The 115,343-nt window shown below is 36.8% G+C and carries 99 protein-coding genes, 1 tRNA gene and 1 pseudogene (2 of these 101 cut by a window edge); 62 read left to right on the plus strand and 39 right to left on the minus strand.

Translation table 11 applies throughout. From position 1 onward, the window contains the following. The 4 genes from MRY82_05365 to MRY82_05380 form a co-directional block, all read left to right on the plus strand. Positions 1-188, plus strand: the 3' portion of a protein-coding gene (locus MRY82_05365) for a metal-dependent hydrolase (protein MCI5072354.1). It extends 820 nt beyond the left edge of the window; 188 of the gene's 1,008 nt are visible here — the last part of the coding sequence; its start codon lies beyond the left edge, outside the window; it ends in the stop codon at positions 186-188. 66 nt (positions 189-254) lie between these two features. Continuing rightward, positions 255-629 carry a glyoxalase gene (locus MRY82_05370; GenBank protein ID MCI5072355.1) on the plus strand — a complete coding sequence of 125 codons (375 nt, stop codon included), beginning with the start codon at positions 255-257 and terminating at the stop codon, positions 627-629. Positions 630-713: 84 nt separating this feature from the next. Beyond that, a complete protein-coding gene (locus tag MRY82_05375; protein MCI5072356.1) occupies positions 714-1,373 on the plus strand; it encodes a glutathione S-transferase N-terminal domain-containing protein in 660 nt (219 codons plus the stop codon). Then, positions 1,355-2,269 carry a PIG-L family deacetylase gene (locus tag MRY82_05380; GenBank protein MCI5072357.1) on the plus strand — a complete coding sequence of 305 codons (915 nt, stop codon included), beginning with the start codon at positions 1,355-1,357 and terminating at the stop codon, positions 2,267-2,269. The genes MRY82_05375 and MRY82_05380 overlap by 19 nt, the downstream gene beginning before the upstream one ends. 15 nt (positions 2,270-2,284) lie before the next feature. On the opposite strand, the gene MRY82_05385 is transcribed toward MRY82_05380, so the two are convergent. Genes MRY82_05385 through MRY82_05395 form a run of 3 tightly spaced genes read right to left on the minus strand, consistent with a single transcriptional unit; the run spans position 2,285 to position 4,351 of the window. Beyond that, a complete protein-coding gene (locus MRY82_05385; protein ID MCI5072358.1) occupies positions 2,285-2,845 on the minus strand; it encodes a class I SAM-dependent methyltransferase in 561 nt (186 codons plus the stop codon). 1 nt (position 2,846) lies between these two features. Then, a complete protein-coding gene (locus tag MRY82_05390; GenBank protein ID MCI5072359.1) occupies positions 2,847-3,836 on the minus strand; it encodes a hypothetical protein in 990 nt (329 codons plus the stop codon). Next, positions 3,833-4,351 (minus strand): dCMP deaminase family protein, encoded by a 519-nt coding sequence (locus tag MRY82_05395; GenBank protein ID MCI5072360.1) that lies wholly within the window; start codon positions 4,349-4,351, stop codon positions 3,833-3,835. The genes MRY82_05390 and MRY82_05395 overlap by 4 nt, the downstream gene beginning before the upstream one ends. A gap of 60 nt (positions 4,352-4,411) precedes the next feature. Here MRY82_05395 and MRY82_05400 point away from each other — a divergent pair, with 60 nt between their 5' ends. After that, a complete protein-coding gene (locus MRY82_05400) occupies positions 4,412-5,512 on the plus strand; it encodes a DNA alkylation repair protein (protein MCI5072361.1) in 1,101 nt (366 codons plus the stop codon). 186 nt (positions 5,513-5,698) lie between these two features. Beyond that, on the plus strand, positions 5,699-7,165 hold the full coding sequence (locus tag MRY82_05405) for a DEAD/DEAH box helicase (protein ID MCI5072362.1): 1,467 nt from the start codon (positions 5,699-5,701) through the stop codon (positions 7,163-7,165). Positions 7,166-7,180: 15 nt separating this feature from the next. On the opposite strand, the gene MRY82_05410 is transcribed toward MRY82_05405, so the two are convergent. Then, complete coding sequence (locus MRY82_05410; protein ID MCI5072363.1) at positions 7,181-8,038, minus strand: pirin family protein; 858 nt, start codon at positions 8,036-8,038, stop codon at positions 7,181-7,183. 61 nt (positions 8,039-8,099) lie between these two features. On the opposite strand from MRY82_05410, the gene MRY82_05415 reads away from it, so the two are divergent. The 5 genes from MRY82_05415 to MRY82_05435 all read left to right on the plus strand — a co-directional run bounded on the left by MRY82_05415 (position 8,100) and on the right by MRY82_05435 (position 14,495). Further along, the gene (locus MRY82_05415) at positions 8,100-9,584 is read left to right on the plus strand and encodes a cryptochrome/photolyase family protein (protein MCI5072364.1); all 1,485 of its coding nucleotides are present in this window, start codon (positions 8,100-8,102) and stop codon (positions 9,582-9,584) included. Then, entirely contained in the window at positions 9,581-10,342 is a 762-nt protein-coding gene (locus MRY82_05420; GenBank protein MCI5072365.1) for an SDR family NAD(P)-dependent oxidoreductase, read from the plus strand. Before MRY82_05415 ends, MRY82_05420 begins: the two co-directional genes overlap by 4 nt. Before the next feature lie 200 nt (positions 10,343-10,542). Then, the gene (locus MRY82_05425; protein ID MCI5072366.1) at positions 10,543-10,842 is read left to right on the plus strand and encodes an RNA-binding protein; all 300 of its coding nucleotides are present in this window, start codon (positions 10,543-10,545) and stop codon (positions 10,840-10,842) included. A gap of 160 nt (positions 10,843-11,002) precedes the next feature. Next, a complete protein-coding gene (locus MRY82_05430; GenBank protein MCI5072367.1) occupies positions 11,003-13,036 on the plus strand; it encodes a UvrD-helicase domain-containing protein in 2,034 nt (677 codons plus the stop codon). 67 nt (positions 13,037-13,103) lie between these two features. Beyond that, the gene (locus MRY82_05435) at positions 13,104-14,495 is read left to right on the plus strand and encodes an NAD-dependent epimerase/dehydratase family protein (GenBank protein ID MCI5072368.1); all 1,392 of its coding nucleotides are present in this window, start codon (positions 13,104-13,106) and stop codon (positions 14,493-14,495) included. Positions 14,496-14,516: 21 nt separating this feature from the next. Here MRY82_05435 and MRY82_05440 read toward each other — a convergent pair whose 3' ends face one another. Continuing rightward, positions 14,517-15,098 (minus strand): 3'-5' exonuclease domain-containing protein 2, encoded by a 582-nt coding sequence (locus MRY82_05440; GenBank protein ID MCI5072369.1) that lies wholly within the window; start codon positions 15,096-15,098, stop codon positions 14,517-14,519. Between the two features lie 96 nt (positions 15,099-15,194). Between MRY82_05440 and mutM the strand changes: the two genes are divergently transcribed. Beyond that, the gene (gene mutM / locus MRY82_05445; protein ID MCI5072370.1) at positions 15,195-16,040 is read left to right on the plus strand and encodes a bifunctional DNA-formamidopyrimidine glycosylase/DNA-(apurinic or apyrimidinic site) lyase; all 846 of its coding nucleotides are present in this window, start codon (positions 15,195-15,197) and stop codon (positions 16,038-16,040) included. Between the two features lie 48 nt (positions 16,041-16,088). Here mutM and MRY82_05450 read toward each other — a convergent pair whose 3' ends face one another. Further along, positions 16,089-16,595: a dihydrofolate reductase gene (locus MRY82_05450; protein MCI5072371.1), complete on the minus strand. Its 507-nt coding sequence runs from the start codon at positions 16,593-16,595 to the stop codon at positions 16,089-16,091. After that, a complete protein-coding gene (locus MRY82_05455; protein MCI5072372.1) occupies positions 16,596-17,402 on the minus strand; it encodes a thymidylate synthase in 807 nt (268 codons plus the stop codon). A gap of 125 nt (positions 17,403-17,527) precedes the next feature. Between MRY82_05455 and MRY82_05460 the strand changes: the two genes are divergently transcribed. Then, positions 17,528-18,064: a cytochrome c-type biogenesis protein CcmH gene (locus MRY82_05460; GenBank protein MCI5072373.1), complete on the plus strand. Its 537-nt coding sequence runs from the start codon at positions 17,528-17,530 to the stop codon at positions 18,062-18,064. Here MRY82_05460 and MRY82_05465 read toward each other — a convergent pair. The 3 genes from MRY82_05465 to MRY82_05475 form a co-directional block, all read right to left on the minus strand. Next, the gene (locus tag MRY82_05465; protein ID MCI5072374.1) at positions 18,061-18,663 is read right to left on the minus strand and encodes a DUF924 domain-containing protein; all 603 of its coding nucleotides are present in this window, start codon (positions 18,661-18,663) and stop codon (positions 18,061-18,063) included. The two genes, MRY82_05460 and MRY82_05465, sit on opposite strands and share 4 nt — an antisense overlap. A 118-nt stretch (positions 18,664-18,781) precedes the next feature. Continuing rightward, positions 18,782-19,378: a hypothetical protein gene (locus MRY82_05470; GenBank protein MCI5072375.1), complete on the minus strand. Its 597-nt coding sequence runs from the start codon at positions 19,376-19,378 to the stop codon at positions 18,782-18,784. Positions 19,379-19,423: 45 nt separating this feature from the next. Next, a complete protein-coding gene (locus MRY82_05475) occupies positions 19,424-21,010 on the minus strand; it encodes an ATP-dependent DNA helicase (protein ID MCI5072376.1) in 1,587 nt (528 codons plus the stop codon). A gap of 81 nt (positions 21,011-21,091) precedes the next feature. On the opposite strand from MRY82_05475, the gene MRY82_05480 reads away from it, so the two are divergent. Continuing rightward, positions 21,092-21,418 (plus strand): FKBP-type peptidyl-prolyl cis-trans isomerase, encoded by a 327-nt coding sequence (locus MRY82_05480; protein MCI5072377.1) that lies wholly within the window; start codon positions 21,092-21,094, stop codon positions 21,416-21,418. Between the two features lie 146 nt (positions 21,419-21,564). Continuing rightward, on the plus strand, positions 21,565-21,852 hold the full coding sequence (locus tag MRY82_05485) for a YheU family protein (protein ID MCI5072378.1): 288 nt from the start codon (positions 21,565-21,567) through the stop codon (positions 21,850-21,852). 142 nt (positions 21,853-21,994) lie between these two features. Here MRY82_05485 and MRY82_05490 read toward each other — a convergent pair whose 3' ends face one another. The 11 genes from MRY82_05490 to MRY82_05540 all read right to left on the minus strand — a co-directional run bounded on the left by MRY82_05490 (position 21,995) and on the right by MRY82_05540 (position 33,708). Further along, the gene (locus MRY82_05490; GenBank protein MCI5072379.1) at positions 21,995-22,195 is read right to left on the minus strand and encodes a DUF539 domain-containing protein; all 201 of its coding nucleotides are present in this window, start codon (positions 22,193-22,195) and stop codon (positions 21,995-21,997) included. A gap of 11 nt (positions 22,196-22,206) precedes the next feature. Beyond that, the gene (locus MRY82_05495; GenBank protein MCI5072380.1) at positions 22,207-23,178 is read right to left on the minus strand and encodes an FAD:protein FMN transferase; all 972 of its coding nucleotides are present in this window, start codon (positions 23,176-23,178) and stop codon (positions 22,207-22,209) included. A 159-nt stretch (positions 23,179-23,337) separates the two neighbouring features. After that, entirely contained in the window at positions 23,338-24,564 is a 1,227-nt protein-coding gene (nqrF, locus tag MRY82_05500) for an NADH:ubiquinone reductase (Na(+)-transporting) subunit F (GenBank protein ID MCI5072381.1), read from the minus strand. Positions 24,565-24,583: 19 nt separating this feature from the next. Continuing rightward, complete coding sequence (gene nqrE / locus MRY82_05505; protein MCI5072382.1) at positions 24,584-25,192, minus strand: NADH:ubiquinone reductase (Na(+)-transporting) subunit E; 609 nt, start codon at positions 25,190-25,192, stop codon at positions 24,584-24,586. Positions 25,193-25,194: 2 nt separating this feature from the next. Then, the gene (locus MRY82_05510; protein ID MCI5072383.1) at positions 25,195-25,827 is read right to left on the minus strand and encodes an NADH:ubiquinone reductase (Na(+)-transporting) subunit D; all 633 of its coding nucleotides are present in this window, start codon (positions 25,825-25,827) and stop codon (positions 25,195-25,197) included. Then, positions 25,817-26,653 (minus strand): Na(+)-translocating NADH-quinone reductase subunit C, encoded by an 837-nt coding sequence (locus MRY82_05515; GenBank protein MCI5072384.1) that lies wholly within the window; start codon positions 26,651-26,653, stop codon positions 25,817-25,819. Before MRY82_05515 ends, MRY82_05510 begins: the two co-directional genes overlap by 11 nt. After that, complete coding sequence (locus tag MRY82_05520; GenBank protein ID MCI5072385.1) at positions 26,650-27,903, minus strand: NADH:ubiquinone reductase (Na(+)-transporting) subunit B; 1,254 nt, start codon at positions 27,901-27,903, stop codon at positions 26,650-26,652. Before MRY82_05520 ends, MRY82_05515 begins: the two co-directional genes overlap by 4 nt. Further along, the gene (locus MRY82_05525) at positions 27,903-29,264 is read right to left on the minus strand and encodes a Na(+)-translocating NADH-quinone reductase subunit A (protein MCI5072386.1); all 1,362 of its coding nucleotides are present in this window, start codon (positions 29,262-29,264) and stop codon (positions 27,903-27,905) included. The genes MRY82_05520 and MRY82_05525 overlap by 1 nt, the downstream gene beginning before the upstream one ends. A gap of 250 nt (positions 29,265-29,514) precedes the next feature. Then, positions 29,515-30,882 carry a hypothetical protein gene (locus MRY82_05530; protein ID MCI5072387.1) on the minus strand — a complete coding sequence of 456 codons (1,368 nt, stop codon included), beginning with the start codon at positions 30,880-30,882 and terminating at the stop codon, positions 29,515-29,517. Between the two features lie 41 nt (positions 30,883-30,923). Continuing rightward, entirely contained in the window at positions 30,924-31,562 is a 639-nt protein-coding gene (locus MRY82_05535; GenBank protein MCI5072388.1) for a redoxin domain-containing protein, read from the minus strand. Between the two features lie 37 nt (positions 31,563-31,599). After that, positions 31,600-33,708, minus strand: coding sequence for a thioredoxin family protein (locus MRY82_05540; GenBank protein ID MCI5072389.1), 2,109 nt, complete (start codon positions 33,706-33,708; stop codon positions 31,600-31,602). A 139-nt stretch (positions 33,709-33,847) separates the two neighbouring features. Between MRY82_05540 and MRY82_05545 the strand changes: the two genes are divergently transcribed. Together MRY82_05545 and MRY82_05550 are read left to right on the plus strand one after the other, a co-directional pair. Next, complete coding sequence (locus MRY82_05545) at positions 33,848-35,911, plus strand: sodium-translocating pyrophosphatase (protein MCI5072390.1); 2,064 nt, start codon at positions 33,848-33,850, stop codon at positions 35,909-35,911. Between the two features lie 239 nt (positions 35,912-36,150). Then, positions 36,151-37,146, plus strand: coding sequence for a hypothetical protein (locus MRY82_05550; GenBank protein MCI5072391.1), 996 nt, complete (start codon positions 36,151-36,153; stop codon positions 37,144-37,146). A 114-nt stretch (positions 37,147-37,260) separates the two neighbouring features. Here MRY82_05550 and MRY82_05555 read toward each other — a convergent pair whose 3' ends face one another. Next, positions 37,261-37,680 carry a SufE family protein gene (locus tag MRY82_05555; GenBank protein MCI5072392.1) on the minus strand — a complete coding sequence of 140 codons (420 nt, stop codon included), beginning with the start codon at positions 37,678-37,680 and terminating at the stop codon, positions 37,261-37,263. Positions 37,681-37,725: 45 nt separating this feature from the next. Here MRY82_05555 and leuS point away from each other — a divergent pair, with 45 nt between their 5' ends. Then, on the plus strand, positions 37,726-40,473 hold the full coding sequence (gene leuS / locus MRY82_05560) for a leucine--tRNA ligase (protein ID MCI5072393.1): 2,748 nt from the start codon (positions 37,726-37,728) through the stop codon (positions 40,471-40,473). On the opposite strand, the gene MRY82_05565 is transcribed toward leuS, so the two are convergent. The 3 genes from MRY82_05565 to topA form a co-directional block, all read right to left on the minus strand. Then, entirely contained in the window at positions 40,474-40,803 is a 330-nt protein-coding gene (locus tag MRY82_05565; protein MCI5072394.1) for a hypothetical protein, read from the minus strand. Between the two features lie 91 nt (positions 40,804-40,894). After that, positions 40,895-40,970: transfer RNA gene (locus tag MRY82_05570), tRNA-Thr, on the minus strand. Positions 40,971-41,019: 49 nt separating this feature from the next. Further along, positions 41,020-43,542 carry a type I DNA topoisomerase gene (gene topA, locus MRY82_05575; GenBank protein ID MCI5072395.1) on the minus strand — a complete coding sequence of 841 codons (2,523 nt, stop codon included), beginning with the start codon at positions 43,540-43,542 and terminating at the stop codon, positions 41,020-41,022. Positions 43,543-43,755: 213 nt separating this feature from the next. Between topA and glpX the strand changes: the two genes are divergently transcribed. Next, positions 43,756-44,745, plus strand: coding sequence for a class II fructose-bisphosphatase (glpX, locus tag MRY82_05580; protein MCI5072396.1), 990 nt, complete (start codon positions 43,756-43,758; stop codon positions 44,743-44,745). 299 nt (positions 44,746-45,044) lie between these two features. On the opposite strand, the gene MRY82_05585 is transcribed toward glpX, so the two are convergent. Further along, a complete protein-coding gene (locus MRY82_05585; protein MCI5072397.1) occupies positions 45,045-46,070 on the minus strand; it encodes a hypothetical protein in 1,026 nt (341 codons plus the stop codon). A 119-nt stretch (positions 46,071-46,189) separates the two neighbouring features. Between MRY82_05585 and MRY82_05590 the strand changes: the two genes are divergently transcribed. Next, positions 46,190-47,356 (plus strand): hypothetical protein, encoded by a 1,167-nt coding sequence (locus MRY82_05590; protein ID MCI5072398.1) that lies wholly within the window; start codon positions 46,190-46,192, stop codon positions 47,354-47,356. A gap of 15 nt (positions 47,357-47,371) precedes the next feature. Here MRY82_05590 and hemB read toward each other — a convergent pair whose 3' ends face one another. After that, positions 47,372-48,361: a porphobilinogen synthase gene (hemB, locus tag MRY82_05595; protein ID MCI5072399.1), complete on the minus strand. Its 990-nt coding sequence runs from the start codon at positions 48,359-48,361 to the stop codon at positions 47,372-47,374. Positions 48,362-48,373: 12 nt separating this feature from the next. After that, entirely contained in the window at positions 48,374-48,736 is a 363-nt protein-coding gene (locus tag MRY82_05600) for a histidine triad nucleotide-binding protein (protein ID MCI5072400.1), read from the minus strand. Between the two features lie 82 nt (positions 48,737-48,818). Here MRY82_05600 and MRY82_05605 point away from each other — a divergent pair, with 82 nt between their 5' ends. Together MRY82_05605 and MRY82_05610 are read left to right on the plus strand one after the other, a co-directional pair. Next, positions 48,819-49,775 (plus strand): bifunctional methionine sulfoxide reductase B/A protein, encoded by a 957-nt coding sequence (locus MRY82_05605; GenBank protein ID MCI5072401.1) that lies wholly within the window; start codon positions 48,819-48,821, stop codon positions 49,773-49,775. Positions 49,776-49,895: 120 nt separating this feature from the next. Continuing rightward, entirely contained in the window at positions 49,896-50,321 is a 426-nt protein-coding gene (locus MRY82_05610; protein ID MCI5072402.1) for a hypothetical protein, read from the plus strand. Between the two features lie 2 nt (positions 50,322-50,323). Here MRY82_05610 and MRY82_05615 read toward each other — a convergent pair whose 3' ends face one another. Continuing rightward, a complete protein-coding gene (locus MRY82_05615) occupies positions 50,324-51,925 on the minus strand; it encodes a DUF839 domain-containing protein (protein ID MCI5072403.1) in 1,602 nt (533 codons plus the stop codon). A gap of 212 nt (positions 51,926-52,137) precedes the next feature. Here MRY82_05615 and MRY82_05620 point away from each other — a divergent pair, with 212 nt between their 5' ends. Both MRY82_05620 and MRY82_05625 read left to right on the plus strand, forming a co-directional pair. Further along, the gene (locus tag MRY82_05620; GenBank protein MCI5072404.1) at positions 52,138-52,713 is read left to right on the plus strand and encodes a thioredoxin family protein; all 576 of its coding nucleotides are present in this window, start codon (positions 52,138-52,140) and stop codon (positions 52,711-52,713) included. Positions 52,714-52,738: 25 nt separating this feature from the next. Continuing rightward, positions 52,739-55,147 (plus strand): AsmA family protein, encoded by a 2,409-nt coding sequence (locus MRY82_05625; GenBank protein ID MCI5072405.1) that lies wholly within the window; start codon positions 52,739-52,741, stop codon positions 55,145-55,147. 6 nt (positions 55,148-55,153) lie between these two features. Here MRY82_05625 and MRY82_05630 read toward each other — a convergent pair whose 3' ends face one another. After that, the gene (locus MRY82_05630) at positions 55,154-55,753 is read right to left on the minus strand and encodes an RNA methyltransferase (GenBank protein MCI5072406.1); all 600 of its coding nucleotides are present in this window, start codon (positions 55,751-55,753) and stop codon (positions 55,154-55,156) included. Positions 55,754-55,756: 3 nt separating this feature from the next. Then, positions 55,757-57,271 (minus strand): hypothetical protein, encoded by a 1,515-nt coding sequence (locus tag MRY82_05635; protein ID MCI5072407.1) that lies wholly within the window; start codon positions 57,269-57,271, stop codon positions 55,757-55,759. A 224-nt stretch (positions 57,272-57,495) separates the two neighbouring features. Between MRY82_05635 and MRY82_05640 the strand changes: the two genes are divergently transcribed. Next, positions 57,496-58,893: an FHA domain-containing protein gene (locus tag MRY82_05640; GenBank protein MCI5072408.1), complete on the plus strand. Its 1,398-nt coding sequence runs from the start codon at positions 57,496-57,498 to the stop codon at positions 58,891-58,893. A 410-nt stretch (positions 58,894-59,303) separates the two neighbouring features. On the opposite strand, the gene cglE is transcribed toward MRY82_05640, so the two are convergent. Genes cglE through MRY82_05670 form a run of 6 tightly spaced genes read right to left on the minus strand, consistent with a single transcriptional unit; the run spans position 59,304 to position 68,146 of the window. Further along, positions 59,304-59,888, minus strand: a complete 585-nt coding sequence (cglE, locus tag MRY82_05645; protein MCI5072409.1) for an adventurous gliding motility protein CglE — start codon at positions 59,886-59,888, stop codon at positions 59,304-59,306. A 13-nt stretch (positions 59,889-59,901) separates the two neighbouring features. Beyond that, the gene (locus tag MRY82_05650; GenBank protein MCI5072410.1) at positions 59,902-61,341 is read right to left on the minus strand and encodes a TonB family protein; all 1,440 of its coding nucleotides are present in this window, start codon (positions 61,339-61,341) and stop codon (positions 59,902-59,904) included. Next, positions 61,341-61,607 (minus strand): hypothetical protein, encoded by a 267-nt coding sequence (locus MRY82_05655; protein ID MCI5072411.1) that lies wholly within the window; start codon positions 61,605-61,607, stop codon positions 61,341-61,343. Before MRY82_05655 ends, MRY82_05650 begins: the two co-directional genes overlap by 1 nt. Continuing rightward, the gene (locus MRY82_05660; GenBank protein MCI5072412.1) at positions 61,607-65,701 is read right to left on the minus strand and encodes a tetratricopeptide repeat protein; all 4,095 of its coding nucleotides are present in this window, start codon (positions 65,699-65,701) and stop codon (positions 61,607-61,609) included. The genes MRY82_05655 and MRY82_05660 overlap by 1 nt, the downstream gene beginning before the upstream one ends. A gap of 30 nt (positions 65,702-65,731) precedes the next feature. Beyond that, positions 65,732-67,405 carry a hypothetical protein gene (locus tag MRY82_05665; GenBank protein ID MCI5072413.1) on the minus strand — a complete coding sequence of 558 codons (1,674 nt, stop codon included), beginning with the start codon at positions 67,403-67,405 and terminating at the stop codon, positions 65,732-65,734. Positions 67,406-67,411: 6 nt separating this feature from the next. Next, a complete protein-coding gene (locus MRY82_05670) occupies positions 67,412-68,146 on the minus strand; it encodes an outer membrane beta-barrel domain-containing protein (protein ID MCI5072414.1) in 735 nt (244 codons plus the stop codon). Between the two features lie 239 nt (positions 68,147-68,385). Here MRY82_05670 and tilS point away from each other — a divergent pair, with 239 nt between their 5' ends. The 6 genes from tilS (at position 68,386) to MRY82_05700 (ending at position 75,395) form a co-directional block, all read left to right on the plus strand. Then, positions 68,386-69,384, plus strand: coding sequence for a tRNA lysidine(34) synthetase TilS (gene tilS, locus MRY82_05675; protein ID MCI5072415.1), 999 nt, complete (start codon positions 68,386-68,388; stop codon positions 69,382-69,384). Positions 69,385-69,555: 171 nt separating this feature from the next. Beyond that, positions 69,556-71,397: an ATP-dependent zinc metalloprotease FtsH gene (gene ftsH / locus MRY82_05680; protein ID MCI5072416.1), complete on the plus strand. Its 1,842-nt coding sequence runs from the start codon at positions 69,556-69,558 to the stop codon at positions 71,395-71,397. A 163-nt stretch (positions 71,398-71,560) separates the two neighbouring features. Further along, positions 71,561-72,346, plus strand: a complete 786-nt coding sequence (gene cdaA / locus MRY82_05685; GenBank protein MCI5072417.1) for a diadenylate cyclase CdaA — start codon at positions 71,561-71,563, stop codon at positions 72,344-72,346. Then, positions 72,343-73,278, plus strand: a complete 936-nt coding sequence (locus MRY82_05690) for a CdaR family protein (GenBank protein ID MCI5072418.1) — start codon at positions 72,343-72,345, stop codon at positions 73,276-73,278. Before cdaA ends, MRY82_05690 begins: the two co-directional genes overlap by 4 nt. Before the next feature lie 61 nt (positions 73,279-73,339). After that, positions 73,340-74,680, plus strand: coding sequence for a phosphoglucosamine mutase (glmM, locus tag MRY82_05695; protein ID MCI5072419.1), 1,341 nt, complete (start codon positions 73,340-73,342; stop codon positions 74,678-74,680). A 4-nt stretch (positions 74,681-74,684) separates the two neighbouring features. Continuing rightward, entirely contained in the window at positions 74,685-75,395 is a 711-nt protein-coding gene (locus tag MRY82_05700) for a pyridoxine 5'-phosphate synthase (GenBank protein ID MCI5072420.1), read from the plus strand. Positions 75,396-75,400: 5 nt separating this feature from the next. Here the strand turns inward: MRY82_05700 and MRY82_05705 are convergent, their stop codons facing one another. Then, the gene (locus MRY82_05705; GenBank protein MCI5072421.1) at positions 75,401-78,088 is read right to left on the minus strand and encodes an insulinase family protein; all 2,688 of its coding nucleotides are present in this window, start codon (positions 78,086-78,088) and stop codon (positions 75,401-75,403) included. Between the two features lie 152 nt (positions 78,089-78,240). On the opposite strand from MRY82_05705, the gene MRY82_05710 reads away from it, so the two are divergent. The 4 genes from MRY82_05710 to mnmA all read left to right on the plus strand — a co-directional run bounded on the left by MRY82_05710 (position 78,241) and on the right by mnmA (position 81,689). Then, on the plus strand, positions 78,241-78,561 hold the full coding sequence (locus MRY82_05710) for a Rieske (2Fe-2S) protein (protein ID MCI5072422.1): 321 nt from the start codon (positions 78,241-78,243) through the stop codon (positions 78,559-78,561). 9 nt (positions 78,562-78,570) lie between these two features. Continuing rightward, positions 78,571-79,074, plus strand: coding sequence for a tRNA (adenosine(37)-N6)-threonylcarbamoyltransferase complex ATPase subunit type 1 TsaE (gene tsaE, locus MRY82_05715; GenBank protein MCI5072423.1), 504 nt, complete (start codon positions 78,571-78,573; stop codon positions 79,072-79,074). Positions 79,075-79,081: 7 nt separating this feature from the next. Further along, on the plus strand, positions 79,082-80,524 hold the full coding sequence (locus MRY82_05720) for a hypothetical protein (GenBank protein MCI5072424.1): 1,443 nt from the start codon (positions 79,082-79,084) through the stop codon (positions 80,522-80,524). Positions 80,525-80,612: 88 nt separating this feature from the next. Continuing rightward, complete coding sequence (mnmA, locus tag MRY82_05725; GenBank protein ID MCI5072425.1) at positions 80,613-81,689, plus strand: tRNA 2-thiouridine(34) synthase MnmA; 1,077 nt, start codon at positions 80,613-80,615, stop codon at positions 81,687-81,689. A gap of 27 nt (positions 81,690-81,716) precedes the next feature. Here the strand turns inward: mnmA and MRY82_05730 are convergent, their stop codons facing one another. Beyond that, positions 81,717-83,840 carry a PEGA domain-containing protein gene (locus MRY82_05730; protein ID MCI5072426.1) on the minus strand — a complete coding sequence of 708 codons (2,124 nt, stop codon included), beginning with the start codon at positions 83,838-83,840 and terminating at the stop codon, positions 81,717-81,719. A 202-nt stretch (positions 83,841-84,042) separates the two neighbouring features. Here MRY82_05730 and MRY82_05735 point away from each other — a divergent pair, with 202 nt between their 5' ends. The 27 genes and pseudogenes from MRY82_05735 to MRY82_05865 form a co-directional block, all read left to right on the plus strand. Next, a complete protein-coding gene (locus MRY82_05735; protein MCI5072427.1) occupies positions 84,043-84,960 on the plus strand; it encodes a bifunctional riboflavin kinase/FAD synthetase in 918 nt (305 codons plus the stop codon). A 214-nt stretch (positions 84,961-85,174) separates the two neighbouring features. Then, on the plus strand, positions 85,175-86,887 hold the full coding sequence (gene pilB, locus MRY82_05740; GenBank protein ID MCI5072428.1) for a type IV-A pilus assembly ATPase PilB: 1,713 nt from the start codon (positions 85,175-85,177) through the stop codon (positions 86,885-86,887). Between the two features lie 39 nt (positions 86,888-86,926). Next, entirely contained in the window at positions 86,927-88,090 is a 1,164-nt protein-coding gene (locus MRY82_05745; protein MCI5072429.1) for a type IV pilus twitching motility protein PilT, read from the plus strand. Between the two features lie 25 nt (positions 88,091-88,115). Then, entirely contained in the window at positions 88,116-89,330 is a 1,215-nt protein-coding gene (locus MRY82_05750; GenBank protein MCI5072430.1) for a type II secretion system F family protein, read from the plus strand. A gap of 39 nt (positions 89,331-89,369) precedes the next feature. Beyond that, a complete protein-coding gene (locus tag MRY82_05755; GenBank protein ID MCI5072431.1) occupies positions 89,370-90,650 on the plus strand; it encodes an ATP-binding protein in 1,281 nt (426 codons plus the stop codon). A gap of 17 nt (positions 90,651-90,667) precedes the next feature. Beyond that, positions 90,668-92,065: a sigma-54 dependent transcriptional regulator gene (locus MRY82_05760; GenBank protein ID MCI5072432.1), complete on the plus strand. Its 1,398-nt coding sequence runs from the start codon at positions 90,668-90,670 to the stop codon at positions 92,063-92,065. Positions 92,066-92,485: 420 nt separating this feature from the next. Further along, positions 92,486-92,614, plus strand: a pseudogene (locus tag MRY82_05765) (prepilin-type N-terminal cleavage/methylation domain-containing protein). 514 nt (positions 92,615-93,128) lie between these two features. After that, positions 93,129-94,010, plus strand: coding sequence for a hypothetical protein (locus MRY82_05770; GenBank protein MCI5072433.1), 882 nt, complete (start codon positions 93,129-93,131; stop codon positions 94,008-94,010). Between the two features lie 24 nt (positions 94,011-94,034). After that, a complete protein-coding gene (locus MRY82_05775; GenBank protein ID MCI5072434.1) occupies positions 94,035-94,964 on the plus strand; it encodes an ABC transporter ATP-binding protein in 930 nt (309 codons plus the stop codon). After that, on the plus strand, positions 94,961-95,770 hold the full coding sequence (locus MRY82_05780) for an ABC transporter permease (protein ID MCI5072435.1): 810 nt from the start codon (positions 94,961-94,963) through the stop codon (positions 95,768-95,770). The genes MRY82_05775 and MRY82_05780 overlap by 4 nt, the downstream gene beginning before the upstream one ends. Positions 95,771-95,773: 3 nt before the next feature. Continuing rightward, a complete protein-coding gene (locus tag MRY82_05785; GenBank protein ID MCI5072436.1) occupies positions 95,774-96,406 on the plus strand; it encodes a hypothetical protein in 633 nt (210 codons plus the stop codon). A gap of 71 nt (positions 96,407-96,477) precedes the next feature. Next, entirely contained in the window at positions 96,478-97,167 is a 690-nt protein-coding gene (locus MRY82_05790; GenBank protein MCI5072437.1) for a prepilin peptidase, read from the plus strand. A 43-nt stretch (positions 97,168-97,210) separates the two neighbouring features. Continuing rightward, positions 97,211-98,569 (plus strand): sigma-54 dependent transcriptional regulator, encoded by a 1,359-nt coding sequence (locus MRY82_05795; protein MCI5072438.1) that lies wholly within the window; start codon positions 97,211-97,213, stop codon positions 98,567-98,569. A 25-nt stretch (positions 98,570-98,594) separates the two neighbouring features. Then, positions 98,595-99,341 (plus strand): prepilin-type N-terminal cleavage/methylation domain-containing protein, encoded by a 747-nt coding sequence (locus MRY82_05800; protein ID MCI5072439.1) that lies wholly within the window; start codon positions 98,595-98,597, stop codon positions 99,339-99,341. A 129-nt stretch (positions 99,342-99,470) separates the two neighbouring features. Beyond that, positions 99,471-100,700 carry an isocitrate dehydrogenase (NADP(+)) gene (gene icd / locus MRY82_05805; protein ID MCI5072440.1) on the plus strand — a complete coding sequence of 410 codons (1,230 nt, stop codon included), beginning with the start codon at positions 99,471-99,473 and terminating at the stop codon, positions 100,698-100,700. 427 nt (positions 100,701-101,127) lie between these two features. After that, positions 101,128-102,066, plus strand: coding sequence for a malate dehydrogenase (gene mdh / locus MRY82_05810; GenBank protein ID MCI5072441.1), 939 nt, complete (start codon positions 101,128-101,130; stop codon positions 102,064-102,066). After that, positions 102,063-103,226: an ADP-forming succinate--CoA ligase subunit beta gene (gene sucC, locus MRY82_05815; GenBank protein MCI5072442.1), complete on the plus strand. Its 1,164-nt coding sequence runs from the start codon at positions 102,063-102,065 to the stop codon at positions 103,224-103,226. Before mdh ends, sucC begins: the two co-directional genes overlap by 4 nt. Before the next feature lie 17 nt (positions 103,227-103,243). Beyond that, positions 103,244-104,113: a succinate--CoA ligase subunit alpha gene (sucD, locus tag MRY82_05820; protein MCI5072443.1), complete on the plus strand. Its 870-nt coding sequence runs from the start codon at positions 103,244-103,246 to the stop codon at positions 104,111-104,113. 245 nt (positions 104,114-104,358) lie between these two features. After that, on the plus strand, positions 104,359-104,772 hold the full coding sequence (gene ndk, locus MRY82_05825) for a nucleoside-diphosphate kinase (GenBank protein MCI5072444.1): 414 nt from the start codon (positions 104,359-104,361) through the stop codon (positions 104,770-104,772). 62 nt (positions 104,773-104,834) lie between these two features. Continuing rightward, positions 104,835-105,866 (plus strand): 23S rRNA (adenine(2503)-C(2))-methyltransferase RlmN, encoded by a 1,032-nt coding sequence (gene rlmN / locus MRY82_05830; GenBank protein MCI5072445.1) that lies wholly within the window; start codon positions 104,835-104,837, stop codon positions 105,864-105,866. An 83-nt stretch (positions 105,867-105,949) separates the two neighbouring features. Further along, positions 105,950-106,387, plus strand: a complete 438-nt coding sequence (locus MRY82_05835) for a hypothetical protein (GenBank protein MCI5072446.1) — start codon at positions 105,950-105,952, stop codon at positions 106,385-106,387. Position 106,388: 1 nt separating this feature from the next. After that, a complete protein-coding gene (locus MRY82_05840; GenBank protein ID MCI5072447.1) occupies positions 106,389-107,171 on the plus strand; it encodes a tetratricopeptide repeat protein in 783 nt (260 codons plus the stop codon). A gap of 10 nt (positions 107,172-107,181) precedes the next feature. Continuing rightward, on the plus strand, positions 107,182-107,550 hold the full coding sequence (locus tag MRY82_05845; GenBank protein MCI5072448.1) for a helix-turn-helix domain-containing protein: 369 nt from the start codon (positions 107,182-107,184) through the stop codon (positions 107,548-107,550). Positions 107,551-107,808: 258 nt separating this feature from the next. Then, a complete protein-coding gene (locus tag MRY82_05850) occupies positions 107,809-111,993 on the plus strand; it encodes a tetratricopeptide repeat protein (protein MCI5072449.1) in 4,185 nt (1,394 codons plus the stop codon). Positions 111,994-112,121: 128 nt separating this feature from the next. Then, on the plus strand, positions 112,122-112,925 hold the full coding sequence (locus MRY82_05855) for a hypothetical protein (protein MCI5072450.1): 804 nt from the start codon (positions 112,122-112,124) through the stop codon (positions 112,923-112,925). Continuing rightward, positions 112,925-113,530 (plus strand): hypothetical protein, encoded by a 606-nt coding sequence (locus MRY82_05860; GenBank protein MCI5072451.1) that lies wholly within the window; start codon positions 112,925-112,927, stop codon positions 113,528-113,530. Before MRY82_05855 ends, MRY82_05860 begins: the two co-directional genes overlap by 1 nt. 40 nt (positions 113,531-113,570) lie before the next feature. Then, positions 113,571-115,343: the 5' portion of a hypothetical protein gene (locus MRY82_05865; GenBank protein MCI5072452.1), read on the plus strand. Its footprint extends 288 nt past the window's final position; the window shows 1,773 of its 2,061 coding nt (coding positions 1-1,773); its start codon is at positions 113,571-113,573; its stop codon lies beyond the right edge, outside the window.

Genomic DNA, 115,343 nt, shown 5'->3' on the forward strand with positions numbered 1-115,343 from the left:
AAAACCCTTATATGATTCAAGATATTCGTTATGCCATGTCTCCACGATCAACACAAAGTTTATGGGGTCTCAGTCTGTCACCAAGTATGCAAAATAAACATGCTCAATTTGAACGGGTGTCTAAAGATTCTTCAGCAGATAGAGAACAGTTTTGGGAGATGCTGTTGTATAAGGCAATGAGCAAGTAACTTTAAAAAAATTTGGTATGCTTGGTTTGTCATAAGTAACAGGATATTAAAGTATGAAAGGACAGCATGGTTAGCGCAATTGGAATGGTCTGTAAAAATATAGAACAAACAATCAAATTTTATCAGTGTTTGGGTTTAGCATTTAAACAAATGGGGGGGCCAGACCACTACGAAACATTTAATGATAAAGATTTTAAAATTATGTTGGATTCAGAAGATTTAATAAAGAAACTTTATCCTTCCTGGCAAAGACAGCATAATCAAAATATAAGCTTATGTTTTGAACAAAAAAATCCAAAAAACGTTGATCAAATTTTCTTTGATTTAATTGAACATGGAGGCACAGCGATCAAAGAGCCTTGGGACGCTTTTTGGGGTCAACGTTATGCATGCCTATTGGACCCCAATGCAAATCAAATAGATCTTTATGCTGAATTATAATTGGACGGTTGACAAACTGTTTTGGTGAGTACTATCTTTAAGTGGGGATTGTCTTATTAACACCAATAACTAAAAAGGTTATCAATGAAAAACACATTACAGCTTTATTCACTGGCCACACCCAATGGACAAAAAGTATCCATTTGTCTTGAGGAAATGGGTTTGGACTATGAAGCGCATACGATTAATATATTAAAGAATGAACAGTTTACCGATGAGTATAAACAAATAAATCCCAATTCAAAAATTCCAGCATTGATAGACCCAGCAGGCCCTGAAGGCAAAAAAATAACATTGATGGAATCTGGAGCAATTTTACAGTATTTAGCAGAAAAAACAGGGATGTTTTTACCCAAAGAAACACAAGCCAGGTTTGAAGTAATGCAGTGGTTGTTTTTTCAGATGGCGGGTGTTGGCCCTATGTTTGGTCAGTTTGGACATTTTTATAAATATGCAAAAGATCAATGTAATCATCCTTATCCAGTTGAACGCTACAGTAAGGAAGTGAAACGTTTATTATCTGTTATAGATAAACAGCTTAGCAGTCATTCTTATATTGCGAATGATAATATAAGTATTGCAGATTTTTCAATTTATCCGTGGCTTAAAGCTTTAGATCAATTTTATGAAGCTCAAGAACATTTAAACCTTAATGAATATAAATATATTAGCTCTTGGTTTAATGAATTGTCAGAGCGACCAAAACTGAAGAAGGGGTTAAACGTATGTCCTTTTCCAGAGTAAATTTCTTGAAAATAAAAAAAATAGCGTTAATAGCATTTCTTGGAAGCTTTTTATTTACTGCATGTTCAAGAAATATTGAGACAATTAATCATGACTTGAAGAAGCAAGATAGCGTTTTTTTGGTTTTGGCGCATCCAGATGATGAAACAATGTTGGGCGGCCTGTTATTAGAATTGAAACGTTTGAACATACCTGTCTATGCAATGTATATTACTTCGGGCGAAGGTGGAAAACGTTTAACATTAGATGCTCAAGGGCAGTGGATGGCTAAAAGTATTGATGCTTCTAAGCTTAAAGAAGTGCGTGAACATGATCTTGAACAAGTTGCCACCAACTATGGTATTAAAGATTACTTTTTATTAGAGCAAAAAGACACTCCCTTACGCAATAAAGATGGCTTGCCCATAAGAGAAGGTAAACTGTTTTTAGAAAAAAATATCTGGCAAAAAAAAATGATACAAAAAAAATTAGTATCTTTATTGAGCCAATATCAGCCAAGCTATGTGATTGCTATGAGTTTAGATGAACATACACATGCCCATCATAAAGCCAGCCGTTTAATATTGGATGAACTAAAAATAACTCAAAGGTTTAGCTTTATTAAAGGAGTCTATGCATTCACAGAAACCGGTTGGATAAAACCAAGCTTAAAGGATGAAAAAAAGTTTCCAAAATTAACTCTAGATAGAAAACAAAACCTTCCTGGTTCAAACATAGATTACGCAACACTCAATGCACAGGTAGCTGGCGGACATTATTCACAGCACTCCGGTCATACGGGACCATGGTCGCACAAAGAAGAGTTTTATCAAATAGAAGGGAGCTTACTAGAGTTTTATAAGTTTCTATGCAAAAGCCGTAACTGTAATCAAAGGATACAGTATACAGAGCAATAAAGCTCATGATAGGGGCTATTTTTTTAGGTGTAATAGCCAGAGAATAGGAGCGTTGTTTTTCTTTATATCGTGATGCTCAGTATAAATATAGAGTGTTTGCTGATTGATCCAGCTCTCTATGCTTTCTTTTTCCTCTTTCCCTTGTCTATGTCCTGGATACGCTAAAACTGAAACTATACCACCTGGCTTGAGTAATTGTGAACATTGATCCAATGCCAGTAGAGTAGTTTTTTCTTGGGTGCAAATAGTTTTATTTTGGCTTCCAGGTAGGTAACCTAAATTAAACATAATAAGATCTATTTTTTTGTAAAAGCGTTTAGGAATGAAGGCAGTCATTTTTGAATGTGAAGCTTGAAAAAAACTGAGCTGTTTTTTGTTTAAGTCGTGAGCACATTTTTTTTGTGTTGTTAATATTGCTTGTTGTTGGACGTCAAAGGCAAAGACATGCCCTTGTGCTTGAGTATTTTTCAATAAAAAAGCTGTGTCATGCCCATTACCGCACGTCGCATCAATACTGTACAAGAAAATTTTTTGATGTTTAATAATTTCTTGATGACACATTTGGGTTAGTGACATTTTAAGAGCGCCTTGTTTTATTTAAAGAGTTGATGAAACTATGTGCATGATGAGGAATTTCCAAGCAACCTTTACTGCCAAAGCCATTGAATAGCCAAAGTCTTGAATCTTGAGGAGAAGTTTGAATCAGTACTTGTCTGTTGACAGTTGTTGGCCTAATGCCCGTATAATGATTTTTTAACGTAAAGACTTTTTTGCTGATTGGGAGCGGGGCTTTAGAAGTGAACAAGGCATACTCTTTTTCTGTATTCGCTTGATATTGAATACCCCAGTGATAACTTGCACCTAAATAAAAGTGCTGATCAATGTTAAAGTTAGGTACTAACCAGTGCCCCCAGTTATAGAAAGATTTTTCTAAACCTTGTATTTCAACATTCATGATACTGCCTTTTGAAAGCTGAAAAAGATCATGTTGAAAAAATGGATTGTATATATTTTGGTAGCCTTCACAAAAAATGAGTTGATAAAATGAACTGTTTTTGTAGATAAGGTTATTTTTTTTGAATTGAAGTTGCGTGTAGTCAAATTGTGCACTTTCAAAATCAGAATTTTTTTTGAAATAATTTTTACTTAGCTTTAAAAAATTTCTTACATTTACACTTGCAGTATCGTGAATATAAATCTTATCTTTTGTATGAAATTGAAAAGACTGAGGAAACTGTAGTTGTCTTTTTAAATAATAGTCATATTGCTCTGAGGAAGATAAAAACCGGTGTTGTATGATAGGATGAAATAAACGAGTATTTAATTTTTTTTCTATTGCTTGGTAAAAATTTTTTGCCTTTAAAAATTTTTCAAAAAAATTATCCGTTAGTTTTAATCTTGGTCCAGTAAAGGGATTGATGATGCCCGCTGAAACAATTGAAGAAGAACCTCTGTGTTCATGGTCAATGATTTTAAGTGTATAACCTTCTTGAATCAGGGTGTGCGCTAAGATGCTCCCTGCTAGCCCCTGACCTACAATTAAGAAATCATAGGTTTTTTGCTTCATGATGAAAGAGGTGAAAAATTAATTTGATGAACACCGTGTTCAAAGCGATTGAGCAGCTGTAAGTATTGCGCATGTAAATCTGGATCTTGCGCTTTCCAAGTGTCTTGAATAGACCAGGCTTCAATGTAGATGATTTTAGAGATTTTTGCCTGCAGCATGGCTTTGCTACAATTAAAGCAAGGTTGCATGGTGGTGTACATGGTGCTGTTTTCTGTTTTGATACCAAAACGTGCAGCACTTAAAATAGCATTTTGCTCAGCATGAACACATATACAAATATCATAAGCTGTTCCAGAAGGGTAAGCCCCTCTTTTATTGCAACGTACACAACCACCATCCAAACAGTTTAGAGTGCCTTCAGCTGTCCCATTATAACCAGTTGAGATGATTCGATTGTCTACAACTAAAACTGCACCCACTTGACTGCCTTTACAGTTGGCTTTGGCTTTAACTGCCAGAGCTATATTGAGATAATATTCATCCTGAGTCATAAGCGCTTTTTTACCATTGATCATAAGAAGGAACAAGTCTTGCTAAAATAAACAAAACTGGCGTATATAAAAACAGAAAAAATTATGGAGCCCTTTAAAAATATATATAACTCAAACAGTATAGCAGACCTTGCACACGCTATTTATAGCATTGAGCAAGGTTTTAAGAAAAAAAGTTTTATCAATAAATCCATGTCCAATCTGGAGCAATTAGAAATGAAGCAACGTGTTGTGCAAATAGCACAAGCTTTAGAAGATTGTTTGCCTGGCAACTACAAGCAAAAACTTACGGCATTGTTAAAAAGTGTTAAGTCAGATAAAAATCCTTCAGGCGTAGAGGGTTTTTTATTATGGCCATACACTTATTTTATAGAATGCTATGGTATGGATGACTTTGAAAGCTCGATGCATGCTTTGTATGTCATCACACAGCAGTTTACCAGTGAATTTGGTGTAAGACCTTTCTTAGAGCACTATCCAGATAAAGTTTATGGTTTATTTAAACAATGGGTACATGATCCAAATGAACATGTGAGACGTTGGGTCAGTGAAGGTTTAAGGCCTAATCTTCCCTGGGGAATGAAGATTTCACATATTAAGAAAAATTTAAAAAAAAATATAAGGCTTATTTCTTTACTTAAAGATGATGCATCACTTTATGTCAGAAAAAGTGTGGCCAATCATTTAAACGATATTGCGGCTTTGGATTCACAACTGCTCTTAGATACAGTTGAGAAGTGGCCTTTAAATAAAGATTACAGAAAAGTTTTAGTAAAAAATGCTTTGAGAAATCTTATTAAGCAGGGTAATCCAAGGGCTTTGAAAATATTAGGCTTTGATCCAAAAGCAAAAATCAAACTTAATAAATTAAATCTATCAAAAAAGAAAATCAGAGAAGGTGAGAGTCTGGTTATAAGCTTTGAACTGATTAATGAAAGCAACACTCAACAGGCACTGATGGTTGATTATGTCTTGTATTACATGAAAAAAAATGGAGAGCTTTCTCCCAAAGTTTTTAAACTTAAGCAACTTCAATTGGCCAAAGATCAAAGGCTTGCATTGGCTAAAAAGCATACTTTTAAATTGGTTACAACCCGAAGACATTATTCGGGAAAGCATAAGATTGAGATTCAAGTGAATGGACAGAGAAAAGGATTTGTAGACTTCATCTTGAGTGTAGAATAGGCATGAAAACGGAGCTTGCTTTAATTGTAAGATGCATGCTATAGAAGCTTGGAAATTAATTAAGTTAGGAATACATTTTAAGGAAATAGCTCGGTTTTTGTTTTTAGACTTTGTTTGTCTCGTCTATAGAGTTCAATGAACAGTTCATCCGTTATTCAAATATAAATTTTAAGGTAACAGAATATTGTGAAAAATATAACATCATTTAGTGATCTTGGCTTGTCAAAAAAGCTTATTCAAGCCATTGAAGGTTTGGGCTACGTCAAGCCAACAGAAATTCAAGAAAAAGCCATTCCCATGCTTTTGCAGGACAGTCAAAAAGATTTTATAGGACAAGCACAAACAGGAACCGGTAAAACAGCAGCATTTATGCTACCTATTTTGCAAAAAATAAATATAAAAAACCAACATGTCCAAGCGCTGGTTCTTGCACCCACTAGAGAGTTGGCTCAACAAGTGGAAAAAGAGACAGTTAAGTTTGCCAAACATTTAAATGTTAAAACTTGTTGTGTCTATGGTGGGTCTCCCTATAAAAAACAAATTCAAACTTTGAAAAAAGAAAAGCCCAGTATTGTTGTAGGAACACCAGGAAGAATCAAAGATTTAATTAATAGAGGTGTTTTGGTTTTAGACAATGCCAGTCATTGTGTTTTAGATGAAGCCGATGAAATGCTGAATATGGGCTTTTTTGATGATATCGAAGAAATTTTGCAACAGTTTAATGAACAACGTCAGTTGGTCATGTTTTCTGCAACTATGCCAAAAGGTATTTTAAAGCTGATCGATAAAACCTTCAAGGCCTATGAACGAGTCAACGTAGAAAAAAAACAAGAAGATTATAACAACATTAAACAACAAGCCTTTATTTGCGAGCAGAAGTATTTTTTGGATGCGCTTTTACGCATATTAATTCAGCTGGATGAAGTCTATGGTATTGTTTTTTGTAATAAAAAAATAGAGACACGTGACGTTGGAGAAAAGTTAAAAACTTTTGGCTATAAAGTGGATATTCTCAACGGTGATCAAAGCCAGGAAGAACGTCAACGCTCTATGCAAAGTTTTAAAAGAAAAAAACAAGGCTTACTGGTTTGTACAGATGTTGCAGCAAGAGGCATAGACATTAACAGCATTAGTCATGTTTTTAACTATGGTTTGCCTCAAGATGCTGAGATTTATACCCATAGAATTGGCAGAACTGGACGTGCTGGTCAAACCGGAATTGCTTATACCATTGTTGATTTTAGAGATACCCGGCAGTTCAAGCGCATTGAAAAAATGACAAAAAATAAAATTGAGCTTAAAGATATTCCTAATACAGAACTGTTAAAGCAAGAATACTTTAAAAAAACATTGCAGAATATTGAAACCTACTTAAAAGATTCTCAGACCAATCCTTTTATAGATGAAAATAAAAAACTTTTCTCAAATTTTCAGCAATTGTTTTCAAATTTTAAATCAGAAGATCTCATTGCATTGATGTTTCAGCAAAGCTTTCAATATAAGTTTGCTGAATTTGAAGAGTTAAAAAATATGCAAACGCTAACATTTGCTCAAGAAAAACCAAAAAGATCTTATAATAGAAAAAGTAAGTTTAAACGCGGTCCCAAAAGCAGCAAGTTCAATAAAAAGCCTCTAAGAAAAAGAAAAAGATAAATCGTTTAAATCTGTTTATTTTTCTGTTGGTAAAGGAATGCGAAGCTCTTCTGGTTCGTTGAAGGTTTTATCAAAAGCATCGTTTTGCCAGCGCTGCTTTGCTTGTTCTATCATGTCTTGCTCACTGGCAACAAAGTTCCACCAAATATATCTTGGCTCAGGAAAAGCTTTGCCACCAAATAACATAAAGTTAGAGTTGGCTTGAGCTTTTAAATTGATCTGCTCCCCGGGTGCAAAAAATGCCAAGTCACCCATACCAAGTTTTATATCATCAATGGTGAGATGCCCTTCAGTAATATAAAGGGCCGATTCGTGTTCAGGATCAAATGAATAACGGGTCTGGGTATCTTTGATACAATGCGCTTGAAGATAAAATAATGGAGAAAAGGTGTGAACTGGAGAATGGTGAGACTCATAGTCTCCAGCAACCAGAGTGTGTTGTATAGCATTGCGCTCAAATTTTGGTAGTTCAGCTGCGTCATAATGTTCAAAGCTTGCAGAAGTATGTTCATCTTCTTTTGGCAGAGCCACCCAAAGTTGAATACCTTCTAGAATACCGGGTTTTTGTGATCGTTCACTGTGCGTAATACCTCGACCAGCTGTCATCCAGTTGACTTCACCAGGCTTAATTAAACACTCATTATTTAAGGAGTCTCGATGCAAAATACTACCTGAAAACAAATAGGTCAGAGTAGAAATGCCAATATGAGGATGTTGACGAACAAGCATTTCTTGTCCTGTTTTTAAGTCTGCTGGGCCCATATGATCCCAGAAAATAAAAGGGCCAATCATTTGTTTGTTTGAAGAAGGTAAGGCTCTACGGACTTTAAAACCATCTCCTAAATCTTTTTCTTTAGCTTTAAGCGTCTTCATATCAATGATATATAACAAATAAGTATTTTTTTAAAATTTAAGGTGAGGTTGTCGTTTCAATATGGACAAAGTATTTGTGATTTTAGGGAATCAATTGTTTCCAAAGCAATATCTGGAGAAGTACCAAAACTGTCCATTTTATATGGCAGAAGACTATGGCTTATGTACTTATGTTAAGCACCACAAAAAAAAATTGATCTTGTTTCTCACAGCGATGCGTGACTATTGCGATTATTTAACAGACCTAGGGTATCAAGTGAACTATCAAAGTTTAAATGATGGGACGCAAAGTTATGAAGATCGATTAAAGGAAACTTTTCCCAAGTTAAAAGAAATTATTAGTTTTGAAATTGAAGATAAGTTTTTTGAAAAAAGAATAACACAATTCTGTCATGAAAATAATATTCAATGGACACAGATACCTTCACCCATGTTTTCATGCTCAAGAGATAAGTTTAAGACTTATCTTCAAGAACATAAAAACCCCTTCATGAAAACGTTTTATCAAGTGCAACGCAAAGATTTAAATGTCTTACTGGATAAAAATCAGAAGCCAGAAGGGGGACAGTGGAGCTATGATGAAGACAATAGAAAAAAAATTGGCAAAGAGGTGAAGCTTCCTAAACCCTTTCCCAATATAGAAAAATCAAAACATTTAGAGAATGTGATTGCCTTAGTTAAGGAAAGATTTAAAAGCCACCCTGGGTCCTTGTCTGAAGGTTTTGAGTATGGAACAAATAAAAAGCATTACGAAATCTGCTTGAACTATTTTTTAGACCATAAGCTGAAGGATTTTGGTCAATATCAAGATGCAATCTCAGATAAAGGAGATTTTCTTTTTCATTCAGTACTCTCACCGGGGCTTAATCTAGGCTTAATCACACCCAATGAACTGGTGGATAAGGTTCTAGATCATTATCAAGACAAAGGGACCCCATTGAACTCAATTGAGGGTTTTATACGACAAGTCATTGGTTGGCGAGAGTTTGTTAGAGGCATCTATCAAAATTTCTCAGAAAAACAGGATGAAACCAACCATTGGCAACATCAGAGAAAGCTAAAGGATGTTTGGTATGAAGGTACAACGGGCGTCCCTATTTTAGATGATGCCATTAATAAAGCCCAAAAAACTGGCTATAATCATCATATAGAGCGTTTGATGATTTTAGGTAACATGATGGTCTTATGTGAAATTGAGCCAAAGCAAGCGCATCAATGGTTTATGGAAATGTTTATCGATAGTTCAGATTGGGTTATGGGGCCCAATGTTTATGGCATGGCATTGTTTAGTGATGGTGGAATTTTTGCGACCAAACCGTATATATGCTCTTCAAATTACTGGTTAAAAATGAGCCATTATAAAAAAGGCGATTGGTGTGATATTGTTGACGGGCTTTATTGGCGGTTTATTGCTAAACACAAAGATTACTTTTCTCAAAACCCAAGGTTGAGCATGATGACAAGAATACTGGATAAGATGAAGGTCGACAGAAAAGAAAAAATTTTTAATGAAGCTGAAAATTTTTTGGATAGGGTGACGCAATGAAGAAAAATAATCGAGTTGTTTTGGTCTTAGGGGCAAACCGGGGAATAGGCTTAGGTATTGTTAAAAATTTAATTAAAGATAAAGCCAATTTCAGGATTTATGCCAGCTATAGATCTGAAGAAAGGTCAAAAGAACTCTTAACCTTAGCTCAACAACACAGTAAACAGCTAAAGTGCATTGTTTTTGATGCAATACAGGAGAGTGATTATCGGCAATTATACGAGAATGTGGCATCAAATTCGGAGAGGATAGATCTATGTATCAACTGTATAGGAATCTTGGATGATGGCACGACTTTTCCAGAAAGAAAAATAGAAGATCTAAGTCAAGCCTCATTGATGCAGGCCTATCTTCACAATACCGTACCAACCTTACTCTTAGCAAAACACTTAAAGTCTCTACTCTTTAAAAGTGAACAGCCTAAACTTATTGCAGTTTCAGCAAAAGTGGGAAGCATATCCGATAACCGTTTAGGCGGATGGTATTCCTACAGGCTATCTAAAACAGCATTAAATATGGCCATAAAAAATATATCTATTGAGTTTAAAAGGCGACATCAAGACAGCATCGTTGTGGCCATTCATCCCGGTACTACCGAAACAGACCTATCAAAGCCCTTTATTAAAAATGCTGCAAAAAAGTATATCATTCACCAGCCACAGCAGACAGGGGACCATATTTTAAAGATTATTGAGGGTTTGAGTCCAAATGAGACGGGGTCATTTTTTTCTTGGGATGGTTCTTTAATTCCCTGGTAGGGTGGTTTTGAGATAAATATAATCCTTGCATAATGTTTGCAGCCAGTGTAAAGCGAATATTAGTTAGTTTTTATCAGCTCGGCCGTGAGCGTTCTTTTATTAGATTTCAGTCCATTATCAGATCATTCATCCAAGCTTAAAAAGCTAAGGTTAATTTAAATTGAAGACTTTTTTTAAAGTCACAGGAAAGTAGAAAACAAATGAGTAAAAAAATATTTGTGGGTAATTGTAGTTATAATGTTAATGAAGCTGAGCTACAATCTTTTATTGAATCTTTAGAAATCAGTGTGGTTTCAGCAAAAGTAATCACTGACAGGGAAACTGGCAGATCAAGAGGCTTTGCTTTTGTTGAAGTTGGTGAGAATGAAGATCTAACCCATGTAATCAACACCTTAAATGGTAAAGAGTTGGATGGCAGAAATTTAACAGTCAATGAAGCCAAACAAGAGAATAAAAGAAGCGGCGGCGGTTTTAAAGGCGGTCGTGATCGTAGATACTGATTTTAAACAAAAATCAAATGATCTAAAGGCCCCAAATGCAGGGGCCTTTTTTTTTGAATAATTATAGCGACTTAAAAAGAAAATCACCACAAAAGCATAAACGAAACCTGTGGGAAATAATAAAAAGTAAAAAATAATTGAAAACTTTTGATATCAACGTATGTTGTCACGTTTGATACCCATGCAGCGTTACCTAGAAAAACTAAATCCAGAGCAAGTTGAGGCAGTAAAACATAGTTATGGCCCATTGCTTATTTTGGCTGGAGCAGGGAGTGGTAAAACTACAGTTTTAGTGCAACGTACACAGAGGCTAATTTTAGATGAAGTTGCTCGTGCAGAGGCTATTTTAGTCCTGACTTTTACCAACAAAGCGGCTAGAGAGTTAAAGTTTAGAGTTGCGCAGAAGCTAGATAAAAAACAAGCTCAAGCCATCTATGCCAGTACCTTTCATTCTTTTGGTTTAGACATCATCAAAAAACATCACAATGTTTTAGGATTACCCAAGCGCTTTGGTGTCATTGATCAAAGTGATGCTCAGTCGGTTGTAAAAGAACTGTTAAAGACAACAGTTGATAGTGAAAAAAGTGATTTTGATCTGGATACATTATTGAATTGTATTCAAACACTTAGAGCTGGCAAAGAAATAGCCAATAACTTACAAGATTATCAAGATATGGCTGAAGCCTTATGCTCCAAATATATTGAAAGACTGAGGTCTTTGGGTGTTGTTGATTTTGAGGGCTTAATCCTGGGACCTATAGAAATCTTTGAAAAAAAACCTGATATTCTGAAGCAGTATCAAGATCAATTCCAACAGATCATGGTGGATGAATTTCAAGACACCAATGACATACAGATGCAAATGCTAAAACTTTTAGCACAAAAGCATCAAAATTTAACTGTGGTTGGAGATGATGATCAGTCTATTTATGGTTGGCGTGGAGCACAAATCCAACATATTTTAGATTTTCCAAAAAGATACAAAAATTGCAAAGTGGTGCGCTTGGAAAGAAACTATAGATCCAAAGCCAAAATTTTAGATTTAGCCAACCATATTATTGCAAAAAACAGTACCCGTCATGGCAAAAAACTATTGGCTTCAGGCTATGATGATGATGGCTATGAACCAGAAGTTTTTCTTTATCTCAATGAAGTTGATGAATCTGAAGGCATGGTTACTCAGATAGAGTACTTTAAAAGCAAAGGCTATAAAAACGAAGATATTGCTTTATTGTACCGATCTAACAGTCAAGGAGGGATGATTGAAGCAGCTTTAAGAAAGCAGCAAATACCTTATGTTTTAACCGGTGGAACGGGCTTTTTTAGCCGCAAAGAAATCAAAGATATTTTAGCTTATTTAAAGTGTATGTTTAGGCCAGATGAAATCAGTGTAAGAAGAGCAATGCATACCCCAAGTAAAGGTATTGGTGAAAAAAGTATTCAAACCATCTTTGAATATGCACAAACACATAATATAAGTTTCTTCAAAGCCAGCCAAAAAAGTTTAGAGGGGTTAAATGAAAAGTCGCAGCAAGCCGTAAATCAATTTCATCAGCAACTCAAAGAGTACAAAGATATTTTGCTTAACGGCAAAGAAAAATGTGAAGACCTTTTAGTAAAAATCTTAGAAAAAATAGGCTATAAACGCATGGTCATCAGTTCCTTTAAAGATATTCATACTGCTCAAAAACGTTGGGATTTAGTTTTAACATTTTGTAGAGTCTTAGGTGCATACATTCAAAAAAGTGGAAAAAATGCGCAGTCATTTTTAAAATTTATTGAAAATATGGATTTAGGTGATGTTGAAGAAGATCAAAAAGATGGTGCTTCTGTTCAGCTCATGACTCTTCATGCATGTAAGGGACTAGAATTTCCTGTTGTTATTATTAGCGGCGTTGAAGAAGGAATTTTACCCCACCAACGTTTAGGTCAAGATATTAGTGAGGAGCGACGCTTGTTTTATGTAGGGATCACGCGTGCCAAAGAGCATTTGGTTTTAACCCGTGCCAAAGAAAGAAAAAAGCATGGTAAACTAAAGCCCAGTGCCACCTCAAGGTTTTTAGCTGAAGTTGATGAACCGTTAATTAAAAACTACCAAAGTGCATTTAGACCCCAGGGAGAGAATGAAAGAAAAGCTATGGTAGCCGCACTGTTTGCTAAAATAGATCAAAAAACGGAAAAGCTGAAAGGATAAAGTTTATTGCTAGTCAATAGCGATAAATTTGGTTATCCAGTAGAGAATACTTTTTTTAAAGCTTATTATGGATAGTACAAATATAAATATTGTTATTGCCGGTGCCAGTGGTTACATAGGCCAAGCCATTATTCCGCAAATCCTTGAGCGTTTTCAATCAGCAACTGTTTTTGCTTTATCAAGAAGTAAAATGAGTACGCTTCATCCAAGGCTTACCTGGCGAGAGTGTGATTTGTTTTCTCTAAAATCAATAGAAGAGGCTTTGCCAGAAAAAGTAGACTGTGCAATTTACTTGGTTCACTCTATGGTCCCTACCGCAGCTTTAGATCAGGGCTCTTTTGCAGACTATGACCTGATTTTAGCGGATAATTTTGCCAGGGTTCTAAAACTAAGAAACAATAAGCATATTATCTACCTTGGAGGCCTAATCCCTGAGCAAGAAGATTTATCGTTGCATTTGCAAAGTAGATTGGAAGTAGAGCAAGTCTTTAAAGAGCATAACTTACCACTAACTATTTTTAGAGCAGGTCTAATTGTTGGTACACAAGGCTCGTCATTTCAAATCATGTTGAAATTGGTTCAGCGCTTGCCTGTTATGGTTTGTCCTAAATGGACACAAAACTTAACATCTCCGGTTGATTTAAAAACAGTGGTACAGTCTATTACACGCATAATCTTAAAAAAAGAACATGTTGGAAAAACCTATGATCTGGCAGCTTGTGAGCCATTGAGCTATTTAGAGATGATGCAGCAAACAGCTTCACACATGAACAAAAGAAAGCTCTTTATTCGCTTTCCCTACTTAACACCTAGGCTGTCTAGCTTGTGGGTAAGTCTTGTTACTCAAAGTTCTAAAAATTTGGTTTATCCACTGATAGAATCTTTAAAGTACTCTATGGTTACTCGCCCAGATAAAGAGTTAAAAGGACTTACAAAACAGAGATATTTGGATATTTTAAAAAATCTAGATTTAAGTTTAAAAAAATCAAAGTCATTCTTTAGATTTAAGCCACAACGAAAAACAGTTCGTTCAGTGCAAAGATTGCCATTGCCAAAAAACAAAGACGCATATTGGATTAAAAAACGTTACTTTTTATGGTTAAAGCATGTTTTGAAACCACTGGTGGATATTGTTTATATCTCTCAGCAATCTATATTTAAATTTAAACTGTTTAAGCTCACGATATTAACATTAAAGTTAAATAAACATCGGAGTCACAAAGATCGACAGTTGCTGTATATCAACAAGGGTATATTGGTTGCAGAGAAAAATAGAGGTAGGCTTGAATTTAGAACTGTTCTTAATAATCGATATGTTCTGGCAGCCATTCATGATTATAAACCATCTTTACCTTGGTTTATTTATACATTAACTCAGGCAAAAGTTCATGCTCTGGTCATGAAGTGTTTTGCAAATCATTTAAGAAAAAAGTTAAACACTAAAATGAAGTCGCACTAAGGGTTTAATTTAGGCTGAGTATTAAAGTTTAAGAAGACCTTCGTGAATGAGTAAAGAAACATAAGCATCACAAGCGGCATAATGTATTTGTTTGTCTTTTAAGGTCTTTGCTGCCCAATTAGAAAGTTTAGCACTTTTTTTTAAGCGATGACCGGTAAAAATGACACTTAAGGCATTGAGCCCAAAGTTCTGTAAGCCTTTTTCTTCTGCTAAATCAGCCAACTCTATAAAGCCTTGAGCTTGAAAGTCTCTAAGTTTTTGTAAAGCAATGATATCGTCTCTAACGGCTACACCCAGTTTAAGAATTTTAGCTGAGCTTAAGATGTTTGATAAATCTGGACTTAGGGCTTGTTGTTTCAGCTGAAATAAATAAGCATCGGTTTTTGTTGCCAGTTGTAGAAGTGCCACAGGATTGTTTTGTCCTTTTCTAAAGTTAGGCCGTGTTTCTGTATCAAAGCCTAAAATTTCTTCTTTGTTTAAATGTTGGCAAACTTCAATTTGCTGTTCATAGTCTTGAACAATATGAATGGTACCGGGATACTGTAAAAATGGAAATTCATTTATTTCTTGTTTGCTCAGTTTTTTGCGACCGTCAATGAACACAGTACTTTGCCTTAGACCATGCTCAAAACAATTTGTAAAGAATCTGTAAGGCTATTTCTTGTTTAACGGTTAAAAAATAGATATGGCCTATGTCATATGCCGGAACTTCCAGAAGTTGAAACTGTGTGTCAAGGGCTTTCTCAATTGATCGAGAAAGAAGCTGAGGTCAACCATATTCAAGTCTATACAAAAAAATTACGTTTTGACCTGCCAGAAAACATTGACCAGACCCTATTTGGTCAAAAGCTTCAGTATTTTTCAAGGAGAGCCAAGTATATTTTATGGCACTTTGATCAACATATCATGATCAGTCACTTGGGGATGACGGGATCATGGAGAGAGTTTAAAGCCAAGGATATAAGAAAGCATGATCACTTTGTTATAGGATTTAAAGGTGATCAAACCTTGGTTTACAATGACCCAAGACGGTTTGGGTTTATAGATATATCTAAGCAAAAAAATATTTCAGAGCATAAATTTTTAAAGCATTTAGGTCCTGAGCCATTATCCGATCAATTCAATCATAACTATTTACAAAACTACTGCAAGAATAAAACGGCGGCCATTAAATCTGTGATTATGGATCAACGCTGTGTTGTAGGTGTGGGAAATATTTATGCCTGTGAAGCCTTGTTCCAAAGTAAGCTTCATCCTTTGACACCTGCCAAAGATATTAGTGAGTTTAATCTTAAACAATTGGTTAAAAGTATTAAAAGTGTTTTATCTCTGGCCATTGAAGCAGGTGGATCTACCATCAAAGATTTTAAGCAAGCCGGTGGTGAGAAGGGCTATTTTCAACATCAGTTTTTAGTCTATGGTAAAGCCAACGAGACCTGTCCAAGCTGTAAACAGTATACAATTAAAAATTTAAGAGTAGGGGGCAGAAGCAGCTTTTTTTGTCCACAGTGTCAGCCAGAAATATCCGTACGGTATGGCAAATAATGGTTTAATAGACATTAAAGTAGCCAAAGGTAGCCGCGGTACCTTTGGCTACTTTGTTTTGATACGCGCAAACTTTTTAAATACCCAAGCGGGTTGTGTTTCACTGATAGCCGGATGTTGTTTTTCTTCAACAATATCCCATTGTGTTTGATCAAAGTCTGGAAAAAAGGCATCGCCATTTGGAATATTGAAATCAATTTCGGACAAGTACAAGTAATCACAAAACTCTAAGCATTGTTCATAAATTTGTGCGCCCCCACAAATAAACAGCTCTGTTTCTCCCGCATTTTTTGCATGTGTTATAGCGGATTCAATACTTTTAAACCACAAGACACTGGGATGGGTCATGCTTGGCTCTTGTCTAGAAACAACCAAATGCGTGCGTTTGGGTAATACCCCGGGCAGGGCTTCTAAAGATTTGCGACCCATTAAAATATGGTGATTGAGGGTTGTGCGTTTAAAGTGAGCAAACTCTTGCGGAATATGCCAAGGCATATCGTTATTTTTACCAATGACTTTGTTTTTGCTGTGCGCAGCAATGGCAGAGATCAGCATTTAGACAGCAACCTCAGCTTTAATTGCAGGATGACATTGATAGTTGATCAGTTCAAAGTCATCGTAGTGATATGAAAAAATGTCTTTAGGTTTGCGCTTGATCAACATCGTAGGCTTAGGAAAAGTTTCCCGACTTAATTGGGTTTGCACTTGTTCAAAGTGATTTTGGTACAGATGCACATCACCAAAACTGTGGACAAAGTCACCGTAGTCATAATCTAAGACATTGGCAATCATCATGGTGAGTAAAGCATAGCTGGCAATATTAAAAGGTACGCCCAAAAAGTAATCCGCAGAGCGTTGGTAAAGCTGACAGGACAAACGGGGTTTTTCTTTATTAAGAGAGACATAAAACTGAAACATTGTATGACAAGGGGGAAGCGCCATTTTTTCTACATCAGCTACATTCCAGGCAGAAACAATATGCCGCCGAGAGTGCGGATTGTTTTTTAAGCCACGCATTAAATTTTGAATTTGGTCAATACTTTCATTGTTAGGCGTTTGCCAACTGCGCCATTGTTTGCCATACACCGGACCTAAGTCACCCTTTTCATCCGCCCATTCATCCCATATGCGGACTTTATTTTCTTTGAGGTAGGCAATGTTGGTGTCGCCTTGTAAAAACCATAGCAGCTCATGAATAATAGATTTAAGATGACATTTCTTGGTGGTGACCAAAGGAAAACCTTCTTGTAAATTAAAGCGCAACTGCGCGCCAAACAATGATCGAGTACCTACACCAGTTCTATCTGTGCGGTCTTCACCCTTTTCCATAATGTGTTGCATAAGTTGAAGATAATTGCGCATAAAAACTTAATATCGTTCATCAAGCCAATCATCAAGAAAAAATAGATACTGGGTTTTTGAAGGTAAATATGAGTCACATTGCTCAAGAATTTGATCAAATGCAGATTATGCGAGATATATGAAATGTGAATGCATTGAAATTTTTTATAAGTGTAATCATTCTTGTGTTGAGTAGTAGTGTTCAGGCCCAACTCCCTCAGTTGAATCCTGAGCAAGAAAAACGAGCCCAAGCCATAGATAAACGATTAATGGCCCCTTGTTGTTGGGCTAAAACTGTTGCTGAAGATAATTCAGGCATGGCTTTTGGCGTTAGGGAGCAAGTTAGGACTTTAATTTTAGCTGGAAAAAGTAATGCAGAGGTTTTAGCTTATTTTGAGGCTGAGTATGGAGAAAAAATTTTAAGTAGTCCAAAAAAAGAAAACTTTAACCTCTTACTGTGGATTCTACCTTTTATTCTTATGCCGCTGTTAATGTTTGGGGTGTATAAAATTATTTTATCATGGAGGAAGCCTGTGTCTTCTGATGGGAAAAAATCAGCTGCACAACTGCCTTTTATCAAAGAAGATGTGGTTTCTGAGCACGACAAGTCCAAAAACAAATCAGAAGACTATGCTAAGTATGCCAAGCAATTGGATCAAGAGCTTTATGGAGACGACACTTAAAAAGAACTTCCAGGTTGTTTAAGAAATTCAATTTCTTCTGGGCTGCTGGTGCGGTTTAAAATTTTATTTCTATGAGGAAAACGTCCAAACTGGGCAATAATATCGTAATGTTTAACAGCATAAATATAGTGTTCAGTGAAGGTTTTGTCTTTGTCCATCAGTTGTTTGAACATTTTAAGACTTAATCGTTGCATGTTTAAGTTCTCACTATGCTCAAGGGGCAAGTAAAAAAACACTTTTTCTAAGGGGTGCAAGGCTTGGTCTATATTTTTCTTTAAGCCTTCTAAAGCTAAGTTGAGAGCCGCATGGTCATAGGCATACATTTGATCACTGTCTCTGAAGATATTTCTGGAAAATTGATCCAGTAAAACAATCAGCGAAACATAGCTTTGTGGGTTGGATTTCCATTCAGAAAACCGTCTGCCTGCAGAAAAGTCTTTCAATAAGGGTAAAAATTGTTCACGCATATAGCGGTCTACCTCAGGATTTTTTCCAAACCAGAGCTGTCCTCGCTCCTTAAGGTATGTTTTATCTAGAGATAGATCTTTAAACCAATATTCATGAATATTCTGCCAATTAGAATGATGGTGTAGCTGCATGGTAAATATTTACATCAAAAAGATAAAAAAAGTAAGGTATTTAAACCTAAACTAGGTTAGTTAACATAAAGATCTCTCACATTAGAAATTTATTGTGTTAACAGGTGGTTCTATATACTTAGCTGCTGGCTAACTGACAGTTTGAATCCTCTAAGGTATCTACCAGCCTCTGTATAGCTCTGAAAAAGCGATTATAATTTTCAATCGCGTAACTAGATGTTGAGAAAACTTTATCATCATACAGCACCTCCCAATTTTGCAGCGTTTTAACAATTGTTTGTTGATATTCAGGTGCACAAGAAACAATGATTTTACTGTCTGAAAACACGGGCATGTACTTGTTTATATAAGCATACTGCTTTGGATCTTCATAGTACATAAGAACATCATCGACTTTCTCATAAATTATACCATCCTCTAGTATATAATTAGACTCATAGTTATTGATATAAACAGATAAATGATGGTGATGTTGTTCATGTTCAAATACTTTGTTACCCATCGAAAAAGTTAACTGATAATTAACAACAACCAAAAACTCTTTGCCTGTATGCATATCCAATTCAAATTGCATTTCAGGATTGCTCTCAATAAGAACATAACGATTATTTTGTAACGCTTGATAAATCTTATCAAAAAACTCCAACCCTTGTGCATGAGCAAAAGTAGTGTGTGCAAAAAGCAATAGTAATATAAAATGTTTCCCCCGATACATTCCTTATCTATAGCGGATATGAAGGTGGAAATGCAAGCATAATATTCAGGGTGAAGTTTCTAAAACTTCAACCAACTCTTTACCAAACTGTCTAATTTTATAGCTGCCTAAACCATGTACAGCTTTTAAATCTGTTTTGGATTGTGGGTTTTTCATGGCCAAGTCATGCAAGGTTTTATTGCTAAAAACCATAAAAGCTGGAATATCTTTTTGCTTGGCGTAATCATAGCGCCATTGTTTGAGATGTTTCATGCGCAAAAGTTCAGTATTGTCCAAGGGGCGGTTGTCTACTGGGATGACTTTTTTTTTGCTGGATGCTTTTTTCTTTTTTGCTTTTGCGCCAGTTGGAGTTGCTTTTTTCCGGAGTTTGGTTTTTGGCATTGTTGGTGACAACACAACTTTACGATTAGAATCGGGTGAACAGCTGTCACAATGGCCACAGTTTTCAATTCTCTGAGTATCTTTGAAATAGGTTAAAATTTCACTGTGACGGCATTCAGCACCTTCAGCATAATTGATCATGGCATCGAGGGCATTCCATTTGTTTTGGATGATTTTTTGGTTGGCTTTGCTTTGGCGGATGAAAAAGCTTTGTAAGCCATAGTCTTTTTTAGAATACAAGAGTATGCAGGTAGCATTTTGACCATCTCTGCCGGCTCTACCTATTTCTTGGTAATAAGATTCAATATTGGCAGGCATTTGATAGTGAATGATTTTTCTAACATTGGGCGTATCGACACCCATACCAAAAGCATTGGTGGCAATGAGCACTCTGATTTGTCCAGATTCATAGCGGTTTTGAACATCATCTCTTTGATCTGCACTTAAACCCGCATGGTAGTAAGCAATTTTGCTAAACTGACTAAAAAAGTGATCAAATAAACTTTCACATTGCTTGCGTGTTCCAGCGTATATGATGATTCGATGATCAGGGTCTTTACTTAAAGCTTGATGAATAAAGTCATACTTTAAATTTTCATTGCTGCAGTATTCAACTTGATAGAATAAATTAGGTCGATAAAAACCATAAATGTGTTTTTGAGGTTTTTTTAGTCTAAGCTGCTCTGAAATATCATCAAGAACCATGGGAGTCGCGGTTGCGGTGGTGGCTAAAACAGGAACATTTGGGTGAACTGTTCTTAAGTCATGCAAACGAGCATAATCTTCTCTAAAATCATGTCCCCACTGTGATACGCAGTGGGCTTCATCAACAGCAAAAAGCTTGGGATCTTGCTCTTGCAACCAATTCATAAAGTTTTCATTTTGTATACGCTCTGGAGAAACATAGAGAAGATAGCTTTCATTACGTGCGGTATGATAGGCAATATTCTGAAAAATCATTCGTCGTTGAGCAGCTGTTTGAGCAGAGTGAAAAAAGCCAGCGGGAATATTTTTTGAGTTTAAAAATGAAACTTGGTCACGCATGAGGGAAATCAGCGGCGAAATCACTAAAGTTAAGCCCTTAAATTGCAAGGCTGGAACTTGATAACAAATAGACTTACCTCCACCAGTGGGCATAACCGCCAAGGTATCTTGGCCAGATAAAATTGAGTCTATGATGGCTTCTTGACCTTTTCTAAAATCATCAAAACCAAATTGAGTATTTAAAATGTTTTGTGCATCATCCAGCATGAAGACTCATGATATACCTATAAACTTGATTTTTGCACACAAATTGTTGTGCTTTAGATAATTATTGCGTAAGTTGAGTGTATGAATGATTTAAATATTGAAACATTAAAAGAGGGCACAGGTGCAGAAGTTGAATCTGGTGCTAGGGTTAAAGTACATTATACCGGTTGGTTAACCGATGGCACAAAGTTTGATTCGTCTGTGGACCGTGGAGAGCCATTTGAGTTTGCTTTAGGTGCGGGTCAAGTTATTGAAGGCTGGGATAGAGGTGTTATGGGCATGAAGCAAGGAGAAAAACGTAAGTTAACCATTGCTTCAAGTATGGCCTATGGTGAGCACGGTGCTGGTGGCGTTATTCCTCCCAATGCTACCTTGGTTTTTGAGGTAGAGCTTCTAGACTTTAAATAACTGTACAATCTTTAAGTTTAAGAATTGTGCCAGCTGTTCCGATTATTTTTATGAGAAGTGAAGGCCTTGAGGGCGCTAGCCCGATCAGCCGAACCTTCATAAAAATAATCTGCAGTAACTTGAGGTCAATAGATATTTGATAAGTAATGGAAAACAATAATATTCATGTTGAGCTGGATGAGGATAGCCCCAAACCAGTTTTAATCCCTAAAGACAAAATTCCTAAAGATACTTTGATGGCTTTAATTGAAGCCTTTGTCCTGCGTGAAGGTACAGATTATGGAACAATTGAGTATTCTTTAGAAGAAAAACAAAAACATGTTCTAAAGCTAATTGAATCGGGAGATGTTGTTGTAACGTTTGATTTTGTTACTGAAAGCCCAAGTTTGATGACATTTTCAACGTATAAAGAGCTCACACAAGTTAGACAGTGAAATATATCAAGATGGTGAGTAAAGCTAACTGAATAAGCTTATCCAACATCTATTTACAATAGGAGTATATTCTTTCTCTTTTTATTTTATAAGAAAGTCTAAGTGCTTAAAAGACTCTACTGTATTGCAAAAAAAATAAGCCTTACGACGAACTAAGAATTTGTTGCTTTAATTCTTCAACTTCTTTGGGAGCACAGGCTTCGCAGATGGTTCTTCCGTCATCGGTTTTAAATTTGTTGAGTCCGCCGCAAGTGCCTTTGATGGCTTTGCCTTGCAGTAAGCCCAGGGACATCAGCACAAAAAACAAAGCAAAAAAAGCAATACTGATTAAAACGTAAGTCATGTTGTGTTCTCTTATCTAGTTTTCTTTTCTAATTCCAGTAAATAATTGCTGGTATAAGCCATAAGTTGTCCAGAATCCTTTTCTACAATAAATAAGGCAGCCAAGCCCAGGTTGTTAGCCAGTTTAAAGGCTTGTGGATGCCCCATTGCCAGTAAGCCTGTAGCGTAGGCATCAGCATCCATACAGTTTTTGTGTAAAACCGTGACTGAACGAGTTTTGTGTTGGCTGGGGTATCCCGTACTTGGAATCAAGGTATGGTTGTATTTTTTACCCTGATGCATAAAAAAATTGCGATAGTCGCCTGATGTTGCCATGGCCATGTCTGTTAAATTTAAAGTTTTAAAAATGGTTCTTTTACTGGTTTCCTTCATTTGAGGCTTTTCAATGGCCACTTTCCAAGCTTGTTTTTTTGCATCTCTAAAGCCTTTTACGCTTAACTCTCCACCTATTTCAACATAATGGTGCTGATGTCCCATAGACAGCAATAATGAACTGATTTCATCAACCGCGTAACCTTTGGCGATGGCTGAGTAGTCTAGCTGAATAGAGCTTGATTTTTTCTTGATTTGATAAACAATGTTTTGCGCAAGCTCTATTTTATCCATGCCTATATAAGGCAAGAGCACATCAATTTCACTTTGTTTTGGGACCCCAACACTTTCAGTATAGCCAAATCCCCACAGATTAATAAGAGGACCAAGTGTAGGGTCAAAATAATAATCCGTTAAAATGGCCACTTCTTGAGCTTTTTGGCTCACTAAAAACATGTCTTTGCTGATATTCATCCAGGTGTTGGCTTTAAAATTGTTAAATCGAGAGATTTCAGAATCTTTAATATAGGTAGATAAACTTTGGTTGATAGCGTTTAATTTTTGATCTATTGCACTTTGAATTTTTGAGGGATCGATTTTGATATTTTCTTGTTTAGGAAGAGTGATGGTGTAAGTTGTGCCCATGGTTTTCCCATTGATTTTGATGTGCACAATTTTTTTTTCGCAGGAGGAGAGGGTAAGGAGAAATGAAAAAACAAAAAGTAATTTGAGTAAGCTGTGATTTTTCATAGGATTGTCTCGTCGTTTTTATGTATTCAGTAAGTATTGTCCTCACTTAACAAAAAAGGAGCGTATAAAGCTCCTTTTTTATTAACCGCCAAAGTCGTCAAATAGAATGTTTTCTGGTTCAACGCCTAGGTCTTCAAGTAATTTAAAGACAGCCGCATTCATCATAGGCGGACCACAAATGTAATACTCACAATCTTCTGGAGCTTCGTGATCTTTTAGATAGTTTTCATACAAGACATTGTGGATGAAGCCTGTATAACCAGTCCAGTTATCTTCTGGTAAAGGCTCAGACAGAGCAACATTCCAGGTAAAATTATCATTGTCTTTAGCAATACTGTCAAAGTCTTCTACATAAAACATTTCACGTTTGCTTCTTGCACCATACCAAAAACTTACTTTTCTATCTGTATGAATACGTCTAAATTGATCAAAGATATGAGAGCGCATCGGGGCCATACCTGCCCCACCACCAATAAAAATCATTTCGGCTTTGGTATCTTTGGCAAAGAATTCACCGTAAGGTCCAGAAATAGTCACTTCATCACCAGGTTTTAGATTGAATATGTATGAGGATGCAATACCAGGAGGTGCGTCAGGCGCTTGTCTTGGAGGCGTTGCTATTCTCACGTTGAGCATAATAATGCCTTTTTCTTCAGGGTAATTGGCCATAGAATAAGCTCTCACCACTTCTTCTGAGGGGTTTGAGCGATATTGCCATAGATTAAATTTATCCCAATCTTCTTTGTATTCATCTTCAACAATGAAACTATCAAATTTAATATCATGTTCTGGGATATCAATTTGAATATAGCCACCCGCTTTAAAATTGACATCTTCACCCTCTGGCAACTCTAAAACCAGTTCTTTGATGAATGTAGCAACGTTATGATTGGATCTAACTTTACATTTCCACTTTTTAACGGAGAAAATTTCATCTGGGACTTCAATTTTCATGTCCTGTTTTACTGCAACTTGGCAAGAGAGCCTGACACCTTCAGCAGCTTCTGATCTATTAATTTGGGTACGCTCAGTAGGTAAGATATCTCCACCACCTTCTAAAACCTTGACCGTACACTGACCACAGGTGCCGCCGCCACCGCAAGCAGAAGAAACAAATAATTTTTTGTCCGCAAGTACGTTAAGGAGTTTGCCTCCTGCATTGGCTTGAATTGGGTTGTCTGTATCACCATTGACAATAATATTGACTTTGCCTGAACTGACCAGTTTTGCTCGTGCAGCCAATATACCTGCAACTAAAACTAGAACAATAAGGGTAAAAAATAGTACACCTAAGATAATTTCTAACATTGTTTATTGCCTCTTATCTTTATAGTTGAATTCCACCAAAAGCCATAAATGCCAATGACATTAAGCCTACGGTAATAAATGTTATGCCTAATCCTTTAAGTCCATCAGGGACATCGCTGTATCTGAGTTTTTCACGAATTCCTGCCAAAGCCACAATAGCTAAGCCCCAACCAATGCCTGAACCTAAACCATAGGTTATACTTTCAGCAAAGTTGTAGTCTCGTTCAACCATGAACAAAGAGCCGCCCAAAATAGCGCAGTTTACAGTAATCAAAGGCAAGAAAATACCCAAAGCATTGTACAAAGCAGGAAAGAACTTATCCAAAGTCATTTCTAAAACCTGAACGACGGCAGCAATAACTCCAATGTAAGTGATTAAACCTAAAAAGCTTAGGTTAACGCCCTCAATACCAAAGCGTTCCAAAGCACCTTCTTTGATAATGAATTGATATAAGACATTGTTGATTGGAACGGTTAAAGTCTGAACAATAACCACCGCAATCCCTAAACCAAAAGCTGTATCTACTTTTTTAGAAACCGCCAAAAAAGTACACATGCCCAAGAAAAAGGCAAGCGCCAGGTTTTCTACGAAAATGGCTTTAAACAGTAAACTTAAATAATGTTCCATGATTATTCATCCCTTTCAACTTGTTCGGTTTTAAAAGTTCTTAAAACCCAAATAAAAATACCAATAATAAAAAATGCACTTGGAGAGAGTAACATCAAGCCATTGGTCTGATACCATCCGCCTTCAGAAGCTAGAGGTAACACTTTATAGCCCAATATAGCACCTGAACCGAGCAGTTCTCTGAAGAACCCTACAAAAAGTAATACAATGCTGTAACCCAAGCCGTTACCAATACCATCTAAAAAGCTTGGAAGCACAGGGTTCTTCATAGCAAATGCTTCAGCTCTACCCATCACAATACAGTTGGTGATGATTAATCCAACAAAGACTGACATCTGTTTGCTTACTTCATAAGCATAAGCTTTTAAAAACTGATCCACCAAAATCACAAAGGATGCAATAATGGTCATCTGAACAATAATACGAATATTGCTCGGGATATGGTTTCTAATTAAACTGACACTGGCATTGGAAAAGGCAACAACAAAAGTCACAGCCAAACACATGGTGATGGTTGTAGAAAGCTTGGTTGTAACCGCTAGAGCAGAGCATATCCCCAGAATTTGCAGTGCAATAGGATTGTTATTAAAGAGTGGGTCTAGAACTATTTTTTTAACATTTGTCTTAGTTGACATCTGTTGCTCCTTGCTCTGAAGTTGTTTTGTTGTTTTGACTTAATGATGGGTTATTAAATTTTTTCAGGTCTAAGTTTTTTAATAATGGGCCGTAAGCTTCTTCACCGAACCAATACTTTAACATATTGCTTACACCTCTGGATGTTATTGTTGCTCCAGACAGTCCATCCACTTTATAGTCAGCATTGCTCGTACTGCTTTCAACCTGGCCTTTTATAACTTCAATAGCAGGTTTGCCGTTTTCATTATAAATCACTTTACCTTGCCACTTGGCTTGCCATTGAGGGTTATCTACCTCACCACCTAAACCAGGTGTTTCTTGATGTTCATAAAATGAAATACCTTTAACGGTGTTAAGATCTGTATCCAATGAGATAAAACCATAAAGGGTAGACCATAGTCCTTTACCATGAATAGGTAAAATGATTTGTTTTATGGCTCCTTCCTGTTTGACAAAATAAATTAAACCTTTATTCGCTCTGGTTTTAATGTTGGCGTAATCTTGTTCAATTTTAGTTGAACGCTCAGGGTCTTTGGCGGCTTTTCTTTGATCGTAAGCTTCAGGAATCTCTGTATTTAACTTTTGATCTTCAAAGTTATACAGCAAAGGCTCTATTGAATTATCAAAAACAGAGTTAATGATTTCGGCATTTGCCGATTTATCGATAAGACCAGCAGTGACCAAAATATTTTTCTTTTTGTCCAGTGCTTTGTTGCGTTCTTGCTTATCTCTTAACAAAACCGCAGCACCGGACACTAAAATAGAACAAACAATACACAACGTTAATGAAACAATAAGTGTTTTTTTGATTGAATCGTTATTCATGCGGCACTCCTTTTTGAGTTTGCTTCCAGTGCACCCCAAAGTTTTTGCGTTCTTTTTTTGCGTAATTTAATGTTTTTAGAAATCACAATATAGTCCATCACTGGAGCAAAAACATTGGCAAATAAAATAGCCAACATCACACCTTCTGGAAATGCTGGGTTAATGACTCTTATAAGAATGGTCATAAAACCAATGAGAAAACCATAAGCCCATTTGGCAGATTTATTCATGGGCGCAGACACAGGATCTGTTGTCATGAATACGGTTGCAAATGCAAAGCCGCCAATAACCAAATGCCAGTGAGGAGGTACAGAAAACATAGGGTTGCTTTCACTTCCTATGCCATACAGCAAAGCAGAAAAACTCAGTAAACCAATGACGGTTGATAACATGATGCGCCAAGAGCCAACACCCGTAAAAATAAGAACCGCGGCACCAAATAAGACGGCAACAACAGATGTTTCTCCCATGGAACCTTGGATAAGTCCTAAAAATGAATTCATCCAGCTGACGCTTTCATGAATAGCATCAAAGCCGCCAATTGCGCCTAAGCCTAAAGCAGTGGCTCCAGAAAAACCGTCAACAGCAGTCCATACTGCATCACCACTGATTTGAGCAGGATAAGCAAAGTATAAAAAAGCTCTACCGGTTAATGCAGGGTTTAAAAAATTCTTACCTGTACCACCAAAAACTTCTTTACCTATGATAACAGCAAAGATAATCCCTACTGCAGCTTGCCAAAGGGGGATGGTAGCTGGAAGCGTTAAAGGGTATAGCAGTCCGGTAACCAAAAAGCCCTCATTGATCTCATGTTTTCTAACAATAGAAAAAGCTGCTTCACATAAACCACCGGCCAAGTTGCTCACTAAAAATATGGGTGCAAAATACAGTAAACCATGCACAAAACAATGAACAATATTTGCCGGATCATAGCCTAAACCCAAAAATGAAAGAACAGAGCCGCGCCAATCACTTTTTACTGCCAGACCCATGGCTTCCATGGCCAAGTTGGCCTGTAAGCCAGTGTTATAACAAGCAAACAATATACAAGGCATTAAGGCTAAGCCAACAGTCCCCATAACTCGCTTAAGGTCCATGGCATCTCTGACTTGTACGCTGCCTTGTGTCGTTTCTCCAGGAGTATACAAGAAAGTGTCAATGGCTTCATAAAGAGGGTAAAGTTTTTCTAATTTCCCGCCTTTATGAAAGTGGGTACCAATTTTATCTAAACTGTTGCGTAAAAGTTTCATTATAAACCTTTCTCCAAATCTGTAAGAATGTTTCTTAACATTGGGCCGTAATCTTTTTTACCAGAACAGGCAAAAGTGCATAAGGCAAGGTCTTCTTCATCTAGCTCAATGCAACCTAGCTGCTCTGCATTTTCTATATCATGCATGCACAAAGCTTTTAACAATGGTACGGGTAAAATATGAAGAGGAAATACACTTTCAAATGCACCGGTAGGAACAATGGCGCGTGGGCTACCATGTGTAGAATTGCTAAAAGGAAGTTTAATGAAAGGAATCATTTTTGATAAAAACAAGTTTTTAACTGAGAACTTGTCAAAACCTGGGCCTTGCCAACCCAAAAGTTCTCTTTCGGTATCATCTTTTAAGGCAGTGATTTGTAAGTGAAAACGTCCCAAGTAATTAAAAATTTCATCCTGATTTCTTCCAGAAAAAACCGAGCCTGAACGAACACTTGCTTCTGAAATGTCTTTTATACTGCCATCTATGGTTTGAAGAATATTAGCACCCAAGCTTACCAAAGCCAACTTAGGCACTTTAAATTCAGAGCCGGCAATGCTAATCACTCTTTGTGTCCATAGTTTTCCTGTTGCAAGCAGTTTGCCTAAAGCAATAAGGTCTTGGTAGCCAATATGCCAAACTTCATGGTTTTTATCGGCAGGAGCCAAAAAGTGAATATGCGTGCCTACAAGCCCAGATGGGTGAGGGCCTTCAAAACAAACGGTTTCGCAATTGTCTGGTATGTTGTTGTATTGAACATGTTGATTGGATACACAGAAAAAGGTTTTAGGAGCTAAAAGGCTAATAGCTTTTAAACCCAAGTCAAAATCTTTTTGAAACTTGGCAATGATTTTATTGGGGTAAGGCGCAAAGGGATTTGTGTCTGTGGCTGTGATGAATAAAGCTTTGGGTTTTGCGTTAACTTGAGGTGTTTTGGAGTAAGGTCTTGTTCGCAAAGCTGTCCAAAGTCCGGACTCTTGCATTAATTTTTGAACATCGTTTTTTGAAAAATCACCGTTTGCAAAGTTATTGTTATAAGTACTAAAATCTACGTGATTTTGCTCTGAACTTTTTTCAATAACCATAGATTGGAATACACGTTTGTCTCCACGATTAATAGATTTAACAGTGCCCGCAACTGGACTGGTAAACACAACACCAGGATTTTTTTTGTCTTCAAAAACGGCCTGGCCAATGTTAACGGTATCACCTACTTTGGTAAGAATTGTAGGCTTCATGCCATTGTAGTCAGGGCCCAAAATAGCAACGTCTTTTGCCTGAGCGCTAAGGTCGTGGATTTCATTTGAAACAACTTCACCAGTAATGGGAAGTGTAATACCTTTTGAGATCTTGATTGTTTTCACTGTGTATACCTACCTCGTAGTGTTAAGAGTTCTATCATGCACTCTTTTACATAATCTTGATGTAATTTCAGCGGTAAAAAACAACACTGGTCACCAAGTTATAATTCTGAGTCCCTTCTAATGGATTTATTTATTTTTTCAATATTATTTTAGTCATTTTAGGGTTTTTATTGTCGCAACACAGGAGGCCTAAGAGGGGCTTTAACTCTAGTAAAGATCAAGTTTATTGTTTAACCTCGAGATTTCTTTATCAAGAACGATTTTTTGCAAATAAAAGCCCCAAAGCAAAAGCTAGCGTTGAGGATAAAACAATAGTCCATGACCAAGCCAAAGCCGGTTTGATGTAAAAATTGGCAAATACAGTGCTAAAAAAACCACCCAACAAAGCTGAGATAATCATGCTGGTGTTAACCGGACGTTTTAGAAAAACAAATAAACTTAAAATACCTATGAGGCCACCATTAATATAGTTCATAGATCCCATAGCTAAGCTTAAAAAATCTTTGGCGTGTTGATTGATTTGAATAAACAGTAGAGCAAAGCCCAACAAGCAAAGCAAAGATAAAAATGACCAGTATTGGCCTGAGCGTTCACTGCTAAAGATAGATTTCCAAATGGCGCCTGTTGAATTGATGGCAGAATCTAAAGTGGACATGGCCGCAGCAAAAACCAAAACTGTAAAAGAACCAAGAAACAGTGGGTTGTTGATGGTCATCATATAACTGACCAAAGGTGACTTTGCATCTAAGCCATGTAAGTTGGATTGTTTGAGTAAAATACCCACCGTCAAATAAAGAACAATAACCAAAGTGGCGCCCACACCAGATAACACCATGGCTTTTTGTGCTTCAGGCAGGCTTTTTACGGCCAGGACGCGTTGATTTAGGTCTTGATCAGCACCATGACTGCCAATGGGAATGAATATTCCACCAATCAGTAAAGAGATAAAGTATAGAGCATTGTGGTGATTGGCTTGGGTATTAATCCAAGAGCTTTGAGCAAACCAATCTTCAACAGTGTAATGTTGAGTAAAGTGAATGCAGAGGAAAAACCCCATCAAAAGAATGATGTACGCTTGGATTTGATCGGTAAAAATAACAGCTTGTAGTCCACCCAACAAACTATAGAGACCCACAATGAAAGTGATCATAATTAAGCATGTTCCGATGGGTATATTCAACAACTGGTTAAGAGCATAGCCAGCCATAAAAAAGCGAACACCGCTGGAGATGAATTTTGCTAACAAATATGCAGCACTGAGAACTTTTTTAGCATTTGCATTGTTACCACAGATGGTCTGATAAATAGAAAGTTTGTGGGGTTCATAAAGTTTTTGCAGGTAAAAGTAAGCGACCAACCAACGGCCAATAATATAGCCCATGCCTAACCAAGCCAGTTGATAACTCGAACTCATCCCCACAGCTGGAAAAATTAAAATGGTAGCAACCGAGGTTTCAGTGGCTACAACAGACAACACTGAAGGAACAAGGCCAATGTTTCTATTGGCGAGAAAGTAACTTTTATCTGTTGTCTGTTTGGTTTTTTTTATGAAAAAAAAACCAGAAAACAATATCAAAAAGTAAACAACAAGAGGCGTAAAAAATAATACTTGTCCCATTAAACTTAAAAATACTGAATTACTTGGTTGTTTTTATCGCTTTAGTTTGTAGGCTTGTATTTCACAGAGCAGCCAATGGCTCTGGTGCTAGCGATTTCACTCTCAATGGTTTTACCTTTAAAAATACGATTGAATAAAACATCTTTTAAGTACTTATGCTCAGCGCTTTTAATAGAAGAAGCTTTAAGTGAATTAGCATTTTTGCCACCATCAACACCTCCTTGATAAATTAGCTTACCCTCTGGATCAATAATAAATATATGGGGGGTAGCACTGGCACCGAAGGCTTTGCCTATTTCGCCTGATTCATCAATGATAAACGCATCGGCATTGGAGTCAAAATCAGACATGATTTTTTTTGCTTCATCGTTACTAAAGTAAGCGGGGTGTTTTTTGTACGAAGAACTTATACTGAGCCAGACAAGCGGGTGTTTTTTATCAGACTTGGCTTCTTTTTGAATATTGGGCAAATTTTTGCTGTTATAATGTTTTTTAACATAGGGGCAGCTAGGGTTAAACCATTCTAAAACAATGTATTTACCTTTTAAGTTCTCTAGACTGTAGGTTTTACCATCGTGACCTATGGCAGAAAAAGCTGGCGCTTTCTGGCCAATATTGGCAGCAAAACTCAATGAACATAAAGCAATGACAGTAAAAAGTATATTCTTGATTGTAGACATGATTCTAATCCTCCCAAAAGTTTTGTTCAGTTGTATCTTATTTTGTCAGTCTGTCCATAAAAACTTTGGGTGTAAGAATCTCTGGTAAAACAATAGGATTTTGCCCTTGATGGTAATAAATATACAAAGGAACACTGGCCCGGTTAAAACGCTTTAAAAAATCTGTAATGCTTGCGTCATAGTGAGTCCAGTCAGCTTTAATCATCACAATATTGTTGGTTTCAACAAAGTCTAAAACATTTTTATTATTGAAGGTGATGCTCTCATTGACTTTACACGTTACACACCAATCGGCTGTGAAATCAATGAATACATGATGTTTTTGTTCAAGATGATTTTGTAGAGTTTGCGGAGAAAAATCAAGCCATAAACCAGAATACTTTTGCGATGCACTTGTTTTATCAACGACTGTATCAGGCAAACATTTGTTTAAAGCAAAGATGCCAATGCTTAAATTAAATATAAGAATAAAATATAGAAAAACTTTTGATAAAGTGCGCTTAAATTTTAAGATAAATATAACACTGGCAAAAAATAAAAGTGAAAACAGAAGCCAGAACATATGATTGATCGATTGCAGCTGGCCATAAAGCCAGGAAAGCCAAAGTAGAGTAGCCAACATGGGGAAAAATAAAATATGTTTAAATGTATTCAACCAGGGTCCGCTTTTGGGAAGGCTAGGGATGTGTTTTGGAAAAAAGAAGATGTAGAGATAGGGTAGGGTAAATCCAAGACCCAAAAATAGAAAAATAACTAAAATATAAACCATAGTTTGAGTGAGAGCATAGCCCAAAGAGACGCCCATAAATGGAGCTGAACAAGGTGAAGCCAAGAGAACTGCAAGAAAACCTGTAAAAAAAGATTGTGACTTCTTAACCCCACTGAGTTGTTGATTGAGCTTTGATAAACCTGGAAGTTCAATATGAATTAAATCAACAAAGCTCAAGGCTAAGATTAAAAATACAAAAGAGAGTGTTAAAATAAACCATGGAGATTGAAGTTGAAACCCCCAGCCAAGAGAAAGCCCCATTTGTTTTAAGGCAACAATGCATAAAGCTATGCTTTGAAAACAAGTAATACAGCCAACAATAAACAGTCCGGCATCTTTACGAATGTCTTTATACGAGTTTTTCTGATGATGAACCAATGAAATAAGTTTTAAGGAAATAATGGGAAATACACAGGGCATTAGGTTTAAAATGGCACCTCCTATAAAAGCAAAAATAATCATCAACCATAAAGAAGGAGCGTCTTTATTCGACTGAGATTCTGATAAAATTTGAGTCGTTTGAAGTGCTGGCTCTGACCCTTCAGTATTAACCAAAAAATAGTGGTGAGTGTTTTCGGTGTGAATTAAGAGCAGCCCTTTGATGCTATCAACATCAAGGGCTTGAGTTTTTTCAAACTCAAGGCTTAAGTTTTGTTGTTCAGCCGTAACTTTAGGTTTTTTGTAAGAAAGAATAGAAGGTTCTTCAACTAAAAAATCATAATCTTTAATATTCAGCTTTGAAGTGGATTTTGGAAGAACCAAGTTAAGCTGAGTGCTTTGTTTTTGATCTTTTAAAGTATAGTTTTGAATCGGTGTATTTGCTTGCTGCGTGTTAAAACGATTAAACGTGTTTTGAATATCCTGGTTGACCGTCAGTGAAGAAGCATCAACAATATCAAGCTTAAGCTCAAACTGTCCAAACTCAGGAACACATTCTTCTTTACAAACCAGCCATTGAGCATCTAGCGTAATATCAAGAGGTGATTTAGCGTTATGTTCTGGGAGAAGCCTAATCGGAACAAGTAAAATAAGTTCATCTTTATAGGCAAAAGACGTCAGAGGAGGTGTGTCTATTCTTACTGGGGTAGGCCATTGAGTTTCATAAAACTCAAGCCCTTTTGCAGTAAACGTTAACGTTGCAGGAGCGCCGGAGTCTCCTGGGTTTTTCCAGTAAGTATGCCAGCCTTCATTGAGTTTTATCTGAAAAGCAAGGTGTGTTGATGGGGAATGATCAGAGATGGCTATATTATTATGTTGTGCGATGAGCCGAGCTTGACTGTGTGAAAAAGTTTTGAATTTTGATTGATTGGGGGCTTGAGCAAAACCATAGGTATGAAAAAAGAACAATCCCAAACAGGCAAATAAAAAATTTTTCATGCTCTGTTTTTATACAAAGCCAGCATAATGTCAAAAATCTTGTAATCATTTTCAATGGATAGTTGATTTTTTTATATTTCACCGTTATGGAAGCAAAATTACTGATATCACTTTAGTTCAATGTAAGGAGTTATAAAAAATGGATATGGAAACTTTGAAATTGGCAACCCCAGTTGCGGGTATTGCAGGTTTGGTGGTTGCATTTTTGATATATTTAAATATCAAAAGTAGAGCAACTGGTACAGATAGAATGAAAGAAATTGCTTTAGCCATTGAAGATGGTGCCATGGCATTTTTAAAACGTGAATATCAAATTTTAACTGGTTTTGTCATCATTGTTGCGGCATTGATGGCTTGGAAACTGGATGTTAATACAGCCATAGCTTTTATATTTGGTGCCTTATGTTCTGTATTTGCAGGTTTCTTTGGGATGAAATCTGCCACCAAATCCAATGTCAGAACAACAGCTGCAGCAAAAGATCAAGGTCAAGCAGCAGCTTTGAGTGTAGCCTTCTTAGGCGGCTCAGTGATGGGCCTATCCGTGGCTTCTTTAGGCTTGTTAGGTGTGGGTATTTTATTTTGGATGTACGGCAGTCCTGAAACTGCGCAAGTGATCAATGGTTTTTCCATGGGCGCCAGCTCCATTGCTCTTTTTGCACGTGTAGGTGGCGGTATTTATACCAAAGCTGCAGATGTTGGAGCTGACCTTGTAGGTAAAGTTGAAGCGGGTATTCCTGAAGATGATCCAAGAAACCCTGGCGTTATTGCTGATAATGTTGGTGATAATGTTGGCGATGTAGCCGGTATGGGTGCTGATATTTTTGAATCCTATGTTGGATCTATCATTGCTACAATAGCTTTGGGTGCCACTGTTGTTGGTACGGCATTGGTAAGCTTGGGTGATGGCAGTGGTGTTGAAGAAAGTGTTTTAAGGTCTGCATTGATGGGCTTACCACTTATGTTAGCTTTAGCTGGCCTGGGTGCTTCACTGGTAGGAATTGCTTCTATTAAAGTGTTAAAAGATTCTGATCCAGCCAAAGCTTTACGTTATTCAACTTTTATTGCGGCGGGTTTATTTTTATTGGCCAGTTACTTTATTGTTAACTGCCTTCCAATCAGCAACGGTTTGTTTTACGCCATTTTGGTGGGAACCATTGCCGGAACCTGCATTGGTTTGGTTACTGAATATTATACTAGTGCTGCACCAGTACGTAGAATTGCTAAAGCTTCTCAAACAGGAGCAGCTACAAATATTATTGCAGGTCTTGCCGTTGGTTTAGAAAGCTGTGTGATGCCCATCATTATGATTGCCATTGCCATCTTTTTTGCCAATAGTTTGGGCGGTTTGTACGGAATTGCTCTAGCAGCTGTCGGTATGCTAGCAACCGTGGGTGTAACCATGTCTGTGGATGCCTATGGTCCTATTGCCGATAACGCAGGAGGAATTTCTGAAATGAGCGGTTTGGGTGAAGACGTCAGAAAAATCACAGATGGTTTGGATGCTTTGGGCAACACAACAGCTGCTGTAGGTAAAGGTTTTGCCATTGGTTCTGCTGCTTTGACTGCCTTAGCTTTGTTTGCAGCTTATACACAAGGGATAGATTATGTCAGAGCCATGCGAGGAGACAGTGCCATTGTGATTGCCATCACTGATGCTAAAGTTGTGATTGGTTTATTGCTGGGTGGTGTTTTACCTTTCTTTGTTGGTGCTTATACCATGACCAGTGTGGGTAGAGCTGCCGGATATATGGTAGATGAAATCAGACGCCAGTTTAGAGAAATCCCTGGATTGCTTGAAGGTAAAGAAGGCGTTAAACCTGATTCAGCCCGCTGTGTGGAAATTTCAACCAGTGCTGCATTAAAAGAAATGGTTGTCCCTGGTCTTGTGGCCGTTGTATCTCCTGTTGTCATTGGTTTTGGTTTAGGTGCAGAGGCTTTAGGTGGAACTTTGGCGGGTGCAACTGTAACCGGTGTATTGATGGCTTTGTTTATGTCCAATGGCGGTGGTGCTTGGGATAATGCCAAAAAAGCCATTGAAAATGGTGAAATAGAAGGCGAGAGCAAAGGCTCTGAAGCTCATAAAGCAACTGTAGTTGGTGACACAGTGGGTGATCCATTCAAAGATACCAGCGGACCATCAATGAACATCTTGATTAAATTGATGTCTATTGTGTCTTTGGTGATTGCTCCGATGATCGCATAGTATTTATTTCTGGGTATCGATATACAGCTCAAAAAGAGCGGTAGTCTTTTGGACACCGCTCTTTTTTATTTTGTAAGACTGTTTAAAATCAAAAAATAATCCTACTGTTTAGAAAAAAATTTAATTTTTGCAGCTTTATCATTGGGGTAGATTTCTAAAATTTAAGCCTTGAATCTGCCAATAATTCTATGCTATGTAAAATCAATTCTAGATTTGTTCATCTTTGTTTTGGGGGAAACATGAGAAATATTTTATATTGTTTGGTTATATTATTTTCACCGTATTTATTTGCGCAAAAAATCATAATAAATTTGTATCCAGAGTTACATGGTGTTGGAAAATGTCCAGAGCAAACTGAAAAGTTAAAAACACTTACTATTTTAAGTGATAATTTTTATTTAGGTTTAGAAAATCAGCTTGCTTATGATGGACAAAGCTTAAATCCTTTTGGACTTGAGTCACCAAGAATTTATGCACCCGGGCATTATTTTTTACAGATGGTTAGAGCCTATTTACATCAAGCCAATATGCTTTATTATGCTAAAGGAAATCCAGTTCCAAACTTTAATCAAAAAGTTTATGTTAGTCTAAGAAATGCTTTAGGCAGCATGCTAAGCATGTTTTTCACTATGGAAAATTACAACAGATATATTCCAGAGGTTGATGAAATAGTGATAAATGATAATGAAATGCTTCATGATTTGGAACAAGTAAAAACTGTTCACTCTCAAGTTGATACTGCATTAAAAAACAATAATTTAACGGTTGTAGCTAATTTGAACCCAATCAATACTGCTATGACCAATTATTTGAATTATTTCTATCAAGATAAAAAAGCCGCCGTAATGGCCATTGTTGATGATCCAGGGCTTGCACAAGCAAAAAAAGAATACAGTATCGCCAGCAATGAAGAGATAAAAGCACAGCGAGATAGCTTAATTAATTTTAAAGGTAATCAAATCGATTACATTGACCGTATACATCCTCAACTGATTGAAGAATACATTGAATACAGCCTAATCAACAAAAACTACATGTTTCTTGATAATATCTATGACTACATACAAGAAAATAGTATTGAAACTTCTGATACACTTTCTGTAATTGTGGGTAAAAACCATGTTTTTGGCATGCAGCGCTTGGTGCAGCTTATTCCTAGGTTTAATGAAGCTTTCGAACTCGAAGTGCAAGAGGACTGTGCCAGCATTGAAGACTTTGATCCGTTTAAACGATAAGTTCTCCATTGAAGGTTTTGCAATGTTTATTAAAATGAACAAGGCTTGTGTTTTGTGTGTGCAAGCCTTGTTATAGTATGTTCAGTCCAGCCAAACTTAAGCTAAGCATGGCCCTTAGCTTGGCTGATTTTGCGCATAAGATTGAATGGTTTTAACCATAGAATAAAAGCCATTGCGTCGTATGGGGCTGAGGTGACTTTCTAAACCAAGCTTTTTGAAAATGTTTTCAATATCGGTTTGAGCTATATCCTGTGGAGACTGACTATTGTATATGGCCATGAGTAAGGCAACTAAACCTTTCACGATAATTGCGTCGCTGTCTGCATGGAAATATATAGCATCAGGTGTGGTTTTATCTTCATCAATGGCAAGCCAGACATTGCTCATGCAGCCTTCAACTTTGTATTGATCGGTTTTGTATTGGTCATCAATAGCAGGCATTTTTTTGGCGAGTTCAATGATATAAGTGTACTTGTCTTCCCAGTCACTCATAAATTCAAAGTCTTCTAAAATATTTTTTATTTCTGCTTTCATCGGGTTTACCTCTCAGTGAAAATGGTATACTCGGAACTTATGAAAATGTACACCTTTGCCGATATTGAAAAGAAATGGCAGCAGCACTGGCAAGAAAACAAGACCTTTAAAGCCCTTAATCCTGGGGATGCCGGCTTTGATGCCAATAAGCCTAAGTATTATGTCTTAGATATGTTTCCGTACCCTTCTGGCAAAGGTTTACACGTTGGTCATCCTTTAGGTTACATTGCAACCGATATTGTTGCGCGTTACAAACGCATGCAAGGCTTTAATGTTTTGCATCCCATGGGCTTTGATGCTTTTGGTTTGCCTGCGGAACAATATGCCATTGAAACAGGAACACATCCAGAGGTCACCACTCAAAAAAATATTGATAACATGCGCAGACAGCTTAAAGACTGTGCTTTAAGCTATGATTGGGATAGAGAGATCTCTACAACAGACCCAGAGTATTACAAGTGGACGCAATGGATTTTTTTACAATTGTTCAACAGCTACTTTGATGAGCAAGAGCAAAAAGCCAAACCTATAGAACATTTGATTGAAAATTTAAAGAAAGACCCAAAGGTCAATTGGGATAGTTTAAATGAAGTTGAGCAAGAAAGCATTTTATCTCAATACCGCTTGGCCTATCAAGCAGAAGTGCCTGTCAATTGGTGCCCTGAGTTGGGTACTGTTTTAGCCAACGAAGAGGTCACCAATGAAGGCCGTTCTGAACGGGGCAATTATCCGGTTTACAAACGTCCACTCAAACAATGGACCTTAAGAATCACCAAGTATGCCGATCGTCTGATTGATGATTTAGAGGCAGTTGATTGGCCCCTTGCCGTTAAAGAAATGCAAAAGAATTGGATTGGTAAAAGCACCGGTGCCCAAGTTAAGTTTTCCATAAATGATTTGGATGAAAGCATAGATGTGTTTACCACGCGGCCAGACACTCTGATGGGCTGTACATTTATGGTTTTGGCAGCTCAGCATCCTTTACTTAAAGAATTGGTTCCAAATGAAAAACAAGACCAGCTCAACAATTTTATTGAAGAGTGCGAAACTTTACAAGCCAATACCGGCTATGATGAAGAAGATAAAAAAATAGGGATGTTTACTGGAGCCTACGCTATACATCCCATAACTGGAGATAATATTCCCATTTGGACCGCCAATTATGTCTTAATGGATTATGGTACAGGTGCTGTTATGGCGGTGCCCGCACATGATGAAAGAGATTTTGCTTTTGCTAAACAATATGACATTGAAATTAAACCTGTGGTTGAGCCAGATCAAGCATGGTTAAAAAAACATAAGCTTGCAAGTATTAAAGAGTATGAACAACAATGTTCTAAATTGGATGAATGCTACAGTGATTATCATAAAGCGTTAAACTCAGCCTCAGAGCAATTGGATATCAATGGTTTAAGTTCACAAGATGCAAAAAATAAGATCATTGATTTTTTACACAACCAAGGCAAGGGCTTTAAAAAAATTCAATACAAATTAAGAGACTGGTTGTTTAGCAGACAACGTTATTGGGGTGAACCTTTCCCAGTCCTACACAAAGACAATGACGTGAGTGTGGGGGTAGAAGAAAAAAATCTACCTGTAGTTTTACCCCCTTTAGAAGACTTTAGGCCAACCGGCGGTTTATCAGCAGATGAGGAACCACAACCTTCATTGTCACGGGCAGAAAAAGCTTGGAAAGAAGTTGAAAAAAATGGAGTCCATTATCAACGTGAACTCAATACCATGCCTCAATGGGCAGGTTCTTGTTGGTACTATCTTCGCTTTTTAGACCCAAAAAATACAGAGCAGTTTGCAAGTGAAGAAGCTCAAAACTATTGGATGGGAGACAATGGCGTTGATTTATATGTGGGTGGGGTAGAGCATGCCGTCTTACACTTATTGTATGCTCGCTTTTGGCATAAAGTGTTGTATGATTTAGGCCATGTCAAAACTAAAGAGCCATTTGGTAAGCTGTTCAACCAAGGTTATATTCAGGCTTACTCTTATCAAGATGAACGCGGTATTTACGTCAATGCCCATGAAGTCAAAGAAGTGTCGAAAGATCAGTTTGAGTATGAAGGCAATAGCGTCAAGCGTAACTTGGGTAAAATGGGTAAGTCGCTTAAAAACTCCATCAGTCCCGATGAGATGATAGAAAAATATGGCTGCGATACCTTTAGATTGTATGAAATGTACTTGGGACCTTTGGATCAGTCGAAAGTCTGGGATACCGAAGCCATTGTTGGTGTGCATCGCTTTTTACAAAAACTATGGCGCAATTTGGTCAATGAAGAAACCGGTGAATTAAAAATTGTACAAGAAGAGGCCAGTAAAGAGCTCAATATGCAATTGCATCAGTGCATTAAAACCGTAACTGAATACATGGAAAACATGCGCTACAATGCAGCTATTGCCCAGATTATTCAGTTAAACAACAGTTTATCTTCACTGAGTACTGTGCCACACAATATTGCCAAAGCCATGTTGCAAATGCTTGCCCCTATGGCCCCTCATATTTGTGAAGAGTTGTGGAGCATGATGGGCAATACAACAGAGTTAAGTCAAGAATCCTGGCCAAGCTACGATGAAGCTTTGATTGCATCACAAGCCATTGAGATTGTCATTCAGGTCAATGGTAAAAAGAAAAGCAGTATTATGGTAGAAAAAGATACCGATGCTGAAGTGATAAAAGAAAAAGCCCAAGCGGATGATAAGATTATTAAAAACTTACAAGGCAAAACCATTCGAAAAGTGATTTATGTTCCAGGACGTTTGGTGAATATTGTAGCCAATTGATCAATATATTTTTGCTTTATCTTGCCAGATTTTTATGGCCTCCTGCCAGCTAGGAATAGTTTCAGATTCATAGCCGTGGGTTTTGCCTGTGGCAATGTTGTTAAATTGCTTGATTGCTTGCATGTGTACACCAGAATAAAGAAAACGCTGCATATCTTCTTTGCTTTCCCAAGCGGTAAGGGTGTGCGCATAACCGTTAACATTTTTTGTTTGGCAATAGACGTTACCAGATGCATTCCTTGCTTGATTAAAGCAAGGAATGGCGTAGCGATAAAACTTTAACCTTGCTATAAAATTTTTAGGTTTTAGGCCTGTGATAGAAATATACATCGCTTGTGGGATATATACGATAATAGATATCAAACAAATTTTTAACCGTGATTTAAAAAGTATTTTTAAAATTTAGGCCTAAAATTTAGTTTGGAGCCTCCCGCCAGAATCGAACTGGCGACCTACTCATTACGAATGAGTTGCTCTACCAACTGAGCTAGGGAGGCTAAAAACCTTACCATTTTTTTGATCTTTTTATTTCATTCAGAACGTATACTATTCTAATATTTTTACAGCAATCTCCATGGTGACGTCTTCGGCTTTTTGATCTTCAGGGAGCTTAAAGTTTTTGCTGCCATGTTTGATGTAGGGACCGTACTTACCTTCCATGACCACCACTTTTTTATTGGTTTCTGGATGTTTGCCCAAGTCTTTGATGGTTTTGGATCCACGGCGGCCCACACGTTCTTCCGCTAAAATTTCAACTGCACGTTCTAAAGTTAGAGTATAGATATCATCATCTTTTTTGACTGAGCGGGTTTCGTCGTTGTGGGATAAGTATGGACCAAAGCGGCCTTTGTTGGCAATGATAGGTAAACCGGTTTCTGGGTGCTTGCCCACCTCATAAGGTAAAACTAAAAGTTTAACCGCATCCTCTAAGCTTAAGTTTCTGTAATCGTATTCACGCGTTACGCTGGCACGTTTGGGTTTGGGGTTGTCATCGGTTACTTCACCCAATTGAACATAAGGGCCATATCGTCCAATCAGTACATAAATATCTTCGCCTGTATCAGGGTGTTTGCCAATGGATTCAGGGCCTTTTTCTGAAGCTTCAATAATATCTTTGACCATTTCCTGGCTTAAATCAGCAGGGGCAACGTCTTCAGGGATGGAGGCACGCACGTCTTCAACACCAGCATTTTTATCGCCCGGTTTCACCAAGAAAGGCCCAAAACGGCCAACGCGTATCTGGGCATCAAAGTCCTGATTAAGATAAACCTGCCTGGATTCATCGGCGTTAATCTCTTCTTCTTTTCTTTCTGCTTGTTTGAGTAAGCCATTTTTTCCCAAGTAAAAGCTTTTTAAATATGGAAGAGATTCTTGTTTGCCAACAGCAATTTCATCCAAGGTTTCTTCCATTTTTGAAGTAAAGCCGTAGTCGACCAAATCAGCAAAATGTTTTTCTAAAAGTTGCATCACCACGAAGCCAGTGAAGCTAGGAATCAAGGCTGTTCCTTGTTTGCGCGCGTAGTTGCGATCAAGAATAGTGCTGATGATAGAGGCATAGGTAGACGGTCGACCAATGTCTTCTTTTTCCAAACGTTGTACCAAAGATGCTTCAGTGAAGCGTGCAACAGGTTTGGTTTTATGACCATCCACCAAAAGCTCAGATAGTTTAACGCTATCGTTTTCTTTTAAGTCGGGCAATAGGTTTTCTTTATCATCCAAAGCAGCATCTGGATCATCTTTTCCTTCAACGTAGGCTCTTAAAAAACCAGGAAATACAATGGTCATACCGCTGGCCTGAAACACTGAATCTTCTGCCTCAAGTTTTACAATCATCGAGCGTTTTTTGGCTTCTGCCATTTGGCAGGCCAAGGTACGTTTCCAAATTAAGTCATACAAAGCCAATTCTTGTCCAGATACACCGGTATCTTTGGGGTGAACAAACTCATTGCCAGCAGGACGGATGGCTTCATGCGCCTCTTGCGCACCTTTTTTACCACTGTATTGTCTTACTGTGGATGACAAGTACTCCTTGCCATACAGTTTTTCTACACTTTTACGGGCGCCTTCAATGGCTTGCTTGGATAGCGTAGGAGAGTCTGTTCTCATATATGTGATCAAACCTTGTTCATACAATGCCTGAGCTGTACGCATGGTTTGCCGGGCCGACATACCTAATTTACGGTTGGATTCTTGTTGCAAGGTTGAGGTGATAAAGGGTTTTGCAGGGTTGGAGGTAAAGTCTTTAAATTCTACGCTTTGCACGGTCCAACTTGCTTTATCTAGCTTATCTTTAATCTTTGTGACTTGATCTTCATTAAAAACCACATAATCTTGTGGTTTAAAAAGCTTACCTGTTTCTGGGTTAAAGTCTTTACCTGTTGCAAGACGTTTACCCTCATGACTGATAAATTTGGCTTCAAAATCAATTTTATCTTTATTCAAGGTGGCTTTTAGATCCCAGTATTCTGCCTGAACAAACTTCATGCGTTCACGCTCACGCTCAACCAGTAAGCGTAAGCCAGCTGACTGCACGCGACCAGCAGATAAGCCATAGGCTATTTTTTTCCAGATTAAGGGAGATAATGTAAAACCAACCAATCTATCTAAAATACGACGGGTTTCCTGTGAAGAGACCAGGCGTTGATCAACATCTCTGCAATCTTGCAGTGCTTGAGTAATGGCAGCTTTGGTGATTTCATGAAAGACCATGCGTTTGACGGGGACTTTGGGTTTGAGCAATTGGAGCAAATGCCAAGAAATACTTTCTCCCTCTCTATCTTCATCTGTTGCCAGATACAGTTCATCGGCTTCTTTAAGCAGTTTGCGCAGTTGGGTAATGATTTTACCCTTACCCCTTTGGGTGACATACAAAGGTTCAAAGTCATTTTCAACATTGATGCCTAGACGTGCCCAAGGTTCTTTTTTGTATTTTGCTGGGACATCGGCTGCAGTTTGTGGAAGGTCTCGGACATGTCCAAAGCTGGCTTCTACACTAAAGCCTTTGGGAAGAAATTTTTTAATGGTTTTGGCTTTGGTTGGGGACTCAACAATTACAAGTTTTTTGGCCATAAGACGGTTCCTTTACTTTTGTGCGTGTACTTAAATATTGCGTAACACGTCGGGTTTTGTGCAATTTTGTCATAAAATAATAAAAAGCACAGCTTTTATGGCCGATTTTTGCCATAAATGTCAAATTTCAATATAGCAATTGTGGAAGATATGATTATTTTTCCGTCAAGTGAGCCGATTTGATGGGAAAACTTAGAAAATTAAGGGAAAAACATGGAAAAAACACTTTCACCGGAATGCATTAGAATCACTGAGGACGCAGCCATTGCCTGTGCCCGTTTGATGGGAAAAGGTGATAGAAATGAAGCAGATCAGCTGGCCACGCAAGCCATGCGCAAGACCATGGATGATATTGATATGTGTGGCACCATTGTGATTGGTGAAGGCGAGCGAGATGAAGCACCCATGCTGTATATAGGTGAAAAAGTGGGCCGTTATAAAAATGGCAATGAGAGTCAGTATTTGCCAGAAATTGATATTGCGGTTGACCCACTTGAAGGGACCAATTTGGTGGCCACTGGTCAAGCCAATGCCATTACCGTACTGGCGGCATCAGAAAAAGGTGGTTTGATGCATGCTCCAGATACCTATCTCAATAAGTTGTGTGTGGGACCAACGTCTGCTGGACAAGTGGATATTAACCTTGAACCCAAAGAAAATCTAAATAGAATAGCCAAAGCTTTAAAACGTGAAGTCAGTGATTTAACCGTGGTTATTTTGGATAGACCGCGGCATAAAGAGCTGATTGAGCAAGTGCGTAAAGCTGGCGCAAGAATCAAATTGATTGGTGATGGAGATTTGTCTGCCGCCATCAGTTGTGCCATTCGTGGAACCAATATCCATGCAGTGATGGGGATTGGAGGAGCACCTGAGGGTGTATTGGCTGCAGCGGCTCTTAAATGTTTGGGGGGAGAAATTCAGGCTAAGTTTTGCTTTAGAAACGATGAAGAAAAACAACGTGCTAAAAAAATGGGCCATGATAATTTAGATAAGGTGCTTCACACCAATGATCTTGCACCAGGAGAGAATATTGTTTTTGCATGTACCGGTGTAACCAGTGGAGATTTGTTGACAGGGATTCGTTATTTTGGTGGCGGAGCCAGAACCCACTCATTGGTTATGTCTTACCAAAGCCGTATTTTTAGACTGGTGGATACAGTTCACATGTTTGATAAAGACAAAAACGCGCCTATTATTTTGTAAGTAGTGTGTAGGGCTAAGTGTTAAAAATAAAACAGTAATTCAATTGATTTTTAGCACGGGAGCGTTGTTTTTTTGTTTGTAGCTATGGTTATGTTTTTACAGCTCCAAGTTGTACTTCAGAGTTTGAAGGATGTTATTATAGAGTTGACCCGATTATTCTGCAGCAAGCCTTAAAGTGTCAAGTCTATCATATGCTAGAGAGATTGTTTAGTTTAGCTTTGGTGGCTTTACAGATTGAAATAATAGAAAAGTTTTCTAAAAAGCAGCAAAGATAAAAACTCTGTTGTAGTTTAATAAACTCAATACCAGATATAAGGACCTAAACCTATACTGGTGCTTATTTTTTTTTGTAAGTGAGGATCCATAGAAGGAAGATCTTCATTGTATTGTTCGCGGTCAAACCAAAGTTTTATAAAGGGTAGGTCACAAGTGTTTGCCTCCCCGTCACATAGTTCCTGATTCATAGACGTGGTGCGCAAGTATTTTTTTTGACCAATTAAACAATCTTTAGAATTAAAGTAACAGTAAAGTTTTGATGCAATATTAATGACACGAACTTTATCTCCCAAGGTTACTTTTTCATTGCTTGAAAACTCAGTTTTTTCTATACCGTCTCCAACAACATAGGGTGCTTCAGTTATATCAGCATCTGCGGTTAAATAACGATAAGACAGTCTTTGGTACCATGGTCTATCTAAACGATTGGAAGCTTGATTCATCAGATCATTTATTTTTTCAATCAATAAAAAGCTTAAAACTTCAGTTGTTCCTGCGGCAAGTACGGTCGCACCTATGGTTACGGCATTTGACCCTAAAGTAACCCCACCGGCGACTTGAAAGCCATACCGACTGCCCATAAAGACAAGTCTACCAACATATGTTCCAGGTATCATACTTACAGCGATTTGACTTGTAAGGCTAAGAGCTCCATGCGCTTGATCTTGAGAGAAAACCGGGTAAGCGCTAGGGTCAATTAAGACCCAGCCATCATCAATAATATGAATACAATCTATGCCTTTAGCATCAACGGTATGCAGGTGCCCGTTTTTGTCATAATAGCTGCGTGTTCTATGGTTATAAATGTCCATATTATTGAATAAATAATACGTGTCTTCAGCTTCCTCAAGCTTAATGTAAGGGCACAGTAGATAAAGCTGATATTCAGGGTAGTCTCGGTGCGGTTCACGATGAATATAGTAGGGTTCTTGCTGATCTTGTCCAGAATACATGCCTGATTGAGAAAATTGAAATTCTTGAATGAACTCTGGAGGCAAAGATTCAGCGTCATGGTTTTGCGCATAGGCATGGCCTAATAAACAATACACTTGAAATATGAACAGTAGCCATCTCATTGTATAAAATACATACCATAATTATGCGATGCATTAAAGTGTTTTTTATGTCTTGACAAGGTGCTTGTTGAAGCGATAAACAATGTCGCAATATGTTACTTAGACAAATTGTAGGGATTGTTTTTTTACTTTTTTGCTCAACAAAAACGGTCTTTGCGCAAAATCAAGAACAGCTCAATCGTAAAAAGCTAGAGTTGCTAAATTATGTCAAAGAAAAAGTTCATCCTCAGCTTGAGCAAGCCATAATAGAGTCCGAAGAAAGTGCTGATTCACGTTGGAAAATATTTGGTGCTGGTTCTCTTAGCGTTGGTGGTTTTATTGTTTTACGCCATCAAATGGTTTTGAAATCTTTAAATAGTAAAATGAATAGTTTATTGCAAGACCAACAGCGTTTAGATCTGCAAATTGCACAACAAAGAAGAAATGCTGCCAGTACAATCAATGAAATGCGGGTGGCAAGAGCACAAGCCAGATCAGGTGTTGTTTTAAACGGGGTTTTTAATTCAGAGGGAGTAACGGTTCCTCCGCATCAACAGTTGGATGGGCTGACACGGCAACTGTCAAATGTTGATGAAGCTGGTTTGAATAACTGGTGGGGTTTGTTGCGGGAGCAAAGAGCGCTTGAAACACGGGTAGATGTTATGTCCAGAGCTGGACAAACGGTATCAACGGCAGAGCTTGATGACGTTATTGAAAAAATTACAAAGCTCGAGAATGAATTGTTTGCAAACGGTCAGCGTAATGTTGCCATAGAAGTTCAAAAAATTAGAGCCGACTCGCAAAGACTCCAACAATTATTAAACGATGCAAAAGCAAATCTCAATGAAGCCAATTTAAGAGCCTCTGCTATTTCAGATGAGGTGGGTCACTTAAGAACTAGCATTAAAGCTCATAATTTACGGTACATCCGTATTGGCGCTATTGCTATGGGTGCTTTGACAGCTTTGGGCTATGCCGGCAATATGTATTGGATCTACGAGCGATACAAAGATTATTTTGGTCAAACGCTCAGTGCCCAGAAGCTTTCATCGTCTTCCAGTTACACACAGAAACAAAACACCCTTTATCTTATGGCTAAAAACCATATTATAGGTAGTAGCTACCAAGATTGCCCAGAACAAGATTATGCTTGGGTGCATGAAAACTTGCGAGATGAAGAGGAAGTAGAGCATGTGCAAGATTGGATCGATGCCATGTATGCAGTGTGTTTACAGCTAAGTCTGATGGATGAAACAGCCTGTAAAACCTCAGGCTCTTGATCTTACTCTATAAAATTAAAGTTGTTTTGCTATATCCTGAGCAGCGTAAGTAAGAATGCCACTGCAGCCAGCTCTTTTTAAGGCAATGAGGCTTTCTAACATACAGGCCTGGTCATCCAAATAGCCTTTTTCTGCCGCAGCTTTGAGCATGCTATACTCCCCGCTGACATGATAGGCAAAGGTTGGTACTTTAAATGTCGTTTGTACTCTATGAATAATATCCAAGTATGGAAGACCGGGTTTAACCATAACCATATCTGCGCCTTCTTTTAAATCTTGTTCCACTTCATCTAGAGCTTCTAGGGCATTGGCTGGATTTTGTTGGTAAGTGCGTTTATCGGTTTTTAAATTGGACTTTGAACCCACCGCATCTCTAAAAGGGCCATAAAAAGCAGAAGCATATTTTGCAGCATAAGACATGATCAGCGTGTTATGAAACTGAGCATGTTCAAGGGTATTGCGAATAGCCTTGATACGGCCATCCATCATGTCCGAGGGACCTAAAATATCACAACCTGCTTGCGCTTGCACCAAGGCTTGTTGGCTTAAAATTTCAACCGTTTCATCGTTATCAATATTGCCTTGAGCATCCAAGATTCCATCATGACCGTGCGTGGTGTAGGGATCTAAAGCCACATCGCACATGATGCCTAAATTAGGGCAAGTAACCTTAACAGCCGCAACCGCTCTGCAAATTAAATTGTTGGGATTTGTGGCTTCAATGCCGTCATCGGTTTTTAAACTTGGATCGATTTTGGGAAACAAGGCAATGCAGGGAATGCCCAGGTCTTGGGCCTCTTTGGCTTTTTTAACCAAGAGATCAATGCTGTACCTAAAAACACCGGGCATGCTGTTGATGGCTTCTTGTTTGTTTGTGCCATCAATAACAAAGCATGGCCAAATAAAGTCTTGGGCGGATAAGGATGTTTCAGCCACCAAGTCACGTAGCCATGAGCTTTTTCTGAGTCTGCGCATGCGATTAAGAGGAAAATCTGCTTTGTACATACTTAAGGTCTCCTAAGCAAAGTTACCAGAGAGTTGTTCGCCCCCAAGAATATGAAAGTGTAGATGAGGGACACTTTGTCCACCATGTTGTCCAATGTTGTTGACCACTCTGTATCCTGTTTCAGATAGCCCCAAATCGGAAGCTATTTTAGGGATTTGTAACATCATGTGGGCAATTAAATTTTGATGATCTTGGGTTAAGTCATTGAGTGAAGGAATGGCTAACTTGGGGATGAGTAGGGCATGCACTTTTGCCTGCGGTGCAACATCTTTGATGCAGATACAGCGTTCATCTTCATAAAGAACGGTGGATGGAAGTTCTTTGGCTATAATTTTTTCAAACAAAGTCATGACTTGAAAATAGCATGATTTCACTGATCCCCAAAACATTGCCGCATTCAGAATAAAAAACTAGGATTGCGTTGAGTCATGGAGATGAAAATGTTATGCATACGCTATGAGTGAAAAGCAATACTGCAAGCCGAGTCAAGAAACATTAAAAGAAACTTTAGATTCTGAAAGTTATCAAGTCACACAAAACAATGGCACAGAAAGAGCCTTTGCCAATCAATATTGGGATCACAAAGAGCCTGGTATTTATGTCGATGTTGTTTCTGGAGAGCCCTTGTTTTCATCCTTGGATAAATACGATTCAGGCTCGGGTTGGCCAAGTTTTACGCGTCCTGTGGAAAAAAACAACATCGTTGAAAAAGAAGACAGAAAATTATTCATGAAGCGTACAGAAGTTCGCTCAAAACATGCTGATTCGCATTTAGGGCATGTTTTTCCAGATGGACCGGCACCCACGGGCATGCGTTATTGTATTAATTCAGCAGCGTTGAGATTTGTGCCAGTCAAGGATTTAGAAAAAGAAGGTTACGCAGAGTTTAAGTCTTTATTTGAGGGGGAGCATACAATGAAAAAGGTTCAAAAAGATACAGCAATTTTAGCAGGAGGCTGTTTTTGGGGTGTTGAACAGTTAATTAGACAATTAGAGGGTGTTTTAAGCACAGAAGTTGGCTATACGGGTGGAGATCTAGAAAACCCAAAATATGAGCAAGTAAAAACGGGTAATACAGGGCATGCCGAAGCTATAAAAATTGAGTTTGACCCGAGTAAAATTAGTTTTGAACAGATTTTAGAGTTCTTTTTTAAAATGCATGATCCTACTACCCTCAATCAGCAAGGCAATGATGTGGGAAGTCAGTATCGATCCGCAATATTTTATCAAAATGAAGAGCAACGAAAAACTGCGCAAGATGTGATTGCTAAAGTTGAAGAATCTGGTTTTTGGTCCAAACCTATTGTGACCGAAGTTGTTGAACAAAGGCCGTTTTATTCAGCTGAGGATTATCATCAAGATTATTTGCAAAAAAATCCTGGTGGCTATACCTGTCACTTTGTAAGACAATAAAGCCTGCGTCTATAGAGTCCAGTGGTATTTTTTTGCTCACTCTAATTATGATGTAACTGTTTAAAATTATTGATTTAAAATGCTCTATTGTTTGGCATAACCTATGCAATATTTAGTGGCATGAGAAAAATTAAGGAAGTTTGCCGTAACGACAATAAAAAACTAACAAGAAAATTAAGAATACTGAGTGTGGTGTTATGTTTAATTTTTGCTTTAAACAATTCGGTTAAAGCCAAAACATTAGCGGTCAGTGAAGATTTTAAAGTATCCATTGACTCTATTACGGATGGAAATATTGACCAAGCCTTAATGCGCTTTGTGGGGTCGGAACAGTGTTCTACTGAAGTGTTAAAAGTAAGACATGAGCTCGATCAAGAGCAAATAGCTCTTGCAGTAGATGCAGCAGAAAACGGACCTCTTTTAGATGAGAATGCTGAAACACTCAATCTTGAGAGCAAAACCATACATGCCTTAAAACAGTGTGCTGAAAATTTAAACATTTCCTTAGCCGCCGTATTGGAAATGTATGTCTTGGCCAATGGCTAGTTTTATACAGCACTGATCTTATCTAAAAACTTTCCGGCAATACAAATAACACTAGGCTTTGGCTTGCTGTTGCCGCCATCAGGCCAATGACTTGTTGGCTTATCAAGCTCTTGTGTCATTTCACCGGGATGTTGTACAGAAAGGAATAAGGTCTTTCCATCAGGGCTGAATTTTGGACCGGTAAACTCAGCATCTATTGGCGCTGAAGCAACTTGAATGGGCATCCCTGCTTGCGGACCTTCTTTTAAAACCACAAACAAGCCATTGTTACCAAAGGCTTTATAATCACCTTTACCTACTTTATGGCCCGAAATATCGGTCGTAAACCAAAGGTTGCCTTTGGGATCAAACTCAATATTATCTGGACAAGCAAAACCTGTTTTTTCTCCACCTGCAATAAACGTTTCATGTTTAAAGCTTAAGGAAAGGGGGTCATTATTGTCCTCTGTCATTTTTAGAATGGAACCGTGGGGGTTGTTGGTCTGACCATTTTTTGTCAGTGCAATATAAATATTACCGTCTTGATCTAACTCAACATCTTCTGGTCTATCTTGTGGGGTGGCACCAATCATTCTGGCAGCCTCTCGAGCATGAATTAAAATATCCAATTGGCTTTTGTAGCTTTGTTTTAGTTTGGTATTATTTAAGGTTAAAGGGAGCCATTGATTGTTATTGGTATCTGCAACATACAAGGTTCCTGTTTCAAGACTGTTGGTTTTGTCAGCAATAAACTTATAGATAAATTCATTTTCTTTATCGTCACCCATATAAACCACTGGACGACCATCTTTGGCTTGAGTGACAGTAGCGCTTTCGTGGGCAAATCGACCTAAACTGGTTAGCTTTTTGCCTGGATCTGAGCTCAAAGGGTCAATTTCAACCACCCAGCCATAATGTTCAGGGGGATAAGCATAGATGTCTTCCCATTGTGATGCATAGTAAGGGTTGTCTTTATTGATTTTTCCTGTTTTTGGATCTCGCTCACCATAATAATCTTGATAGTTTTCCTCACAGCTTAAAAAAGTATTCCATGGAGTTTTTCCACCGGCGCAGTTGCCTAAAGTACCAACTGCATGCGTACGATTAAGAATGGCTTGACCACCCGCAAAAGGAATTTTAGTTTGTGCATCTATACGACGGTTGTATGGGTATGACGTGTCCACTTTCCATTGTCCGTGTTTGACTTGATCTGCTTTAAATAAAGAGCAGCCTACACTTTGTTGTTCTTTATCTGCTTGCGTTTTTGTTTTTTTACCTTGTAAGTAACCGCTGACATATTTGTCATTGGGGTACTCATTGTTAACCATAAAAAACAGACTTTTATTGTTTTTACTTAAGGGTACATAGTTGATGTAATCACAGTTAAAACCAAAACTATGGGTTTTTGAAATGGGATCTCCCCATGAGACCAGGACAGAATAACGTAAGTCTTCAACAAGTCTAACGTCATCTTTTAAGCTTGGGGCTAAATTTTTAATAGGGGCAGCAACTTTGGGAGACTTCATGCATGATGCTGGCAAAACACTAAAACCTGATAGTAATGCAGAGTTTTTGCCTATAAATTGTAAAAACTGTCTTCTGTTCCATTCTTTATGCAAGTTCATGTCTAACGTATTATCGTACTGAGACCAAGAGATCAAAATAACTTACATTTCACGGTTTGATTTTAAGGGCTTTAGAAAAGCTTAGTGACAGCTATCAGGGCATTGATCATAAAGTAGAATCAATAAACTAAAGTTTAAAAAAAAATTGAATATGATAAGACAGCGTAAGGTTTAAGCTTGTATTCATTTTTATAGAAAAAAGAGAGTTGTTTATGGCATTGACAGAATCACAAATGATAGGTTTAGGACAACATCTTCCTGAGTTTAGCTTATTGAACGTGGTGTCCAATAAGTATCTAACTAAGAGTGATGTGAAAGATAGGCCTGTGCTGATTATGTTTATTTGTAATCACTGCCCCTATGTTAAGCATGTCTGGCATGAATTTTCTCGCTTGGAAAAAGACTATCAAGACAAAGGTTTAGTGATACTCGCGGTTAACGCAAATGATATTGAAAACTATCCTCAAGATGGACCAGAAAATATGCAGCAATTGCATCGTGATATGCAATGGTCTTTCCCATTTTTATTGGATGAGGAGCAAAGTTTTGCAAAAGCTTTGCATGCTGCATGTACACCTGACTTTTATGTTTTTGATGCAAAGCATGCATTACAGTATCGAGGACAATTAGATGATAGCAGGCCAGGGAATCCAACTAAAGTTAGTGGTCAAGATATACGAAAAGCATTAGATCGTATTTTGCAGGGTAAACCTGTAGATTGGGAACAAAAGCCCAGTATTGGATGCAACATCAAATGGAAAAAAGGCAATGAACCAGAGTATTTTTAATGGTTGATCCTTTGAGGAATAAAACATGAAAAAAAATAAATTAACAAAGATTCTATTGGGTGTGATTGGCTTTTTTGTACTGCTGTATGCCATCATTTTGATTTTACCTAAAAAGAGTTTAATTAGTAAAATAGAGCAACAGGTTTATCAAGCTAGCAATTTAAAACTTTCCATAGGTAATATAAGTCCGGCCTTATTTGGCATTTCTCTGGATAATGTGTCCTTACAAGCGGAAGACAAAGACAAACTTTATATAAGTCTTGAGCATGCAAAATTTAAAATAAAGCTTTTGCCTTTATTTTCCAAAAAAGTGGTGTTTTCAAAAATTCTACTGGACTCACCCCAGGTAAACTATGATCTAAGCTATAAATATCAATCTCCGGATGAAGATAGCAAAGACACCACTGCAGCGATAGAAAAAGAGGGTGCTATTAACTTTGAGTTAAGTCAATTGCTAATCAATAATATGAAAATTAAAGTGCATGAAGAAAATTCATTGTTGTTTACAACACATTTGGCCAAGCAAAGTTATGTCATAAAGACTCAAGGTTTGGATGTTTTTGCAATATCAGGTCATGCAGACTTTGATGAGTTGCTTTACCAAACTGCCTACGGATATTTTGGACGCGGTTTAGAGCCTAAACTGGATATAGATCTGATATACGACAATAAAAATCAGAACGCTACACTAAAGCAGTTGATGCTTGAGAGTGAGTCGATCAAAGCTGAAATGCAGGGAACATTTGAAATGCAAAATGAACCACGCTACAAGTTTAATTTGAATGCCAAGAGTGGAGAGTTAAAGCAAATTTTAGCATTTTTGCCGTCAAAAATATTTAGCGATCAGTCCATGAAATCCAGTGACGGTCAATTAATACTTGAGGCATCCTATGACGGTGGGAGCGACTACAGCAATGCTGACTTTATGGCTAAGCTTAAATTGACTGATGGTGTTGCACGCTATAAAAAAGATATTAAAGATATTGTTCTTGATCTGGATATCGACAGTCAATCTATCACACTCAACGCACTCAAAGCCAAAACCGATAAAAGTATGATTGATATGAAAGCAAAAATTAGCAATTATCTTAATGGTATTGAAAAAAGCCCAGTGGCTGTTTCAGCTCAATACAACTTAGACTTTGATGAGTTAAAGCAAATAGAGATGTACCCACCTGAGCATGCTTTGTCAGGAAAAGCCAAAGGTCAGATCAACATAGCTCAAAACATAACTTCACCTCTTATGACAGGCAGACATCAATTGACGGATGTTGCGTATTCGTCAACCTCACCGGACATGAAAAACTATAAAATTAAAAGCCTGTATGCCACCCTTGGTTTAGAAAAAAATCAAATCAACCTTGATGTCGATCGCATGCAAATAAATAATGACGAGCTTTCCATGAAGGGAAGTGTTCGAAATGTTTTAGCGTATGCCTTAGCGGATGGCTCTTTAGATTATGATATTAATGTTAATGCAAAATCTTTGGATTTGGATAAGCTTTTGCCAGAGGACCAAGAAGAAAAAAGTTCAGAAGCAGTAGATTTTAGTCCAATTAAAAAAATTAATGGGACCAGTCGATTACAGTGCAATGTTTTGCATTACAGTGACTTGGACTTAAAAAATGTCAAAGCTGAGTTGGTTACACAAAATGGAAAAATTGACTTAAAGAACCTAAGTGCCAATGCCTTTTCAGGCTTGTTCAAAACTAACTTTAAGCTTGATGTAACAGATGAAGATAGGTTTCCTTATCAAGCCAATGTGAATGTTGATAATGTCAAATTAGATGAGTTTATAGACTATGCAAAAGTTTTTTTCCCGATAAAAATTGATAAAGTCACAAAGGTCGGGGGGCAACTTTTTAGTCAAATACAATCATCAGGAACAATTAATACAAACACACTTTTGCCTGAAATAGACTCCATATCTTTTGAGGGGCCCATAAAAATTGTTGAAGGTTACCTTAAACAATCCGCAATACAAAAGCGCTTGGCTCAATTCATCAAGAAAGACTCATTGAAGAGTGTTGATTTTAAATCATGGAGCCAATACATTCAATTTAACAAAGGTATGTTTGAAGTTAATAAACTAGACTTTAACAGTAAAGGTATAAATCTTTCTGGTAAAGGTACTCAATCACTGACTGGGAAGGTTGATTATGATTTTAAAGTAAAACTTCCAAAAAAAGATGTTGAAGAAACATTCCCTGCTTTGGCTAAACTTAACCCTAATGCAGAGAATATAGACATTCCTATTCAATTAACGGGATCACTCAATGAGTTAAAGGTTTCTGTGATTGAAGGCAACATCAAGCAAGTCGTGAGTGAAAAAGTAGAGAAAAAAATAGAAAAGAAAGTTGAAAAGAAAAAAGAAGAAATTAAAAATAAAACAAAAGAGGCGGTCAAGGATAAGCTCAAAGGCTTTGGTTTTTAAAGCTCATTATCTATTAGAATGCTGTTTTAAATAAAAAGACTCTATTGCATCAATGTTTTTTTGTTGGCTTTTATCATAGTGCCCCTTGATTTTTTTTTGCCGGACAGCTTCATATACACTGATGGCACAAGCAACAGAGATGTTTAAGCTTTGCACCATACCCATCTGTGGTATATGAAAATGATGTGTACTTTGCTGTAAAGCTTCAGGTGTTAGCCCAACATGTTCATTGCCAAACATTAAAATGCTAGGCTCTGAAGAGAAGTCAATATCGTAAACTTCTAAAGACTGATCATTTAAGTTTGAAGCATATAGCTTTGTATAGTTTTTTTTAATTGAATCAAAGCATTGTTCAAGGTCAGTATAAAAGTGTATCTTGAGCCATTTTCTGGCGCCAGAAGAGGCTTTTTCATCAAAACCTTCAAGGGTTTTGGGTAAACGGTAGTCCGTATTTAAAATATAGACATTAAAAATACCTGCAGCATCACAGGTCCTCAAAACAGCACCAATATTATGGGGATCGTGAACATTTTCTAATAAAACAGCAAGATCTGTTTGCCGTTGGGCTGCCAGCTGTTTTATTTTATTTAAACGCTCATTGGTCATGACTTAGTCGATTGCAAATAATTTAAACAGTTGATCATGTTTAATAAAAAACACAGGCTTTTTAAGTTGGCGTAGAGCATGAAAATCACCTAAACTTTGCGCGAGCTTTATTTTTTCAAGCTGTGCTTGTTCTTCTGAAACGTCAGGATTGTCACCGTAGACAATAATAAAGCTAACATCAAGGTGACCGCCTTTAAAATATTGACCAACAGAGTGTAAATATTGAGGCCCAGGGTAAGGAATGCACGGTTGGCAGTAAGTTTTTGATAGGTGCTGACACAGTTTTTCAAGTTTGTTTTTGTAACCAAAGCCAAAAAATAAAACAGCTATCATTTGATTTTTATGGCATAGCTTGTCCAGTTCTTCAAAAAAAACTTTGGGCGTTGTTGCTGTTGGGTCTTCAGGTTTTAAGTTCACTTGTTTTAGGTAATCATGGGCGAGTGATTTGGATAGAGCAACATTTGGTTCATCAAAAGGGTTAAGCTTAAGAAAATAGCCTAAGATTGCTGTGATTTGCATCCAAATATAGCTTTGAAGAAGAAGATTGTTTTGCTTAGCCGTCAAAGGAAATGTAAGCATATGGCTAAAAGTGTTTGATAAGGCTAGATTTGTATCTGTATTGATATGAATATAATCTTTTCGATCATTATCAATGTATTGTGAAGGTAGGGGAATAAAACCACAGTTGTTTTTTCCAGTACTTTCTGCAATCAGCTGCTCCACCCAATGGGTAAAATAAGAAAGTTGGTCAGGTAAATGTAAAATGAGCTTATTGCTGCCATAGTTTTGATATAGTTGAAAAACTTTAGCTGTAAACTGTTCAATCTGCTTTTGTAAATTTTGACCTTTTGCGTACTTTAAAAAACAATCTATATTCTCATTCAAGGCTGTAAAATTAATTAATGCAAAAGGTAAAAGGCCAAAGTACGAAATAGATGAAAACCTTCCACCTATGTCATCAGGAGTGATAAATTGATCATAGAAATTATGTTGACTTAAAGCAAAGTGCTGACTTAATGATGTGTTGGCATCAGATACACTTACAAAATGATGATCAGGGATATTAAGTTTTTGAAGATACTTGAAAACGGACATGGTTTCCAGAGTGCTGCCAGATTTAGAGGCAATAAAGAATAAGGTGTTAGGAAGGTCAACCCTAGATAAACAATCATGGATATGCTGGGTGTCAGTACTGTCTATGATATGAAAATGTTCAGCTTCATAAACATGAACCAAGGTTTTGGCAAATAAACTGGAGCCCCCCATGCCAACCCAAACAAAATCTAGATAGTTTGATTTTTTAATTTTTTCATAGAAGGCACTAACTTTTTCCTTAGAGTTGTTAATCACTTGATCAGACTCAACCCAGCCTAAACGGTTTGAAATAGCGTGTTGCTTTGTCAATTCAGATGACCAAAGAGTGGGGTCTTTTTGCTGAAGTCTATTAAAAATATTGTTAGATTTGAGCTCTTCAAGCAAGAGTTCATAATCGTTGGTTGACTTGTCCTCTAGATGCATTGTTTTAGTCTATTATTGAATAATAGGAGTATTGTCGAGATAAATGCAGCTTTATCAATGTAAACTTAAACGCTAGAGATACACATTGTTGTTTAGAATCGTGTATAAAAATAATAGTTTAAAAGACAAATGCTTTTTGCTTATGGTTTATTTACGATATAATATTAACAAGATATGAGTTTTTCGAGCGAAAATAATGGGTTTATGCCGAATGGGGGCTTTTTTTGGCAAAAATAAGTAAAATTTCTCCTGTTGTTGCAGACCGTAAAGCCGTTTTTTTGCGTTTGTACAATCAAGGAAAATTTATTGAAACCTTCCAATTGAAAAAAGGGTCTACTTTGGTGGGTAGAGACCCTTCAAATCAAATTGTGATTAAAAGTACGTTTGTATCTAGGCACCATTTTGTTATTGAAGTTTTAGATAGCGGCGTTGTTTATATACAAGATTTAAAAAGTAGAAATGGCACCTACGTTAACCGCGAAAGAATATCAAAAATAAAACTCTCTCATAAAGATAGAGTTATTTGCGGTCCATTTGAATTTATTTTTAATCAACCCCACTTTGATAAAGAAGAAGATAGTTCAGACTCCTTAACAGATTTAGAACTTACGGATAAAAGCACGACCACAAAAAGTAAAAGCAAAAGAAAAGCAAAGAAAATGCCTTCTTTGGATCAACAAGATTCAGGTGTTTCTTTATCCATTGAATACTTAGACCATAACGATCTTGATGTACCTACGATCATTACTGGTTTAGAGTCCACAAAAGGAAGCAATGCCACAAGAGAAGCTGATATGTCAGTTTTTCCAGATAGAGTGGTGCCTTTACAAAAAACATCAAAAACGAAAGTAATTATGATGGCTTTGGCCATGGTCGGGTTTTCTGCTGTTTTAGCTTATGGGATGTTTCTATTTCTACAAAAAAATGCACAAAAATCTCAGTTGGTCATGCAAGAAACAATGGAAGGTACAAGTCAAGAGGACAGCACTAGTGCACAATCAATAAAACCAGTATCTAAGGTTAAGAGCAAGAATGGTGTTTCTAAAGCAAAAAAAATGACGGGTTCAAAAACCAATAAAAGAGCATCATCTAAGAAAAACTTTAAAGTCAGTGATATCTTGGGCAATATTGGCGATGAAGAAATAGATTTCTCAGGTCTGAGTAATTTATCTAAGAGCACCAGTCAAAGAAGAAAAAATATTGCTAAAGCAATCAGTAAAGCTACGCTTTCAGTGGATGTTGAGCCACCAAAACATCAAGGCTCTTTTTTCTCATTCAATAAAGGCAAGGAAAAGAAAGTTAGTGTGGATAGTGCAAAAGAAGCGCTTAATTACCAGCGTTCAATAAAAAATCAGCTGGGTTTTGTGCAAAACTGCTTTGTTAGTTACGCTAAAAACCCTGAAAAGCCGGGTGTCATCTCATTAGAAATCAGTTTAGACAATGCAGGAAAAGTAAATCGAGAAAGAATTGACTCTGATCATTTTAAAACCAGCAGGCTAGACCAATGTTTAAAAAAAGGCGCTCAAGATATTGTAGCCGACTCAAAGCCTCCTTGGGAGGGTTTTACCGCAAGCTACAAATTTAAATTTGCCGGTGTTAAAAAGAAAAGTTTTGATTCCTAAAAGTTAATTTAAATACTATCGTTGTATATAAAGGTTTTATTCTAATCCTAACCTTAAGTTACGCATGCTGACGGTAATGTTTTAATTGAAAGGGTTAAAGAAACGTATATATAAAATTAGGCTGACCGGCTTTATATTTACATAGGGTGCTTTAAATTGAAGCCAATAATCAATAAATAGAGAAAAAATAATTTATATAGGCTCAAAGGATTGTTTGGCATAGCCCAATGAGAACTCGCTGCATGAAATCTATTTTGTTCTCATAATTTGTCACGATATAAACTTGAAGTACTTCAGGCTTGGGTATTTCACAATCTTTTTTTTGCGCTAAAATCGAAACCAATCAAAATAAATAAGATAAGCTCAAGCAGTGATATCAATCAAGCCAGAGCAGTCATCACTTTCTATTATTAGAAGGTATATTTGATACCAAAGGTAGGAGATATCATGTTGACGGGTAAATCAAACTGGAAATAGCTGACTTTAAAGTACAGAGAGTAATGTCTTAATAAGGTGTAATACTCAATACCAGCAGAACCTGCTATACTCATTTTATATTTTTCACCATCAACAAATGCCGGCCCAGTAGAAACAACACCACCACCAGCCGCTACAAAGGGGTTCCATCTCCCAATTGGTTTTTGTAGTTTTAAAAGTAGATTTCCAGAAAAGAAATTAACGCCACCTTCAAGTTGGGGGTCTTCAGGAGCGGCTTCATGAATGGCAAAGCCAAACAAGCTTTCAATGCTGATATTTTTTGAAATGTCGTATCCCATGTTGAATGATAGTGCTGTTCCAGGATTGGTTGTTGTTTCCCCCGGTAGCGTTCCATCAATGGCACCGTTGACGATTGAGATACCTATATCAGCACCAATATAAAAGCCTTTTTCTATGTCATCGGGTAAACGTCTAAATTCTCCAAATAAGTTTTCAGCATGCAACAAAGACGTTGTCATGAATACAGCGATAAGGCTTATTACTTTTATTTTTTTCATAATCTCTTCTTTCTTAAGTTGCTAAATTAAAGGTAAATGGGTAGACCACTTCTACGACACCGCCACCAGGCTTTGGAAAGGGCATTCTTCTAACCACACGTTGAATGCAACCCTCAACAGCAGCGTTATTCATGCCCGTTTCAGCAATACTGGTGCTTGTAACTCGACCCTGTAAACCAATAACAAATCTAACAACAATTTTACCTCTTAACTTAGGTTGTCGAATAACTTGTCTTTCATAGCAAGATCGAATTTGTCCTAGGTGGTTTCTAATAATTCTTGCAATGACATCTTTGGGAATATTACCTTGGATATAAACTTCTTCATCATCGATACTAGCAGACACGGCAACATTTTTTTTACCTGTTCCAAAATCAGAAAGGCCTCCCATATTTTTATTTCCGCCACCTTTACCTTTAGTTCCTAAACCTTGGCCAATTGAGGCTGTATTATTTCCTCCACCAGACGCTGATCCTCGTATACCTTTACCTTCTCTTACAGTTGTTTCACCCGGTAAACCATGTCTTGCGTTTTTGCTGCCTAGCTTATCAATGGACTCAGTAATATTGGAGCCAGAGCCAATTAAATCATTTAAAACAGAGTTATTATTTTTACTAAAGAAACTTAAAACACCTGTTTTGTTAACATCTACACGGTTGGTCTTTTTGCCGGTTCTACCTTTAACTCCACGGCCTCTGCGGCCTTCTTTGCCGCCAGCCTTTGCACCGCTACCTTCTTTGCCAACATTGCCGCGCAGCTTTTTTGAACGCACTATGGCAGGTTGGTATTTTTTCATTTCTTTGTTTTGAACAACAATTTTTTTGTATTGTTTACGTATTTTTTCAGTCTTGTCTTCCAGATCAGGTTTTGGCATGACATAAGCTAAAATAAATAATGCTAAGTGAATAGCTGCTGAGACTGCAAACCATCGAACAAAATAGGGGTCCTTAATTTGTTGTCTCCAGGAAAAAGGTATGGCCGTTTCATCTTGCGAGACGGTTTCAAAATAAATAATGACCGTATCATAAACAAGAAAGCCTTTACTTCCAATGGGAAGTGTTGATTCTTTGTAGTTTTTTTTATCTATTCCAACTTGATCTTCAACTGCAGTCAGTTGATCGCCGTATTCTAAATAACCACTGGCATCAGGCGTGATCTTTAAGGTAATGGTTCCGTCGGTGTTGAGTTTTAAGAGATCTAGTTTTTTACTGATATAGTCAGATGGTAGTTTTACAGCAGCTTTTTTATGCGCACCAAAATACAGAAGCTCATTTTTTTGCAGCAAGGAGTCATCAACAATCTGATTAAACGCTAAAACAGTTACGCGTAAGCGAAGTTTGTCAGAATTGTGTATGGGCACACGTTCATTTTTATCCACCTTAAAACTAATTTTTAAGGTTTCGTCATCAAATAAGATGCTTTGATTTTTACTTCTAGGTTTTAATGGCTTCATTAAAAGTCCTCAACGGATCTTATAATATTGGGAATAAAGGATTCGTCAAGATTCAATAAACGTTTAAAGTAAGTTTCAGGTCTTTCTTTGACAGTTACACCATCAGGTTTCTTAACATTTCCTAAAATATCGACTTCATCAAAGTTATAAACCGTAACTTTGGGGTTCTTTTTTGCGCCAGTACTTTGTGCAAAAACAGTTGTTACGTTGGAACAAGCAAGAACAACTATTATTGAATAAAACAATGGGCTGAGTTTTTTTTTCATTACTTTTCTCCTCCTAAAACTTTTGGTTTAGGTTGTTTCATGGATTGTGCCTGCCTAAGCATATTATACACTGGATGCGTTTTTGGGATAGTTTTTCCTTTTAAATTAATAAAACGCTTATAGTTTCTTATGGCAGCCTGTTTGTTTTTAAGCTTTAAATGATTAATTAAACCTAAATTAAAAGCATTTTCTGCAAAATTGGGGTTAACCATGCTGATTTCTGTAAAATGTTTGTTGGCTTCCTCAATTTGGTTTTTTGCAATTAAAGCAACACCAAGATTAAGTTTAGCACTTTGATTTAAAGCCTCAATTTTCAGTGCCTTTTGATACATTTTTATAGCATCATCAAAGTTTGCATGCTCAAGGTAAATATTGCCAAGATTAATCACGGGCTCAATTAAATTTTTATCCAAATTAATGGCTGAGTTAAACTCTTTAATAGCACTGTTATAAAACCCCATCTTTAAATAAACCATACCTAGGTTATTGAATGTTTCAGCATTTTTAGGGTTGTATTTTTTTGCTTTTTGAAAGGTTAGTTCAGCAAGCTCACTTTTCCCAGTCTCATAGTAGAGTAAGCCTAAGTTATTGATGGCATAAACATTGGTTTTATTCTTTGACATAATGCCTTGAATGTTAACCAAAGCTTTATCCTTGTTGCCAAGCTTTCTTTGAGCAGTAATGAGGTTGTTGGCTATGGTCCAGTTGTTTTTATTTTTACGCGCAACTTCAGCAAACAGACGTAAAGCATTTTTATCATTGCTGGCCAGGGATGAATAAGCCAAGTTCAACAAAATTGATCTATCTGAAGGACGAATCAAAGAAGCATTCTCATATGCTTGTTTTGCTTTTCTGTGCAAGTCAAGTAAGCGGTATATATCAGCTAAGCGTGTGTATGCAGACACTGCTCTTGGGTTTGCATTGATGGCGGCTTCACTTTTTCTGATCTGAGAAGATAAAGATTCTGCTGAAGAAGTTTTTGCTTGGTCAGGGACCAGAAACTCAGATCGATCAGTCACAACACTTTTTGTTTCTGGCTTCAATAGCCCCGCTTTTGAATTAAAGGCAATAAGCGGTTCATTGATAAACCATTGGATATAAGATTCACCTTGACGCTGAGGATATTTATCCGGTTTGTATTGCGTTAGGTTATCATATGCTTTAACAGTCCAGTCATTGTAAACATTAAGCTCAAAGGCTTTAGTTATTGCTTTTTCATAGGCTTCAATTGCCTTTTGCTCAATAGGTAAGGCTCTATTCTGTAGTTCCTCTTGATACATTTGCTCTTGTTCCATGCTCAATCCATTAGGAATTGGGGCGTTGAACAAGGCCAAACTGAAGTTTTGGTAAATAAGACCAACATGGTATAGAGATTTTACACCAACTTCAGCATCTCCAAGATCAATGATAGAAAAGTAATCATCTTTAAGTTCTTTTAAAAGCTTAGCTTTTCTTTCAATCGAAGAAGCAAGAGCTCTTTGAGGCATTCTAAACTTTATGGCATTGAAGGCATCAAATTTATCCTGAGTAAGCTCAAATTGCGCCTTGGCTGCGTAAGATACACCCGATTTATAGCGCTTTGCGTGCTTGACAGCTTCATTGTATGAGGCGTTTCTAGCATTGAGGTTACCAAGGTTTTTCTGGGCAAAGCCACGTCTATAAGAGGCTTCGGCAAACTTTTCTTTGTGTTTTGGGTATCGTTTCGGAAAATTATAAAAAACAGCGCTGGCTTTTTTCCAGTCTTTCATTTTTTCATAAATGAGTCCAGTTGCAAAGTAGGCATCATGAACGTCATCAGATTTTGGATAGCGACTGATGTACATCTTGTAATTTTTTAAGGACTGATCGTATTGCTTTAAGTGTTCTCTGTACAATGCAGCATTGTACAAAGCTGCTGAAGCAAGTTCAGATTTTGGAAAGCGTGTGGCCAAGATTTCAAACTGTTCTGAAGCATTTTGATAGTCCAGTTTATTGTCAAAGTGGGTTGCCAAGGCCAAAATCATTTTAGGCACCAAGGGAGACTTTGAATAGTCTTTTAAAAAACGTCTGGATGTCTTAAGGGCAGCATTAGAATCATTACCGTTCAAATAATCAATTGCTGCGTTGTACAAGGCTTTGTCAGCAAATTTTGATTCAGGGTATTTGTTGGCTAAGCTTTCATATTTTCTTGCGGCTTCAATAAATTTGCTTTTTTCTTCCAAGCCTTTGGCTTTTTGGAAAATAGACCCTTGAATTAGCTCAAGCATGAGCTTTTTATTTTCTGGGGTGGCAAAGCTTTTTACACGCAGATAACTTGAAGCATATTTTTCAAGGTTGTCCCAGTCTTTTTGAATATTGTAAATATCTAAAATCAGGTGTCTTGAGGCATTGGCAGCGGGAGAGTTTGGATAACGCCTAATGACATCAAAGAATATTTTTTGAGCTGTATCAAATTGATTATAGTTGTAATAAAGTTGGGCAATTTGAAAATAGACTTTTGAAGCTCGTTCATCTTTGGGATAACGTTTTTGATAAGCCGAATCAGCAGCAATTAGCCTTTTTGCATAGTTTGAAAGCGGTGTACTAGCATAGGTATCACTTTTTTTATTTTTGATTGTTTTTTCAACCGTCGCATAATAGGCTTCTTCTAGACGGCTTAGTGAATCGATTAAACCAATCAAGGCAAGTTGGTTTTTTGCACCATCTTTTTGTGCTTTAAGCATAGCCGCGTACTGCTCAGCGGACTTGTCATAAATTTTATTTTTAAATAAGAGATTTGCGTATAAAAAACGCATTTCATAGCCATTTTTATGGTTAGCAAACCATTTTACATAATTGGCATAAAACTTCAGAGCAAGTTGCGTATAGTTTTTTGCTTTGACCTTATTAGTGGTCTCACTTTTTTGTGCCATTTCATGATGATGCTTTGATAAGAACCGTGCATAAACTTCAGAGCGGTTATAGGCATAGTCTAAAGAATCGCTGCGACCTTTGTTTTGTCTATGCCAGGCAGATCCAGGCAAATATCTTGGCATGAAGATTTGCATTTCACGCATGGCGCGCTGGAGCTGCTCACTTTTTTCATAAGATTCAATAATTTTTGAGTGATGTCTGGGGGCATCAGGGTGATAAGGGTCTAAAGAAATGAGTTTCTTTAAGGCATTAACCGCTTTGTTGTACTCAGATTTTTCAAAGTAGATATTGGCTAATTTTTCAATAACCAAACGAGCATACTCAGGTTCACCGATGGATACAAAATAGCGTCGGGCCGGTTCAATCAGACCCAGATCTGAGTAAAAGAGTATAAGATCTTTAAGCGCCTCTCTACGTAAGTTGATCTCACTTTCTTTGTCTTTAGAAATTTTAACTACTTTCTGCATGACTTTAAGGGCGCCATTAACGTTGCTTTTATTGTAGTAGCACCAAGATATCTTATACAGAGCACTGGTTTTAAATTGATTTTCTGATTTTAAAACAACACCGTAAGCATTGATGGCTTTATTAAATGACCGGTTATTGAAATAATAATCGCCAAGAGTCATATAAGCACCGGTAGCATATTTACTTTTTGGAAAGCGCTTAATTAACAGTTTAAGGTACTTGACCGCGTCTTTTGAGTTGATTTCACTGGCATGAAAACCTGCCAAAAACAGAACTTCATCTAAGCGGTCATAGTTTGGCGCAATTTTAACAATTTTTTTATAAAGGTTAAACGATCGTTCACCAGAAAACTTCGGCTCAACAGGTTCCTTGGCAATTTTCTTTTTTAAATAGAGATCATATCTTCGCTCAAACTCATCCATTTTTTTAAAGTATTCTGAGCGTTCATACAACCAATACAAATCAGCCATTCTAAAATAGACTTCAGCTGTCTGATTGGCTGGTTGCTTACGTTTTGCAAGTCTATTTAATAGGCGCAACTCTTCACGAATTTTTGCTGCCAATGCGGCGTCAACCTTATAGTCTGGAATATTAAATGCCTTAAAAATAGGGTTGGATATTTGTCCAGTTCTTTGTTCAGCTTTTTTTTCAACTGCAAAAGACGGTTGAACTGGGCTGATTAAATTAAGGACTAGGCAAAGAACGAGTATTTTTTTTAAATCTGTTAAGCTCAAGTATGTTCTCCAAACTACAAAGTAGCGCTACTACTTTTTCTCTGAGGTTTTGTCCTTACATATAGACTTAAGATTATACAGGTAATAGCCGGTTTCGTCAGCCCAATATTCACCGGTGTAATCCCACCAAACCATAGACTCTTTCAAACTGTCTGTGAACTCGGGTTTTATAAGGTTGGCATTGATATCCACTGGAGGTGCAAGGCGTAATGAGCGTGTTTGTAGAATTTTTCTTTCTGTGCTGACAATCTCATATCTTAAAAAGTCTTTTAAGGTAAAAAAGTCTTCTATTAATTGTCGGGTTTGTTTCAGCTTTTGCCCGGCTAACCAGCTGGCTTTTTGAGTCAACTCACGTTCTTTTTGTGTGATCAGGTTAATGATTAGTTTAGCGTTGTTTTGATCAAGTTTTCCTAAAAGCTCGCGTTCTTTTTGTAAAGATTCTATATACTGGTGAATTCCCCAGAAGTCTCTATTGGCACTGGCAAGATTGAACAGGTTTCTATAGCGATAGACTAACTTTCCAGATCTTTCTCTTTGTTTGCCTGTCAAAGCGTTATAATAACGCTTGGGAGACCGGTTCTTTTTAGCAAAGTCATCAATTTGACGAGCAATTCCTTTAAACTCACCTTCAACCCCGCTAAGCGCGGTTAAAGCATCATCATACAAACATAACTCCAAAAATATAGCGCCTTTGAGTAAGTACGATTTTAAAAAGTAAACCTGTTCGTAAAAAGGAGAGTTAACTGAGTGCAAAACAGATAAAGAGGCATTAAACTGACGCATCTTAAACAAAGCCCAACTTGATTCATACAGACCTTGTGGGTAATAATTATTGTCTTTTTCAACTTTTTTGTAATAGACAATAGCCAACGGATAGTTGCGTTGCTCATAGTATATCCGGCCCAAAGCAAGATTGGCAAGCTGTTTGAGGCGAACTTCTTCATAGTAGACTTTGTTTTTGCGTTCGTTAGAGATGCTTTTATAAAACTCTATGGCTTTTGAATAACTTTCGTTTTTTATGGCAATTGCCCCTAATAAATAGCGAGAAGCCAAATACAGGCGATTGTTTTTTGATATTGAATATAAAAGTTTAATAGCTCTTCGGTAATTTTTTTTATGATACAAGTCTTTTGCAACAAAGTAACGAAACTCTTCTTTTAATGACTTAGGAACTTTGTTGTCACTGATGGTTGATGCCAAGTATAAGATGAGTTCATCATCTTTTAAATGTTGAGCAATGGCAATAGATTGCCGTAAGGACTCATGCGTATAAACTCGGAGCTTGTCATTTTCAACAATGTCCACATAATACAAAAGAGAGGCATAATAGGCTCCCATTTGACTTAAGCTTTTTGCAATGTAGTATTTTGAATAGCCATACTCGGGAAAAGACTTGAAACGTGAAGTATTGAGGATTTTACTGAAGATTATAAAAGACCTTTCATAGTTTTGCTTTTTATATTCTATACGACCTTCATTAAGTGTGTCGACCAGTCGGGTATACAAAGGGTTGTTCCGTACCAAACGAGATCGTTTTTCCAGTTCACGATCAATTCTTCTTTCAACCAAGTTAGACTTTTTTTGGTTTTGGCCAATCTGCTCAATGTTTTGTTTTGAGCGAGCGCAGCCTGATAAGGCAAGGCTGGCGCACAGCAGTGAAAAACCTATAAGTGAGAAGCTGGATTTGGTTTTTTTAAAAAGCATTATATATTAGTCCTTTGGGGTTGAAGGTAAAAAGAATGACAAACCAATGGAATAAACTCTGTTATTTGCGATCTGATTGAATGGCGCTCCTTCACGTACTGTGAAGTTTCTAAAATCAAGCTTTAAAGCTGTAGATTGGTTTAAAAATATTTTTAAACCCGTACCCACATTGATTCCGAAGCGTTGAGATCGCTCATTGTCAAACATACCGGCACCGGCAAGAAAGTACCAGTCAAAATGGTAGATTTTTTTTGAGAATATAGCGAACTTACCATAAATTGGAGAAAAAATAAGGTTAGCAAAATAAATGTTTTTGGCTGGATCGGGAGCAGGGTCAAGATCAACACCGCAGGTTGATACGGGGTTCATCATCAAGTCAGTGACGATCAAGTTTGGAGGGCAGGGGACATTTTGTAAGTCATCAATAATGGCACGTTCTTGGTGAAAAACTCTTGAATAAGATGCTTCAATGGCAAAACCTTCTTTAATATGGAAAGTAGGTCTGATTTGCACAAACTCGTAGAACAAAAATTGGTTGTCAGCATTGATACCAAGGTCAAAACCTATTTCTGCGCGTCCTTTTTTTCTAAAAACACGTCTTTGAACAACATCGATACCTTCTTTTCTGTAAGAACCTATGGAAGTATTGGTGTTTTTATTTTTAGTTTGTGAAACAGCGAGATTTGGTGCTGCAAAAAGTGCTGCAAGCAAAATACCAGTGAACGTTACTTTTATATTCATTATGCCCTCATGATTGATGTTTTTAGAAATATAACTTGTGGACCAATTTTTACCATGGTTCTTTGTTAAGAGTAACAAAAGCTAAAATCTTTTTCAATTTTATTGAATAAATTCAACACAATAATTGTTAAGCCCTAGAGCAAATTAAAGACCTAAAAAAGTAGACTTTTTGTAAAGTTAGCTTGAGTCAAGTCTGTTGTGCAGATAAAAGAATGGTGAGGTAAGTTTAAAAAAACTGTATGCTTAATAAAACAAAACACAATACTGTAAAGCGTTCAACGGCGCACTCACAGCTTTTTCGTCAAACCAAAGCGTTTTTAAAGACGCATAAAATTTTAAATAAAAGTAAGGTTGTTGCTATTTCTGGTGGTGTAGATTCAGTCGTCTTATTTTTTATGATGGCTGAAATATCAAAGCAAGAAGACTTAGGTCTACCGCTACCTGTGTATATATCCCATCAACAAAGAGATAAAAAGGAAGAAAGTAAAGATATAGAAGTCATAGAAAAATTACTCGCACGCTATGAACTTGAACTTTGTATCAAGCCTTTAAAAGTGAAGAAGAGCATACTGTCTGAAGAGCAGTTAAGATACTTGCGTTATGATGCACTGCTTGAGTATGCGCAAGAAAAAAAATGTGAGTGTATAGTTAGTGGCCACCATGAAGATGATCAAATTGAAAATTTTTTTATTCGACTTTTTTCTGGGGCACATTTTCAAGGTTTGTCAGGGATGGCTGAAAAGTCTAGAGAATACTTCTATAAACCTTTTTTAAATGTACCAAAAAAAACTTTGCTTAGTGTGGCAAAAGATAATGACTTGTTGTTTAATCTTGACTCTAGTAATGATGATACAGGTTTTACAAGAAATCACATCAGAAATATTTTGCTCCCATTCTTAAGTTCACACTATGGCAACCAATACAAAACCAATATTTTAAGGTTTGCTCAAGATGCAAAGGATATTGTAAATCACCTAAAGTCAGATGTTGATGACATGCTTCGAGTTAGTAAAATAGAAGAGGGATGTTTTTTAAGAAAACCTTTGTTGGTTTTTTCAGATTTGCAATTAAAGTTTTTTTTTAGATTTATCTTTGATGAAAAAAGCGATCAACTTAATGCTGATCAACTCAGCGCAATGGTTCACTTGTTACGTAAAGGTGAGGGCTATTACAGCTTGACCAACAAAGCTATCTATAAAGTCCAAGAAGATAAAATATCAGTTCAATACAGAACTTGATTAATTGTTTGTATGAGCTCAGACTTATCTAAAAAAATATGGGTAAAATTGAAAATACAAAAGCAACAAAAAAAATAAACGGTTAAAGAACTTAATACTGTATTTTATAATCGTAATGTTAGATAAAGTAGAACACAGTTTAGTTTTAAACATTCTTATGAGAGGTATGTTTTGAAGTCAAATCGAGTTTTTTTATGGTTATTGTTGGCAGTATTGTTTTTTTTGGTTTTTCAATCTTTTGAAAACTTTTCGCAGGAAAAACCTTTGGAGTTGTCATACAGTGACTTTAGAAAAAGTGTTAGAGCGGGACATGTTAAAAGTATTGAAGTTGGTCAGGAAAGATTAAAAGGTCAGTTTTTTTCTAAAAAAGAAAATGAGAGTATCTCTTCTGAAATAGATGAAAAAATATTTACAAGCAACTGGTTTGGTGAGGCAGATGAGCTGGTACAGTTTCTTGAAGAAAATGCTGTTGAAGATATAAAATTAGAATCTTTTAGCAGGCAGGGGTTTTTAAGGAATATTCTGCTCTGGACAGTGCCCTTTATTTTTGGATTTATTTTATTGTTGTTTTTATTGCGGCAAGTTCAGTCTGGTAATGGCAAAGCCATGAGCTTTGGTAAATCTAAGATAAGAATTGCTGACCCTAAAAAAACGAGAGTGACCTTTGCAGATGTTGCTGGGGTTGAAGAAGCAAAAGAAGAACTTGAAGAGGTTATCGACTTTTTAAAATCACCTAAAAAATATACGGTGCTTGGCGCTAAAATACCAAAAGGGGTCATGTTGGTAGGAGCCCCAGGAACAGGTAAAACACTGTTGGCTAAAGCAGTTGCGGGTGAGGCGCATGTTCCTTTTTTAACAATATCTGGTTCTGATTTTGTGGAGATGTTTGTTGGTGTTGGTGCTTCTCGCGTACGTGACTTATTTGAACAAGCCAAAAAATCAGCACCGTGTATTGTGTTTGTTGATGAAATCGATGCTGTAGGAAGAAAACGAGGAGCTGGTTTAGGTGGCGGTCATGATGAGAGAGAGCAAACTTTAAATCAACTGTTAGTGGAAATGGATGGTTTTGAAGACAACAATGGCATAATCATGATGGCGGCAACCAACCGTCCAGATGTATTAGACTCTGCCTTGTTAAGACCAGGGCGTTTTGATCGACAAGTTATTGTATCTAGACCTGACTTGAAGGGTAGAGAGGGAATATTAAGAGTTCATACCAAAAACACACCTTTAAATGAAGACGTTGATCTTAACACCTTAGCAAGAGCAACATCAGGTTTTACAGGTGCAGACATACATAATCTTGTAAATGAAGCGGCTTTGATGGCCGCTAAACAAGGCTTGAAAACAATTACTATGGATTGTTTTGAAGAAGCCAAAGATAAAGTTATTTTGGGCAAGGAAAGAAAAACAACAATCATGAATGAACATGATAAAAAACTGACTTCATACCATGAAGCTGGGCATGCTTTGGTCGCTAAGCTTTTGCCAGACACAGACCCCGTTCATAAAGTGACCATTATTCCCAGGGGTATGGCTCTAGGGGTAACCCATCAAATGCCAACTGAAGATCGCTATACTTTAAGTCAAAATCAAGCTGAGTCTAGTATAGCCATATTAATGGGAGGACGTTTGGCAGAAGAGATTGTTTTTAAAATGAAGTGTAACGGCGCATCCAATGACATTGAAAAAGCAACCGAACTAGCAAGAAGAATGGTTTGTGAATGGGGAATGAGCAGCATTTTAGGACCCATTGCTTTTGGTCAAAATGATCAAGAAATTTTTCTAGCCAAAGAAGTTGGGCATCAATCCAACTACAGTGAGAAAACGGCTCAGCAAGTTGATGCTGAAATTAAAAAAATCATTGATAGAAACTATAAAAAAGCAAAAGATTTGCTGCAAAAAAACAGAAAAACTTTAGATAAAATTGCTTTGACTTTACTTGAAAAAGAAACTTTATCAGGAAAAGATTTGGATGTTTTGATGGCAGGACAGGAACTGTCTAAGGCTTAACCAATAGTAAAGGGCATCAATAACCAAATAATTTGAGAATATTTTATGTCTGAGTAATCTTCATTAAGAAATATATGTAATTTATTTGCTGGAGAGCGTTTGCTTCTGATAGACTATAAAATACAGTGTCAATGCAATCTATAGATAGTTTAAAAGAATCCTGATGATAGAAATGCTGCAATCCATTGTAGATTATTTTACCTCTCATTCAATTATTGATTTAATCGATATCATTGCCGTATCGCTGATTGTTTTTGCTTTTTTACGTTTTATTAAAGGAACAAGAGCAATATACATGCTGATAGGCTTAAGCTTTGCCTTATTGGTTTTTTGGTTGTCTTTGGTGTTTAATTTGCAGACCCTGAATTGGATTTTATCGCATTTACTCAGTAGCTTAGTGTTTATATTGATTATATTATTTCAAGCCGAAATTAGAAGAATGCTAACACGCGTGGGTAGAGCCCCAGTGTTTTCATTTCTTGATACAGCCAATGAATCAAGAGCCATTGAAGAGTTGGTTAAAGCGTGTACATCTTTGGCCAATAGAAAGATAGGTGCATTGATTGTTATTCAAAAAGAAGCAGATGTCATGGAGTATATTGATGTGGGAGTCAAGCTCGATGCACTGGTTTCAAAAGAGTTAATCTCAAGTATCTTTTTACCCTCATCGCCTATTCATGATGGAGCAATCGTTGTTAAGCAAGATCAAATTTTAGCTGCCGGGTGTTTTTTACCCTTATTGATGTCAAGCAAGATCAACAAGAATCTTGGTACACGTCATAGAGCTGCTGTTGGTATTACAGAAGAAACCGATGCATTGGTGATTGTTGTTTCTGAAGAGAAAGGGTGGATTTCAATAGCTAAAGAAGGCCAACTCTTAAGTGGTATAGAAGCAACTAAACTAAAAGAGCTCTTAGCTCAGAATATGCTTTTTGGAGCAAAAGCATGAAGAAGAATAGTAGGTTTTTAATGCAGTTGATGGCCTCTAAAGCGGACCTTGCACTTAAGCTGCTCTCCGTTTTTATTGCTTTGGTGTTGTGGACTTACGTTAAAAGTGAGCAAAAACAACAGCGTAGTTTAGATGTTGAGCTTGAGCTGGTCAATGTGCCAGAACATCTTATGTTGGAAAGAGAGATCGATGCCCAAATCAAAGTTAGGGTTTTGGGACCAAAAAGTAGAGTAGAGAATATGAATCAAGAGTACTTAGGTACCTTGCCTCTTGATCTCAGTCAGAGCCATATTGGGTTGAATACTTTTTGGATACAAGAAGATGATTTTAAGCTGCCCTATGGGATAAAAATAGATCGTATCATGCCTCAAATTATTCGTATTGACTTAGACAAGGCCATCACTAAAACCCTTCCGGTTTTACCTAAATTTGTTGGTAAATTACCTGAAGGCTTTGAAATGACTTCATATGATCTTGATCCAGAAGCGGTAACCGTTAAAGGAACCCAAAGGAGCATGCAGTCTCTAAAAAAACTATATACTACGGATATCGACTTGAATAGCATGCGTTCTTATTATGAACAAGAAGTTCCCATAGATACCAGTACGCTTAATGTTAAATTGCAAGCTGACTCAGCTTTGCTGCGGGTAAATATTAAAGAGAACATGGTCAGCAAAGTGTTGAAGAAAGTTGTTGTTCAGCATGATCGTGAGCAGTATCGGGTTAATCCCAAGTATGTCAATATTACCGTAGAGGGTATGGCCGGAGATATGCTGTCACTCGATCAAAAAAACATTAATGTAGAAATAGAAGCCTTACCCAATTTGTTTAAACCTGCCGTTAACCTTGTACCCACTGTAACTGGGTTACCTAAAAATGTTGCGTATACAATTTCTCCGGATAAAGTCAGAGTGCAAAAAATTAAGAAGTAGTGGATCAATGAATCTTTAATAAATTAAATATATAGAAGAAAATATAATTTGGAGTTAAGAAATGAAACTTTTTGGAACAGACGGTATTCGAGGTAGAGCAAATATTTTTCCAATGACAGCAGATACTGTGGTCAAGGTAGGGCAGGCTCTAGGTCTTTTGCTTGAAGAAAAAAAGCAGAAAAAAGTTTTAATTGGTAAAGACCCACGTTTATCGAGTTATATGTTTGAGCAAGCCATTGCTGCGGGCCTTATGTCTACGGGAGTAGAAGCAATGTTGGTGGGACCAATGCCTACACCTGCAATATCGTATTTAACAGAAAGTATGCGAGCTCAGGCAGGAGTTATGATTTCTGCGTCACATAATCCCTATGAAGACAATGGTATTAAAATCTTTGGACCCGATGGCTTTAAGTTAAGTGACGAGAATGAAGCTTTTATTGAAGATTTGGTTGAAAACAGCTTAAAAATAGAAAAAAGATTGAAGGCAGATGTTTCTGGTAAAGCTTATCGTATCGAAGATGCCAAGGGCCGTTATATATCGCATTTAAAATACAACTTTCCTAAAGCCTATGACTTGATAGGGTATAAAATAGTTATTGATTGTGCCAATGGTGCGGCATATAAAATAGCGCCAACAGTTTTTGAAGAGTTGGGTGCTCAGTGCATTATTATTGAAAATCAACCCAACGGTACCAATATTAATAAGAACTGCGGAGCTGTTTACCCGCAAAGGATGCAAAATGCAGTTTTAGAGCATAAGGCTGACTATGGTATTTGTTTGGATGGCGATGCCGACCGTATTGTGATGTGTGATGAAAATGGCGCAGTTCTAGATGGAGATGATTTGTTGTTCATCTTGGTCAGCGCCATGGTTGCAAACGATAACAAGCCTCAGGGTATTGTTGGGACTTTAATGAGTAATATGGCATTGGAAAATTACTGCAATGACAATGGTATCCAATTTTTAAGAGCAAAGGTTGGGGATCGATATGTGGTTGAAAAAATGCGAGAAAATAAGTGGTCTCTGGGTGGAGAGTCTTCAGGACATATCATTTATTTACCCAATTGTAATACCGGGGATGGTATCATGAATGCTTTGTTGATTGCAGCAGTATTGTGTCAAACAGGAAATAAACTTTCAGAAATTGCGCAGTCATTTAATAAATATCCACAAGAAATGATCAATGTTGAAGTGAAAGAAAAAAAACCTCTTGAGTCATGTGTGGCTCTGAGTAAAAGCATTGAGCGGGCTAAGAAGAACTTGAATGGGGAAGGAAGGGTCTTGGTCAGGTATTCGGGTACAGAAAATAAACTGAGAATCATGGTTGAAGCTCACTCAGAGAATGTTTTAAAAGAACAGCTAAAAAAGCTTGTTAGCACTGCTAAAAGTGAGTTAAGTTGAGTGAATGATTGATTTGGGTGTTAACGTTGACCATGTTGCTACTTTGCGGCAAGCAAGAGGAACGGATTATCCCAGTCCTGTAGAAGCCGCAAAAATAATTCAAAACGCTGGGGCAAATAACATTACCTGTCATTTGCGTGAAGATAGAAGGCATATTCAAGATCAAGATGTTTACAATATTAGTAAAGCCATAACTATTCCTTTAAATTTTGAAATGGCTGCTCGCCAAGAAATGTTTGAAATTGCTTATGATATTCAACCTCATACTGTAACGTTGGTTCCTGAAAAACGTGAGGAACTGACAACCGAACATGGCTTGGATATTAGTCAGTTGGACCAGTCTGCACAGCAATCGATTGAAAAACTATCTAAGCATGGATGTAGAGTTTCATTATTTATTGATGCCCACCATAAATCTATTGATGCTTGTATCAACTTAGGAGTGTCGGAAATAGAAATCCATACAGGTTTTTACGCGGATGCCAAAGATGAGCAAAGCAAAAAACTAGAGTTTGAAAAAATTGCATCTGCGGTTGACTATGCTCATACAAAAGGCTTGATTTGTCACTTAGGTCATGGTTTGAATCAAAATAACCTTGAAGTTTTTAAAAGTTTGCCTATTGAGTCAATGCAAATTGGACATGCGCTGATTGCCGATGCTGTGTTTCTAGGTTTGGATAAGGTAACCAAACAATACTTAAAGCTTCTGAAATAAAAAAATTATTCTACGCTATCTAAGTAAACAATATTTTTAAACGGTAACTTTTTCTTTTGTGCATCAAAAACAGTTTTATCACCCACTACAACCCAAACAAATTCATTAGGCTGGATAAGCTTTTTTGCTAGAGTTTGTGTCTTTTGGATATTAAGGTCTTTCAAGGCTTTGCTATAATTTTGGAAAAATGAGTAGTCTAAGTTTTTGTGGTTTAGATCATCAAAAATTCCAACATTTGCATCATTGTTTTGAAATAAAGATAACAAGGATAATATTTCATCTTTTTGTTTTGCTTTGAATTCAGCATTATTAATAGGTTTTGGCCCAGATATGTTTTTGAGTTCACGGTAAATTTCTAAAATAGACTCAACTGTTTTATCTATTTGTACGCTGGTTGAAATTTTTAAAGGTCTTTTGCCAAGGGTATAGTTTATTTTTGATCCCGCACCATAAGACCAGTGTTTATCTTCTCTAAGGTTCATGTTTATTCTAGATGTGAATGATCCGCCTAAAATGTTATTCAATATGTTCAATTGAGGTGATAGGTCAGGATTGAAGGAAACAATCAGTGTTGCCGCAGAGATAGTTGCTTGTTGCGAATTATCTTTATGAATAAAATACAGCGTGTTTTTAGGGAAGTCTTTTCCAAGGTTGGCCAAGGATAATTCTGCAGTACTATTTTTAATCGACATTTTCCCAAAATATCGATTAAAAGTGTTTTCAATGGTCTTTTTTGGCAAAGAAGAACTAATGGTAATATGCAATGGAGCTTGAAAAACAGCTTGATGTTTATTTTGAACATCATTGATAGAGATTTTTTCAACCGTGGTCAACGTACCTGTTCCCGACCAGGGTTGAGCGTAAGGCGTGTTCTTAAAAACAATATCCATTAATGTTCTTGAAGCCATAGCTCCAGGGATATTTAATCTTTGTTCAATTGTTTGTTTTAATATGGTTTTTGCTTTATCAAAATTTTTATTATTGTATTTTGGTCTTTGTATCAACTCTTGCACAATTTTTGTTGTCTCAGCAAAACTAATATTGAGTCCAGAGTAGCTTATGCTTGCTTGATGTAAACTGCTATTGACATGAATATTGGTTCCCAGTTGGTCAAGCTTTGAGCTGAGCTCTGAGGCAGAGTACTTGTGATGAGATTCTTTAAGTAAGTCTTCAAATAAATAACTGGTTCCTGGTTTTTCATCAAACAAAGCCCCTTGCTTGGACCTGATTTTGACACTGAATAGAGGTGCCGCCTCATTGGCTATATAAGTTACCGTAACACCATTTTTTAAAGTAAAAGAGGCATGCTGTGGGGTTTTAAGCTCTGGAAAGTGACTGGGTAAAGGTAGTTTTTTTCTATCAACGGTTTCTTTAACATGACTTAGGGTTTTTTCTGGTAAGACCTTTAATGTATATGAGCCTTGAGTTAACCATTGTTTTGCAACATGTTTGATTTCTGAACTGGTCAAATTAAAAAATGTTTGTAAACTCTTTGTAAAGGCATCAGGCGAGCCATAAAACGTTTGATAGTAAGCTAAAATATCAGATTTGCCATTTCGACCGCCAATTTTTTCCAGCCGTTTTGCTGTTTGAGCAAAGCGTTTGGTTTTATAAGCGTCAAGAATGTTTTGTTTGATACCTTTGTTGAAAACACCATTTAAAATATGCTTTATTTCTATTTCAATTTCTTCTAAAAATTCGGGTTTAAGAGCCGTGGCCACAATGAAAAAGTTGCTCCCTAACTCTTTAGGAGAAATGCCAGCTGAGACATTAGAAGCCAGTTTTTTTTCTTCAACCAAACGTTTATAAAGCAATGAGTTTTTTCCTATACTCAATACATCCGTAAGCATATCCAGAGCTTCTAAACCCTCTTGAGCAAGTCCCGGAACATTCCAGACTTTGTAAAGACGAGCTTGGGGCACTTGGTCTTTGATGACTTCAACCTTGTCATCTGACATTGGAGCTACCCAAGTCTTCATTTTGTTAAGTTTAGGGCCTGAAGGTATCCATTCAAAGTAATGTTTTACTTTTTCTAAAGCTTCTGTACTGCTTATGTTTCCTGCTAAAGCAATAACAACGTTGGCAGCCCCATAGTATGTATTAAACCAGGTTCTGACATCATCTAGGCTAGCTGCATTTAAATCCTGCATTGAGCCAATGGGAGTCCAAGAGTAAGGATGGTGACTAGGATAACAAGCTTGAGCAACATATTCTGAAACCATACCGTAAGGCTGATTTTCACTCTGACGTTTTTCATTTTGTACAACACCACGTTGTTCATCTAACTTTTCTTGATCAACGGCGCCAAGTAAGTGCCCCATACGGTCCGACTCTAACCATAAAATGTAGTCTAAAGCTGACTTTGGAATATTTTGATAGTAGTTGGTTCTATCACTATTGGTTGTGCCGTTGAGTTCAGTTGCACCAACTTGTTCAGTTGCTTTGAAATAATCTTGGTTAAAGTGCTCACTACCATTGAACATCAAGTGTTCAAATAAATGTGCAAAACCTGTTTTTCCAGGGACTTCATTTTTTGAGCCCACATGGTACCAGATGTTAACAGCAACCAAAGGCGTACTTTTGTCTTCATGTACAAGTAAAGTGAGGCCGTTATTCAGCTGAAACTTTTTGTAACTAACTGTTAAGTCTTTTGCATTTAATTTATTTTTTGCAATTGCGTGTTGAGTATTCATAAAAAAACCTAAACATGAGAGGCTAATAAAAATTGAACTGATAAACTTGGACATTCAAGAGCTATAGCAAATTGAGATATGACTGTTAATTTTTATACATTTTTATAAAAGTTTTGCATGTGTTGAAAAAACTTTGCTAAGTGAAAAAGTCTATGAATAATTTTTCAAAAATTGGACACAAAAGTGATTTTCATGAAGCGAAGCCTAAAAAATTTAGAATCAATGATAAAAATATTTTAGTGTGTTTGTATGAAACTAAATTTTATGCCTTGGAAAATGACTGTCCACACCAAGGAGAGCCTTTAGACAAAGGAGTAATTAAAGATTATTGTGTGAGTTGCCCAGCACACAACTGGTCTTTTGATTTAAGGACAGGAGATTCTCCAGTTATACCCGATGCATTTATTTATACATTTGATGTGAATGTTGATGATGAAGGCTTTGTCTGGGTCAGTCATAAAAAAAATCTATAACTTATAGTAATGTTGAAGGTTAACTTAACAAATTTACAAGATACCGCTACTGTTGCCAAACACTTAGCCGCTGAACTGCATGGGGGTGAAGTGTTTTTTTTGAATGGTGATTTGGGAGTAGGAAAAACGGCTTTTGTTAAGTTCTTTGGACAAGCTTTTGGCATTGATGCTAGGATTATTAGCAGCCCAACCTTTACTTACTTTAACCTTTATGAAACTACTTTGGGTAGGCCCCAGATTTTTCATGCAGACTTGTATCGTTTGGAACATTATGAAAGTTTACATAATATTGGGTTTTGGGACTATTGTGAACAATCAAATTTCGTTGCATTCATTGAATGGGCCAGTAAGTTTAAACAGCTAAATCAGTTAGAACATATTGAGCTTTCACTTGAGTTTACTCACGAGCGTGAACAAAGGGTGCTTTTAATGAGTGCAAAGGGTGTAAAATATAGGAAAATACTTGAAAAAATAAAAAATGCCTTGTCTGATTACGGACTTAATATACTATAAGATTTAAATGGCAGTTGAGTTAATTGGATTAGCATACAATCGCAGCCTAACAGATGACTTTTGGTCAAGTTTAAGGGTGGCTGATCTATACAGTTTAATTTTAGAGGATGTGTATAGAAAGAGGATAGACTACCGATCTATGCGCTATCATACTGGACAAATGCAATTGCTCAATGAAGTTGAAGAACTGATTTTCCAAAATGGTGAAGACAGTACAGTTTATCAACTGATTGCCAGTCGATTTTTAAAAGGAGTTGAAAGTTCTCCTTTTTCGCTTGGTTTTATGGAGTTTGACTATCAGGTCATTAAATATTTTGCTTCATTGGCTACGGCAGATAACTTTATTCATTCTGAAAACTTTTTTAAAGCAATTTTAAAATTGAATGGCCAAGAAGATGTCAACGAGCATTGGACTTTTTTTGATATAGAAGATTATAAGGTCCTGTATGATTCTCTTGAAGCCTTTCATTTTCAAGACTTGGATAAACTTTCTCAAACATTAAAGGATTCAAGAAGTAATAAAGATAGTGACATTTCAAAATGGCTAACGCATTATAATGAGTTCTTCCACTATACCTATAATAATCAACTGAGCGCCTTTTTTTACAATAACACTTCAGCCATTAAAGATTGGGGTAACTTATTGCTCAGGCACAATGAACGCAATAAAACCATTGTCAAAAATACATTTAAATTTGGACAAGCTTTTCCAAAGCAAGATGCCTGTCATCAAATGCTTAAATTGTTGAGACCAGTGAACAAAAAAAGCAATGTTAAACTGCAAGAAAAAATGAAAATATATAAAGAAACCCAATACTTAATTGAAGGCTTGGATGATTATGACCCACTGGTTCAACAAAAATCTGCTGAAAGCTTGTGTGATTTTATCTATGATCAAGACTACAATGAAAAACTCATGCAAAAATTTGATGAGGTGGAACTTCCCATCAAAAGAGAATTGATAAGGGTTTTAGGTAGAGTGATGAACTCAAAAGTTGAAGAGTTTATGTTAAATGTTTTAGATTCTGATGAGAGTATAGATATACAGGTTTTATCGGCCAATGAGTTAGTTAAGAACGGGTGTGATCAAATCGCAAAAAAGCTTTGCCAAAAACTCCTTAATGGTGAGCGGCATTTTGCTGTTTTGCTGGCTAAGTTACTGAGAACGCAACAACATTCGGTTCTTGAAAAACACCTATGCGACACTTCCTCTTGGAAACAGGAAACAGCCTATGAGGAATTGGCTTACGTTCTTGGATCATGTTCAATTCCTAAGGTTAAAGTAGCCTTGACTGACTTGCTTCAAAACCGAGAAGATCCCCGAGTAATAAGAAACAGTATGTATGCTCTAAAAAAGATTGCGCCAAAAGAGTATTTAAATGCAGTTTTTTCTAATATTAAAATGACACACCCAATGCTTGAAGAAGCTAAAGAAGTATTAATTCATTGACTATACCCACATTGATTGACATCTAAGTATCTTAGATTTTAAATTGAGCGGTTGATTCCCAGCGCAAAAAACGGTAGAGGGAAAACGCATGTCTGAAAACAAGAAAAAACGTGTTGTGGTTGCTATGAGCGGAGGAGTTGATAGTTCAGTAGCGGCCTTATTGCTTAAACAGCAAGGCTATGAAGTGATTGGTATTTCCATGAAACTTTGGTCTTATGATGTTGAGGCAAAATACGGTTGTTGTACGCCGGAAGATCTTTACGATGCCCGGAAAGTTGCTACCCAACTGGACATTCCTTACTATGTATTTAACATGCAAGATGACTTTAAAAAAGAGGTTGTTGATAATTTTGTATCTACCTATGCTCAAGGGCAAACCCCTAATCCCTGTGTACGTTGCAATAATGATATTAAGTTTGCAGCACTGTTGGACAAAACCAAAGAGTTGGGGGGAGAGTTTTTAGCCACGGGGCATTATGCTCGGATTAAAAAGCATGATGATGGTCATTATCAGTTATTTGCTGGTCTTGATAAAAACAAAGACCAATCTTATTTTTTATTTGGTTTAAGCCAAGAAGAGCTAGCGCATGTTATGTTCCCGCTTGGAGAAATGACCAAGCCACAAGCGCGATTGTTAGCCAAAGAAAATGGCTTGGATATTTTTGAAAAAAAAGACAGTCAGGAGATCTGTTTTGTTCAGTCATCTTATGTGGACTTTGTTGAAAAAAATATAAAAACAGAGCAAAAAATTCCTGGCAAGATTATCAATGCCAAAGGAGAAGTTTTAGGTTTTCACTCGGGTATTCACCAGTTTACCATTGGCCAAAGAAAAGGCCTGGGTGTGCAAAGTTTTATTCCACTTTACGTGATTAAAATTTCTAACAATGGAGATGTTGTTGTTGGTCCAAAAGAAATGCTTTTACAAAAAAATGTCCATGTAGGTGAGTTGAGCTGGATTCACAAAAGCTTACAGACTGAAGATAAAATCAATATCAAGATAAGGAGCCGTTTTGAGCCAGCGGCTGCAAAAGTTAAGTTTTATGATGAGGCCACTGCAACAATGACTGTTGAGTTTGATGAAATGCAAGAGTCGATTACACCAGGCCAAGCTGCTGTATTTTATCAAGGTGATGAAATCATGGGTGGTGGCTGGATTAAGCCTTAAGAAATATTGAATTTTTATACAATTTTATTAAGGATTTTCAAAATTGACAATAATGGGGTTGTTTTGGCCTTTGGTGATTTTTACTTTTTTGCTGATAGGTTTGAAGTCTTGATGTTCAAAAACAAAGGTGTAAGTTCCAACATTAAGAGAGTAATTTAAGATAGGGGTTGTGCCAATTTTTTTGCCGTTGAGTTTAACGTTGGCCCATGGAATGGCACTCAGATTAATAACTCCTTTGGCAACGGCTTTTCTTTTCAATGCAATGTCTAGCTCAAATAAAGAATTGCTAGGAGTTATTTCTCGGCTAACAGACACGTAACCAGGAGCAGAAAACTTAAATGTGTAACTTTTGCTCGGTTCAAGGTTTTCAATGGTTTTTCCAACCTCTTTGCCATCTAAATAGATTTTTGCAGATTCAGGTGTAATGTTGATTTTTACGGTTGAAGGTGTGGGCTCAAGTTTTAAAAATACCTCTTCAATATTTTTTTGTGGAATGATAGTCTGCCCTTGTGGCTTGAAGCCTTCTTTTTCAAGGATGATATTGTATTCCGTGCCTTGAGTTAACTTATAAACGGTTGTAGGTGTTACGCGATTAATGAACTCACCATTGATATTGATTTTTGCATCTTGTGGCACACTGTCAATGAACAGTGAAGTGGAAGGCATAACCTTTTGCTCAAGATCAAACTTTAAGTTGCGTTGACCAGGTTTGATTAAAACTTGATCTACAATCTCATTGTAGCCGTCGAGACTTACTTTAAATTCATATACTTTGTTGACTTCAAAAGGTAGGTTTAAAGGTGTAAAACCTTTTTCTTCATTATCAACAATAATGTTGGCTCCCGCAGGATCACTGCTGATAGCTATATCTTGGGTTACCACAGAGACTTTATCTTTTGTCTGTTTTTTTCCAAAGTTACCTAAAAGGCTATAGGTTAAAAAAGAAAATGTTAGCGCAATAAGAACGGCCGAGACTTTTTGTTTTAAATTAAGGTTTTTAAATCCTAAGATAAAGCTTTTTGCTTTGTGAAAAAAACCAACTGATTTTTGTACAATGGTGCTTTTTGTTAAGTTTCTTACAATAGATTGAGTGTTTTGCGAGTTGTTGAGTGCGGATAAAGTGGAGTCATGATCACTTTGTGCAGCTTTTTCCGCTTGTTCGATATGCTTAATGTTAAGGGTGTCCAAGGCTCTTTTAAGGTTTTCTTGTTCAACTTTTATTTCTGCTTTAAACAGGTCTTGTAAGTACCCAGATAAATCTTTGGTTGAAAAATTGGCATAATGATTAAAAAAGATCTTTGAAAGTTCGACTTGCATACTTTGTGCAGATTCAAAGCGATCTTTGGGATCTTTGCTCAAACTTTTTAAAATAATTTTCTCAAGTTTTTCGCTGATATTAGGGTTGTATTGAATTAGAGAGGGAACTTTACAGTTTTTAATGGCTTCAAGTGTCTTAAAGTCTGAGTCTTCGTGAAACAGCCTTTGACCGGTAATCATCTCATAAAGAATGATCCCTGTGGAAAATAGGTCTGTTTTTTGATCAAGCTCAAGCCCCGCGGCTTGTTCAGGTGACATGTAGCCAAACTTACCTTTTAAGACTCCTGCTTGAGTACGATGAATTTTAGATTCAGTTTTGGCAATACCAAAATCTACAATTTTTACCTCTCCATCAAATGAGAGCATGATGTTTTGGGGTGATATGTCCCGATGAATGAGGTTGAGAGCTTCTCCACTAAAAGTATCTTTTTTACTGTGTGCGTAGTCTAAACCTTTGAGAATCTCTATACTGATGTACAAAGCCATAGGAACTGAAATTGGGTTTTGTGCTTGAGTGGCTTTTTTTAAAATGGCTCTAAGGTCTTTGCCATTGATATATTCCATGGCAATAAAGTAGTTGCCTTCAAGCTTTCCTAAGTCACTAACTTGACATATGTTAGCATGACTCAGCTCTACAGCGATCTTAGCTTCATCAATAAACATCTCGACAAACTCTTCATCTTGAGAAAGATGAGGGAGAATACGCTTAATAACCAGAAATCTTTTAAAACCATGAACACCAAAGGTTTTGGCTTTAAAAACTTCTGCCATCCCTCCGACAGCGATTCTGTCGAGAAGGATGTATTTACCATATGCTTTACTTTTAAAATTCACCACACGACTCTAAACAAGTTTAAATTGAGTACAATTTCTTATTATACCCCTTTAATTCAAGCAATGCTAATACCTTATTTTTAGTAAGTCGTCGATATTTCATATGTTCCGGGTGGGGAATAATTCCTTGGCCAAGGCTTTGTAATAGGAAGAAATAACAACAACCTTGATTATTGAACTTATATTTAATAAGAGGTGCAAAATGACACCGCGGAAAGATTGTATACAAGCTTTTTTAGACACACGTTGCGATTCTGCAAGCTGTGTTACAGTGGGTAACTTTGATGGTGTTCATAAAGGCCACTGTAAACTGATAGAGACATTATTAAAAACTGCGGATAAATATCAATTAAAACCTGTAGCTTTAACTTTTAGCCCTCACCCCGAAGAGTTTTTTTCAAAACAAAAATTTAAACTGCTTATGCCATTACAGATCAGAGTAAAACTTCTTCAAGAAGCTGGAGTAGAGGAAGTTAAGGTCATTGAATTTTCCAAAGACTTTTCTAAACTAAGTTATCAACAGTTTTTAGATCACTTGATTGAGCATTATCATATGAAAAAAATTATTGTTGGAGAGAATACTCATGTTGGTAAAGAGAGGGCAGGTAGTCCAGAAAAAATAAAAGCGTACTTGCAAAAAAAACAAATAGACACCAAAATTATCCAAATTCACCAAATGAATGATGAGTTGATAAGCTCGAGCAAAATACGCGAATTGATTATGAAGGGTGAAATAACGATAGCCAATAAACTTTTAGGTTATTCTTATTTTATGTGTGGAGAAGTTATTCAAGGAAGTGGCAAGGGAAAATCTTTAGGCTTCCCCACTGCCAATTTAAATTATTCCAATAATCTTTGTTTGCCCAAAAAAGGTGTTTATAAAACGAGTATAATTCTTAATGAAAAAACTTTTCCTGCTTTGACTAATGTTGGACAAGCGCCAACGATTAAAAACTCAAAAAAGATTAGCATTGAATCATTTATCCCCCAATACGGTGGTAAAAACCTCTATGGTCAAAAAATTCAAGTGATTTTCCACCAAAGGTTACGGTCAGAAAAAAAGTTTTCTTCAGTGGCGCTGTTACAAGAACAAATAAAAAAAGACTTAACGCATTTGTAAGACTTTAGTTGAAATTGTATCGGTATAATAAAAAATAATTTATTAATTTTTAAAAAAATTAAAGTTTTTATAAAATTTTTAACTGTTTTTTTGTAACTTGTTAAGTTTGAGCTTTTCTTTAAATAGGTAAAACTATTGACATTGTTGAACTTGTCAGTAAAATTTAAAGTATAACCTAAGTTATATTTCTATAATAACCTTTCACTTAAAAAGGATGTCTGTGAGTCAACGACTAGGCGAGCTATTATTAAGAAAAAATGTTATCTCTGGACAACAGCTGCAAAAAGCATTGGATGTTCAGAGAAAGTCCGGTGTGAAGCTGGGAACGGCATTGACAAGCTTAGGCTATTTAGAAGAAGATCAGATTACCGATCTCTTGTCTGAACAGTACGGAGTAAAATCAATTGACTTAGACGGTATGGATATCCCCAAAGATGTTTACTTGTCGGTTTCTCAAGAAATAGCACTAAAGTACTTATTGATTCCTGTTGAAAAAAAGGGACCTTCTTTAGTTGTGGCTATGGCAGACCCATCCAATATTTTAGCCTTAGATGAGTTAAAGTTTCTTACCAGCTATAAAATAGAAGCTGTGGTTGCTTCTGAACAATCGATAAAAAACGCTATTCAAAAACATTACAATAGAGAAGAGGATTTTGAAGATATTTTTCGTGACCTTGAAGGGGATGTCGATGACATAGAGCTCATTGAGCAGGATGAAGATGACGAAAATTCAGATTTGGCTGAGGCCGAAGAAGCGCCCATTGTAAAATTTTGTAATATGATTCTGACAGATGCAGCAAAAAAAGGGGCATCTGATATTCATATTGAGCCCTATGAAAAAAGTTTTCGGATTCGTTTTCGAGTTGATGGTGTGTTGCTTGAAGTGATGAAGCCACCGCTTAAGTTAAAGAATGCAATTGTATCGCGTCTAAAAATTATGAGTAAGCTTGATATTGCTGAAAAGCGATTGCCACAGGATGGTCGTATCAAGTTGATCATGAAAAATAAAAAAGAAATGGATTATCGTGTTTCTGTCTTACCTACCTTGTTTGGTGAAAAGGTTGTATTGCGTCTATTGGATAAGTCAAACTTACAGTTGGATATGACCAAGTTAGGCTTTGAAAGTAAAGCGCTATCTGACTTTCAAGGTGCCATTCATAAGCCTTTTGGTATGGTTTTGGTTACCGGTCCAACAGGTTCTGGTAAAACAACAACTTTGTATTCTGCTTTATCTGAGTTAAACAAAACAACTGAAAACATTTCCACAGCCGAAGATCCTGTTGAGTTCAACCTTGATGGAATTAACCAGGTGCAAATGCATGAAGATATAGGCTTAAATTTTGCTTCCGCTCTAAGGTCTTTCTTGCGTCAGGATCCAGATATTATCATGGTGGGGGAGATCAGGGACTTCGAAACTGCTGAGATATCGGTTAAGGCAGCGCTTACCGGTCACTTGGTTTTATCAACACTTCACACCAATGATGCACCTTCAACAGTGAACAGATTATTGAATATGGGGATTGAGCCGTTTTTGGTTGCCTCTTCAGTGAATGCCATACTTGCACAGCGTTTGGCTCGCAGAATTTGTGGGACATGCACGACTGAAAATCCTGAAGAGGATAAAAAAGCAATGATAGATGCTGGAATTAAAGAGGATGAGCTCAATGATTTCATACCCATGAAAGGCGCTGGCTGCGATGAATGTAATGATACAGGTTATCGTGGTCGTGTAGCGATCTATGAAGTGATGCCTATTGGAGATGAGTTAAAAGAGTTTATTTTAAATGGAGCAGCAACATCAGAAATAAAAAAGGAAGCCATGCGTTTGGGCATGAAGTCGATGCGTCAATCGGCGCTAACCAAATTTAAAGAAGGTGTAACCACCATTGAAGAAGTATTGAGGGTGTCGGTAGCCGATGCTTTGTAAACAATAAGTTAGAAAGTATGAAGTAGAGGTTTTATAATTATGTTTGGATTGCATGACTTATTAAAAGAAATGTTAAAAAGAGGGTCGAGTGATCTACATGTCACAGCAGGTTGCCCACCCAAAATAAGAACAGATGGTCATGTTACCAACTTAGGTAAAGTGTCTTTAACCCCTCAAGACACCAAAAGAATTTGTTATTCAGTATTAACCGATGCACAAAAACATCAATTCGAGGAAAATAACGAGCTTGATTTGTCTTTTGGGGTAAAAGGCTTGGCTCGTTTCCGTGCCAATATCTATATACAAAAAGGGGCAGTCGCTGGAGCATTTAGAAAAATTCCTTTTGAAATTTTGCCTTTGGATGTCTTGGGCTTGCCTAAGTCTGTCGTAGACCTTACTTTAAAACCCAGAGGATTGATTTTGGTGACCGGGCCAACCGGGTCAGGTAAGTCGACAACCCTGGCATCAATGATTGATAAAATCAATACAGATAGAAAAGAGCACATCCTTACCATTGAGGACCCCATAGAGTTTATTCATAACCACAAAAATTGTGTGGTTAACCAAAGAGAAATTCATTCTGACACCTTAAGTTTTAAAAATGCGCTAAAGTCTGTATTAAGACAAGACCCTGATGTTGTTTTAGTCGGAGAGTTAAGAGATTTAGAAACCATAGAAGCAGCTCTCACAATTGCTGAAACGGGTCACGTTGTTTTTGCAACCTTACATACCAACTCAGCGGCACAGACAATTAATAGGATCATTGATGTTTTTCCTGCACATCAGCAGCAGCAAATCAGGGCTCAATTATCATTTGTTTTAGAAGGGGTTATTTCTCAAATATTGGTTCCCAAAGCATCCGGGACAGGGAGGGTTTTAGCAGCAGAAGTTTTAATTCCAACGCCAGCTGTGAGAAATCTCATAAGAGAAGATAAAGTCCACCAGATTTATTCTCAAATGCAGGTGGGGCAGGCAAAGTTTGGTATGCAAACTTTAAATCAGGCTTTAGCGAACTATGCAATTAAGCGTGTGATCACTATGAACGAAGCTTTGCGGCGTTCATCTGATCCAGATGAGCTACAGAAAGTCATTGAAGATACTGTTGGAAAACAAGGCTCTAATAATCCAATGTCTAAAAATAATGGTAAAGATGTTTTGGGTCGAGAGCTTAAAGATATCGTCAATACTATTAAAAAAAACTGACATGAAAAAGGTGGTACAATAAATTATGGCAGTTTATGTTTGGGAAGGTTTAACGCAGCAAGGTGTTATAAAAAAAGGAACGCGCAAAGCGAAAAATCAGCGTGAAGTTGTGCAGTGGTTAAACCGACAAAGGATTAGACCAAAAAAAATAACGCAACAAAAAAAAGATTTTGCAAAAGCCTTTAATAGTTTTTTTAGTCCAAAAGTAAAGTTAAAGGACGTCACCATTTTTTGTCGTCAATTTGCAACCATGATTGATGCAGGCTTGCCGCTGGTGCAAGGTTTGGATATTCTTGCCAGTCAACAAGAAAACCCTACATTTAAGCGAATACTCACAGAAATTAAACAAGAAGTTGAAGGCGGTTCAACCTTTGCTGAGGCCTTGTCTAAACATCCTGCAGCATTTGATGACCTTTTTGTTAACCTGGTTGCCGCAGGTGAAGTGGGTGGTATTTTAGATACTATTTTTAACCGATTATCCGTTTATATGGAAAAAGCAGTAGGTTTGCGCAAAAAAATAAAAGGGGCAATGTTTTATCCTATTGCAGTTTTGTGCGCAGCAGCAGTTGTTATTGCTATATTATTAACCAAGGTTATTCCAGTGTTTGAAAATATGTTTAAAGACTTTGGTAACGCTGAACTGCCTGCTCCTACACAAGTTGTTATTAATATCTCTCATGCATTTCAAAATAACTTTTTGTTTATTGTCGTTGGGATAGGGCTTGTTGTTTATCTTTGGAAATTATTTTATAGATCAGAAAAAGGGCGAGCAATATTTGATCGATACATTTTAAAAGCACCCGTGTTTGGCGACCTAATAAGGAAAGTAGCCGTTGCCCGTTTTACTAGAACCATGGCAACTATGCTTTCAAGCGGTGTACCTATTGTTGATGCCTTGGAAATTGTTCGTAAAACCGCTGGTAATAAGACCATAGAAGATGCTATTAGTCGGGTTAAGGATTCTATCAGTGAAGGAAATACGATGACAGAGCCTTTATCTAAAGCGGGTGTTTTTCCTTCCATGGTTTGTCAAATGATCGGTGTGGGTGAAGCTACAGGTGCGATGGACACCATGCTCAATAAAATTGCTGATTTTTATGAAGAAGAGGTCGATACTTCTGTTGAAGCTTTAACATCTTTAATGGAGCCAGTGATGATGGTTTTTTTAGGGGGCATCATTGGTGGTTTAGTTATTGCTATGTACATGCCCGTGTTTGAAATGGCCGGGAATATTGCATAAATTAACATCATCCTTTAAAGAATGATTGTGAACAATCATATGCAATATGAAAATGAAGATAGTCTAAAGAAAATAAAGGTTTTTTCTTTTGCCAGAGTTCTTATTGCATTTACCTTGTGCTTCTTTACCTTTGTATTTGAACCCATGTCAGAAGACTTTGTTTGGAGTGGTGAATTTACCTTTACCGTGGTTATAACAGGTCTCAATCTGTGCTTTGCCATTGGTTACTTTTTAGTCCATAGAATATTTTATGAGTTTAATGAATATTTATTTATTTTTATCCAACTCACAACAGATGCTATTTTTACCACACTCTTTGTTTACTTGTCTGGTATAGAGTTGATTTATTTTTTAAATATTGTCAATGCATCTTTCTTGCTGTTTAGATTGGGAGCTTTTTTCTCGGCTACCTTAAGTTCTTTATTTTATGTTTTTTTAGTCTATGCGTTAATCACTCAACAGATAGACCCTATACTACCAAAAGTTTGGCAAGCCATTATGTGGAATAAAACATTTGCCATTCAATCGGTTTTGATCCAGGTGGCCTTATTTTTTGGAGTGGCTTGGTTTTTTACCAAGATTGCTTACCGTTTTGACTCTGAAGAAAAAAGATTGAAGCAAAATAACATCGATTTACAGAAAAAAGCCAAAAGAGCTCAGCAGTTGGCCAGTATTGGAGAAATGACTGCACGCATAGCTCATGAAATTAGAAATCCTCTAACCTCAATTTTTGGCACCATGCAGTTATTGCAAAAAGAGCATAAAAACCACCCTCAGTATAAAAAATTAATAGATATTACATTAAAAGAAACCGATCGTTTAAATTTTTTACTAGAAGAACTATTGGATTTTGCAAAACCCAGATCGCAAGAAAAGGTAAAATTTTCTCTTACAGAACTCTTAGAAAATATTTTAAAATTATTAAAAAAAGAAAAAAAAGGTGTTTTTTTACGTTCTGAAATATCAAAAAATATTAATGTTGTGGGTAATGAGCAGCAGCTGAGTCAAGTGATATGGAACTTGATTAGAAATGCACAAGAAGCGACTGGCAGCAAAGGTACGATAGAAATCAACTTGAAAAAAGAGCAAAGAAATGTGATTTTAAGCATTGAAGATGATGGTCCAGGAATTAGTGATGAAATAAAAATTAAAATGTTTGATCCGTTTTATACAACAAAAACCAAAGGGTCTGGTTTGGGCTTGGCCATTGTAGAAAGATTTATTGCTGATCATCAAGGCTATATTGTGGTAGAGTCTGAGAAGGGAAATGGAACTCAATTTAAAATATATTTACCACTTGATATCCAGAGCAATATATAGTTTTTTTAAGAGTGAGAATGTCAATAAAAAGTAAAATAGTAGTTATAGATGATGAAAAAAGTATTCGAGATTTTTTAGAAATCTTACTGGTTCAAGAAGGTTTTGATGTATTGACCATTGATCCTGAGCCAGAGGCATTAAAAAAACTAAAGGACGAAAACTTTGACTTGTTAATTACTGATTTATCTATGCCACACTTTACAGGTATGGATGTTTTAAATTTTGTTCAAAAACATCACCCAAAAAAACCCGTTATTATTATAACCGCCTATGGTTCTCCAGAGTCTGCGGTTGAGGCCATGAAAATAGGTGCTTTTGATTATGTGTTAAAACCGTTTAATGTTGATGAGATGCGTTTGAAAATTAGAAATGCATTGGATCAAAGTCATCTTCTTGATGAGGTTAAGCAGCTTAAAACACAAGTTGAAGCTTCAAATTTTATGGATGAATCTTCAGTTGGAAGAAATGAAAAAATGCAAAAAGTTTTTGCAAGCATCAAACAAATTGCGCCAACGCATACCAATGTCTTGATCTTTGGTGAAAGTGGAACAGGCAAAGAGTTGTGCGCTAGAGCTGTACATAGATATTCAGATCGGGCAAAACAAGCTTTTGTAACAATAAACTGTGGTGCAATTCCAGAGAACTTGATTGAAAGCGAGTTATTTGGTCACAAAAAAGGAGCTTTTACAGGAGCGGATAAAGACAAGAAAGGTTTGTTTGAGTTAGCGCATCAAGGAACTTTGTTTTTGGACGAAGTGGGTGAGTTGCCTTTGATGACTCAAGTCAAGTTATTGCGTGTTTTGCAGGAAGGGCAAATAAGACCTGTTGGCTCTGAAAGTGTTCAAGATATTGATGTGAGAATTGTAGCAGCGACCAATGTTGACTTAAAGCAAGCAGTAAAAGACGGTAAATTTAGAGAAGATTTATTTTACAGACTTGACGTTATTTCTTTTGAACTGCCACCTTTAAGAGAAAGAAAAGATGATATTCCTAAACTTTTGGAGCACTTTGTAAAGAAACACTCCGCATTGAACAAGAAAAAAGAAAAACGTTTCTCAAACGCTGCAATACAAGCTTTATTGAAGTATGATTACCCTGGCAATATTCGAGAGTTGCAAAATATAGTCATGCGCTTGGTGGCTGTTTATCAAGAAGAAGAAATAGATGTCCATCATCTTCCTGATACCGTTAAGGGACAAGGGAGTGGCAATATAGGTTTAGACTCGGCACAATTAGATCTTCCAGAACAAGGCATATCATTGGATGACATAATGGATGGCTATGAAAAACGATGGTTGGAGCAAGCATTGGAAAAATCTAAAGGGGTTAAAAAGCATGCAGCTAAACTCTTAAACATAAGTTTTAGATCGATGCGTTATCGCTTAAAAAAACATGACCTCGCGGACGATGATTAATGTTAATGGTAAAGTGTTTTAATTATGTTCCAAAAGAGACAAAAGCAATTTCTATCCAATCAGGCAGTAGCTAGGTAAAGTCAAGTAAAGCAAACTTAGCTGCACACAAAATCAGTTTTTTCTCTTAAGTCAGTCCTCACGAGGTAAACTTAAACTACTAAAATAAAGTCTATAGTTTTTTAACTGGAAGATAGAACCTTTTTAGCGACAAAAAATGTCATGAAAGACAATTTTTGACCGACAAAAAACGTCACTTATTGACAAATAGGGAAGTATTTTTTTTTAAGCTATTGAAAATAAAGGTTTTTCGTTTTTGGCATAGGGTTTGCTTTAAGTATGGCTGTCCTAGCTTTTAAGAGGTTTAAAAGCATTAAAAAACTGGTAGAGCTTGCGCTTTACCCAAACATTTAAGGAGAATAAATGTTAAAAAAATTTAAAAATGAAAAAGGCTTTACGCTTGTTGAGTTGATGATTGTTGTTGCAATTATCGGTATTTTGGCGGCTGTTGCAATTCCAGCTTTCATGAAATACATTAAAAAATCAAAAACTGCAGAGTTCCCACTTGTGATGAACAAAATTTACCAAGGTGAATTGGTTTATTTCATGACGCCTCAGGTGACTCAAGCCGGTGCTGTACAAGACAATCAGTTCTTGACATGTGCATCAACACCAGCTTTAGCAAGCATTGGTTCTGTTAAAACATCTCCAGACTTTACATCAAGCAACTGGCCTCAGTTGAATATTCAGGTTGAAGGTCCAGTTTATGCTTCTTACAGTGTTCTGGCATCAGGCACAAACGCAAGTTCAGCGATGTCAATCACCGCTACTTATGACTTAGATGGTGATAGCAATACAGCATTTAAACAGTTGGTTGCATCAATCGACGCTAACGGTGAAGTTTCTCGCGGTGCAGACTTCTACGATGGTGGTGCAGATTAATTTTTTAATCTAAATCAACACTTAAAAAGTGCGCTTTTTTAAAGCGCACTTTTTTTTTGCATTTTTCTTAGTATCTTGGCTTGAAAAATTGCACTTTTAGAATTTGCCTATAAAATCACATCTAATGCTAAAAAAGATTTTGCAGGCAAGCTTACTTGGGGTTTTACTATGCTTTGTTTACATAGAACATGGAAAACTGAGCTATTACCTTGAAGACCAACTTCCAGTTGAAAAGCACATCTATTTACCCAAATCAAATCTTATCAAGCCCCTTTTGTTGGGGCATGAAAGCGTCGGTGCCGATTTGGTTTGGATACGTTCTCTTGGATATTTTGCTGATCTTATGAATTTTAATCAAGGCAAACAAAGTTACCTTGAAGCTTTAATTAACTTTGCTACAGATTTAGACCCTCGTTTTGAAAAAGTATACATATGGGCAGGAGCAGTAACCATTTATAATTCTGGTTTGATCACAGAAGATAAAATTAGAGCCAGCAACAGAATTTTAGAAAAAGGTTGGAAGTACATACAGAATGATATTGAAGGATGGAAGCACCACCCAGATTATTGGATGATTCCACAAATGATAGGCTTTAACTATGCCGTTGAACTCAAAGATAAAGAAAAGGGAGCGCCATTTATTGAGTCATTGGCCAATATGCCCAATGTACCCGAGCATTTTAAGACCTGGTCTGCCAATTTGTATAGTAAAACAGGCAAAAATGAAGAAAGTGTACGCTTGATGGAGACTTTGTTTGCCATTGAAAGTTTAAAGACACAGTTGGGTACGGTCAGTGACCAAAACGCTAAACGACAAATTGAAAGTAAGCTGCGTTATTATCATGCCCAGGTTGAAAACAACCAAGAAGATTTAGATAAAAGACTAAGAGATTTAAGAGAAAAAATTGAAATTTATAAGCGTGATTGGCTTGAGCTTATGCCTTTTGTAGACTTTGATTTTTATTTATTACTGCGTAATGCTAGTGAGAACGAGAAAATAATATAAGCAAAAAAAGTGGAAAACTGTATCATGAGAGAAAAAATAATTGAGATAAATTCTGTTGGTAAAGCATTTAAAACTGATTTTTGGAAAAAGCCTATTGTTGCTTTGAAAGATGTAAGTTTTTCAATTGAAAAAGGGTCTTTATTTGGTCTGATTGGTCCCAATGGTGCTGGGAAAACAACTTTAATAAAAATATTGCTAGATTTGGTTAGACCTTCTTACGGCAGTGTGAGCGTATTTGGGCAAGCTTGGACAGAGTCTAACATTAAGTCAAGAATTGGTTATCTGCCCGAGCAAACCTATTACTATGACTACTTAAAGCCAGAAGAGGTTTTAAAGTTATATGGTAAATTGTTTGGTTTAAGTAGCGCACAGATTGAACAAAAGAGTGTAGAGCTGCTTAAACTGGTTAATTTATATACCCGGCGTGATAGAAAACTGTCACACTTTTCAAAAGGGATGTTACAAAGAATTGGTATTGCACAAGCTTTAATCAATGACCCAGAGTTGGTGATTATGGATGAACCCATGAGCGGATTAGATCCTGTTGGTCGTAAAGAAGTCAGAGATATCATTTTGAATCTGAAAGATAAGGGTAAAACTGTTTTAATTGCATCTCACATTTTAAGTGATGTGGAGGCTTTGTGTGATAATGTTGCAATTATTATTGATGGTCAATTAAGAGCTTCGGGCCCCATATCAGATATGGTTAATGCCAATGTCAAAAGAATTGATATGACGCTGCAAGGAAATCATGTCAGTTTATTTAAAGATAAAGAAAAGTACGGTGTTAGAAAGGTTGGTCAAGATACCATTGTTTCACTGGCAAAAGAAGACTATTTAAATGCTGCATTAAATATTACCCAAAGTCACGATATTAATGTTTTGAGCGTTCATCGACATAAAGAAACCCTTGAGGATATTTTTGTTGATCAGGTAAAGGAAGACGTAAAATGATTCAAAGAATTTATGCCATAACATTAAATACTTTTAGAGAAGCCATCAGGCAAAAAGTTTTATATGCTCTAGCCTTGTTTTCAGTTTTTATAGTTTTGCTTTCTTTATTTTTAGGTCAGTTGACTTTGGGAGCAGACGTTAAAATCATCAAAGATATGGGTTTAGCATCCATGATGTTTATTGGTGTAATGATATCAGTTTTTATTGGGGTAGGGCTAATCTTTAAAGAAGTGCAACGTAAAACCATTTACACCTTACTTTCTAAGCCCGTCCAACGTTATGAGTTTATATTAGGAAAGTTTTTTGGTTTGTGTGCGACGATTGCTCTTGAGCTTTTGTGTATGGCGATATTGCTGTTTATTGTTTTGAGTTTTTACAAAGAACCTTTAGACTTTAACTTAATAAAACCCATGGTACTTATTTTTTGTGAATTGTGCATCATTGTGGCTGTTGCCTTATTGTTTTCTTCATACAGTTCATCATTTATGAGTATTATTTTTACTTTGGGCATTTTGTTTTTTGGTCATGCTACGGATGATTTTGTGATGATTGTTAAAAATCAGATTTACGCATTGGCAGCAGAAAGTGGCCAGCAAGCTATGTCATCCTGGATCAATTTCTCTGTTAATTTATTGGATGTATTGGAATCTTTTAGTTTAGACATTTTTGCAATCAATGCAAAAATAGTCCATGGCGTCATGATCCCATGGAGTTATGTTATTCATGCAGTTTTTTATGCATTGTGTATCATTGCTTTAATTCAGGCATTAACAATATGGGTTTTTAACAAAAAAGATTTACAATAAATAATGTCCTCTAACATCAATACAAAACAAGTGTTTGGCTATATTGGAGTAGCGTGTGTATTGGTTTTTTTGTACAGTAACGTTCGATCCTGTATAGCCTATCATCACGCAAACGCAATGTTAGAAAAAGGTCATCATCAACAGGCCATTGATGCTTATGGTGAGTCAATTCGTTGGTACGCACCGATAAATCTATGGAATTATAAGTCAGTAAAAAAATTACAGATGTTGGCAAATAACTTTCAACTTGAGGGTTTGGTTGGGCCAGCAAAAATGGCTAACCTTGAGTTAAGATCCTCTCTTTCATCAGTGAGAGGTATATATTTTCCCATGTTTTCTATTGCATCCAGTAGCAGCAAAAAATATGTAGACTTGTTGATTAGTGAATTGAGTATGCTTTCTTCTAGCAGTATAGATTTTAAAATTTTAAAACAAAAGTATATGTTAAATCAATATCGACATAAGCATACTTTATTAAGTTTTCTTTTTGTTTTTTGGTTCATCAGTATTGCAATTTGGAGTTTGAAGGCCTTTGATAACAAAGGCCAATTTTATCCGCATAAAGTCAATTATGCCTGGAGTGCTTCCAACATTGTTGTTATGGGGTTATGGTTATGCCTATTGATTTATCTATAGTGGAACAATTTATTTATCTTGTTTTGGTTTTTTGCTTTGGGGCATGTGTCGGCAGTTTTTGTGGAGTTTGTATGTACCGCTTGCCGCATGCAAAAAGCATAACTTTCTCAAGGTCACACTGTATCTCATGTGGGCACTCAATTGTGTGGTATGATAATATCCCCATTCTTTCATGTCTTTTACTCAAAGCCAGGTGTCGCTTTTGTTATGCCTACTATGGTTACTTACATTTATTCTATGAGTTTCTGTATGGTGTGGCAGCTGTTTTTTTATGGCTTTATTTTGATAGCTACATTTTAGCTCTGTATGGATTTGCATTGTTTTCAATTATTATGATCATTACAGATATAGACTTCAGGTTTAAAATTATTCCGGATGAAGTTCTTATTTTTGCTATGGTCTTAGGTGTATGCATGTTGGGGCTAAGTTATGTTTTTCAACTGCCATGGCCAGTCAATGTTTATGAAGCTATTTTAGGCTCAGTAGGAGGTTTTGGGTTTTTATGGCTAATTTCTTTTGTATACAGCATGGTCAGAAATAAAGAGGGCTTGGGTTTTGGAGATGTGAAAATGATGGCCTGGATTGGTTTGCATGTTGGTCTTTTAGGTGTAGCACAAGTTTTGTTTTTTGCATCTTTGCTTGGTGTTGTTATGTGGGTGTTGGCAAAAATAATATACCAGTTTAAAAAAGACGATGCGATTGCTTTTGGGCCATATCTTGGAGGGGCTTTTTTAGTGATTTGGTTGCTAATGTTTGCTTAATGTTGGCAAAGAGATAGTATATTTTTAGCATATGTTAAGTGGCTTGAAAGTATTGATCCATCAAAAAAGTTTTCAGGATGCCCAAACTTTTGCTTTTCGTTTGAAGCAAGAAGAAGTTGAGACAGCATACTGTCGGCAGTTAAACGAGTATCAATCTGTATTAAAAGACTTTAGACCGAATTACTTTATCCTTGAAATAGAATACATGGATGACAATATAGTTGAGTTGCTTGAGGATATCATTGAGCATTACCAACATGTTTTTATTATTGTTATGGCCAATCAAAAAAACTTTGATGATGCCACAAGGGCAATGCAAAGCAAAGCCTTTGATTATTTTTTTAAGCCAGTAAAAGCAGATGATTTGGTTTTTTCCCTAAAAAAACATGAGTTAAGAAAAAAATACAGCAATAAGCAAAAGGATCTTGGTCAAGCTGATGTCTTTAGTAATATTATATCCAACAGTAAAACGATGCAGCAAGTTTTTACAACAGTCGAAAAAATAGCGCCATACAAAACAACGTGTTTGGTTTTAGGTGAAAGTGGAACGGGTAAAGAGTTGTTGGCCAATGCTATTCACCAAACCAGCACAAGAAAAAATAAACCTTTTGTTACAGTCAATTGCGGAGCCATTCCAGAAAACTTATTAGAAAGCGAGCTCTTTGGTCATAAAAAAGGAGCCTTCACAGGTGCCGTCAGTGATAAAAAGGGCTTATTTGAAGAAGCAGATGGTGGAACATTATTTTTAGATGAAATTGGTGAGTTACCTTTGCTTTTGCAGGTTAAGCTGCTTAGGGTTTTACAAGAAGAAGAGATACGCAAGGTTGGTGACATTCAGGCAAAAAAAATAGATGTTAGAATTATTGCAGCAACTTTAAAAAACCTAGAAGATGCAGTGAATAAAGGGAACTTTAGAGAAGATTTGTATTACCGTTTGAATGTCTTGCCTATTCACTTGCCAGCACTCAAAGAAAGAAAAGAAGATATTCCACTTTTGATTGAACACTTTATTCAAAAGAAAAATAAAAAATTATCATCAAATGTGGAATCCATAACTGAGGAAGCATTAAAAAAACTACTGGATTATGATTGGCCCGGTAATATCAGGGAGCTTGAAAATACAATCGAACGATCAATGATTCTGGTCACAGGTAAAGAAATAACGGTAGAAAACCTACCTGCTCAATTTCAAGCTAATAGCATGACAGGAGCTGTATCTGGTGAAAACTATAAATTTGAACTTGCTTCATTGTCAATTAAGAAAATGACTCGAAAAATCGAAGAAGACTTAATCTTAAAGGTTTTAGATCAAGTTGAGGGCAACAGGACCAAAGCGGCTAAAATTTTAGAAATTAGTCATAGAGCATTGCTTTATAAAATAAAAGAGTACGGAATTTCTTAGGTTTTTGTTAGAATAGTCTTATAGGATGAAGCAGTTAGCAAAAAGTAGCAAGGCATTTACAGTGATAGAGCTGTTGGTTGCGTTGATGGTTTTGTCTATAGGTCTTTTAGGTGTTGTTTTGATGACAACCATGCTTAAGCGACGTGCCGTAGGGGCTTCTCAAATGTCTAAAGCTGTTAACTTGTGTCAAACAAAGTTAGAGCAAATGAAGGAACATAATTGGGTTGATGTGGGTTCAGTCACGGATGCAGGAACATCAGATGAAATGTATGTTTATGGGAGAGAATCAGGAAAAATGATTCAAAAAGCCGATATCAATGAACTGGGCAATACTTGGGCAGAACAATTTGCCGTAGAGTCGACCAAAGCTGCATCACCCTGTAGTGGGGAATCTTTACCAGCTCAATCAAGCACCAATGACTGTGCAACAGCACTAAGAAAGCTTGGCTCGTATCGGTTGAAATTGACCATGACCGTCTGCAAGGGAGAAGATTATAGCAGTACTGGAACACCTCCGGCAGGAACTTCTACAATTTTAGAAAAAATTGACGGGGTCGTAAAACCTTACAAAGAACCAGACTGCCGAGTCAAAATAACAGACACAGAGCGCCCAGTTTCTTTAGCATGTCAAAGCTCAGATTTAACTGCAGATCCTGCTAGTGAAGCGGCTGATGATGAAAAAATTGTTAAAGTTTTATGCTCTTGGCGATCATCGCAAGGTTCATGTTTTTCTGTTGCGTCTGAAACCACTTTGGTTGATTTAAACCTTTAATTTACATAAACGCAGCGGCTTTAGTCTTTAATAATATGCTCTCTTTGTAATATACCGGCAAAAAAGTAATATTTATTGAGTTTTTGTGTTTGAGTGTTATATCTACAGCCAATAGCTGAGGAGGACACATTGGTCGAACAAAACGGAAAAAAAATTGAATTTGATAGTAAGCACAAGCCCATTGTTTCTGATAACCCCACAATACTTTTTATTGAAGGTGATGGCGTTGGCCCTGACATCTGGAGAGCCAGCCAAAATGTTTTTGATTCAGCTGTTGAGTTTGCTTATAAAGGTCAAAAAAAAGTTGCCTGGAAAGAGATTTTTGCCGGTGAAAAAGCCAAAGAAAAGTATGATGATTACCTTCCTCAAGAGACTTTAGATGCAATTAAAGAGTATAAAATTGCCATCAAAGGTCCGTTAACAACACCTGTAGGTGGAGGGTTTAGAAGTTTAAATGTAGGCTTAAGGCAGATTTTTGATTTGTATGCTTGTGTTCGACCCATTAAGTATTTTGATGGTGTAGAAGCACCTATCAAACGACCACAAGATGTAGATATGGTTGTTTTTAGAGAGAACACGGAAGATGTTTACGCGGGCATAGAATGGGAAGCGGGTTCTGAAAATGCCAATAAGCTGTTGCACTTTTTAAATGGAACATTGAACTGTAAATTAGATTTAGCCTATGGTTTAGGTATAAAACCTATCAGTGAAAAGGGCTCAAAGCGTTTGGTTAAAAAAGCTATTGAGTATGCCATTGAAAGAAATTTACCATCCGTCACCTTGGTCCACAAAGGTAATATTCAAAAGTTTACAGAGGGTGCTTTTGCAAAGTGGGGCTATGAATTGGCTAAAGAAGAATTTTCTGAGCAAACCATTACTGAAAAGGAACTGTTTGATCAATACAATGGTCAGTGTCCAGCTGGTAAAATAGTCATCAAGGATAGAATTGCAGATGCCATGTTTCAACAAGCATTGCTAAGGCCAAAAGAGTACAGTGTTTTGGCTACAACCAACTTAAATGGTGATTATTTATCAGATGCTTTGATTGCGCAGGTCGGTGGACTAGGTTTAGGGCCAGGCGCTAACTTGGGTGAAGAAATTGCAATTTTTGAAGCTACTCATGGCTCGGCACCAAAATATACTGGTATGGATAAAGTAAACCCTGGTTCAGTAATTTTATCAGGTGTTATGATGTTTGAACATATGGGTTGGACTGAAGTTGCAAATTTGATTAAAACATCTTTGCAAACCACTATAGCCAACAAAACTGTGACCTATGATTTAGAAAGGCAAATGGATAATGCAACATTGTTAAAATGTTCAGAGTTCGGTGAGGCAATTGTAAAAAACTTTAAATGAAATAATATGAGGGTTTAATAAATATTAATTAAATTTTTAAAGAATCAGTTTGAAATATATTGATCCTAATGGCTCACACAATTGGCTGGCTTTGCCAGCCAAGACTCGCCATACGGACAAAAATATTTCAAATGTAATAACAAGCCAATTTTATATTGGTTTGTTCACGGGAGTGAAAAAATAAAAACAAAGGAGAGACAAGGCCTCGTGCTGTAGTCGACCTGAGTGGGCGCCGCAAAAGCGGCATAAGTTGTACTAGATCATCGCAAGGCAAAAGCCTTGCTCTTCACAAGTACAGCTTTATGAATTGATCCAAAACGACGTTTTTGGATCAAGAAGGGGCGGGCTTTGCATAAGAACCTGTAAGACACGGGGTCTAACAGGTTCTAAAGATCCCCCTTAGAAAGAAATAACAAGAGGAGAGATAATGGGAAGAAAGAAAATAACAATTGTAGGTGCTGGAAATGTCGGCGCAACAGCTGCTCATTGGGCTGCTCAAAAGGCTTTAGGTGATATTGTATTGATTGATATTGCTGAAGGTATTCCACAAGGTAAAGCTTTGGACTTGATGCAAGCAGCTCCTATTGAAGGTTACGATGTTAATATCATGGGTACGCAAGATTATAAAGATACAGCAGACTCTGATGTTGTTGTGATCACTGCTGGTTCACCGAGAAAACCTGGAATGAGCCGTGATGATTTGCTTTCTATCAATGCAAAAATTGTTAAAAGTGTGACCAGTGAAATTGTGAAGTATTCACCCAATTGTATCTTGATCGTTGTTTCTAATCCTTTGGATGCCATGGTTTATGTGGCTTCTGAAGTGAGTCAGTTTCCAAGAGAAAGAGTGTTTGGTATGGCGGGTGTGTTGGACTCTGCGCGTTACCGTTGCTTTTTGGCAGAAGCACTGGAGTGTTCTGTGAAAGATGTTTTTGCTTTTGTTTTGGGAGGTCACGGAGATACCATGGTGCCTTTGCCTAAATATTCTACCATGGCCGGTATTCCAATTACAGAGCTACTGAGTGAAAACAAAGTCAATGAAATTGTAAATAGAACCAAGCATGGTGGTGCAGAAATCGTCAACTTTCTTAAAACCGGCTCCGCATTTTATGCGCCTTCAGCCGCAATCGTAGAAATGGTTGAGAGTATTTTGTATGACCAAAAACGTGTTTTACCCACTTGTGTAAAATTGCAAGGAGAATTTGGTATAGACAATACCTTTGTGGGGGTTCCTGTTAAGTTAGGTAGCAAGGGTGCTGAACAAGTTGTTGAAGTTAAGTTAAATGAAGAAGAAAGCAGTGCGTTAAATACGTCAGCGGCTGCAGTTAAAGAGTTGATGAGCTCGGTAGCGAGGTTTATAGGATGAATATTCATGAGTATCAAGCCAAGCAGTTATTTAAAACTGCTGGTATTCCAGTGTTAAATTCAATTGTTGCAAAAAATGCTTCAGAAGCTGAGCAAGCAGCCAAAGATCTTGGTGGAGATGGCCCTTGGGTTGTTAAAGCGCAAGTTCATGCTGGCGGTCGCGGTAAAGCTGGGGGTGTGAAGCTTTGCAAAAGCTTAAGTGAGGTCAAAGAGACAGCAGAAGAAATTTTAAGCAAGCCTCTGGTAACGCATCAAACAGGACCGCAAGGTGTTCCTGTACCCTGTGTTCTGGTTGAAGAGGGCTGCGCTATTGATAATGAGCTGTACTTTGCAGCTGTTTTAGACAGAGAAACCGCTAGCATTACTCTGATGGCCAGTCAAGAGGGGGGTGTTGAGATTGAAGAAGTGGCTGAGGCAACACCAGAAAAGATTATTAAAGTCAAAGTTGACCCTGGTTATGGTTTAGATGCTTATCAAGCGCGTCAACTGTGTTTTGGCTTAGGTTTAGATAAAGCTTTACATAAAGATTTTTCTGCATTGGCCAAGAATTTAACCGACTTATTTACAAAATTAGATTGTTCCTTGGTAGAAATTAACCCCTTGGTGATTACCAAAGACAATACATTGGTCGCCCTTGACGGTAAGGTTAACTTTGATGAAAACGCACTGTACAGACATAAAGAGTTGTTAGAACTTCGTGACCTTAGCCAAGAGAATGAACGTGATATTGAAGCTCAAAAGTGGAATCTCAATTATATTGACCTTGAGGGTAATATTGGTTGTATGGTCAATGGCGCTGGTCTAGCGATGGCTACCATGGATACCGTTAAACTTTACGGTGGAGAGCCTGCAAACTTCTTGGATGTTGGTGGCGGAGCAACCACTGAAATGGTGAGTGAAGCATTTAAGATTTTGGTCAGTGATAGCAATGTTAAAAGTATTTTCGTTAATATTTTTGGTGGTATCATGCGTTGTGATGTGTTGGCTGAAGGTATAGTACAAGCTGTTGAGCAAGTCGGTTTAGAAATCCCTCTTATTGTGCGTCTGGAAGGAACCAATGTCGATAAAGGACGAGAAATTTTAAACGATTCAGGCTTAAATATTCAAGCAACTTCGGATATGGGTGAAGCTGCACAATTGGCTGTTGCCTCAGTAAAGTAAATAGGGAGAACGTAACGATGTCTATTTTAGTTGATAAAAATACAAAAGTCATTGTGCAAGGGATTACCGGTAAAAACGGAACATTCCATGCAACAACCTGTAAAGAATATGGCACTCAAATTGTTGCTGGTGTTACACCTGGCAAAGGTGGTCAAAATGTAGAAGGTATTCCTGTTTACAATACGGTTGCCGAAGCCAAACAAGATCATGATGTTGATGCAACCATGATTTATGTTCCAGCTCCTTTTGCTGCCGATGCGGTTTTAGAGGCTGTAGAGAATGAAATTCCACTCATTGTCTGCATAACAGAAGGTATCCCTGTAATGGATATGATTCGTGTTAAGCGTGCCGTTGCTTTAAGCAAAAGCCGTTTGATTGGGCCGAACTGTCCTGGAATTATTACTCCTGGTGGAGCAAAAATAGGTATTATGCCGGGCTATATACATAAACCAGGTAGAGTGGGGATTGTATCTAAAAGTGGTACCTTGACCTATGAAGCAGTTCATCAAGTTAGCCAAGCTGGCCTTGGACAGTCAACGTGTGTTGGTATTGGTGGGGACCCCATTATTGGTTCAACATTTTTAGATATTTTACCTTTATTTGATCAGGATGAAGACACGGACTTAGTGATTATGCTTGGTGAAATTGGGGGTAACGCTGAGCAGGAAGCCGCTCAACTGATTAAAGAAACCTTCAATAAGCCCGTGGTTGGTTTTATTGCCGGAACAACGGCGCCGGAAGGACGAAGAATGGGACATGCTGGCGCTATTATTTCTGGTGGAAAAGGCACAGCCAAAGAAAAGAAAGAAGTGATGAACGCATGTGGCATTACTGTGGTTGACAACTTGACTGAATTGGGTAAAACCGTCAGCAGTATTTTAAAATAAGTACTTTTAAGGCTAAGCTAAGAAAAAGTTTCCTACTGGCTTCAAACAATGACCAGTTTCACAGGCCAAACTCGCCATACGGAACTCTTTTTCTTAGCTAGCTAAAATAGTTTTTTACTTAACTTATAAAAACTAACCTGGAGGATAGGCCATGTGCCGCTTCCGACCTGGGTGGGATGAATTTGGCGGAGACCGCGTCTTCGCCAAAGAAGGGGGGAAGATCCCCCCTTAGAAGAGGAGAACAGATGGAACGTACATTAGCAATGATTAAACCCGATGCAGTTGAAAAAAATGCAATTGGAGATATTTTATCTATTTATGAAAACAATGGTTTTAAAGTGGTGGCTTTAAAAAAACAGCAATTGACTGAGAAAGAAGCCCAGTCATTTTATGAAGTGCATAAAGAAAGACCTTTTTATGGTGAACTGGTGTCATTTATGACTTCAGGTCCAGTTGTGGCTATGGTCTTAGAAAAAGACAATGCGGTTAAAGCCAATCGTGAAATCATGGGTGCTACCAACCCTGAAGAAGCCGCTGAAGGAACTATAAGAAAACAATTTGCAACCAATATTGAAAAAAATGCGGTTCATGGTTCAGATTCTTTGGAAAATGCTGAAAAAGAAATAGCATTTTTCTTTTCATCAAAAAATCTGATTTAACACGGTTAAACTGTGGTATAGACTAGGGCCAAACGCTAAAAGCGCTTGGCCTTTTTTATTTTATGATTAGTCAAAAAAAAGAAATATTAACCTTGCCATTGGATGAGCTACAAAGCTTTGTGCTTGAGCGCGGTTTTCCTAAGTACAGAGCAGAACAGGTATTTCATTGGGTTTATGCTCAGGGCTGCGATGAATTTTCTCAAATGAATAATCTTCCCAAAGCGCTGGTTGAAGATTTATCAACCCATTTTAGTTTTCCAGAAATTACCAGTGATACATTTGTTTCAAAAGATGGCACTATTAAGTATAGGTTTGACTTGGGTCAAGCCACGAGTATTGAAAGTGTATGGATGCCTGAAGAGGATAGAGCAACTTTATGCGTGTCATCTCAAGCAGGATGTGCATTAAAATGCGCTTTTTGTGTTACAGGAACATTAGGTTTAAAGCGTAACTTAAGCGTTGAAGAAATCGTATATCAAATTTGGTATATAAACAAAAAGAAGCAAAAACGCATCACCAACTTGGTGTTTATGGGCATGGGTGAGCCTTTGCAAAATATGAATAATTTGATTAAAGCCATTAAGATACTTCGAGCAGATGACTTTTATGGTTTTGGTAAGAGGAAAATAACAGTTTCTACGGTGGGTTTAGCCAATAAGATTAAACCTTTTTTAGAGCAAACAGATGTTAATTTAGCCATATCACTTACAGGTTTTAACGATGCAGATAGAGACTATTGGATGCCCATCAATAAAACATTTAATTTGAAACGCCTTAAGCATGAGCTTTCAGGCTTAAGTTTGGGAAAAGGAAAGAAAATTACTTTTGAGGTGGTTTTGATTCAGGGGAAAACAGATCGTGAACAAGATGCATATGATTTAGCAGCGTTTCTCAAAGGGCTAAAAGCTAAAGTGAATTTAATTCCATACAATGAAAATAAAGTTTTACCTGAATTTAAAAGCCCTAAAAAACAAGATATTCAACGTTTCCGTGATATTTTACAAGAAAAAGGCATCGTATCGATGGTGAGAAAAAATAGAGGGCAAGATATCATGGGAGCCTGTGGGCAGTTAGCGGCCAAAAATGTTCAATAGCGCTTGTTTCTATTTGTAAAATCTATGAACCAGTTTTTAAAATTCATAGAGCATTGTCATGATTTTTGTTATGTTAACTTGGTATGAAAATTCATAATAATAAAATTAGCTCTCAAGAGTGGAAAAGTTGCGATAAATTTTTTAAATCGACCAACACAGGTTCAATAAAAGTAGATAACAACGTTGTCGATGGGCTTGAGGCTTATGCCACTGTTGGTGAAGATGTCTCTTTGTTGAATATTTTTTTTCACTCTGATGGAATAAAAAAAGTGATTCGTATTCAATTTGATGAAACAGATATTGCGGGTAATGTTGCCAAACAAGAAGTTTATGTGTTGGATTACTTAGAAAAACTTGGCTTTTCAATGAAAAACCTTGAACAGCTTGAATCAAATGTGAAAAGCAACGACTTTATTGAGACCTTAGACTTTATTGAAAACAAGAAGCCATCACAGCCTAAAAGTGTCAGTAAACCAACAAAAGACGAGAAAGCATTGCAGAAAGTGTTATTGGGTTTTTAATATGAAAAAGTGTTACAGAACAGTTGTTTTTTTAGTATTTTTAGTCATGCTGAATTTGGGTGGGTGTGCAAAAGATCCAAAACGTATTGAAAACTCCGAAATAAAATACAATATTGCAAAGAAGTTTTTTTTTAGAGGAAGAGTTCCTGAAGCTATTGTCAATCTTGAAGAGTCACTCAAGGAGAATCCAAAAAACAGCGATGCCCATAATTTTTATGGTTTGATTTTATTTCAAAGTAAGCGCTATGAAAAAGCCGAAAAACACTTTCAAAAAGCTGTAAAAATCAATGATAAATTTGCCGACGCACATAATAATTTATGTGCACTTTATATTGATGTTAATCGTTTTTCCAAAGCGCAAGAGCATTGTAAGAAAGCTGTGTCTAACCTATTGTACGCCACACCCGAAAGAGCTTATTATAATTTAGGTCGAAGCTACGAAAAAATGGCAAAAGATGAAATAGCGATAGAGTACTATGAAAAAGCAATCAATAGTAATCCCCGCTTTGTACTTGCTCTTGATAAGCTAGGAGCAGTTCATTTTAAACAACAGAATTACAAAAAAGCAGAAGGCTATTACAAATCAGCTTCAAAAGCGTGTAAGGCCACAAAGGAAGACTCATGGGGTGAAGTATGTGGATATTCTTTTTTAAAATTAAGTCAGATATACAGCATTTTCAAAGATTATAAAAGCCGCAAGCAGGCCTTGAGTCAGTGTTTAAAATATGCCAATAAAGGTGGGCAAGCTCATGACGCCTGTCAAAAAGAGATTATAAGAAGATAGGTGGAAGGGTATGACATTTGGTAAATATTTTGTTGAAAAGCGTAAAGAAAAAGGCTTAAGCAAGGAAGACATCCTTAAATTAACAAAAGTGAGAAAAGTTTATTTAGATGCGCTTGAAGAAGATCGTTTTAATGCGTTGCCTCCGAAAGCTTTTGTTGTAGGCTTCTTAAGAAGTGTGGCCAAAATTCTTGAAACGGACGAAAATGAACTTGTACAAAAGTATTTGGTTGAGCTTTCTGAGCAGGAAGAAACAATTAAAGAAAATAGTTTGGTTTATAGAGAGTATCAGGTCAATATGAAAAAAAACCTTTTACTTTGGGCTGGCTTAATTTTTGTTTTGGTCTTAATTGTCTTATCGCCGCTTTTTTTTAAGTCATAAGTTAAATATGGAAGTGTTTTTTAAATATTAAAAATAAATGATTTGAGTGGTTTCAAGCTATAGTTATCATTTAGGCAAACATTGCTTTATACGTATTCAATACTTGACCATTTTCTTTAAAAGACTAGAATATATAGAGAGTTGGGGTTTTTATTGTAAGTCTTGTGCCCGTTCTTTTTGTGGTTCAGATTTAGTGTTCAGGCCTTTGCCTAAGTGTTTTAATTGTAGGATTTCATTCTATAGGAGATAAAAATAAGTATGAAAAATTGTTTTAAGTCTACTGTTTTGGCAATGGTGGTTTTGTTTTCTTTTTCTTTGCATGCACAATCGGCTTCTGCCTTGTTGAGACAAGGTAAGCAGTTGTTAAAACAACAAAAGTGGAGTGAAGCCTCCAACACTTTTCGTAGAGCAACCATACATAACCCCGAAGATAGTGAGTTGTATTACTGGTTGGGTAGAAGTCTTGAAGGACAAGGCAATGCAAATGGAGCGATTATTGCCTATAAAAAAGCGGCAAAGTTAAAAAGTCAAAATCCTTATGTTTACTCTAAAATTGCCAATGTTTTACTACAAAAAAAAGATTTTTCTGAAGCTGAAGATTATTATGAAAAAGCATTTAAGTACAACCGTGAACATATTGAGTCTAAGGTTGGTTTGGCAAAGGTTGCAGCCCACGAAAACAAATATAAAGAGGTTTTAGGTTACCTTGAAGGAATTGCTATCAGCAAAAGTTTTGCAGAAGATATTCATCGATTAAAAGGACAAGCCTATTTAAATTTAAAAAACTATGATCTGGCATCGGCTGAGATTAAACAAGCTCTTAAAGTGAACCCAAAGCAAGCGCTGCTTTGGAACCAACTGGGTGCAACTTATTACGCAATGGCAAGATACAAAGATGCCAGCACTGCTTATCAAAAAGCATTGGCCATGAAAAATATTGAACAAGAGTTTGTGGCTCATTTAGGGCAGGGTAAGTCTTTGTATGCATTAAAAAAATATGATGCTGCTAAAAAGAGTTTTCAAAAAGCGGCGCGATCCAACACAGAAGATATCGAGTCGAGAAAATATTTGGCCAAAATTAATCTAGCCGCAAAAGATTATAGTGGTGCAGAAAAATACTCACGTCAAGCTTTAGGGATTACGTCAAACGATGCCGAGTTGTATTTTATCTTGGGGTATGCGCTTGAAAAGCAAAAAAAATATTCTCAAGCTGCTCAAGCCTTTGCCTTGGGCTTAAAAAAAGACTCTAAAAATGAATCCGCGCGTTTGGCCTATGCAAGATCTCTGGTGAAAAGCAATAAAAAGCCACTGGCTATTGATGTCTTAGAGTCATTAACCAAAGATAAACCTCAAAATGATACAGCGTGGGAGATTCTGAGTTATTTATACACAGAGAAAAAAGATTGGAAGAAAGCTGAAGAAGCTGTGTTAACTCTACACAGCTTAAAAAAGCCAACTGTAAAAAGCTCTAAAATATTGGCGGTTGCTCAATATGAGCAAGCGTCTTATGCAAAAGCAGAAAATAGTTTAAATAAGGCCATTGCACTCAATACTAAAGATAATGATTTGTATTTTTTGCGTGCAAAAACAAAGACACATACTAAAAAGCCAAGTTCTGCCATCAAAGATTTGGAAATTTATACTAAAAATGACCCCAAGGATGTTAAGGGACAATTGCTTCTAGCCAATTTATACAATGAGCAAAAAAGCTATGCGAAAGCGTACCAACGTTATGTTCAGGTTAATGCTTTAAAACCGACGATTGCAGAGTCCTGGGTTAAAAGGGCGCAAATTGATCAAAGAAATAAAAAGCCTGATTTGGCGGTTAAGCATTATATAATGGCCCTTAAGTATGATGGGAAAAATGCTCAAACCCACTTTGATTTAGGTAAGATTTATTACCAACAAAAGCAATACAAAGCGGCTGAAAGAGAGCTTAAGTCAGCAACAATTTTGGATAGCAAAAAAGGTGTTTATTATGCGTACTTGGGTCATAATTATTATGTTCAAAAACAATACGCAAAATCTGTTCCTGCTTTTGAGAATGCCAAGAAATATGGTCAAGATTCAAATTTAAAAGTCAATGAACGTCTTGGGCATGCTTATGTTGAAGTGAAGAGTTATAAGAACGCTGTTTCACCTTTGAAAAAGGCCATAGAAGTTGACGCCAACTCTTTAATTTCGTGGAAAAACTTAGGCTATGCTTACAAATATCAAAACCGTTGGGGTGATGCAGCCAAAGCATTTTCTAAAGCAAATATTTTAAGCCCTAAAGATGAAATGATACTCGAAGAAAAAGCAGAAGCATTAGCCAAAGCAAATCAAAAGAATGAAGCTGTTGCTGCGTATCAAGACTTGATTCAGTTGAATCCCAAAAAACACAAAGCGCATTATGAATTAGGCGTTTTGTATGAAGACTTGAAAGATTATGCTTTAGCGCAAAAAAATTATTTAAAAGCGCTTAAGCTATCGAGTTCAGCTTCATTGTATAAAAAATCTATTGTTGCTCTGGCAAAAAAACAAAATGAACAGCAAGATATTGCTGATGCTAAACAAGCTTTGTTGGGTTACTATGCAATTGATAAAAACAACAGTGAAGTGAATTATCTGATTGGTCAACACTATTACGACGATGCTAAATATAATAAATCAATAGAGTTTTTAGATCAGGCGGTTAAAATTAAACCCAACTATTGGGAGGCTCAAAAAACTTTGGGCATGGCGTGGTTAAAAAAAGGTGATTTAAATAAAGCTCAAGCAGCTCTTGAGAAAGCGGCCACACAAAATAACCGCTTAGCAGATGTGCATTGGAATATAGGACTGATCAAGCTTAAAAATAAACAAGTAGATCAAGCAGCAGTTTCATTTCAAAAAGCAACCTTGCTGGATTCAAAAAATGCTAGGTATCATTACGATTATGCTAGAAGTTTAAAGCAAAAAAAACAGTGGAATAAAGCACGCAAAGCTATCTCTAGATCTGTTCGCTATGCATCAAAAAATAAAGATTATTGGATGTTGCAAGCAGATATCTATAAAAATATGGATAAAGATAAAGACGCAGCAAAATCTTATGCACGTGTTGCCAATCTAGATTCAACAGATGAAAAAGCTTGGTTAGGCTATGCTGAAAGTTCAAGTGAGATAAAAAAATGGTCGGATGCTATCAAGGGTTACGAAAAAGCAGTTGCTTTAAACTCTAAAAATGCTGAAGCTTTATATGGTTTAGGCAATGCTTATGCAAACAATAAAAAAACCAAACAAGCGATCAATGCACTTGAAAGAGCTATTGATATTGATTCAAAATATGCTCAAGCTTATGCCTTGCTGGGTGAGCAGTACATAAAGTTGGAACAAAAACAACTTGCGCAAAAAGCTTATGAAGGTGCAAGAAAAAATAATGCTAAGGATATAGAGTCACGCCTGGCTTTGGTTGACTTATATTCAAGCAAAAATGACTTAGAAAAACGAAAGCAGGTTCTTAAAGAGTTAACCAAACTGGATAGCAAAAATGCAGAGTATTGGTATCAGTTGGGTGATGTAGACTACAAATTGAATAAAAACAAAGAAGCTCTTTCTTCGCTTAATAAAGCTGTGGCTTTGGATAAGGGCCATGGTAGAGCTTATTATAAATTAGCATTAACGTATTTAAATTTAGGTCAAAAAAAGAATGCTTTAAATGCATTCAATAAGGCTATAATTGCAGATAGAAAGTTTGCTGCCCCTCATTATGAAAAAGCAAAACTTCTTAAAGAAAGTAATTCAACAGGTAAAATTACAGCTTTAAAAAAAGCAATAGCCTTGAAAAAGGATTATGTTGATGCGCACAGAGACTTGGGAGATGTATATTATAAAATGGGTAATATAGAAGCTGCATCAAAGTCTTATAAGAATGTGTTAAAGTATAAAGATAATGATAAAGATGCTGTTGTTCGACTGTCTGAGTATTATGTTGATAAAGGTGATTATTCAAAAGCAACAGACTTACTAAAAGACTATGTTGAAGCCAAACCTTCAGATGCACAAACAAGGTATCGGTTGGCTAAAGTATACTATGATAATGATCAAAAAGATGAGTCAGCAAGAGAGTTGGATAGGGCTTTGGTTGATAGACCTGATTTTGCAAAAGCACAAATTCTGTTTGGTTTGATTTTACTAGAGCAAAAAGATATTTTTGGTGCGCAAGAAAGGTTTGATAGAGCCAGAAGAATCAGTCCTGACCAACCAGAAATCTATTATGGACTTGGCGTGGTTGCAAAAGAAAATGGTAAGCCTAACGATGCGATCCAAAACTTAGAAAAGGCTGTTCAACTTAATGATAAGTATCAAGAAGCATACTCAGTACTGGGTGATCTTTATAAAGCAAAAGGAATGAACAAAAAAGCCAGCGAAGCTTACGGTAAGTCTGCGCAAGTAAAATCTTTAACAAACTTAAAAGTGAGATAAGCTCTATAAGTTTTAAACATAAAGTTTATCAAGTGTTAAATATTGTTTTTTTAATTATGAAGAGCAAGGGGTGTAGGACCTCTTGCTCTTTTTTATTGAATGAAAAAACATATAGAAGAGCTATTTTTTTGCAGCTTCAATTGGTTTGTCTTGCAGCTGTTTTTTTTAGTTTAAGGGCAATAACTTATGCTAAAGATTATCGGGTTTATGATCAACATCGTTATACTGGAAAAATAAAGACAGTTGCGCAAGTAAAAGAGCAACCTTTTTTAAAATCAAAAACAGTTGGTGTTTTGCAGCCTGGAGACTTGGTAAGTGTTGTCTCTCAACAGAAAGATTATTTTGCAATCAAAATAAAACAAAAGCCTGAAAAAAAAATATGGATTAAAAAAAATGCTATTCAACTGTATAAGAAAAAACAACCAAGAGCTGTAAAAAGAACACTGTATACAACAAGAACCCAACCTAAATTACAAAAAAAGCCTGCTTTTAAAGCGGTTAAAAAAAAACATTACTACTACATTGGTCTAGCGCACTATAGAAATATTAAACAGTTTTCTGCAAATCAAACGGGTGTGACCGCTTTTTATGAAAGAAGATTAAAACAGTATGGCCTTGGTTTTCAGGCAGACTTTTTATACAATGATATATTTAAAACTTACAGTGTTGCACCTGGTTTTAGGTATCACTATACAAACAAAAAAAACAATTATCATTTAGCGTCAGCTTTGTACGTAGGCTATGAAAAATTGTACGATAGTAGTAGGTCTGTTCAAGCTCTGATTGCTGATTTTGAGTTAATGCAAATAAACTATCAATATAAATCTGTATACTTTGTTTTGACGCCATTAAAACTCAGAGCAATGGTGTTTACGGATCAAAAGATACCCGTTAACTATAGATATGGAATAAGCCTTGGAGTTAAGTTTTAATGAAATGGAATAATATAAAGTTATTTTTTTATGTTTTTTTTGTTAGTTTTGTATTTGTTTATAAAGCCAATGCAATCATTATTAAAAGTTTAAGTTTAGATGTAATGATTGAGAAATCAAAGTCAGTTTATATTGCACAAGTGATGAATGTTTCTCCTCTTAAAGTTGACGCAGATGGTTTAGAGTATAATTTAATTCAGTTAAAAGTTGTTAAAGCCTATAAAGAATCAATGGTTAATGAATTGCTTGAGTTTAAACAAGTCAGCCAAAACCAAAGTAACAGTTGGAAGTACTTAAGACTTTTACCGATACCTAACTATAAAAAGGGTCAAAAAATCTTGTTCTTTATGTCAGAAAAAAGTCAAAAAGGCTATCAAATGCCTATTGGTTTTGAGCAAGGAAAACTACTGATTGAACAAAAAACAACTCAAAATATCAATGATGCAACTATTGAACTCAAAGAAAATCACAAGAATTTATTTCAATTAAAAGCAAATAAGCTTAATCCGGGTACTCGCTTAAAGACTCAAAAAATCAAAAACAAACGTCAAGGTTTCACAGTCAAAGATTTTGAAGAGCTGTATAGAGGCATTAGCCATGAATAAACGAGTGTTCTATATAGTATTATTGACGCTTATGGTTTGTATGACGTCATTAAAAGCAGCAGCTTTTCTTGAACACATCAATGGACAGCCCTACGTATGGAAACCCAATGGATCTCCGATTGTTTATAGAGTAGAGACAGGTAATCTGACCGCTTCAGTTAACAATGTCCAAGCAAGAAATATTTTAAGTGATTCATTCTCAGTTTGGGAAAATGTTTTTGGAGCACAAGACTTTTCTTTTAATGAAGGTGTATCTTTGGGGCTTGATATTACGCTAATTAATTATAAAAATTTTATTGATATTGATTCATCGGGTAATTTTTACAACAAAACATCCGATACAGTAGTTATTTTTGATGATAATGGTGCAATTATCAATGATCTTTTTAATTCAGTAGCTCCAGGTTCAGGCTCCTCTATTTTAGGTATAGCCTCTCCAGGCCGGTTTAATGCCAGTAACTTTGAAATAACAGCAGGCTTTATTATTATTAATGGTGCAGTTACCGGGAGTGACCAAGATGTTATAGCTGCTACAGCAACACATGAACTTGGACATCTTTTAAACCTTGCCCATACTCAATTGAATTCCGAACAGGCACTTAATGGTAGTAGCGCAGATGATGATGTTGTGCCCACGATGTTTCCATTTATTCCTGATGATGCCACTGTCTCAGAAAGTTTAGAGTTAGATGATCAGTTTTCTATGTCATTGTTATACCCAGATAATTCTGAGATATTATCAAGAAATGAAATTAGAGGCCATGTATTGCGTAAAAATGGTAAGGGTGTCAGAGCTGTTAATGTGACTTGTAGAGATGATGCAGATCCATTGAAAAATGCAGTCAGTTATTTATCTGATCAGAGTTATACAAATGATGGTAATTACTTGTGTGGCTTACTTCCATCTGGAGACTATACGGTAAAAGTTGAAACAGTGAGAGAGGCTATTAATAGTTTTTCACCAAACCCTCCTTTTATTGAGACTGAATTTTATAATCAAAATAATGAGAGCTTTGACTCTTCTATAGACATGTTAAATGAGTCTTCTTTGGTCAGTGTTTCGGGTGCAGGAGATTTGGTTGAAGATATTGATATTGTCCTTAATAATAATGGTCAATTGTTTTCAGGTCAAACAGTGGCCTCTCAAACTTATGAAAGTTTTTCAATAAGAGAGTTTTTTATTAATGTACCACAAAGTGCAAAAAGTTTAACCGTTAATTTAAGCTGGTTAAATTCTACAAAAGATTTAGATTTATTTATTAAGTGTGAACCTGAGTTTTCAATTGCAAAATCTTCTCCAAATTTATACAGCCAAAGTCTTGCTTTCAGTGATGAAATTTCAACAACTTCAGAAAGTATTGTGTTGAATAAAAATAATTCACCACGCTTAGAAGACTGTCAGTATCATATCATTGTGCAAAAATTTAACCCATCAGTTGGAGAAGTTGTGAACTTTTCTCTGAATGTTGAGGTGGATGCTAACCTTCCAACTCAACTACAATCTAAAGCTGAAGATATTAATAAAGTGTATCAAGGAAATGAGTATGTTGTTGCTAGTAAAGTGATGACAGGCTATTCAGAAGATTTTGACATTTTTGCTCTTGAGTTTCAAGAAAGTTTGTTGCTAGATATGAATCAAGTTAGTCAGGCGGCACTTTATCTCGATAGCAATAAAAATAAAATATTAGATAAAGGAGATAGTTTGTTGCAAACAACAACTGACTTTGCTGCGCAAGACCTAAGCTTTGTGTTTGATGATATATTTTTTACAGTGGATGATGGAAAAGAAACACGTATTTTCGTGACCTATACC

The organism is bacterium (assembly GCA_022763185.1).
GTDB lineage: Bacteria > Bdellovibrionota_G > JALEGL01 > JALEGL01 > JALEGL01 > JALEGL01.

Excerpts from the sequence above, each read along its gene's own strand:
- tsaE (MCI5072423.1), top strand. The coding sequence starts at position 78,571 with ATGTTGAAGGTTAACTTAACAAATTTACAAGATACCGCTACTGTTGCC.
- MRY82_05700 (MCI5072420.1), top strand. The coding sequence starts at position 74,685 with ATGATTGATTTGGGTGTTAACGTTGACCATGTTGCTACTTTGCGGCAA.
- tilS (MCI5072415.1), top strand. The coding sequence starts at position 68,386 with ATGCTTAATAAAACAAAACACAATACTGTAAAGCGTTCAACGGCGCAC.
- MRY82_05720 (MCI5072424.1), top strand. The coding sequence starts at position 79,082 with ATGGCAGTTGAGTTAATTGGATTAGCATACAATCGCAGCCTAACAGAT.
- MRY82_05540 (MCI5072389.1), bottom strand. The coding sequence starts at position 33,708 with ATGAAAAATTTTTTATTTGCCTGTTTGGGATTGTTCTTTTTTCATACC.
- MRY82_05370 (MCI5072355.1), top strand. The coding sequence starts at position 255 with ATGGTTAGCGCAATTGGAATGGTCTGTAAAAATATAGAACAAACAATC.
- MRY82_05620 (MCI5072404.1), top strand. The coding sequence starts at position 52,138 with ATGGCATTGACAGAATCACAAATGATAGGTTTAGGACAACATCTTCCT.
- MRY82_05705 (MCI5072421.1), bottom strand. The coding sequence starts at position 78,088 with ATGAATACTCAACACGCAATTGCAAAAAATAAATTAAATGCAAAAGAC.
- MRY82_05530 (MCI5072387.1), bottom strand. The coding sequence starts at position 30,882 with ATGGGACAAGTATTATTTTTTACGCCTCTTGTTGTTTACTTTTTGATA.
- MRY82_05750 (MCI5072430.1), top strand. The coding sequence starts at position 88,116 with ATGGCAGTTTATGTTTGGGAAGGTTTAACGCAGCAAGGTGTTATAAAA.
- MRY82_05780 (MCI5072435.1), top strand. The coding sequence starts at position 94,961 with ATGATTCAAAGAATTTATGCCATAACATTAAATACTTTTAGAGAAGCC.
- leuS (MCI5072393.1), top strand. The coding sequence starts at position 37,726 with ATGTACACCTTTGCCGATATTGAAAAGAAATGGCAGCAGCACTGGCAA.
- MRY82_05610 (MCI5072402.1), top strand. The coding sequence starts at position 49,896 with ATGAGAAAAATTAAGGAAGTTTGCCGTAACGACAATAAAAAACTAACA.
- MRY82_05860 (MCI5072451.1), top strand. The coding sequence starts at position 112,925 with ATGAAATGGAATAATATAAAGTTATTTTTTTATGTTTTTTTTGTTAGT.
- MRY82_05690 (MCI5072418.1), top strand. The coding sequence starts at position 72,343 with ATGAAGAAGAATAGTAGGTTTTTAATGCAGTTGATGGCCTCTAAAGCG.
- topA (MCI5072395.1), bottom strand. The coding sequence starts at position 43,542 with ATGGCCAAAAAACTTGTAATTGTTGAGTCCCCAACCAAAGCCAAAACC.
- MRY82_05485 (MCI5072378.1), top strand. The coding sequence starts at position 21,565 with ATGGAAAACAATAATATTCATGTTGAGCTGGATGAGGATAGCCCCAAA.
- MRY82_05380 (MCI5072357.1), top strand. The coding sequence starts at position 1,355 with ATGTCCTTTTCCAGAGTAAATTTCTTGAAAATAAAAAAAATAGCGTTA.
- glmM (MCI5072419.1), top strand. The coding sequence starts at position 73,340 with ATGAAACTTTTTGGAACAGACGGTATTCGAGGTAGAGCAAATATTTTT.
- MRY82_05760 (MCI5072432.1), top strand. The coding sequence starts at position 90,668 with ATGTCAATAAAAAGTAAAATAGTAGTTATAGATGATGAAAAAAGTATT.
- MRY82_05450 (MCI5072371.1), bottom strand. The coding sequence starts at position 16,595 with ATGCTGATCTCTGCCATTGCTGCGCACAGCAAAAACAAAGTCATTGGT.
- MRY82_05385 (MCI5072358.1), bottom strand. The coding sequence starts at position 2,845 with ATGTCACTAACCCAAATGTGTCATCAAGAAATTATTAAACATCAAAAA.
- MRY82_05520 (MCI5072385.1), bottom strand. The coding sequence starts at position 27,903 with ATGAAACTTTTACGCAACAGTTTAGATAAAATTGGTACCCACTTTCAT.
- rlmN (MCI5072445.1), top strand. The coding sequence starts at position 104,835 with ATGATTAGTCAAAAAAAAGAAATATTAACCTTGCCATTGGATGAGCTA.
- hemB (MCI5072399.1), bottom strand. The coding sequence starts at position 48,361 with ATGTACAAAGCAGATTTTCCTCTTAATCGCATGCGCAGACTCAGAAAA.
- MRY82_05535 (MCI5072388.1), bottom strand. The coding sequence starts at position 31,562 with ATGTCTACAATCAAGAATATACTTTTTACTGTCATTGCTTTATGTTCA.
- MRY82_05395 (MCI5072360.1), bottom strand. The coding sequence starts at position 4,351 with ATGATCAATGGTAAAAAAGCGCTTATGACTCAGGATGAATATTATCTC.
- MRY82_05410 (MCI5072363.1), bottom strand. The coding sequence starts at position 8,038 with ATGAAGACGCTTAAAGCTAAAGAAAAAGATTTAGGAGATGGTTTTAAA.
- MRY82_05755 (MCI5072431.1), top strand. The coding sequence starts at position 89,370 with ATGCAATATGAAAATGAAGATAGTCTAAAGAAAATAAAGGTTTTTTCT.
- sucD (MCI5072443.1), top strand. The coding sequence starts at position 103,244 with ATGTCTATTTTAGTTGATAAAAATACAAAAGTCATTGTGCAAGGGATT.
- MRY82_05400 (MCI5072361.1), top strand. The coding sequence starts at position 4,412 with ATGGAGCCCTTTAAAAATATATATAACTCAAACAGTATAGCAGACCTT.
- MRY82_05840 (MCI5072447.1), top strand. The coding sequence starts at position 106,389 with ATGAAAAAGTGTTACAGAACAGTTGTTTTTTTAGTATTTTTAGTCATG.
- cdaA (MCI5072417.1), top strand. The coding sequence starts at position 71,561 with ATGATAGAAATGCTGCAATCCATTGTAGATTATTTTACCTCTCATTCA.
- MRY82_05775 (MCI5072434.1), top strand. The coding sequence starts at position 94,035 with ATGAGAGAAAAAATAATTGAGATAAATTCTGTTGGTAAAGCATTTAAA.
- MRY82_05555 (MCI5072392.1), bottom strand. The coding sequence starts at position 37,680 with ATGAAAGCAGAAATAAAAAATATTTTAGAAGACTTTGAATTTATGAGT.
- MRY82_05790 (MCI5072437.1), top strand. The coding sequence starts at position 96,478 with ATGTACCGCTTGCCGCATGCAAAAAGCATAACTTTCTCAAGGTCACAC.
- MRY82_05590 (MCI5072398.1), top strand. The coding sequence starts at position 46,190 with ATGTTACTTAGACAAATTGTAGGGATTGTTTTTTTACTTTTTTGCTCA.
- MRY82_05770 (MCI5072433.1), top strand. The coding sequence starts at position 93,129 with ATGCTAAAAAAGATTTTGCAGGCAAGCTTACTTGGGGTTTTACTATGC.
- mutM (MCI5072370.1), top strand. The coding sequence starts at position 15,195 with ATGCCGGAACTTCCAGAAGTTGAAACTGTGTGTCAAGGGCTTTCTCAA.
- mdh (MCI5072441.1), top strand. The coding sequence starts at position 101,128 with ATGGGAAGAAAGAAAATAACAATTGTAGGTGCTGGAAATGTCGGCGCA.
- MRY82_05480 (MCI5072377.1), top strand. The coding sequence starts at position 21,092 with ATGAATGATTTAAATATTGAAACATTAAAAGAGGGCACAGGTGCAGAA.
- MRY82_05550 (MCI5072391.1), top strand. The coding sequence starts at position 36,151 with ATGAGAAATATTTTATATTGTTTGGTTATATTATTTTCACCGTATTTA.
- MRY82_05615 (MCI5072403.1), bottom strand. The coding sequence starts at position 51,925 with ATGAACTTGCATAAAGAATGGAACAGAAGACAGTTTTTACAATTTATA.
- MRY82_05375 (MCI5072356.1), top strand. The coding sequence starts at position 714 with ATGAAAAACACATTACAGCTTTATTCACTGGCCACACCCAATGGACAA.
- MRY82_05415 (MCI5072364.1), top strand. The coding sequence starts at position 8,100 with ATGGACAAAGTATTTGTGATTTTAGGGAATCAATTGTTTCCAAAGCAA.
- MRY82_05630 (MCI5072406.1), bottom strand. The coding sequence starts at position 55,753 with ATGACCAATGAGCGTTTAAATAAAATAAAACAGCTGGCAGCCCAACGG.
- MRY82_05475 (MCI5072376.1), bottom strand. The coding sequence starts at position 21,010 with ATGCTGGATGATGCACAAAACATTTTAAATACTCAATTTGGTTTTGAT.
- MRY82_05625 (MCI5072405.1), top strand. The coding sequence starts at position 52,739 with ATGAAAAAAAATAAATTAACAAAGATTCTATTGGGTGTGATTGGCTTT.
- MRY82_05800 (MCI5072439.1), top strand. The coding sequence starts at position 98,595 with ATGAAGCAGTTAGCAAAAAGTAGCAAGGCATTTACAGTGATAGAGCTG.
- nqrF (MCI5072381.1), bottom strand. The coding sequence starts at position 24,564 with ATGTTAGAAATTATCTTAGGTGTACTATTTTTTACCCTTATTGTTCTA.
- MRY82_05710 (MCI5072422.1), top strand. The coding sequence starts at position 78,241 with ATGAATAATTTTTCAAAAATTGGACACAAAAGTGATTTTCATGAAGCG.
- MRY82_05665 (MCI5072413.1), bottom strand. The coding sequence starts at position 67,405 with ATGCTTTTTAAAAAAACCAAATCCAGCTTCTCACTTATAGGTTTTTCA.
- MRY82_05670 (MCI5072414.1), bottom strand. The coding sequence starts at position 68,146 with ATGAATATAAAAGTAACGTTCACTGGTATTTTGCTTGCAGCACTTTTT.
- MRY82_05515 (MCI5072384.1), bottom strand. The coding sequence starts at position 26,653 with ATGAATAACGATTCAATCAAAAAAACACTTATTGTTTCATTAACGTTG.
- ndk (MCI5072444.1), top strand. The coding sequence starts at position 104,359 with ATGGAACGTACATTAGCAATGATTAAACCCGATGCAGTTGAAAAAAAT.
- mnmA (MCI5072425.1), top strand. The coding sequence starts at position 80,613 with ATGTCTGAAAACAAGAAAAAACGTGTTGTGGTTGCTATGAGCGGAGGA.
- MRY82_05455 (MCI5072372.1), bottom strand. The coding sequence starts at position 17,402 with ATGCGCAATTATCTTCAACTTATGCAACACATTATGGAAAAGGGTGAA.
- sucC (MCI5072442.1), top strand. The coding sequence starts at position 102,063 with ATGAATATTCATGAGTATCAAGCCAAGCAGTTATTTAAAACTGCTGGT.
- cglE (MCI5072409.1), bottom strand. The coding sequence starts at position 59,888 with ATGAAAAAAATAAAAGTAATAAGCCTTATCGCTGTATTCATGACAACG.
- MRY82_05850 (MCI5072449.1), top strand. The coding sequence starts at position 107,809 with ATGAAAAATTGTTTTAAGTCTACTGTTTTGGCAATGGTGGTTTTGTTT.
- MRY82_05655 (MCI5072411.1), bottom strand. The coding sequence starts at position 61,607 with ATGAAAAAAAAACTCAGCCCATTGTTTTATTCAATAATAGTTGTTCTT.
- MRY82_05605 (MCI5072401.1), top strand. The coding sequence starts at position 48,819 with ATGAGTGAAAAGCAATACTGCAAGCCGAGTCAAGAAACATTAAAAGAA.
- glpX (MCI5072396.1), top strand. The coding sequence starts at position 43,756 with ATGGAAAAAACACTTTCACCGGAATGCATTAGAATCACTGAGGACGCA.
- MRY82_05510 (MCI5072383.1), bottom strand. The coding sequence starts at position 25,827 with ATGTCAACTAAGACAAATGTTAAAAAAATAGTTCTAGACCCACTCTTT.
- MRY82_05735 (MCI5072427.1), top strand. The coding sequence starts at position 84,043 with ATGACACCGCGGAAAGATTGTATACAAGCTTTTTTAGACACACGTTGC.
- MRY82_05745 (MCI5072429.1), top strand. The coding sequence starts at position 86,927 with ATGTTTGGATTGCATGACTTATTAAAAGAAATGTTAAAAAGAGGGTCG.
- MRY82_05650 (MCI5072410.1), bottom strand. The coding sequence starts at position 61,341 with ATGAAGCCATTAAAACCTAGAAGTAAAAATCAAAGCATCTTATTTGAT.
- MRY82_05835 (MCI5072446.1), top strand. The coding sequence starts at position 105,950 with ATGAAAATTCATAATAATAAAATTAGCTCTCAAGAGTGGAAAAGTTGC.
- MRY82_05435 (MCI5072368.1), top strand. The coding sequence starts at position 13,104 with ATGGATAGTACAAATATAAATATTGTTATTGCCGGTGCCAGTGGTTAC.
- MRY82_05390 (MCI5072359.1), bottom strand. The coding sequence starts at position 3,836 with ATGAAGCAAAAAACCTATGATTTCTTAATTGTAGGTCAGGGGCTAGCA.
- nqrE (MCI5072382.1), bottom strand. The coding sequence starts at position 25,192 with ATGGAACATTATTTAAGTTTACTGTTTAAAGCCATTTTCGTAGAAAAC.
- MRY82_05470 (MCI5072375.1), bottom strand. The coding sequence starts at position 19,378 with ATGTATCGGGGGAAACATTTTATATTACTATTGCTTTTTGCACACACT.
- MRY82_05635 (MCI5072407.1), bottom strand. The coding sequence starts at position 57,271 with ATGCATCTAGAGGACAAGTCAACCAACGATTATGAACTCTTGCTTGAA.
- MRY82_05545 (MCI5072390.1), top strand. The coding sequence starts at position 33,848 with ATGGATATGGAAACTTTGAAATTGGCAACCCCAGTTGCGGGTATTGCA.
- MRY82_05465 (MCI5072374.1), bottom strand. The coding sequence starts at position 18,663 with ATGCAGCTACACCATCATTCTAATTGGCAGAATATTCATGAATATTGG.
- MRY82_05565 (MCI5072394.1), bottom strand. The coding sequence starts at position 40,803 with ATGTATATTTCTATCACAGGCCTAAAACCTAAAAATTTTATAGCAAGG.
- MRY82_05490 (MCI5072379.1), bottom strand. The coding sequence starts at position 22,195 with ATGACTTACGTTTTAATCAGTATTGCTTTTTTTGCTTTGTTTTTTGTG.
- MRY82_05430 (MCI5072367.1), top strand. The coding sequence starts at position 11,003 with ATGTTGTCACGTTTGATACCCATGCAGCGTTACCTAGAAAAACTAAAT.
- pilB (MCI5072428.1), top strand. The coding sequence starts at position 85,175 with ATGTCTGTGAGTCAACGACTAGGCGAGCTATTATTAAGAAAAAATGTT.
- MRY82_05425 (MCI5072366.1), top strand. The coding sequence starts at position 10,543 with ATGAGTAAAAAAATATTTGTGGGTAATTGTAGTTATAATGTTAATGAA.
- MRY82_05420 (MCI5072365.1), top strand. The coding sequence starts at position 9,581 with ATGAAGAAAAATAATCGAGTTGTTTTGGTCTTAGGGGCAAACCGGGGA.
- MRY82_05845 (MCI5072448.1), top strand. The coding sequence starts at position 107,182 with ATGACATTTGGTAAATATTTTGTTGAAAAGCGTAAAGAAAAAGGCTTA.
- MRY82_05785 (MCI5072436.1), top strand. The coding sequence starts at position 95,774 with ATGTCCTCTAACATCAATACAAAACAAGTGTTTGGCTATATTGGAGTA.